This window comes from Cupriavidus yeoncheonensis, from assembly GCF_905397275.1.
GTDB lineage: Bacteria > Pseudomonadota > Gammaproteobacteria > Burkholderiales > Burkholderiaceae > Cupriavidus > Cupriavidus yeoncheonensis.
Map to the genome: position 1 here is coordinate 170,348 of NZ_CAJPUY010000003.1, position 115,343 is coordinate 285,690.

The following is a 115,343-nucleotide window of genomic DNA, read 5'->3' on the forward strand; positions in this document are numbered from 1 at the left end:
CGGGCATGGGTGCGGTGCTGGGCACCTTGCTGGGCGACCTGGCCTTTATGGTCGCCGCCGTGGCGGGGCTGGCCGCGGTGATGCAGGCAAACCCGCTGCTGTTCCAGGGGCTGCAATGGTTCGGCGCGGCCTACCTCTGCTGGATGGGCATCCAGCTGCTGCGCGCGCGTCTGTCCGACGCACCCGCGACGCCGGAACCGCACAAGACCGCCAGGGTGTACTTCCGCCAGGGGTTCGCCGTGAGCCTGACCAACCCCAAGGTGATCCTGTTCTTCGTCGCGTTCTTTCCGCTGTTCCTGCGCCCCGATTCGCCCCCGCTGACGCTGGCCGCCATGATGGCGCACGTCACGCTGATCAGCCTGCTGTACCAGGCCGGGCTGGTGCTGGTCGGCAACGCGGTCGCCCGCAAGCTCCAGGCGCTGCCGTTTGCGCGCAAGCTGGCCACGCGGCTGGCCGGCGTGGCACTGGTGGGATTCGGCCTGAAGCTCGCGGCCAGCAACCGCTGAATCGGGCACGCCGCGTTGGGCACGCGTTAGGCGCGCCCTGATTCGATACCTGCGGTCTGTTCACAAGATCGCGCGGGCGCATTGACGCCCATGGCAGCCGGCGGAAAACTTCGCGTTCCGGCGCACCATGCCTGTGCGCCGGTTTTGTCTCCGATCGAGGCGTCGTCTCAGGCGACGTTGCGCATCCCGCTGCCACGCTGCTGTCGTCCTCTCTTTCGGCCTGGTGTCCTGTTCCGTGCAGGACATGCCCGCACCCTGGCCACACATGCCCCTGAAGACCTTGCGCCGCGCGACGCGGCCGCCCCGCATGACCCGACTGTCGATGACCGCCTTCACGGGAGCGCAGCAGTGAGTACGCTTTCGCGCCGGCTGGTGGCAGAGGGACTGGGTACGGCATTGCTGATCGCCGTGGTGGTGGGTTCGGGCATCCGCGCAGAGCGGCTGGCCGGTGGCAATACCGGCCTGGCGCTGCTGTGCAATGCGCTGGCCACCGGTGCAGGGCTCGTGGCGCTGCTGGTTGCGCTGGGACCGGTGTCCGGCGGGCATTTCAATCCCGTAGTGAGCCTGTCGGCGCTGGTGCAAGGCACGCTCTCGCCATGGACCGCGCTGGGCTACGCGCTGGCGCAGATCGGCGGCGGCATCGCTGGCGTCATGGCCGCGCATGCGATGTTCGGCGAACCAGTGCTGGCGTGGTCGGCACAGAGCCGCACCGGCCTGCCGATGTGGTGGAGCGAGTTCGTGGCGACGTTCGGGCTGGTCGGGGTCGGGATCGGCACGCTCCGCACCCGCCCGGGCCTGGTGCCGTTTGTCGTCGCGGGCTACATCACCGCCGGCTACTGGTTCACGTCATCGACATCATTCGCCAACCCGGCGCTGACCATTGCGTGCGCGATGACCAATACCTTCGCCGGCATCCGTCCCGTCGATGTGCCGGGCTTCGTGATCGCGCAGATTGCCGGCGGACTGAGCGCTACGCTGCTGTTCCACTGGCTGTGCCACAAGCCGGCCACAGCGGCGCAGGTCGCGCCCGCGGCGCACTGGCGCCAGGCCAGGCCGGCCCCTACTACCAGCGCCGATTGAGCTGCACGCCGAAGATCGAGCCGCTGTTCTGCGTGGCCCAGGCCTCGGCCGGGGCCGTGAAGGCGAGGCCATCGACATCGGTCGCGCGGCTGTAGGTGTAGAACGCGCGCAGGTTCGCATTGCCGGCGGCCTTGCCCAGCGTCAGCGTCGGCGCGACGGTCAGCGCGGTGCGCTGGCCGCTGGTGCCGAACCCGGACGAGATCTGATCCCGCGCAACCTCGAAGACCAGCTTGAACTGGTCGCTGGCAACATACGCCGGGCGGATCCGCGTGGCCGCCCACTGCAGCGTACCGACCGGCGAGCGGTCGAACTGCATGCTCGATTCGACCGAACCGCCCAGCCCGGATTTCCCCTTCCACTCGAGCGATTCCGCGACCCGCACGCGCGACAGCGACGGCCCCATGCCCGTATAGCCCGCCATGGCGCTGCGCGCACCGGAGCCGAATTGCAGCCCGACGCGGTTGGTCCCCGCCAGCACGCCTTTCTGCTCGTGCAGCGCCGATGCCCACCATGCGCTGCCCGAATCGGTCACGAGCGACTGGGCCTCGACCCGCGTGAAGCCTAGTTGCACCGAACCCTGCGGATTGGTCGTGATTGGCGCCGTGCGCAGCGAGTGGTAGCTGGGCAGGTTCTGCCCGTTCTGGTCGTTGCGGGCGGTGTACTGGTAGTTCAGGCCGACATTGCCGAGCATGCGTGCGTTGTCCACGCCGAAACGCATGGCCGCGGAATTGGGCGGCAGCAGGCCGGACGACATCAGCAACGGGTCGCTGTCGCGGCGGCCGGCCCACATGGTGGCTCCGTCCAGCACCGACAGGCCATTCACGGCCGTATAGAACTGCGGCACCAGCGCGTAGGGATCGACCGCCGCGGGCCGGCCGTTGACGGACGTGGCATCGGTGCCGCGGGCCTGGGCGATCAGCATGACCTGGGCCCCGCCGTCGAGGTCGAGCACCGACTCGCGGATCTTGACCTCGCCCGCGCTGCGGCAGGCCAGGCCGTGACCGATGCCCGTGGACAATGCGCCGCCGGCGCAGGCGCGTATGGTGGCGTCGCGCTCTTCGGCGGCGGCGCGGCCACTGTAGCTGAGGCGCCAGACCGAATCGACCGCGGCATCGTCGGCCGGCAGCTGCGAGCGCAGCACCGGCGGCGCGTCGGACGGCGTTGCGTCGCCGCTGTCGGCTTGCGCAGGCGGTTCGGCGACAAAGTGGCCGAGCCTGGCAGGGAACAGCACCACGGGGGCAGGCGCAGGGGCGGCGGAATCGGGCGGGCCGACAAAGGTGTCGTCGGACGGCGCGGCGGCTTGTGCCACCTGTGCGTCGGCCGGTGCCGGCGCGGCGGGCGGCTCCGCCGCCTTGGGCGGCGGCTGCTCGCCGGCAATCAAGGCACCAAGCAGATCATCGGCCGGCGCGGCCATCGCCAGCACGGGCGGAGCCGGCCGGGCCTCCTGAATGCGCGGCGGGGCCAGGGACTGGAGGTCCTGCGGCGTCTGCGCGCACGCCGTCATCCCCCAGGCAGCCAGTACGGCAACACTCAGGCGGCGGCGGGGAAAGCGACGGCAGGAGGCGGCAAGGAATTCAGACAGCATGCAACGGACCGGTACGGCAGACCGCCGGTAGGGGGGTCTTTTTTTAACAGCCGCACGATTTGACTGCAAGCCGGGTTACAAAATCCATCGCAACGTTGGCCTTCTCACAATACGAAAAGCCGGGGCTGTGGCACGGCTTTGCACACCGTGTTCCCGCTGTGAAGAAGGCGTCCAGAACTAGCGAAAACCCGGACTTGCGCAGGGCTCCGTGCAGAAAAAGGCACCGCTATAATCGGTGGGCTTGGTGCGACACGCATTCTCGTGTCCGGGTAGCTCCAACGTAAGGAGCATCGACCTTTGTCGAGACAAGGGAAGGGCCTCGGCCTGAACCGTCCAATCTCGACCAATTACTTGCTTAGACGAACCCGGCCGAACAGCTAGGGCGAGTCCGATGTGTTGTGAGGAAGCCAGAGTATCGGCGCCTTACAGCTTGCTTTTGCTGGATGGATTTCCAGCCATTGCCCAAGGGCGGGGACGCTCGCCTTTGGGCGAGTTCTCTGTACACACTCTCCTCGGAGGGTGTATGCGGTTAGACAGCGGAGTTTCCGTTGTACCGCCGCAACATAGCATTCAAACCGTTCTGGATGGAACGGCGCTACGTTCTTTGGGACGACAGCGAGCGCTCGCAAGAGCGTCCGATGCCGTCAAGCGCTCGCTTGTAAAGGAGCACCGCAGTAAGTAAGTGAGGTTCCGGAGCGACAGCTCTGTGCATTATGGTTCGGTCGGATATGTCCGAAAGGGCGTGACGATAGAGAACCTGCTATGCGACTAGCAGTAGCCTAGGGGGACATGCGTCACTGGTAACGGTGGGGTGTGAAGCTCTCCTGACAATGCGGCCCCCGAAAGGGTGCCATCAGGTCGTGAGACAGGATGGTGGAGGCTCCGAGCAGCAACGGGGTTGAGGCGCTAGGCTGACTGGTATGGGTAACGTAAGTGAACTGCTGATAAACGTCGTAACGATTGAGATGCCAAAGCTGCTGTTAGGCATTAACCAAACGGTGTGTGGTCGGTTGTCCCACTCGAGCCTTGGGACACGTCGCCACGATGACCACCGGCGGAAAGGCAGACCCTAACCCAGTCGTGTAATGCGCAGGGAACGTGGTAAGCCCGTATGGCTGCCGGGGCGCAGTTTGGCTCAGGCAGGCGAACCGCAAGGAACGCTGTTGGCTGTGCGGGTATGGGATGTTGGAAAAAGCGAACGCCGGGCTGTAATGGTCCGGATAGGGATTGAGACATCATCCCACGCGAAAGCGGGCAGACTTCCAACTGGTCAATCGTCGCAGGATGGCTGACTGATCTCGCTTGTTTAAATTTTCTTCCCTTGAGGGGCAACACGTCCCTCAAGGGGCGTGCTGTCTCTTGATGTTGGGGAAGATCCTCAAGATAGGAGAGCAGCATGGAAGCATTGATCCGCAAGGATGAATCTGCGCTCTCCGGCGTGCCGCAAACCTGGGGCGCCATTAATTGGCGCCGCGTGGAGCGGAACGTTCGAGAGATACAGATTCGAATTGCGAAGGCGACACAGGAAGGGGACTCGCGCAGGGTGAAAGCCCTGCAACGGTCTCTGACCCGCTCGTTCTCCGCCAAAGCACTGGCGGTACGACGAGTGACGATGAACCAAGGTGAGCGAACGGCAGGCGTCGATCGCGAAAAGTGGAAAACGCCTGAAGCCCGGTGGGAAGCCATTGGGAGGTTGAAGCGCCGGGGGTACAGACCTTTGCCATTACGGAGGGTCTTCATCCCCAAGGCCAATGGGAAGGAGCGCCCTCTGGGCATTCCAACCATGTTGGACCGAGCCATGCAAGCGTTGTATTTGCTGGCGCTGGAACCGGTGTCCGAAGGAACGAGCGATCCAAACTCTTATGGGTTCAGGACCAACCGATCCACGGCGGATGCCATGTCCCAGCTGTTTGTTTCCTTATCTCAGAAGGCCTCGGCTCAATGGGTGCTGGAAGCAGACATCAAAGGATGCTTCGACCATATCAGTCACGACTGGCTGGAACGCAATGTCCCAATGGACAAAGCAATTCTTCGGAAGTGGCTGAAGGCTGGCGTGGTATTTCAAGGCCAGTTTCAGGCAACCGAAGCCGGAACTCCGCAGGGAGGCATCATTTCCCCGACTCTGGCAAATGTGGCGCTGAACGGCTTGGAAACGCAACTGACCCAGTTCCTCGGAACGAAGTTGGGAGTGACCAAGGCGAAAAGGCTCAAAGTGAACGTTGTGCGTTACGCGGACGACTTCGTAATCACCGGTGATACGCCGGAGGTCCTAGAAAGCGAAGTGAAGCCGTGGGTAGAACAGTTCCTCGCAGTACGGGGGCTATCGCTATCGACGGAGAAAACGCGGATCGTCAGCATCGCGGACGGCTTTGACTTCCTAGGGTGGAATTTCCGTAAGTACTCGGGAACACTGCTCATCACGCCAAGCAAGAAAAACGCGCAAGCGTTCTATCGCAAGGTGAAGGCAGTCGTCAGCACCAACAAGACGGTGGAGCAGTCGGTTCTAATTCGACTGTTAAACCCGATGCTGCGGGGCTGGGCACAGTATCACAGTCCCGTGGTTGCTAAGTCGGCGTTCGCCCGCATGGAGCATGAAGTATTTGTTGCTCTACGGCGGTGGGCAAAGCGGCGACATCCACATAAGTCGGCCGAATGGGTGCGGAGGAAGTATTTCGCAACCGTCGGCGAACGAAACTGGGTGTTCGGAACCAAGTTCGTGAGCGGCAACGGCAGTGTAGGCTGGACAGAACTGTACTCGCTTGCGGGTACGACTATCCGGCGGCACAAGAAGATTCGGGGGGACTACAATCCCTTCGATCCGACGCAGGAACGGTACGGCGAAAAGCTGCGACAGGAGCGTATGTTGGAAAACATGGCGCACCGGAAGCAGTGGATCAAGCTGTATCTATCCCAGCAAGGCTTGTGCGCAGTGTGTCAGTGCAAGATAACCAAGGAAACAGGATGGGAAGATCATCACATCGAACCTCGCATACGCGGGGGCTCCGATGCGCTAGGAAATCGCGTACTGCTGCACCCGAACTGTCACAAGCAAGTGCACCACCAAGGTAGAACTGTTGTGAAGCCGGTGTCCGAAGGGATATTTAGCTGAGACCCGAGCCGTATGCGGGGAAACTCGCACGTACGGTTCCTAGGGGGGGACAGGTCAGTAATGACTTCGTCCCTACCCTACTCTTTCGGGTAAGACAGCCGCGGCCTGTTACAAACGGGTGTACTCAACGGCGGTTGCATACGGTTGCATCTCGTCCCGCTATCGCAAGGTTTCCCGTCCGCAACAGGCACAGCGTCGCGCCTGCGGCACCAATCCGGCCAGGGGCGCGTCACGGTCCGGCGCAAGGCGCGATGACACGATCGGCGCCCAGGCCCGCATCCGCACCAAAATCTATATAAGAGGAGAAGTTAATGCAGCGTCGTTCCTTCCTGTTGAAAGCGTCGGCCGTGGCCGCAACCGGGGCACTTGCCGCATGCGGCAAGGATGAAAAGGCCGCAGCGCCGGCCGCAAGCACCCCCGCCGCCCCGGCCGTCGTCGGCAGCAATCCTGCCGTGGAATGGCGCCTTGCATCGAGCTTCCCCAAGTCGCTGGACACCATCTTCGGCGCCGCCGAACTGCTGTCGGCCCGCGTGAAGGAACTGACCGAGGGCAAGTTCAACATCAAGGTCTTCGCGGCCGGTGAAGTTGTGCCGGGCCTGCAGGTGCTCGACGCCGTGCAGAACAACACCGTGCAGCTCGGCCATACCGCCGGCTACTACTACTTCGGCAAGAACCCGACGCTGTGCTTTGACACCACCGTTCCGTTCGGCCTGACCGCGCGCCAGCAGAATGCCTGGATGCTGCAAGGCAACGGCATGAAGCTGATGCGCGAGTTCTTCAAGGAATACAACGTCGTCAACTTCCTGGGCGGCAACACCAATGCGCAGATGGGCGGCTGGTTCCGCAAGGAAATCAAGACCGTGGCCGACCTGCAGGGCCTGAAGTACCGCATTGCCGGGTTTGCCGGCGTGGTGCTGTCGCGCCTGGGCGTGGTGCCGCAACAGATCGCCGGCGGCGACATCTACCCCGCGCTGGAAAAGGGCACCATCGACGCGGCCGAGTGGGTGGGCCCGTACGATGACGAGAAGCTCGGCTTCTACAAGGTGGCCCCGTACTACTACTACCCGGGCTGGTGGGAAGGCAGCGCGCAGCTGTCGTTCTATGCCTCGGCCAGCGAATTCGAGAAGTTGCCGGCGCTGTACAAGCGCGCACTGGAAACCGCCACCATCGAAGCCCACACCACGATGATGGCCAAGTACGACACGGTCAACCCGCAGGCGCTGGCCCGCCTGCTGGAAAACGGCGTGAAGCTGCGCCCGTTCTCCAAGGAAATCATGGAAGCCTGCTTCAAGGCCACGCAGGAAGCCTACGCCGACGAAACTGCCAAGAACCCGTCATTCAAGAAGATCTACGACGACTGGCGTGTGTTCCGCAACAACGAGGCCGCCTGGTTCAACGTGGCCGAGCAGGCGTTCGCGCAGTTCAGCTACGCACACAAGCTGTAACGCCGCCACGCGGGGGCAGACCGGCCCCCGTCGACGCAAACCCCGTGTTCCCGTGAGGGCACGGGGTTTTTTGTTTTGCACGAGTGCAGTGCCAGGGCCTGCAGCCCGGCTTCGGCAACAAAACACCCCCGCCGGTAGAATCGCGCGCAGCATCTATCGGAAATCCCCATGCAACTCGGCATCCTTTACGCACTCCTGGCCTACATCATCTGGGGGCTGCTACCGCTCTACATCAAATCGCTGCCCGGTGTCGCGCCGGCCGAAATCCTGCTGCACCGGATGGTATGGTCGCTGGTGTTCCTGGCCGTTATCCTGGCCGCCCGGCGCCAGTGGACCTGGCTTGGCAAGGTGGCCACGGACCGGCGCCTGATCCTCTCCTTCGCCGCGAGCGCCGCGCTGTTGTGCGGCAACTGGTTCCTCTATATCTGGGCCGTGTCCGCCAACCGCGTGGTCGATGCCAGCCTCGGCTATTTCATCAACCCGCTGTTCAGCGTGCTGCTGGGCGTGATGTTCCTGCATGAGCGGCTGCGGCCGGGGCAGTGGCTGTCGATCGCGGTGGCGGCGGGCGGCGTGGCCTGGCTGACGGTGGCCGCAGGCCAGCTGCCGTGGATTGCACTGGCGCTGGCGGCGACCTTCGGCGGCTACGGTCTGCTGCGCAAGACGGGCGCCCTGGGGGCGCTGGAAGGGCTGTCGCTCGAGACACTGCTGCTGTTTCCGCTGGCCGCCGCGGCGCTGGTCTATCTGTTCGCCACCGGCCAGGACAGCTTCCGGCACGCAGCACCAGGTACGCAGTTTCTGCTGCTGATGGCGGGCCCGATTACCGCCGTGCCGCTGCTGTTTTTTGCCGCCGGGGCCCGCCGTATCCCCTTGTCCCTGCTGGGCTTGCTCCAGTACACCGGCCCGACGCTTCAACTCCTGCTTGGCGTCTGGCTATGGCATGAGCCGTTTCCGCCGCAGAAGCAGCTCGGTTATGCGCTGATCTGGGTATCTCTGGCTTTGTATGCGGCGGAAGGACTGTGGTTCAGTACCCGGCAGAAGCCTGAATCCATGAATATGAACGATGAAACCGCAAATCAATGACTATTGTTCATTCGTCATATGGATGAAATGGAAGGCCGGACAGCACGATTTCGGTTCAATTTCATCGATGCGATTAATCACGGTTTAAGTCAAAGCAAAGGTAATCATAAATAGCATCGATGGATGGTGGCATCACACCATCCCATTACCGCATGTCCGTCACGCCATCCCCGCCCAGCGAACCGGCCGTCCAGCGCAAGATCATCCATTGCGACTGCGACTGCTTCTACGCGTCGGTCGAAATGCGCGACGACCCGTCGCTGCGCGGAAGGCCCATGGCGGTAGGCGGTGCTGCTGACCGGCGCGGCGTGATCGCTACCTGCAACTACGAGGCGCGCGCGTTCGGCGTGCGCTCGGCCATGTCGTCGGCGCAGGCATTGCGGCGCTGTCCGGACCTGCTGATCGTGCGCCCGGCCATGGACAAGTACCGCGAGGTATCACGCCGGATCTTCGCGATCTACCGCGAGTACACAGCCCTGGTCGAACCGCTTTCGCTGGACGAGGCCTATCTCGATGTCAGCGCGTGTCCGCACCACGGCGGCAGCGCCACGCGCATCGCCGAGGAAATCCGGCGGCGCGTGCGCGAGGAGGTGGGCGTCACGGTATCGGCGGGGGTCGGGCCCAGCAAATTCGTGGCCAAGATCGCGAGTGACTGGAACAAGCCCGATGGGCTCTTCGTGGTGCGGCCGGCGGCAGTAGACGCCTTTGTCGCCGCACTGCCGGTCGGACGCATCCATGGCGTGGGCACTGTCACCGCGGCCAAGCTCAAGCGCCTGGGCGCCGAGACCTGCGGCGATCTGCGGGACTGGCCGGCGGACCGGCTGCATCGCGAGTTCGGACGCTTCGGCGCGCGGCTTTATGACCTGTGCCGCGGCGTCGACCACCGCACGGTATCGCCAGAGCGCGAACGCAAGTCGATCAGCGTAGAGGAGACGTATGCCGACGACCTGCCGGATCTGCAGGCCTGCCTGGCGGAACTGGAACCACTGATCGCCATGCTCGAAACCCGCATTGCCCGGGCGCAGGCGCACGACACCATCGACAAGCTCACCGTCAAGCTGCGCTTCGCCGACTTCCGCCAGACCACCGTGGAATGCCGGGGCCATGCGCCGGACCGCGATACCTACGCCCGCCTTCTGGCAGAAGGCCACGCACGGCGCGGCCTGCCAGTCCGGCTGCTCGGGGTCGGCGTAGGCACCAGCGACCGCGATACGACGCAGCTCGAACTGTTTCCGTGAATTTATCTACGCCACAAATCAACGCATCATAAAAATCAGATCGCAGATTTGTCGCGCGAATAATTTACTGCAGATTATTCCGCATGATCAGCAGCCAGGGCATATGCGAGTTGGTCTCGCCATCGAGCCTGCCCGAGTCGCCCAGTTCGATCTCCTCCATCGACACGGACTGCTGGACGTTGCCGCCGATGGCCTTCACCAGCCGCGCGGCGGGATCCACCGAGACCACGATGTCGCAATGCATAGGGGTCGTGCCAAAGCCGATCTCGGCGATGTCGTCGAGGAATTTGTCGCGGCCGCGCGGCGCGCAGATGATGTCGCCGGTCCGCGGCAGCGCAGGAACGGGTTCGAGGTGGAAGGCGGGCCGGGGCAGGATCCCGTCGCGCGCGTCCACCACATACATCGAATGTGACTGGCCAGTCAGGAACTGGCGCTGGTCGAGTCCCGCCTTGCGCAAGACCCAGGAAATGAACACCGCCGACCAGGCCCAGGACGGCTGCGTGACCTGCCTGCAATCGGGCGCCTGGCCGACGATGCCCCAGTAGCGCTGCGCCATCCGGCAGCCCGGGGGCGTGGCTTCCATGCCGGTGCCGTCCGGGAACGAAATACAGCCAGCCTCCGTGCCGTCGGCATCCGCCTCCTGGTCGGCGGAGCCTTGGGCCGGTACGCCGGCATCCGTGACGGCCGGCGCCTCAAGCGGCTGGGGCGCGGGCAGCGGGCTGAAGGTCACGCAGGCCGTGTCGTCGCGGCCCAGCCGCACGGTCTGCGAGCCCCAGCGCCGCCATTCCTGCGTGGCGATCTCCACGATGCGCTCGCGCGTGGTCGCGCCCGGCGAGGTCACGGGCCGCTCCAGGTCGGGCAGGGGTGTCGCTTGCGGGCGCGCAGGTTCGCTCACCGTGCTGCAGCCGGCGAGCAATGCCATGGACAGGGCGGCGCACAGGACCAGACCCCGGGCCTGTGGAGAAACCTGTGGAATCAGCTGTGGAAAGCGCTGTGAATAACGCTGTGGAAATCTGACCTGGTCCGATCGGGGAAGCATATGGCCCCCAATGATGCGCCGTACACGCTGCGGCCTTGGTCAACCGCGCCTGAACGGCTGTTCGCGGGTCTGGCCGGCCAGCCGCGGGACGGGCCGGGCCGGGGTGCACAGGACTCTGCAGAAGTATCCTGCGAGTACTGTGGATAACGTTCCCCGCCCGGCGCGCACCTGCGCCCTCGGGCGACACGGTGGCGGCATGGCGGGGTCATGCAAAGCCGGGGGTGCGCAGTGGCCCACCAGGCTTTCCAGGCTTACTGGTTGACGGCGTCCTTGAACTTCTGACCAGCCTTGAACTTCACCGTCTTGGCCGCTTCCACCTTGATTTCTTCACCGGTGCGCGGGTTACGGGCCATGCGCTCGCCGCGCTCGCCCTTGCTGAACGTGCCAAAGCCGACCAGGCTCAGCGTATCGCCCTTGGCGACGGCGTCCATGATGGCCGACAGGGTCACGTTCAGTGCCTGCTCGGCCTTTGCCTTGGTCAGACCGTCCACACCGGACGCGATAGCGTCGATCAGTTCGGTTTTCGTCATGCTTCACTCCGTATCGAGTTGAAAAAACACAGACGTCAGGGCACGGACGGCCCATAGCGGACCGGACCGGCAAAGACGTCGCGGGCCACATGATACCGTGCCGGACAAGGCGCACCGGATGAGATTGTTACGAGAACCTATCCGGAAAGCCGCTTCGGGCCGTGATTCCACTGGCCGCCGGTCACCTTCATGGCCCTGAGGCATGCACGGCGTGCGGCGTTTACGCCGCCTTTGTCCCTCCGGAGCGCCTGGCACGTCCTGCCCGCGTATACGCCCCTCAGCAGCCTTACGACCTCCCGGGGGTGGAGGAGTGCCCTTCGGGGGCTCTGAAGGCCTCCAGGGGCCTCTCCAGGGCCTGCGACAGCATCGCGGGTCACCCCGGCGGGCTTCCATCCCGCCTTTGCCACCCCGAATGCACTATGTTGCATGTCGAGAGGTGGCCTTTCGGCATCTCGCTTGGCGGCATTCGCCAGGCGAATGATTGGTCGACTCCGGGAGGTCGTGCGCGGCGTAAACGTCGGCCCGCGTATACGCCGTGACGAGATGCACGCGCATGAAATGGGCAGCTCCACTGTGCCGGCAGCGCGTATATGCGCTTCGCTTGCCACGCCAAGTTTACGTCCTCGACCCCATCCCACGTTTTCGGGCTCGGCGAGGGGCGGGCCACTGGGTTTACATCTTTTCTTTCATGTATACAAATAGTGGTAGTAGGTAAACGGCGGTCATTTCTGTGGATAAGCCGGTAAACGTCAGCCAGATCAAAGGTTTACGTAAACGAGAACTACAGGGACGCAGTGTTGGCGGGCGTGGATGACTCCCGGGTCCGTCGAGCGAGTCCCGGCCGATGGCCAAACTTGTTCCTGTGGCGTCCCCATGCCAGCCCCAGGCAGCCCACATGCAATCCGGCTTCTTATCCACAGAAACGGGCGGCTTATCCACATTTCCGGCGATTGCGTATACGGCTTTGGCCGGGCAAACGATCCGCTTTCGGGCAGGGCCCGACGTATACGTGACGCTTGCGTATACGGTCCCTGGGCGCCCCGGTATCATCCCGATCGCGTCGGCGCGAACGGCGCCTGCAATGCAACGGAAAGCGACCAGCACGGAAAGGCAAATGGCTGACAAGGCAAAGCGCAAGGACAGCGGCAAGGAAAGCAAGGCGGGCAAATCAGCGAGCGACCGCATCGAGGTGCGCCAGTCGGGCGTGCACGGCAAGGGCGTCTACGCGATCGCACCGATCGCCGAGGGCGAGCGGGTGATCGAGTACAAGGGCGAGCACATTTCCTGGAAGAAGGCCCTGGAACGCCACCCGCATGATCCGAACGATCCCAACCACACGTTCTATTTCAGCCTGGACGACGGCAGCGTGATCGACGCCAAGTTCGGCGGCAACCGCGCGCGCTGGATCAACCATGCCTGCGCCCCGAACTGCGAGGCACGCGAGAAGAAGGGCAAGGTGTTTATCCACGCGCTGCGTGATATCGCGGCTGGCGAAGAGCTTTTCTATGATTACGGGCTGGTGATTGAAGCCCGCTATACCAAGAAGCTGAAGAAGGAATTCGAGTGCCGCTGCGGCAGTCCGGAGTGCCGCGGCACCATGCTCGCGCCCAAGGACAGGAAGTCGGGCAGCAAGTAAGCCCCGCTCAATCCCCGTCCGGGGACTGAGCCCGCTGCGTCAGGCGGCCCGGCCGCCAGCCTCGCACGGGATCCGGATCACGAAACGCATGGTCGGGCGCCGTTCGCTGCCCGTGGCCGGCTCTGCGGCCGTGGCTGCGTCCCCGGCCGGTACGTCCTCGATGCGGATGGTGCCGTGGTGCAGGCCGATGATTTCGTGCACGATCGCGAGCCCCAGCCCGGCGCCAGCGGTCTGGCCGGCGGGAGCCTGGTCGCCCTGGCGGTCGCCACGGAAGAAGCGCTTGAAGACCTCTTCGCGCCGTTGCGGGGCGATGCCGGGGCCATTGTCTTCCACCATCACCACCGCCATGCCGCGGTGGCCGAGCGCCTCGCCGCCCGCGCGTACCGTGATGCGCCCGCCCGGGGGCACGTACTTCACGGCGTTGTCGATCAGGTTGGACAGCGCTTCGCGCATCAGCAGCCGGTTACCGCGCACCATGGCCGGCGAGCCGCCGGTAAAGGTCGGGCCGGGCAGGACCTCGAAGCCCAGGTCGAGGCGGCGCGCCAGCGCCTGCGGTACCCATTCCGCGCCGGTCTCGAAGGCCAGCGCAGCCAGGTCGAAATACTCCACCGGACCCAGCCGCTCCAGCGACAGCCCGGGCTCGGCGCGAGCCAGCGACAGCAACTGGTTGGACAGGCGTACCGCGCGGTCGGCGGCGGTCTGCAGCTCGCGCAGCGCGTGGCGGGCCACTTCGAGCGAATCGGCCTCCATGGCGCGGTCGGCGTGCAGCTTCACGGCTGTCAGCGGCGTGCGCAGCTGGTGCGCGGCATCGGCAATGAACTTGCGCTGGGCGTCCAGCGCGTCACGCAGGCGCGACAGCAGCGCATTCAGGCCGCGGATCAGCGGCGCCACTTCGGCCGGCACCTGGGTTTCGTCGAGCGCAGCCAGCGAGCGCGCGGTCTGGCGGTTCAGCTTGTCGGTCAGGATCTGCAGCGGCACCAGCTCTTCCTTGAGCACGTGCGAGAGGATCAGGCTGCCCACGAGCAGCAGCAGGATCAGCGGCACCGATACCGACAGCAGGATCTCGTTGGCCGCCGTTTCGCGGCGATCCAGCAACTCCGCCACTTCCACCACGATGGGGCCGCGCGTCGCCTTGCCGTCCTCGCTGGTACCGAGTTCGTCGGTAGCGGGGCTCGGCAGCATGATCGGCAGCCGCACCGCGCGGACCTGGCGGCCGCTGAACCAGGCATAGAACAGGCGTGCGTCATGCAGAGTGGTCTGGCCGGTGCCGTAGCCGAGCCAGGTGTCCATGCCGCCGACCAGGCCGTCGGGGCCATGGATGCGCCAGTAGATGCGGTCGGTGCCTTCGGCCTCGACCAGCGTCTGCGCAATCATCGGGATGTCCTGCTCCAGCCGCGGCCCGGCAATGCGGATCTGCTGCGCAATGCTGTTCGCCACGCCATACAGTGCGCGGTCGAATACCTGTGTGGTGTAGTGCGCGGCGAGCCAGTAGGAGAGCGAGCCGCTCACCAGCACCAGCGCGAACAGCGGCGTGGCCAGCGCGCGCAGCAGGTGTACGCGCAGGCTGGCGTTGACCGCCAGGCGTGGCGCCTGGGCCATGCCGCGCCGGGCGCGTGGCTGCGGCGACGGGGTGCCGGGTTCGGCAGCGGAACGGGAGGTGCGGGATCGCGGCCACATGGGGCGGGGGGCGCGGGCGCTTCAGTCAGCCGGCCGGCGCAGTCCCGGCCAGTGCCGCGGGCGCGCGTTCATTGGCCGGCGCGGACCTGCAGCAGGTAACCGAAGCCGCGCACCGTCATGATCTCGACGTCGCTTTCCTCGAGCTTCTTGCGCACGCGGTGCACATAGACCTCGATGGCGGTATCGCCGACGGTATCGCCGCCTTCGCCGGCCGGGTGCGCGAAGGTAGCCAGGTGGTCCTGCAACTGGGCCTTGCTGACCACGCGGCCCTGGCGCTGCAAGAGCAGTTCCAGCACGGCGAACTCGCGCGGCGACAGTTCCAGCGGCTTCCCGTCGATGAACATGCGGCGGTCGTTGCCGGACAGGCGCAGGCGACCCAGGCGCACGTCGCGGTCGGGCACGGCTTCGCCATGCTGGCTGCGGCGCAGCAACACGCGCACGCGCGCTTCCAGCTCGGGCAGGGCAAACGGTTTGACAAGATAGTCGTCGGCGCCGGCGTTCAGGCCGGAGAGCTTGTCTTCGAGCTCGTCGCGCGCGGTCAGGATGATGACGGGCGTGGTGCGGTTGCGGGCGCGGTAGCGCGCCAGCAGCGTCATGCCGTCGATACCGGGCAGGCCCAGGTCGAGGATGACCAGGTCGTGCTGCTCGCGCAGCAGGTGTTCGGTGGCGTAGACGCCGTCATGGACCACGCGCACCTGGTGGCCGGCGCGTGTCAGGCCGGCTTCGACGCCGCTGGCGATCTGGCGGTCGTCTTCGATCAGCAGGATACGCATGGCGGCAGTTCGGGCAGGACGTCGGGCATGGCTGGATCAGCCGGGAAGGAAGACAGGAAGCGGCAGGCGCGGCGTGGGGCACACGCGAAAACCGCGATCCGCAGATTGTACAGGCCGCGGCCCTTGTCTTCCTTTCGGTTTGCCTTCAGCACCAGCGCCCGGGCGCGCGTGCGCGCCTCAGGCCACCTGCAGCGAAGCGGCGGCGCGCTCGATGAACTGGGCCAGGTCGATGTCGCGCTGGGTCAGGCCGTTGGCGTCGTGCGTGGACAGGGTGATGTCCACGCGGTTGTAGACGTTGAACCACTCGGGATGGTGGTCGGCCTTTTCCGCCTGGATGGCGACGCGCGTCATGAACGCGAACGCGGCGTTGAAATCGGGGAAGGTGAAGCGCTTCTGGATGGCGTCGCGGTTGTCGACGTCGATCCAGCCGGGCAGTTCGGCGAGCAGGGTGGCGCGCGCCTGGGGCGAAAGGGGTGTCATGATGGGCTCGATCAGGAGAAAGAAAAAAACCGGCCCGCCCTGGCAGGCTTGCCGGCATTGTTTCACAAAGCGGAAAACCGTGCGGTCAGCCGCCTGCCGTCAGATATCGTCGCTGTCGCCCCAGCCTTCGCGGGTGCCCACGTTGAGCACCTGGTCGCCTTCGGCCACGTCGCCGGCGCCCAGCGTCGGCAGGTCGCGCAGTTCCTGGTACAGCGGCGCAAAGTCCGGCCGGGTCGCGTCGAACAGCTGCTCGAAGTTGTCGATCACGAAGTAGGTCTTCTGGAACGTGTCGATGCGGTAGCGCGTGCGCATGATGCGGCGCACGTCAAAGCCGATGCGGTTGGGGCTGGCCGAATCGAGGCTGTAGATCGACTCGCCCTGGCTGGACAGGATGCCGGCGCCATAGATGCGCAGGCCTTCGGGCGTGCGGATCAGGCCGAATTCCACCGTGTACCAGTACAGCCGCGCCAGCATGTCCAGCGCGCCCAGGCCCGCCGCCTTGAGGCCGCCCTTGCCGTAGGCCTCCATGTAGTCGGCGAACACCGGGTTGATCAGCAGCGGCACATGGCCGAACACGTCGTGGAAGCAGTCCGGCTCCTGCAGGTAGTCGAGCTGCTCGGGCTTGCGCATCCACCAGCTGGCCGGGAAGCGGCGGTTGGCCAGGTGATCGAAGAACACCTCGTCCGGCACCAGGCCCGGCACGGCGACCACCTGCCAGCCCGTGGCGCGCATCAGCGTCTCGTTGAGCTGGTCGAACTCGGGCACGCGGTCCTTCTCCATGCCCAGCGTGGCCAGGCCTTGCAGGAATTCGTTGCTGACACGACCGCGCAGCATCGACGCCTGGCGCTCATAGAGCTTGCGCCAGATGGCATGGTCGGTGCTGGTGTAGCGGTGCACCGGTTGCGCGATGGTGAAGTCCGGGCGCAGTTCCTGGCCGGACAGCAGGCCGGCGTCGAACTGCTCCCTGAGCTTGTCGGTCATGGTGCCCTGGAAGGCGCCGTCAAACTGGCCGGAAGCCTCCTGGGCCGGGGCGCTGGCGATAGCGGACATCGGATTTGTCTCCTGGTTTGGCGCGGTGCGCTGTGATGCGGTTTATCTGCGTAGTTTAGGCGTGCAGTGCTGCAATCTGGCCGCAAAATTAGCCTTTGCGACAGACTTGGTGCGTATAATTCGCGCCATATAGGTAATCAATGCGGGAAATACGTATGGTGTCACTTGACCAGTTCGACCTGGCGCTGATTGCGGCCCTGCAGGCCGACGGGCGCTCCACCCACCAGCAGCTTGCCGAGCGGGTGCACCTGTCGCCGAGCCAGGTCGGCCGTCGGCTGGCGCGGCTGGAAGCCGACGGCGTCATCACGGGCTATCGCGTGAGCCTGTCGACCCAGGCGCTGGGGCTGGGCGTGCAGGTCTTCATCAGCGTCAAGCTGGCGCACCACGGCGACACCATCATCGAGCGCTTCAGCGAGGAAATCCTGCTGCTCGAGGAAGTGCAGGAGTGTTATTCCGTCGCAGGCGAGGCCGACTACCTGATCCGCGTGGTGGTGCCCGACCTGCCCACACTGGCCGATTTCACGATGAAGCGGCTGATGCGGGTGCCCGGCGTGGAAAGCGTGCGTTCCAATATTGTCCTGACTGCGCTCAAGTGCGAGGGCGCCTTGCCGCTGTCGCACCTGCGCTGAAATATTTGTCGGCCGCGTTGCAGGTTTGCGTGCCGGCCTTGCACTCCCAAACGTCACATGTCACCCTCGCCGGGTGCTTTGACGGGAGATCGCAGGATGATGGGAATCGTTGCCCGAGGGGAACCTGGCAGGCGCGCGTCGGCAAGCCGCGTTGCGATGGCCGGCGTGCTGGCATGGCTGTCGGTGTCGGCGGCGTTCGCGGCGCAGGTCACGCGCTTCTCGCCGGAGGGAACGGTTCCGCAGGTGCGCCAGGTGGCGATCCGCTTCGACGAAGCCATGGTGCCGATGGGCGACGTCAAGGCGGCCGCCCCGGCGGCCCTCTCCTGTACCGGCGCCGCCACGGCGGGGCAGGGGCGCTGGGTCGATGCCAGCAACTGGGTGTTCGACTTCGAGCGCGACCTGCCGCCGGGCGTGCAGTGTTCCGTGCGGATGTCCGCCGGCCTGCGCAGCGTGGCGGGCAAGCCCTACGCGGGCAAGGCCGAGTACCGGTTCGAGACCGGCGGCCCCACCGTGGTGTCCAGCCGCCCGTCGGGCGGTGAGATCGAGGAAGACCAGGTCTTCGCGCTGCGCTTCAATGGCGCCGCCACCGCGGCCTCGGTGCGCGATCACGCGTGGTGCCAGGCGGAAGGCCTGGGCGAACGCATTCCCGTGCGCCTGCTGAGCGGCAAGGAACGCGACGCCGTGCTCGACGCCATCTACTGGAAGCGCCTTGCCAGGGACACGCCCGACGCGATCCACCTGCTGGCCTGCCAGCAGCGGCTGCCGGCCGGCGCACGCATGCAGCTCGTGCTCGGCGCCGGCATTGCGACGCCGTCGGGCATCGCCACGCGCGACGAGCGCCGCTTCGATTACGCCGTGCGCGAGCCGTTCACCGCGAGCTTCAGTTGCGAGCGCGAACACGCGCAGTCGCCGTGCACGCCGCTGCGGCCGATGACGGTCTCGTTCTCCGCGCCGATCGCGCGCAAGCTGGCCGAGCACGTGATGCTCAAGACGCCGTCAGGCCCGCGCGCGCCGCAATTCGATGCCGATCTCGCGCCCGATGCGGGCGTGACGTCGCTCACCTTCGCCGCGCCGTTCCCGGAGAAGGCCGAGTTCACGATCGAGGTTCCGCGCGACCTGAAGGATGACAGCGGCCGCACGCTGTCCAACGCCGACCTGTTCCCGCTCAAGGTGTCGACCGCGGCCATGCCGCCGCTGGCCAAGTTCGCAGCGGCGCCGTTCGGTGTGGTGGAACGCTTCGGCGAATTGCCCAAGGGCAAGGCCCCGGCCGACTATCCGCCGCTGTTGCCCGTGACGCTGCGCAACGTGGAAGCCGACCTGCAGGTGCGCGGCGTGCAGGCGCAGGCGGGCACGGTGATGAAGCTCAAGGTCGATGACGATGGCGCCGTGCTGCGCTGGCTTGGGCTGGTGCGCCGCATGCACGAGACCAGCTGGACGCGCGCGGAACTCGACGCGGTGCTGGCGGGACGTTCGCCCTACGGCGTGAACAATCCGCGCAATGCCCCGTCGATCGAATCGCGCTCGGTGTCGCTGCTGGAACGTGCGGCGGGCGTGCAGAAGCTCTCGGTGCCCAGGCCTTCGGGGGATGCGCCGCGGCCGTTCGAGGTGGTCGGCATTCCGCTGGCGGAGCCTGGCTTCCATGTGGTCGAGATCGCCTCGCCGATGCTTGGTGAAGCGTTGCTGGGCAAGCGTGCGCCCATGTATGTGCGTACGGCGGCGCTGGTCACCAACCTCGGCGTGCATTTCAAGCTGGCGCGCGGCGAGGGCGACGGCTCGATGAGCGGTCTGGCGTGGGTCACGGCACTCGATGACGGCAAGCCCGTGCGCGACGCCGCCGTTGCCGTGCGTGACTGCTCCGGCAGGTTGCTTGGCGAAGGCCATACCGATGCCAGCGGCATCGCGCGCTTCGCGAAGCTCGACGATGTGCGCGGCCGCAGCTGCGACGGCAATGGCCTGTCGGGCTATTTCGTCTCCGCACGCATTGCGGCCACGCATCCGGAGGCGCGCGGCAAGGCCGACATGGGCTTCGTGATGTCCGACTGGAACCGCGGCATCGAGACCTGGCGCTTCAACGTGCCGACCGATGCGAGCGCCGTGCAGACCGTGCGTGCGCATACCGTGTTCGACCGCACGCTGCTGCGCGCCGGCGAAACCGTGTCGATGAAGCATTTCATCCGCGCCGAGACTGCGCAGGGCTTTGCCTTGCCGCCCGCGAGCCGCAAGCTGCCACAGACGGTGGTGATCCGCCATGAAGGCAGCGGCCAGACCTACGAGCTGCCGCTGCAGTGGCGTAATACCGCCACCGGCGGGCGCAGCGCGGAAAGCAGCTTCCAGGTGCCGCCCGCGGCCAAGCTCGGGGTCTACAACGTCGAGCTGCAGGCCGAAGCCAGCCGCGGCGATGACGTCGACGACAACAACGCGCGCGCGTATGCCAGTGGCAGCTTCCGCGTGGAAGCGTTCCGGCTGCCGGTGCTGGCGGGCACGCTGCAGGTCACGGGCGGGCAAGGGGGCAAGGGTGGCGCCGTGGTGGCGCCGGCCGAAGTGCCGGTCGGGGTCGAAGTGCATTACGTATCCGGGGGCGCCGCCATCGGCCTGCCGGTGCGCGTGTCGGCGCTGCTGCGCGACAAATGGGTCAGCTTCCCCGGCTACGACGAGTACTCGTTCACGCCGCCGCGCGCCACGCGCGAGAACACTTCCGGCGAGGAGGAGATGGAGCAGGTCGACGAGGGCCAGGCCCGCGACGGCGGCCAGAAGCTGGTCGCCGACAAGCTGCCGCTGACGCTCGACAAGAACGGCAACGGCGCTGTCACGCTGCGCAAGATGCCGAAAATCGATGCGCCGCGCGACCTTGTGCTCGAAGCCGGCTTTGCCGACCCGAACGGGGAGGTCCAGACGCTGCGCCAGACCGTGCCGGTATGGCCTGCTGCGGTGGTGGCGGGCATCCGCACCGATGGCTGGGTCTCGGTGAAGCAGAAGCTGGCCGTGCACGGCCTGGTGCTCGACACGCAGGGCAGGCCGGTGGCCGATGCGCCGGTGAAGTTCAACGCGCGCGCACGCATCACCACGTCCACGCGCAAGCGCGTGGTGGGCGGCTTCTACCGCTATGACAACCGCAGTCAGGGCCGTGACCTGGGCACGGTATGCGAAACGCGTACCGACGCGCAGGGCCGCGCGCGCTGCGATGTCACGCTGGACCAGGCGGGCCAGGTGGAACTGGTGGCGATTGCACGCGACAAGGACGGCCGCAGCGCGCAGGCGGCATCGACGGTTTGGGTCACGCGCCAGGGCGAGCTGTGGTTCGGCGGCGAGAACCATGACCGCATCGACGTGCTCCCCGAGAAGAAGCAATATGCGCCCGGCGAGACTGCCGTGTTCCAGGTGCGCATGCCATTCCGCCAGGCTACGGCGCTGGTGGCGGTGGAGCGCGAAGGCGTGCTCGAGACGCAGGTGGTCGAACTCCATGGCAGCGATCCCACCGTACGCGTGAAGGTCAAGCCCGAGTGGGGCCCCAACGTCTACGTGTCGGTGATGACGATCCGCGGACGCCTGCATGAAGTGCCCTGGTATTCGTTCTTCACATGGGGCTGGCGCCAGCCGGGCGAATGGTGGCGGGCGTTCCGCAGCGAGGGCAAGGAATACGCGGCGCCGACGGCGTTGGTGGACCTTTCCAGGCCGGCCTTCCGTCTTGGCCTGGCGGAGATCCGCGTCGGCAACGAGGCGCACCGGCTCGACGTCACCGTAACGCCGGACAAGGCCTCCTATACCGTGCGTGGCAAGGCGCGCGTAGCGCTGCAGGTGAAGCTGCCGGACGGCAAGCCCGCGGCCAATGGCGAGATCGCGCTGGCCGCGGTGGACCAGGCGCTGCTGGAGCTGATGCCGAACCACAGCTGGGACCTGCTCGACGCCATGCTGCAGCGGCGTAGCTACGGCGTGGAGACCGCCACCGCGCAGATGGAAATCATCGGGCGCCGCCACTATGGGCGCAAGGCGGTACCGGCCGGCGGTGGCGGCGGCAAGAGCCCGACCCGCGAACTGTTCGACACGCTGCTGCTGTGGAACCCGCGCGTGCAGCTGGATGCCGAGGGCAAGGCCACGGTGGAAGTGCCGCTCAATGATTCGCTGACCAGCTTCCGCATCGTCGCCGTTGCCGACCTTGGCGTGGGCCGCTTCGGTACCGGCAGCGCGACCATCGCGGCCACGCAGGACCTGCAGCTGATTTCCGGCCTGCCGCTGCTGGTGCGCGAGGACGACCGCTACCGCGCCATGTTCACGCTGCGCAATACGACCGGGCGGGCCATGACGGTGCAGGCCAGCGCAAGCGCCACGCTGGTCGGCAATGCCAGCGCGCTGCCTGCGCAGACCGTGCAGATTCCGGCGGGCGAGGCACGCGAGATCGGCTGGGATGTCACCGCGCCGGCGCTGCTCGCGTACTCGCGCAGCGGCACGATCCAGTGGGAAGTGCAGGCCGCCGAGCAAGGCGCAGCGGGTGCGGCCGGCGCGGCGGACCGCATCAAGCTATCGCAGCAGATCGTGCCGGCGGAACCGGTGACGGCGCAGCAGGCCACGCTGGCGCAACTGACGCCGGGCCTGTCGGTGCCCGTCAAGGCGCCGCCGGGTGCGCTCACCGATCCGGCCGGCAAGCTGCGCGGCGGCCTGCAGGTGAACCTGCAGTCGTCGCTCGCAGGCGGCATGCCGGGCGTGCGCGAGTGGTTCCTCAACTACCCGTTCAGCTGCCTGGAGCAGCGCGCGTCGAAGGCCATCGGTCTCACCGACGGCACGGCGTGGGAAGCGCTGATGAAGCAGCTGCCGTCGTACCTGGATGCCAATGGCCTGGCCTCGTACTTCCCGCTGCGCAGCGACAGCCAGAGCGGCAGCGTCGCCCTGACCGCCTACCTGCTGTCGGTCAGCGACGAAGCCGCGAAAGCGGGCCTGACGCTGCGCGTGCCGGACGAAATGCGCGCGCAGATGGAGCGCGGCCTGATGGCGTTCGTCGAAGGCCGCATCCGTCCGGATGCCTGGAGTCCTTCGGCAGCCACGATGGATCTCGAAGTCCGCAAGCTGGCCGCGCTTGAAGCGCTGTCGCGCACGGGCCACGCGCAGGCGCGCATGCTCGGGTCGATCCAGATCCTGCCGGCGCAATGGCCCACCTCGGCGCTGATCGACTGGACCATGCTGCTGTCGCGCATGCAGGACATCCCGCAACGCGAAGCGCGGCTGGCCGAAGCGCAGCAACTGCTGCGCGCGCGCCTGACGGTGCAGGGCACGCGGCTGGCGTTTTCGACCGAGCGCAGCGACGACTGGTGGTGGCTGATGGCCGGCGGCGACGTGAACGCCGCGCGCCTGCTCGCGCTCGCCGCGGAACTGCCGGGCTGGAAGGACGACGCGCCGCAGCTTGCCACCGGGCTGATCGGACGCCAGGTGCGTGGCGCGTGGGGCACGACCAACGCCAATGCGTGGGGCATGCTCGCGATCGCGCGCTTTGCGCAGGCGTTCGAGAAGACGCCGGTGGCGGGCAGCACGCGCCTGTCGGTGAGCGGTGGCGGGGAGGGCGCGCGCAGCTTCGACTGGAGCCGCGCACAACGCCGCGACGGCGTGGCGCAGGGTGGCGTCGACCTGCCGTGGCCGGCGGGTGAGGGCGGCGGCACGCTGCAACTCGAGCATGCCGGCGCCGGACGTCCGTGGGCCACGGTGCGGGCCATGGCCGCGGTGCCGCTGTCGGGACCGCTGGCCGCCGGCTATCGCGTGCGCCGCACGGTGACGCCGGTGGAGCAGGCGGTGACGGGCAAGTGGTCGCGCGGCGATACATATCGCGTGAAGCTCGAGATCGACGCACAGGCCGACATGACGTGGGTGGTGGTCAGCGATCCGGTCCCGGCCGGCGCGACCATTCTCGGCAGCGGGCTGGGGCGCGATTCGGCAATCGCCACACGCGGCGAGCGGCGCAAGGGCATGGCCTGGGCTGCCTACACCGAACGCACGCCGCAGGCCTACCGCGAGTACTACGAATACCTGCCCAAGGGCAGCATCTCGGTCGAGTACACGGTACGCCTGAACAATGCCGGCGATTTCGCGCTGCCGCCGACGCGCGTCGAAGCCATGTATGCGCCGGACGTGTTCGGCGCCGCGCCGAATGCGCGCCTGACCGTCGGAGCCCGCCCATGAGCTGGCTGGCCCTCATGATGCCGGCGCGCGTGCGCGAGTGGTGGCTGGCCGGCACGTTGGCGGGCGTGGTCTATGGTGCGCTGCTGGTGCAGGTAGCGATGGAATTGCCGGACGGCGCACCGCTGACCGGCCAGATCGCGCTGCAGCCCGCGTGGAAGATCGCGATGGCGCTGATGCTGGCGCGCGCTGCGTGGTTCCATCGCCCGCTGACGGAGCGGCGCTGGCTGGTGACTGCGCTGGTGTGCTCCGCGATCGGGGATTTCCTGCTCGCGGTGCCGGCGCTGAGCATCTCGTTCATGGGCGGGCTCGGCGCCTTCCTGCTGGCACACCTCGCCTATCTGCGGGTACTGGTGCCGCTCGCGGGTGACTGGCGCGCGCACCGGCTGGTCGCGTGCGGCGCGATGATCGGGGTGGCCGGCACGATGCTGGGCCGCTTCTGGCCCAACCTGGGCACGCTGGCGGGAGCGGTCACGGTGTACGTCGTGGTGCTGGCGGCGATGGTATGCGCCGCGCTGGTGGCGAAGCTGCCGACGCCGTTTACCGCGCTGGGCGCGTTGTGCTTTGCGGCGTCGGACATGATGATCGGCATTGCGCGCTTCCTGGTGCCGTTCGACAGCTTCCAGCTTGGCATCTGGTGGACGTACGCGGCCGCGCAGGTGCTGATCGTCGCGGGCATCGTGGGGAATCGCGGAGAGCGTGAGGTATGAAGCGGCTGGCGGTGTCATCCCTCTGCATGGTCGCGGTGACGCTTTCGTCGATGGCGCTGCCTGCCCACGCCTTGCCTTCCTTCACGCAGGTCCGCGCCGACTGGCGCAGCACCGACGTTGTCATCACCGATCGCAACGGCGAAACCGTTGCGCGCGTGCGCGACGATTTCCGCGTCCGCCGCGGCGATTGGGTCACGCTCGCGGAAACCTCGCCGGCGCTGCGTACCGCCATCGTGCTGTCGGAGGACAAGCGCTTCTACGCGCACAGCGGCGTCGACTGGCAAGGTGTGGCCGCGGCGGCCTGGGCCAATCTCTGGAACACGCGCACGCGCGGCGCTTCCACGTTGACCATGCAGCTCGCCGGGCTGCTCGATGAAGACCTGCGCAAGCCGGCCAGCGCGGGGGAGGGCCGCAGCGTCACGCAGAAGCTGGGGCAGGCCGCCGGCGCCGCGTCGCTGGAGCGAAGCTGGGGCAAGGACCAGATCCTCGAAGCCTACCTGAACCTGGTGCCGTTCCGCGGCGAACTGGTCGGCCTGTCGGCGATGTCGCAGGCGTTGTTCGGCAAGTTCCCCGAAGGGCTGGATGCGCGTGAATCGGCGCTCGCCGTGGCGCTCGTGCGCGCACCCAATGCGAGGGCCGCGCAAGTCGCGCGACGCGCGTGCGGGATCCTGCGGGAGATGCGCGTGCCGCGCGAATGCGAGGGGCTCGAGGGCTTTGCGCAACTGGCGCTGCTGCGTACGGGCAGTGTCGCGCAGCGCGGGACGGCGGCATCGGCATTGCCGGGGCATCTGGCACAACCACTGGCACCGCACCTGGGCCGGATGCTGGTCAGCCAGGCGCGCGCGCAAGCGGGGCCGAACGCACCCGTTCCGCCGTATCTTCGCTCGAGGCTTGATGCCGGGTTGCAGCGGGTGGCCGTGGCAAGCCTGCAGCGGCATCTGCGCGAACTGGCCGGCCGTCACGTGGAAGACGGCGCGGTGGTGGTGATCGACAACGCGAGCGGCGACGTGCTGGCCTATGTGGGCTCTTCGGGCGAACTGTCCGGCGCGGCGCAGGTGGACCATGCGCAGGCGCTGCGCCAGGCCGGCTCGACGCTGAAGCCATTCCTGTACGAGCAGGCCGTGGAAGAGCGGCGTCTGACGGCTGCCTCGCTGCTCGACGATCGCCCGGTCAACCTGCCCGTCGGCGGCGGGCTGTACGTGCCGCAGAACTACGACCATCGCTATGCCGGCTGGGTCAGTACGCGCGCCGCGCTGGCGGCGTCGCTGAACGTGCCCGCCGTGCGCACGCTGGTGATGGTGACCCCGCACCGCTTCCACAAGCGGCTGGTGGCGCTGGGGCTGCCCTTGACCGAGGCCGGGGACTACTACGGCTACAGCCTCGCGCTGGGCAGCGCGGACGTGTCGCTGCTGGCGCTGACCAATGCGTATCGGGCCCTCGCCAACGGCGGCCGCTACGGCCCGGTGCGCATGCGCGACGGCATGGCATCGGTGCCGCCGACGGCGGTGATGTCGCCGGCGGCGAGCCATGTGATCGGCGACATCCTGTCGGACCGCCATGCGCGGGCACGGACCTTCGGTCTCGACAGCCCGCTGACCACGCGCTTCTGGACGGCGGTGAAGACCGGTACCAGCAAGGACATGCGCGATAACTGGTGCATCGGCTGGTCGCAGCGCTACACCGTGGGCGTGTGGGTCGGCAATGCCAGCGGGGCCAGCATGCACGACGTGTCCGGCGTATCGGGCGCGGCGCCGGTCTGGCATGACCTGATGGAGGCGCTGCACCGTTCGCAGCCGAGCGTGGCCCCGGCCGCGCCGGCGGGGGTGGAGCGTGTGGCCCTGACCTTTTCCGATGACCTTGAGCCCGCGCGCGAGGAAGTGTTCCTGGCCGGCACGGCGCTCGCGCGCGTCAGTGTCGGCACATCGTCCGCGCGGTCTGGCGTGCCGGCGATCGCAAACCCGGCCGACGGGACCATTTTCGCGCTCGATCCCGACATGCCGCCGTCAGCGCAGCGCGTGTGGTTCCACGCCGAAGGCGTGTCCGGACAGACCGCGCGCATGGTGAGCTGGCGCATGGACGGCAAGCCGCTCGGGCGCGGTGGCGAAGTGGCCTGGCTGCCATGGCCGGGCCGCCATCAGGTGGAGCTGCTGGACGCAGCAGGCAAGGTGGTGCACCGCATCGGCATCGAGGTGCGCGGCGCCGTCGTGACGCCGGGCAAGACGGAAAAGGCGCGTGAGTCAGCGCGGCGCTGAAGCGGGTCCGCGCGCCTTCAGGAAATCGACGAAAACACGCAGCTTGGGTGGCATCAGCAGGCGGCCCGGGTAGTACAGGTAGAAGCCGTCGAAGGTCGGCTGCCAGTCGTCGAGGACCGTGACCAGTTCGCCCGAGGCGAGCGCCGCCGAGATGTGCGACGGAAATTCGTAGACCAGTCCGAGCCCCGCGAGCGCCGCCTGGTGCAGCATCGCTTTGTCGTTGGCGATCATCGCGGGGCGTGTCTCGACCGTGATGACGCGGCCGCCCTGCGGGCGTTCGAAGAATTCCCAGCGGTAGACCTGGCCCGTCGCGCCGAAGCGGTATTGGAGGCAGGCATGCGCGTGCAGGTCGCGCGGCGATTGCGGCGCGCCATGGCGTGCCAGGTACTCGGGCGATGCGGCCACCACGAAGCGCATCGGGCCCGTCACCGGAATGGCCACCATGTCCTGCTGCAGCGCCTCGCCGAGGCGCAGGCCGGCATCGAAGCCCTCGGCGATGAGGTCGACCAGGCGGTCGTCGGTCACGAGGTCCACGCAGATGGCCGGATAGGCGCGCATAAAGTCCGTCAGCACCGGCCGCAGCGCGATGGCCGCAGCGGTCACCGAGGAGGTCAGCCGCAGCGTGCCGGCCGGCATGTCGCGCCTTGCGCGCACGTCGTCCGTGGCAGCGCCGATCTCGGCCAGCGCCGGCTCCACGCGCGCCAGCAGCGCCGCGCCGGCCTCGGTCAGCCCGACCCGGCGCGTGGTTCGCTGCAACAGCCGCACGCCGAGGCGGCTTTCCAGATGACGCACGGTCTGCGAGACGGCCGAGGGGCTCACGGCCAGCGCCTGCGCTGCGGCCGTGAAGCTGCCCAGGCGCGCCACGCGCACGAACGCTGCGAGCGTGGGCAGGGAATCGGCATCGATTGTGAAGTCAGGCTTCATGATGCATGCAGCGTAGCACGCTGGTTCCGGGGCCGTCGACTGGCCATACTTGCCTGCGTTCGTCGCCGCGGGCGATGCCACTACACAGGAGCCAGCATGAACGGAAAAGCCACCTCGATTCCCGCACGCCAACTCGGCAATCACGGCCCCAGGGTCTCGGCCATCGGCCTCGGCTGCATGGGCATGAGCGATTTCTACGGCGCGCATGACGATGCCGAGTCGATCCGCACCATCCACCATGCGCTCGACCACGGCATCACGCTGCTCGACACCGCCGATATCTACGGCCCGCATACCAATGAAGCACTGGTGGGCCGCGCCATTGCCGGGCGGCGCGACCAGGTCGTGCTGGCGACCAAGTTCGGCATCGTGCGCGACCTGTCGCAGCCGGCGGCGCGCGGCGTCAACGGCCGGCCGGAATACGTGCGTGCAAGCTGCGAGGCGAGCCTGAAGCGGCTCGGCGTCGACCATATCGACCTGTACTACCAGCACCGCATCGACCCGCAGGTGCCCATCGAGGAAACCGTGGGAGCGATGGGCGATCTTGTGAAGGCCGGCAAGGTGCGCTGGATCGGCCTGTCCGAGGCCGGTGCGCAGACCCTCGAACGGGCGCACCAGGTGCATCCGGTCACGGCGTTGCAGAGCGAGTATTCGCTGTGGACGCGTGACGTCGAGACCGACGGCATCCTTGCCACCTGCGAACGGCTGGGCATCGGCTTCGTGCCGTACAGCCCGCTCGGGCGCGGTTTCCTGACGGGGGCGATCCGCAGCCCCGAGGACTTCGACGCGGACGATTTCCGCCGTACCAATCCGCGCTTCATGGGCGAGAACTTCGCGCGCAATCTTGCGCTCGTCGACAAGGTGCGGGCGCTGGCGGCCGCCAGGGGCTGCACGCCGGCGCAGCTGGCGCTCGCCTGGGTGCTGGCGCGCGGCCCGCAGGTGGTGCCGATTCCCGGTACGCGCCGCGTTGCCAATCTCGACGACAACCTTGGCGCGCTGGACGTGCGGCTCGATGCCAGCGATCTCGCGGAAATCGACGCGATTTTCCCTGCGGGCGCAGCGTCGGGTACGCGCTATGCCGAGCATGTGATGTCGATGCTGGCACGCTGATGGCGGCGCGGGGCCTGCCGCATAATGGCGGGTCCTGAACCGTGCCCGCCGGAGTGCTGCATGTCCCTGATTCCCCTCGATGCCGCCAGCACGGCGGCACGCCTGCCTTACCCCGAGCTAGCCGGGGCGATTGCCGACATGCTGGCCGAGCTGCGCGAGGGCACGGCCATGGCGCCGCCGCGCATCGCGCTGCCGGTGGGCGATGCGCAGGACGGAGCGGGCACGCTGCTGGTGATGCCCGCGCGCAACCGGCGGCTGGTGATGACCAAGAACATCACCGTGCATCCGGACAATCCGCGGCGCGGGCTGCCGAACATCCTTGGCGAAGTGGTGGTGGCCGATGCGCATACCGGCGAGCGCGTGGCCATGCTCGACGGTCCGACGGTTACCGGCCGGCGCACGGCTGCGGTGTCATTGCTGGCTGCGCAGCGCTTTGCCGCGCAACCGGATGGCGAACTGCTCATCATCGGCGCCGGCGTGCAGGCGCAGACGCACCTGGAAGCCTTTATCGCCGGACTGCCGGTGCGCCGCGCCTGGCTGCATTCGCGCACGCGCGACAAGGCCGAGGCGCTCGCCACGCACGCGGGCACGCTCGGCGTCGTGGTGGAGGTGGTCGATGACGTGGCTGCCGTGCTGCCGCGCGTGTCGATGGTGGTGACGGTGACATCGAGCCGCAGCCCGGTGCTGCCGGACCTCGACAGCGGCTTGTGGCGCGATGACCATTTCATCGCCGCGGTCGGCGCATTCCGTCCCGATATGTGCGAACTGCCGCCGGCACTGTGCCACGCGGCCTCGGCCAGCGGCCGGCTGCTGGCCGATACGCTGTTCGGCATCGAGGACGAGGCCGGCGACCTGCTGCAGGCCGGTATCGACTGGGCCACGGTGCAGCCGTTCGAAACCGCGATCCTGCAGGCCGAGGCTATCCGCGCGCGCGCCGGCAGCCCGCTGGTGTTCAAGAGCGTCGGCTACGCGCTTTGGGACCTTGCGGCCTGCGTCCTGGCCAGCCGGCAGGACTGACCGGCAAGACTGTCCGGCACGCGCCGCTGCGGACTCCGGCCACATCCGGAACAGTTCTCGCGCCGGCTCAAGGCAGGACGCAATGGGTTCGCTGCAGCCGCCTGTGTAAAACCCCTTGCCTTTAAGGGTTTATCGCGCCCCACGACAAAAACGTTGCGCCAATGCTGCGGTACGGGAGGCAAAGGCCGGCCTCGATGCGATTTTATTAATGGTTAACCCTTTGTTTAGGGGAGTCCTACTATGAATCAGTGTCGTCGATGAAACAGTCCCGCTGCCGCAGGCCGGATAATGCCCTTCGGTGGTAACCCGAATGAGGAGTACGAGGACTATGAAATCGACCTATAAGAAGATGCTGGCGGCAGGCGCTGTCATGGCGCTGGCAGGTACCGCACAGGCACAATCCGCGGGCAGCAACATCGTCAGCCTGGGCTGGTTCCGCGTCATGCCGAACAGTTCGGCAGATCCGCTGACGGTGGACAGCATCAATGGCCGCCCGGTAGGCGTGACCCGCCCGAACACCGGCGCGGAAATCGAGACCGCCGACACGCTGGGCCTTGCCTTCACCCATTTCTTCACCGACAACATCTCGGGCGAGTTCGTCATCGGCATTCCGCCCAAGCATGACGTCAAGGGCACGGGCGACTTCGCGCAGTACGGCAAGCTGGGGTCGGTCCGGCAGTGGAGCCCGGCGCTGCTGGTGAAATACCACTTCTTTGACGCCAAGACCAAGTTCCGTCCTTACGTGGGCCTGGGCGTGAACTACACGTGGTTCTCTGACGAATCCATCACCAACCAGAATTTCGTCGACCACGCCTTTGGTATTCCCGGCGCCAAGATGAGCGCCAGCACCGACAGCTCGTGGAACCCGGTGTTCAATATCGGCGCCAACTACGCCATCACCGACAACTGGTTCGTCGGCCTGTCGGTGTCGTACCTGCCGGTGTCGACGCGTGCGACGCTCACCACGCAGGCGGGCGCCACGACGATCGTTTCGCACACCAAGATCAAGATCGATCCGGTGGTGACGTTCCTGAACGTCGGTTACCGCTTCTGAATCCGGTCCGGATGCATGTATGAAAACGGGGCGCCTGCGGGCGCCCCGTTTTGCTTGGGTCTATTGCTGGCCCGGGAGGATTCAGGCCGCCGACTTCACCGGATAACCCGCTTCCTCGATGGCCGCCCGCAACGCCTGCACATCCGCACCGCTATCGACCTTGACCGACTGAGCCGGTACATCGGCCGTGACGCGTGCCGCTGGATCGACTCCCTGCACGGCACGCGTAATGGCGCCGACGCAGTGGTTGCACGACATGCCTTCGACCTGGAACTGGATCATGGCTGAGACCTCCTGACGGGTTGGATTGGCGGCACGATCGCCGCGACAGGCGTAGTGTGAACCTTCCCATGGTGGGAAGCGCAAGCAAAACCGGATGCCGGACAGGGACAAGGGCAGTTGCCGGCACTCACAACATCCTTGACCTTCCTATGATGGTAAGGTCCATCATGCAGTGACCGAAACCGTGGACAAGCCCAGCAATGTCGAATGCCAGCCTTTCCCCTTCCCTGACGGGCAGCCAGGCGCCGGAGTGGCGGCTGCCGATCGACGGCATGACCTGCGCCTCGTGCGTGCGGCGTGTCGAGAATGCGCTCGCCAAGGTGCCGGGCGTGCGGGACGTTGCCGTAAACCTGGCCACCGAGCAGGCCACGCTTCACGCGGACAGCGGCGCCGTGCTGCCGGCCGCGGCCAAGGCCGTTGCCGATGCCGGCTATGACGTGCCGCGCGCGACGGTGGAACTCGATATCTCCGACATGACTTGCGCCTCCTGCGTGGGCCGCGTCGAACGCGCGCTGCGCGCGGTGCCGGGCGTGCTCGACGCGCAGGTCAACCTGGCCACCGAGCGCGCCAGCGTGACGCTGCTGCGCGGGGCCGCCGATGCCGACACGCTCGCGGCCGCCGTGACGCGTGCCGGCTACGGCGCCACGCCGGTGACGGACACATTGCCCGCTGCAGCGCCGGATGCCGCCGCGCGCGATTTCTGGAGCGGCCCCTGGCCGGTGATCATCTCGGCCGCGCTGTCCCTGCCGCTGGTGGCGCCCATGGTGCTGGAATGGTTCGGCGTGCACTGGATGCTGCCCGCCCGGGTGCAGTGGGTGCTCGCCACGCCTGTGCAGTTCGTGTTCGGCTGGCGCTTCTATAAGGCGGGCTGGAAGGCCGTGCGCGCCGGCGCCGGCAATATGGACCTGCTGGTGGCCCTGGGCACGAGCGCGGCCTATGGCCTGTCGCTGTGGCTGATGTGGCGTTCGCCGGACGCCATGCCGCACCTCTATTTCGAAAGCGCCGCCGTGGTCATCACGCTGGTAAGGCTTGGCAAGTGGCTGGAAACGCGCGCCAAGCGCCAGACCGCCGACGCCATCCGCGCGCTCGCCGCGCTGCGGCCCGATACGGCGCGCGTGCGGCGCGGCGGGCAGGAAGTGACCGTGCCGCTGGGCTCGGTCCGCGTGGATGACGAGGTGGTGGTGCGCCCCGGCGAGCGCATCCCTGTCGATGCCGTGGTGATCGAAGGCACGAGCCACGCGGATGAATCGATGCTGACCGGCGAGAGCCTGCCCGTGCCCAAGGGCCCCGGCGACAGGCTCACCGGCGGCGCGATCAATTTTGAAGGCCTGATGGTGGCGCGCACCGTGGCGGTGGGCGCCGAGACCGTGCTGGCCCGCATCATCCGCATGGTCGAGCACGCGCAGGCCGCCAAGGCGCCGATCCAGCGCCTGGTGGACCAGGTCAGCGCGGTATTCGTGCCCGTGGTGCTTGGCATTGCGCTGGTCACGCTGCTCGGCTGGGGCCTGTTCGCGGGCGACTGGGAAGCGGCGCTGCTCAATGCGGTGGCAGTGCTGGTGATCGCCTGCCCGTGCGCGCTGGGGCTGGCCACGCCGACCGCGATCATGGCCGGCACCGGTGCCGGCGCGCGCGCGGGCATCCTGATCAAGGACGCCGAGGCGCTGGAGATCGCCCACCGCGTCAGCGTGGTGGCCTTCGACAAGACCGGCACGCTGACCGTGGGACGGCCGGAAGTCGTGGCCCTGCACGCCGCCAATGCGGACGAAGTGGACGATGCCGACGGCGCGCGGCTGCTGGCACGGCTGGCCGCGCTGCAGGCCGGCAGCGAGCATCCGCTGGCGCGCGCGGTGCTGAACGCGGCGCAGGCACGCGGAATCGCCGCGCCGGTCGCAACCGAGGTGCAGGCACTGCCGGGACGCGGCATTGCCGGCGTGGTCGACGGGCAGCCCCTGCAACTCGGCAGCGAACGGCTGCGCGAGGCGCTGGGTGCTGATGCGGGTACGCTGCAAGCCGTGGCCGACCGCCTGCGCGACGAGGGCCGCACGGTCTCGTGGCTGGTCGAAACGCAGCCACCGCGCGTGGCCGGCCTGGTTGCCTTTGGCGATGCCATCAAGCCGGGCGCACCCGCGGCCATCGCGCGGCTGCGCGCGGCCGGTGTGCGCACGGTGATGCTGACCGGCGACAACCGCGGCGCGGCCGCGCGCGTGGCACAGGCGCTGCGCCTGGACGAAGTGCAGGCCGAGGTGCTGCCCGAAGACAAGGCCGCGCGCGTGCGTGCGCTGGGTCAGGACGGTGCCGTGGTGGCGATGGTCGGCGATGGCATCAACGATGCGCCGGCGCTGGCCGCGGCCGATGTCGGCATTGCCATGTCGACCGGCACCGACGTGGCCATGCACGCCGCCGGGATCACGCTGATGCGCGGCGATCCCGCGCTCGTGGCCGATGCGCTGGCCGTGTCGCACCGCACCGTGCGCAAGATCCGCCAGAACCTGTTCTGGGCGTTCTTCTACAACGTGGTGGGCATTCCGCTGGCGGCGGCAGGCTTGCTCAATCCGGTGGTCGCCGGCGCGGCCATGGCGTTCTCCAGCGTGAGCGTCGTCAGCAACGCGCTGCTGCTGCGCCGCTGGCATCCCGGTGCCGGCGAACAGGGAGACAAGGCATGAATATCGGGCAGGCAGCGGAGGCTTCGGGCGTTTCCGCCAAGATGATCCGGCACTACGAGTCGATCGGCCTCGTCGATGCGCCGCCGCGCACCGAAGGCGGCTACCGCCGCTATGACGAGCGCGCCGTGCACACCTTGCGCTTCGTGCGGCGCGCCCGTAATCTCGGGTTCTCGCTCGACGAGATTCGCGGGCTGTTGTCGCTGTGGCATGACCGCCGACGCGCCAGCGCCGATGTGAAGGCGATGACGCTGCGGCATGTCGCCGACCTCGAAAAGCGTATTGCCGAACTCGCCGCCATGCGCGATACGTTGCGCTCGCTGGCCGAGGCGTGCAGCGGCGACGACCGGCCCGATTGCCCGATCCTTGCCGACTTCGCGCAGCCCGATCCCGATGGCCAGGCGCATTGCCATGGCCCGTACGGCGGTGCGGCGGAACACGAACAATAACTGAAGCGCAGTGCCCCCGCGGCGGACGGGGCGCACCCGGAGGAGAGCCGCGGATGGACAAGCCCATGACGGAAGACACCGTTCATCCTGCCGAAGCCGGGCAATCCGCGCGCGCAGAGGCGACGGACGCGGCGCGCGGCCTGGCAGCGGTGGAAAGCCGGCAACGCATGCGCGACGGCACGGAACTGCTGCTGCGCACGTGGGAGCCGGATCCAGACACCGGCTGCGCACCGCTGGGCGGTGTGCTGCTGGTGCACGGCCTTGCCGAGCACAGCGGCCGCTACCAGCATGTGGCCGAGATGCTGTGCGGGCTGGGCCTGCGTGTGCGCGCTTATGATCAGCGCGGCCACGGCGCCAGCGGCGGCGCGCGCATGGTGGCCGAGCATCCCGACGCCTATCTCGACGACCTCGCGGAGATCCACGATGCGGCCGTGCGCGCGTGGAACGAGCTGCCGATCCTGCTCGGCCACAGCATGGGCGGCCTGGTGGCAGCGCGCTTCGCGACCGCGCGGGTACGGCCGGTGCGCGCGCTGGTGCTGTCGTCGCCGGCACTGGCATTGCGGCTGTCGCCGGCCATGCTGGCCGTGCACCGCGTGCTGCTGACACTCGCGCCGCGGCTGCGCGTGCCGAACCCGATCGATACGCGCATGCTGTCGCACGACCCGCAGGTCGTGGCACGCTACCGTGCCGATCCGCTCGTGCAGACCACGATCACGGCGAGCGTGCTGGAGAGCTTTATCCGCGGCATGGCGCAGGCGCAGGCCGATGCGCCGCGGCTGGAAGCGCCCATGCTGATGCTGGTGGGCGGCGCGGACCGCATCGTCGATCCGGCGGGCAGCCGCACCTTCTTCGACCATGCGCCGGCCGAGCTGCGCGACGAAGTGTGGTTCGAGCAGGGCTACCACGAGATCTTCAATGAGGCCGAGCCCTTGCGCAGCGAAGTGTTCGCCGCGCTGACGGACTGGCTGCGGCGGCATCTGGTGCCGACGCAGGACTAGTGCCCTGAGCTACGCGCGGAAGACCGATTCCGCCACGCCGAACACGGCGCTCACCACGGGGTCGTCGCGGCGGCTGGCCAGCGCGACCAGCGTCAGTTCGGTCTGCACCGACATGCCTTCCACGACCACGAGACCGTGCGCATGCGATTCGCGCAGCGCAATGGAATCGCGCACGAGCGACAGGCCCACGCCTGAGCGCACGAGATCGAGCATCGAAGCCTCCTGGTCCACATGCGCGACCTTGTGCACGCTGGCCGCGTCCACGCCGGCTTCGGCAAAGCGCGCCGAGAGCAGCCGGTGGTGCGCGGACTCGGGCGGCGTCCAGATCCACGGCAGCGTCGCCAGCTGCGCCCAGGTGCGCAGCGCCGTGCGCTCCTTCCAGCCCTTGGGGGCGACCACGTAATAGGAGAACGGCGTCAGCGCCAGCGCATGGAAACCGGCATCCGGCGGCTGCCCGAGATAGAAGCCGGCATCGAGCGCGCCGCTGCGTACCTGCTGCAGCACCCAGCCCGACATGCCGTGGCGCAGCTCCGTGCCGATCTGCGGATGGCGTTCGACCAGCGTGCGCAGCATGACGCCAAGCCGCGTGAATTCGGGGTCGAGGATGGTGCCGATGGCGAGCTTGCCGCGCACGGTGTGGTGCATGGCATCGACGGTGTGCTGCAGGTCGCCGACGCTGTCGAGAATGCGCTCGGCCAGCGGCAGCAGCGCCGCGCCGTCGGCGGTGAGCGTGAGCCCGGCGGCGGTGCGTTCGAACACGCGGATGCGCCAGGCCGATTGCAGTGCCTTCAGCTGCAGGCTCACGGCCGGCTGCGTCAGGTGAAGCCGCTGGGCGGCACGGGTGAGGTTGCCTTCGCGGGCGACGGCAACGAAGGCGCGCAGGTGATGGAGGTCCACGTTCAGGGCGCGCGAGTGTGCGGTGCAATATTTTGGGCGGCTTATATTGCGGTTGACGATAAATCATTGGACGGACCCGCGCAACTGCGCCAACCTTGCGGACACCGAAGCCCGTGCGCACGGCGCGGAGCGCCCTGGAGCGCGGGCCAGGAACGCAGGCCAGGACAGCGGACGCGGGGCGGCAAGCGCACCAGCCATCTTCACCCAACGCAAAGATGGGGCGATGCCGGCGGCTGCGGCGGCGGGCTTTGCAGGCAGACACCAGAACACAAGCACAAGCGGAGACAAGACGACTCGTATGGAGACCTTCGACTACATCATCGTGGGCGCCGGCTCGGCCGGCTGCGTGCTGGCCAACCGCCTGACGCAGGACGCGGAGGTGAATGTGCTGCTGCTGGAAGCGGGCGGCAAGGACGACTACCACTGGATCCACATCCCGGTCGGCTATCTCTACTGCATCGGCAACCCGCGCACGGACTGGCTGTATCGCACGGTGGCGGAGAAGGGACTCAACGGGCGCTCGCTCGGCTATCCGCGCGGGCGCGTGCTGGGCGGGTCGTCGTCGATCAACGGCATGATCTACATGCGCGGCCAGCGCGAGGACTACGACGACTGGGCGCGCCTGACCGGCGACGACGGCTGGCGCTGGGACAGCGTGCTGCCGCTGTTCAAGCGCAGCGAAGACCACCATCGCGGCCCGAGCGAATTCCATGGCGCCGGCGGCGAATGGCGCGTGGAGGCGCAACGCCTGCAATGGGACATCCTGGAGCGGTTTATCGAGGCGGCGGAACAGGCCGGCATCCCGCGCACCGATGACTTCAACCGCGGCGACAACTTCGGCGTGGGCTACTTCGAAGTCAACCAGCGCCGCGGCATCCGCTGGAACACGTCCAAGGCGTTCCTGCGTCGCGCGGCGGACCGGCCCAACCTGACCATCGTCACCGGCGCGCAGGTCAGCGCGCTCACCTTCGAGGGGCGCCGCTGCACCGGTGTGAACTATGTCGGCGGCGGCCAGGCGCATAGCGCGGCGGCACGGCACGAGGTCATCCTGGCTGCGGGCGCGGTCAACACGCCGCAACTGCTGGAGCTGTCGGGCATCGGGCAGGGCGAGCGCCTGCAGGCGCTGGGCATCCAGGTCCGGCACGCCTTGCCGGGCGTGGGCGAGAACCTGCAGGACCACCTCCAGCTGCGCAGCGTGGTCAAGGTCAACGGCGTGCGTACGCTGAACACGCGCGCGGCGAGCTGGTGGGGCAAGCTCGGCATCGGGCTGGAGTACGCTTTCAACCAGAGCGGGCCGATGAGCATGGCGCCGTCGCAACTCGGCGCGTTCGCGCGTTCGGATGCGTCGCAGGCGCGGCCGAACCTGGAGTACCACGTGCAGCCGCTGTCGCTCGACAAGTTCGGCGAGCCCCTGCACGCATTCAATGCGTTCACGGCCAGCGTCTGCAACCTGCGGCCGACTTCGCGCGGCAGCGTACATATCGACAGCGCCGACTTCCGGCAGGCTCCGGTGATCGCCCCCAACTACCTGTCTACGGATGAAGACCGGCGGGTTGCGGCGGATTCCCTGCGGCTCACGCGGCGCATCGTCGCGTCGCCGGCCCTTGCGCCATACCGGCCGGAAGAATGGCTGCCGGGGCCCGGCTTCGAGACCGATGAAGCGCTGGCGGAGGCTGCCGGCAATATCGGGACCACGATCTTTCATCCGGTCGGCACATGCCGCATGGGCCGCGCGGAGGATCCGCTTGCCGTGGTGGACCAGCGTCTGCGCGTTCTTGGCATCGACGGGCTGCGGGTGGTGGATGCCTCGGTGATGCCGCTGATCACCTCGGGCAATACGAATTCGCCGACGATCATGATCGCGGAACGGGCCAGCGACATGCTGCGCGAGGACCGCCGGCAGCAGCTTGCGGCCTGATCGCGCCACGCGCTGCGGAACGAGCAGCGAAACGAGCCGTGGCTCGGGAGCCGGATCGCCCGCAAGCCCTTGTCGCAGCGCGTCAAAAACCTGACACACGGTTCATGTCTTATAGTGCAAACCCCGATGTTTTGCGATGCAACAGGCGCACACAATAGACCCACGCGGTTGGTGCACCACCCAGCACATGGCAATGGGTACCAACGGCAACAGCGGTAGTCGCACCGCATATAAAAATCACTAAAGCGACCCGACGGCGAAACGCCGCGTTCGAACCGATTGTCAGTGGTGCCGGGCACAAGCCGGCAGTTCAGCAACAGGGCGGGCAGGAGACTATGAATTCACAGGAAACCATCCTGGAAACGCGAAACCTCACGAAGGAATTCAAGGGTTTCACGGCGGTGAGCGACGTCAACCTGCGCGTGCGCCGCGGCTCGATCCATGCACTGATCGGGCCCAACGGCGCCGGCAAGACCACCTGCTTCAACCTGCTCACCAAATTCCTGGAGCCGACCAAGGGCACCATCCTCTTTAACGGCGTCGATATCACGCGCGAGAAGCCCGCGCAGATCGCGCGCCGCGGCGTGATCCGTTCGTTCCAGATCTCCGCCGTGTTCCCGCACCTGACGGTGATGGAGAACGTCCGCATCGGCCTGCAGCGCCAGCTGGGCACCGCGTATCAGTTCTGGCGCAGCGAGCGTTCGCTCGACGTGCTCAACGACCGCGCCATGGAGCTGCTCGAGCAGGTCGGCCTGACCGAGTTCGCGCAGACCGTCACGGTGAACCTGCCGTACGGGCGCAAGCGCGCGCTGGAGATCGCCACCACGCTCGCGATGGAACCCGAGCTGATGCTGCTCGACGAGCCCACCCAGGGCATGGGCCACGAGGACGTGGACCGCGTCACGCAGCTGATCAGGAAGGTCTCGGCGGGCCGCACCATCTTGATGGTCGAGCACAACATGAACGTGGTGTCGTCGATCGCCGACAAGATCACCGTGCTGCAGCGTGGCGCCATCCTGGCCGAAGGGCCGTATGCGGAGGTGTCGAAAGACCCGCGCGTGATGGAAGCCTACATGGGCACGGCCGACGCCGAGTTGCAGGGCGCGCACTGAGGAGGCCATCGACATGACGACAACCAGCGTACCCGCGCTCGAACTCAGGGACCTGCACGCCTGGTACGGCGAATCGCACATCCTGCACGGCGTGGATCTGACCGTGAACCGCGGCGAGGTGGTGACGCTGCTGGGCCGCAACGGCGCGGGCCGCACCACCACGCTGCGCGCGATCATGGGCCTGACGGGCGCGCGCAAGGGCTCGATCAAGGTCGACGGCCACGAGACCATCGGCCTGCCCACACACAAGATCGCGCACTACGGCATCGGCTACTGCCCGGAAGAGCGGGCGATCTTTTCGAGCCTGTCGTGCGAGGAGAACCTGCTGCTGCCACCGGTGCTGAAGGGCGCCGACAGCAGCAAGGGCATGAGCGAAGCCGAGATCTACGACATGTTCCCCAACCTGAAGGAGCGCCGCCAGAGCCAGGGCACGCGCCTGTCGGGAGGCGAGCAGCAGATGCTGGCGGTGGGGCGCATCCTGCGCACGGGCGCCAACCTGCTGCTGCTCGACGAGATCTCGGAAGGCCTGGCGCCGGTGATCGTGCAGGCGCTCGCGCGCATGATCCTGATGCTCAAGAAGAAGGGCTACACGGTGGTGATGGTGGAACAGAACTTCCGCTTCGCCGCGCCGCTGGCCGACCGCTTCTACGTGATGGAGCACGGCAGCATCGTCGAACGCTTCGCGGCCAGCGAGCTGCAAGCGAAGATGCCGGTGCTGAACGAATTGCTGGGGGTCTGATTGCGTCCGCTTGCACGGATCGCCAGATCGGTTGTTTGGCAGGAACGGGTGGCGCGCTGCCGCCAAAACACAGGAGACAACGCAATGAAGAAGACTCGGCTCGCGGCCGCGATGGCGGCTATCGTCATGGGTGCTGTTTCGTTCAACGCCGCCGCCCAGGTATCGGGCGACACCGTCAAGATCGGTTTCATTACCGACCTGTCGGGCCTGTACGCCGACATCGACGGGCAGGGCGGCGTAGAGGCCATCAAGATGGCCATCGAGGATGCCGGCGGCAAGGTGCTGGGCAAGCCGATCGAACTGGTTACCGCCGACCACCAGAACAAGGCCGACATCGCCGCGTCGAAGGCGCGCGAATGGATGGACCAGCAGGGCCTGGACGTGCTGATCGGCGGTACCAACTCGGGCACCGCGCTGGCCATGAACAAGGTCGCTTCGGAGAAGAAGCGCGTCTATATCAATAATGGCGCGGGCACGGCCCGGCTGACCAACGAAGAGTGCTCGCCCTACACGGTGCACTATGCCTATGACACCGTGGCGCTGGCCAAGGGCACTGGCAGCGCCGTGGTGAAACAGGGCGGCAAGTCGTGGTTCTTCCTGACCGCCGACTACGCCTTCGGCCACTCGCTCGAGCAAGATACCGCGGCCGTGGTGAAGGCCAACGGCGGCACGGTGGTGGGTTCGGTGCGCCACCCGCTGTCGGCGTCGGACTTCTCGTCGTTCCTGCTGCAGGCGCAGTCGTCCAAGGCGCAGATCCTGGGTCTGGCCAACGCCGGCGGCGACACCATCAACGCGATCAAGGCGGCCAAGGAATTCGGCATCACCAAGACGATGAAGATCGCCGGCCTGCTGATGTTCATCAACGACATCCACAGCCTCGGGCTGAAGAACACCGAAGGCCTGCTGATGACCGACAGCTGGTACTGGGACATGAACGACGACACCCGCAAGTTTGCCAACCGGTACTTCAGCAAGATGAAGAAGATGCCGAGCAGCCTGCAGGCCGCCGACTACTCGGCCGTCAGCACTTACCTGAAGGCCGTGGCAGCGGCCAAGACGGATGACCCGGACAAGGTCATGGCCGAGCTGAAGAAGACCAAGATCAACGACTTCTACACCAAGGGCTACATCCGCCAGGATGGCCGCGGCATCCACGACATGTACCTGATGCAGGTGAAGTCGCCGGCCGAGTCCAAGAAGCCGTGGGACTACCTGAAGGTCGTGGCGACCATTCCGGGCGACCAGGCCTTCACCACGGTCGCCGAGTCGAAGTGCGCGATGCTTAAGAAGTAAGCGTCAGCAGCCCAGTGACGGTTTGCTCCCTCTCTCCCACATGCGCCGCATGCGGGAGAGGGGAGATACAACCAGCAACGGATGCCCATGGACATCTTTGGAATACCTCTTCCCGCCATGCTGTCCCAGCTCCTGCTGGGCCTTGTCAATGGCGCCTTCTATGCGATGCTGAGCCTTGGCCTGGCGGTGATCTTCGGCCTGCTCAACGTCATCAATTTCGCGCACGGCGCGCTGTTCATGCTCGGCGCAGTGCTGGCCTGGATGGGCATGGAGTATGCCGGGCTCAACTACTGGGTCATGCTGGCCCTGTCCCCGCTGGTGGTGGCGGTGCTGGGCGTGGTCATCGAAAAGACCATGCTGCGCTGGATCTACAAGCTGGACCATATCTACGGCCTGCTGCTGACACTGGGCATCACGCTGGTGATCGAAGGGATCTTCCGCTCGATCTACGGCGTGTCGGGCCTGCCTTACCAGACCCCCGACGCCCTGCAGGGTGCCACCGACCTCGGCTTCATGATCCTGCCCAATTACCGGGCCTGGGTGGTGGTCGCTTCGCTGGCGGTGTGCTTCGCCACCTGGTACGTGATCGAGAAGACCAAGCTCGGCGCCTACCTGCGCGCCGGCACCGAGAACCCCAAGATGGTCGAGGCTTTCGGCGTCAACGTGCCGCTGATGGTGACGCTGACCTACGGCTTCGGCGTGGCCCTGGCCGCGTTTGCCGGAGTGCTGGCGGCGCCGGTGATCCAGATCTCGCCGCTGATGGGCCAGAACCTGATCATCATCGTGTTCGCGGTGGTGGTGATCGGCGGCATGGGCTCGATCATGGGTTCGATCCTGACCGGCCTGGGGCTGGGCGTGATCGAAGGTCTGACCAAGGTGTTCTATCCTGAAGCATCGTCGACCGTGGTGTTCTTCATCATGGTGATCGTGCTGCTGCTGCGTCCGGCCGGACTGTTCGGGAGGGAGAAGTGATGGGTGCGGAATCCACCGTGACGATCAAGGGCGCGCAGGCAAAAGAGGGCTACGGCGTGCAGAAGAAGCTGTTGTACGGATTGCTGCTGCTGGCGCTGGTGGCGGCGCCGATGGTCGGCGCCTATCCGGTGTTCGTGCTCAAGGTGCTGTGCTTTGCGCTGTTCGCGTGCGCGTTCAACCTGCTGATCGGCTATACCGGGCTGCTGTCGTTTGGCCACGCGGCTTTCTTCGGCGGGGCCGGCTATATCTCGGGCGAAGCCATGAAGGTGTGGGGTGTGACGCCGGAGATCGGGCTGATCCTGGGCACCGCCGGGGGCGCGCTGATCGGCTACGTGGTGGGCTCGCTGGCCATCCGCCGCCAGGGCATCTATTTCTCGATGATCACGCTGGCGCTGGCGCAGATGCTGTTCTTCATCTGTCTGCAGGCGCCGTTCACGGGCGGCGAGGACGGCCTGCAGGGCATCCCGCGCGGCAAGCTGTTCGGCGTGCTGTCGCTGTCGGACGACCTGACGCTGTACTACGTGTCGCTGGCGATCATCGTGGCGGCCTTTGCGCTGATCGTGCGCACCGTGCATTCGCCGTTCGGGCAGATCCTGAAGGCAATCAAGGAGAACGAGCCGCGCGCGATCTCGCTTGGCTATGATGTCGACCGCTTCAAGCTGACGGCCTTCGTGCTGTCGGCGGCGCTGTCCGGGCTGGCGGGTTCGATCAAGGCGCTGGTGCTGGGCTTCGAGACGCTGACCGACGTGCACTGGTCGATGTCGGGCTCGGTCATCCTGATGACGCTGGTGGGCGGCCTGGGCACGTTGTCGGGCCCGATTGTCGGCGCCTTCGTGGTGGTGGCGCTGGAGAACAAGCTGGGCGACATCGGCGCCTTCCTGGCCTCGGCCACGGGCATCCAGTGGTTCAACTCGCTGGGCGAGTCGGTGACCATGGTGATCGGCGCGATCTTCGTGATCTGTGTGCTGACCTTCCGCCGCGGCATCATGGGCGAGCTGAACGCGCTCTTCAGCCGCAAGCAGGAGTGATCACCGGTCGACATGCCCGGAATTGGGGCTAGGGTTTGTTCTAGCTTGTTCCATCTGCACCGCTTCGTTACATTTCACACACGGTTTTCGCAGGTTAGATGGAGGCGGAAGCGAGGAGACGACAGGCGCGCACCCGGTGTCGGGTAGCAGCGTTATAAATAAAGGGCGTTGCCGGGTGATCCTCGGCAACGCTTTTTTTATTCCCGGGTGACCACTGCTTCACCCGCACCGTTTCCGGGCGCCGATGCCGCCATGGCATAGCCAGGCTCCGGTCACATGAGACAATGCGGGCTTGCCTCAGAGCCCGCCATGCCGTCCGAGCCCGTCCCTCCCCATTGTTCCGAATCCTTCCCGCAGCACCAGGTACGCCTGGGCGACAGTGCCGACGCGCCCGTTCTGGACGCCTGGCTGCAGGCCGCCATGCCGTTGCCCGTGCCGGCAGCGCGGGCACGGAGGCTGGTGCTGGAAGGCTTGCTGGCACAGACGGGACAGGGGGCATGCCTGCTGGCGACGCTGGCGGGTGACGACATCGCCGCCTGCCTGCCCGTCGCGCTGGTCCCGAGTCTCGAGTTCGGGGGGCTGGTGGCTTGCGCGACGGAGTGGTGGTCTGGCGCCGCGGCCCCCGGTTCTGGCTGCCTCGCGGCCTGCCTGGCCACGCTGGCCGACTGGTGCCGCGCCCACGGCATCCGCCATGTCCTGCTGGCTCCTGGTTTTGCCGGGGATGCCCCGGCGGGATTTGCCCGGCACACCAGCGGGCTCTGGCACCGCGTCCTCGCGCCGGCGCCGAAGTCCCTGGGCTGAGCGGCCGGCGCGCCGCGCCACCTTCCTCCCTTTCTTTCCTCCTCCTTCTTCTTTTCGTCCTGCAATCATGGAGTTCGCATTCCTGGCGGTCGCCGCCTTTCTCGCCGGCCTGATCGACGCGGTGGCCGGTGGCGGCGGCCTGGTCCAGATTCCGGCGCTGTTTTCGGCTTTTCCCGGGATGCCGCCGGCCACGCTGCTCGGCACCAACAAGGTGGCCTCGGTCGCCGGCACGGCCAATGCGGCGATCCGCTACGGGCGCAGCGTGCGCATCTACTGGGCAGCAACGGCGCCGGCCGTGGTGGCGGCATTCCTGTTCTCGATGGCCGGCGCCTGGGCGCTGACCATGATTCCGGCAGAGCCATTGCGCAAGGCGCTCCCGTTCGTGCTGGTGACGCTGCTCGTCTATACCGTGGCCAAGAAGGATCTGGGCACCGAGCACGCGCCTTCGCTCAGCGGCACGCGCGAGCGCGTCGCGGCGCTGCTGGCGGGTGCCGCGATCGGCTTCTATGACGGCGTGTTCGGGCCGGGCACCGGCAGCTTCCTGATGATCGTCTTCGTGCGCGTGTTCGGCTATGACTTCCTGCACGCCTCGGCTTCGACCAAGGTGGTGAACATGGCCACCAACCTGGCGGCGCTGCTGCTGCTGGCCAGCAAGGGCCATATCTGGTGGCAGCTGGGCCTGGTCATGGCCGTGGCCAACGTGGCCGGCAGCCAGGTGGGCAGCCGGCTGGCGCTGCGGCACGGCAGCGGCTTCGTGCGCAAGGTGTTCATTGTGGTGGTCAGCGCGCTGATCCTGAAGACCGCCTGGGACGCGTTCGCGCGCTGACGCCGCCATGGCGCCATGGAGCGATCCGGGTTAATCCGGCTGGTCGCGACAGATCGCTGTGTTAGACTCGATGCGCATTCCCGACCGCGCGGTCGGGGAATGGCCGCGGCATTTCCGGGGGAGTGGTGCGGACGGGAAAGACGGGAGGACTCATCTCCTTCCTGGCAGTACGCAGGTGCCAGCGATGTGCCTGTGGTGACCCGAGCGGTCGAAAAAAAGAACTAGAGGCATCCGGCGGCCGGGAGCCGTACGGATGCCTTTCCGTTTCAGGAACCGAAGGAGACAAGATGAACTTCAAGCGCGCCAGCCTGCTGGCCATCGCTGCCGCCGCCCTTGTTGCCGGCACCGCCAGCGCACAGGTCAAGGTGGGGGTCACGGTGTCGGCTACAGGTCCGGCGGCATCGCTGGGCATCCCGGAAAAAAACACCTTCACGCTGATGCCCAAGGAGATCGCGGGCAAGAAGATCGAATATATCGTCCTGGATGACGCCTCCGACACCACCACGGCAGTCAAGAACACGCGCAAGCTGATCAGCGAGGACAAGGTCGACGTGGTGGTGGGTTCCACCGTCACGCCGAACTCGCTGTCGATGGTCGACATCGTGGCCGAGAACGAGACGCCGATGATCACGATGGCCGCCTCGGCCCGCATCATCGAGCCCGTGGACGCCAAGCGCGCCTGGGTCTTCAAGACGCCGCAGAACGACTCGCACATGGCCACGGCCATTGCCGAGCACATGACCAACAACAACGTGAAGACGGTGGCTTTCATCGGCTTCGCGGATGCCTACGGCGACAGCTGGGCGCAGGAATTCGCCAAGGTGGCGGACCTGCGCAAGATCAAGGTCGTCGCCAACGAGCGCTTTGCGCGCACCGATACCTCGGTGACCGGCCAGGTCCTGAAGATGATGGCCAGCAATGCCGACGCCGTGCTGATCGCAGGCTCGGGTACGCCCGCGGCGCTGCCGGCCAAGGCGCTCAAGGAGCGCGGCTACAAGGGCAAGATCTACCAGACCCACGGCGTGGCCAACCCCGATTTCCTGCGCGTGTGCGGCAAGGACTGCGAAGGCACCTTCCTGCCGGCGGGCCCGCTGCTGGTGGCCGAGCAGCTGCCGGACAGCAACCCTGTCAAGAAGCCGGCCATGACCTACAAGACTGCCTACGAGAAGGCCTTTGGCGGCCAGGTGTCGACCTTCGGCGGCCATGCGTGGGATGCAGGCCTGATCCTGCAGCATGCGATTCCCGAGGCGCTGAAGAAGGGTCAGCCGGGCACCAGGGAGTTCCGCAAGGCACTGCGCGACGCCATGGAGCAGACCAGGAACCTGCCGGTATCGCACGGCATCATGAACATGAGCCCGACCGACCACCTCGGTTTCGACCAGCGCTCGCGCGTGATGGTGCAGATCGTCGACGGCAAGTGGAAGCTGCTGACCAAGTAAGCGGCTTGCTGGCTGGACGAGCAGGACAGGAAGGCGCATGGTGAACCCCATGCGCTTTCTTTTTTCGTGCTCGGCATTTTCTCAGGGTTGCCCTGTATTTCCGCAGTAGGCAACCCGTTTACCATTCCGTAATCCCAGCGCACCCAGCGTACCCAGCGCATACGCGCGCCCTGTCCGCCCCTTGGCATGCAGGCAGATCATTCAATAACACGGGGAGACAATGGATCTTTCGATCGCCGCCATCCTGGCGCAGGACGGGATCACCTCAGGCGCGATCTACGCGCTGCTGGCGCTGGCACTGGTGCTGGTGTTCTCGGTGACCCGCGTCATCTTCATCCCGCAAGGGGAATTCGTCGCCTATGGCGCGCTGACGCTGGCGGCCATGCAGAGCGGGCACGCGCCGCAGACCAGCTGGCTGCTGCTGGCCATGGGCGTGCTGACCTTCCTGTATGAGACCGTGACCGTGCTGCGCAGCGCGGAATTGCGCCGCACGCTCGGGCGCAGGCTTGGCGTGCTGGCCGGGAAGTACCTCGTGTTTCCGCTGGCGGTGCACGGGCTGGTGCAGCAATACGGCGCGCAGCCATTGCCGATGCTGGCGCAGATCGCGCTGACGCTGCTGGTCATCATTCCGCTCGGACCGATGCTGTACCGCCTTGCCTACCAGCCGCTTGCCGAAGCCAGCACGCTGGTACTGCTGATCGTCTCGGTCGGCGTGCATTTTGCGCTGGTGGGGCTGGGGCTGGTGATGTTCGGCGCCGAGGGTTCGCGCACCGAGGCATTCTCCGATGCCCGCTTCGAGGTGGGCAGCCTCAGCGTCTCGGGGCAGAGCCTGTGGGTCGTGGGCATGTCGGCGCTGCTGATCGGCGCGCTGTATTTCTATTTCGAGCGCACGCTGCAAGGCAAGGCGCTGCGCGCGACGGCGGTGAACCGGCTGGGTGCGCGCCTGGTCGGCATCGGCACGACGCAGGCGGGGCGGCTGTCGTTCACGCTGGCCGCGGCCATGGGCGCGCTGTGCGGCATCCTGATCGCGCCGCTGACGACCGTGTACTACGAGTCGGGCTTCCTGGTGGGCCTGAAGGGCTTTGTCGGCGCGATCGTCGGCGGGCTGGTGAGCTACCCCATCGCAGCACTGGGTGCGCTGCTGGTGGGGCTGCTGGAATCGTATTCGTCCTTCTGGGCCAGCGCGTTCAAGGAGGTCATTGTCTTTACGCTGATCATTCCGGTGTTGCTGTGGCGCTCGCTGACGGGCAAGCACGTCGAAGAGGAGGAGTAAGCCATGACGATGCTGACCGACAAGCAAGCCGCCGTGGGCGGCGAACGCACCGGCAACCGTGCCGGGCTGCAGCGCAACCGCGTGCTGACGCTGCTGTTCATCGCGGTGCTGGCATTGCTGCCGGTGCTGCCGACGCCGGAATTCTGGATCACGCTGGGCAACTACATCGGCCTGTACAGCATCGTGGCGATCGGGCTCGTGCTGCTGACGGGCGTGGGCGGCATGACGTCGTTCGGGCAGGCGGCGTTCGTCGGGCTCGGTGCCTACAGCACCGCGTACCTGACCACGCAGTTCGGGCTGTCGCCGTGGTTCGGCCTGCTGGTGGGCCTGGTGATCACCATGGCCTGCGCGTACGTGATCGGCCTGATCACGATGCGCATGTCCGGCCACTACCTGCCGCTCGCCACCATTGCGTGGTGCCTGTCGCTGTTCTTCCTGTTCGGGAACCTGGAGTTCCTGGGCAAGTACGACGGGCTCAACGGTATCCCGGTGCTGTCGTTGTTCGGCGTCGAACTGCAGTCGGGCCGTTCGATGTTCTACCTGATCTGGGCCGTGGTGCTGCTCGCCGTGCTGGCCATGCAGAACCTGCTTAACTCGCGTCCGGGCCGTGCGATGCGCGCGCTCAAGGGCGGTGGCGTGATGGCCGAGGCGATGGGCGTGAACACCGCGTGGATGAAGGTCGTGGTGTTCGTCGTGGCAGCGGTGCTGGCATGCCTCTCTGGCTTCCTCTACGCACACCTGCAGCGCGCGGTGAACCCGACACCGTTCGGCCTGAACTACGGCATCGAGTACCTGTTCATGGCCGTGGTCGGTGGCGTGGGCCACGTGTGGGGCGCGGTGCTGGGTGCGGGTCTGCTCTCGATCCTCAAGGACATGCTGCAGGGACTGTTGCCGAAGCTGCTCGGCGCGAATGGCAACTTCGAGATCATCGTGTTCGGCGTGCTGCTGGTGCTGCTGCTGCAGCACGCGCGCGATGGCCTGTGGCCGTTCTTGCGCCGGCTGCTTCCGTCGGGACCGCCGGTGCAGGCACCGGAGGTCGCCGATGCGCTCCCGGTGCGGCAGAAGCCCGAGGCCGGCGAACTGATCCTCGATGTGCGCGCCGCGCGCAAGCAGTTCGGCGGGCTGGTGGCGGTGAACGACGTGAGCTTCCAGGTGCGGGCCGGCGAGATCCTCGGCCTGATTGGCCCGAACGGTGCCGGCAAGTCGACCACGTTCAACCTGGTCACGGGCGTGCTGCCGGTAACGCGTGGCGAGGTGCGCTATCGCGGTGAAGTGATATCGGGCCTGCCCTCGCGCGAGATCGTCAAGCGTGGCATCGGCCGGACGTTCCAGCACGTGCACCTGCTGCCGACCATGACCGTGCTCGAGAACGTGGCGATCGGCGCGCACCTGCGTGGCGACTTCCGCGCGCAGGGCGGTATATCCGCGGCGATGCTGCGCATGAATCGTGCCGAGGAGGACAAGCTGCTGTTCGAGGCGCGGCGCCAGCTCGAGCGCGTGGGCCTGGCCGACTGCATGTACATGGAGGCCGGCAGCCTCGCGCTGGGCCAGCAGCGCATCCTGGAAATCGCGCGCGCACTGTGCTGCGATCCGGCGCTGCTGCTGCTCGACGAGCCCGCGGCGGGCCTGCGCTACAAGGAGAAGCAGGCACTGGCCGAATTGCTGCGCAAGCTCAGGGCGGAAGGCATGAGCGTACTGCTGGTGGAGCACGACATGGACTTCGTGATGAACCTCACCGACCGCCTCGTGGTGATGGAGTTCGGCACGCGCATTGCCGAGGGCGTGCCCGAAGACGTGCAGAAGAACCCGGCCGTGCTCGAGGCCTACCTCGGTGGTGTGGAGTAACGGTGTGGACAAGGAACGCAAGATGAGCCCGATCCTCGAAGTGAAGGACCTCCACGTCCGCTACGGCAAGGTGGAAGCCGTGCACGGCGTCAGCCTGAAAGTGGAGGCCGGCAGGATCGTGACCGTGATCGGCCCCAATGGCGCAGGCAAGTCGACGACGCTGAACGCCATCATGGGCGCGCTGCCCGTCAGTGGCTCGGCCAGCGGCACGGTCAGCTATCTCGGCCACGACATGGCCGGCATCCCGGTGGAAGGGCGCGTGGCGCGCGGCATGTGCCTGGTGCCGGAGAAGCGCGAGCTGTTCGCGTCGATGACAGTGGAGGACAACCTGCAGCTCGGCGCGTTCCGCCGAAAGCGTGCCGGCGAGAAGAACTACCTGGACCAGATGGACGTGGTCTACGACCTGTTTCCGCGCCTGCGCGAGCGCGCGCGGCAGGACGCCGGCACGCTGTCGGGCGGCGAGCGCCAGATGCTGGCCGTGGGCCGCGCGCTGATGGCCAAGCCGCAACTGCTGATGCTCGATGAACCGAGCCTTGGGCTGGCACCGCTGATCGTGAAGGAGATTTTCCACATCATCAGCAACCTGCGCCAGACCGGGGTGGCGACGCTGCTGATCGAGCAGAACGCGCGCGCGGCATTGCAGGTGGCGGACTACGGCTATGTGGTCGAGACCGGCGATATGGCAATGGAGGGGCCGGCCGCAGAGTTGGCCAGCAACCCGAAGGTGATCGAAACCTACCTGGGGTTGGCGAAGAAGGCTGCGTGAATCGCAGAATTAGTGGATTGATGAATAGTAAGACCCGCTTTGGCGGGTCTTTTCATTTGTCGCATGGATATACGCCCCGTTGGATCACCGGCTTCCCTCGGATATATTCGTTTGACAGATGTTTTTCCGTGCTTTTCAGGCTAAAGAATCTTTCCCGCAAATAACAAATAGAGTGGCGCTGCGAATAAATTTGCTGAATGAATTATTGATGGAGCAAATCAGTCGCGATCATTTGTTCTGAGAATGATCGTCTCCCGCATGCGCCGCCGAGTCCTGCGCCGCGGTTTCCAACAGCCATTCCCGGAAGTACCGCAGGGCGGGATGATCGCGTCGCTCCCTTGGCGTGCAAAGGAAATAGCCGCGCTGCAGCCGTATCTGAAGATCGAAAGGCGCCACCACGCGTCCGGCGGCGAGTTCATCGTGCAGCAGGCAGCGCTGCAATACCGCGATTCCCATGTCGGCGCGCACCGCCTGGATCAGGATCGACACCTGGTCGAAGCCCGACGACAGCTTTGGCGCAGCGTTGGGTACGCCCGCCGCCTGCAGCCAGTTGGCCCAGTTGGCGGGGGCGGTCGTGTGGTAGAGCAGGGGCTCTTGCATGAGTTCGGCCGGCGCCCGCCAGCGCCCGGCCGCGTGCCGCTGGCGGGCGCGGTCGGGGTGGCAGACCGGCACCATCTCACGGCCCACCACGTAGTCCACCTGCAAGCCCGGCCACTTGCCCGGTTCGCCGGCCAGCAGTGCCGCGTCGGGTGCGGCGCCGGAGAAATCCTCGTCGCGGCGATACGGTACGAAATCGAGCCGGATATCCGGGTGCCGCCGGTGGAAGTCGGGTAGCCGGGGTACCAGCCAGACACTGGCAAGCGTTGGAACCGCCGAGAGGGTGAGGTGGTGGCTGCGGTCGCCGGCGCGCAGTGCCGCACTGGCGCTCTCGATGGCGGCAAGCGGATCGGCCACGGCCTCCAGCAACTGTTGTCCTGCGCCGGTCAGCATCAGCCGGTGTGCATTGCGCTGGATCAGCGGTTGGCCGAAGTGCTCCTCAAGCCGGGCGATGGCCCGGCTCACGGCCCCTTGTGTCACGCACAGCGTCTCGGCGGCACGCGTGAAGCTGCCCAGGCGCGCGGCGGCGACGAAGGCGTGCAACTCGGACATCGAAGGGGAATGCAACCGCATGGGGCAGAACGGTAGAGAATGATCTTTGGTAATGCGAAGGTGCAATATAGTCGTTTGCCTCGGGCCGGTAAACGGCTGACACTCGGGCGGCTATTCATCACAAGAAACAGGAGAAAGCCCAATGACCCGAGCCAGGATGTCGCGCCGCCAGCTGTTGTTGTCTGGCACCGCGGCTGCCGCCGCATTGACCTTTGCCGGCAGCGTGTTTGCGCAGGCTGCCTATCCCAACCGGCCCATCCGCCTGATCGTGCCGTTCGCGGCCGGCGGCTCGACCGACCTGTCGGCGCGCCTGGTTGCGGAATTTGCGGGGCGCGAGCTGGGCCAGCCCATCGTGGTCGAGAACAAGGGTGGGGCAGGGGGCTCGGTCGGCATGGAGCAGGTCGCCAAGTCGGACCCGGATGGCTACACCATCGGCATGGCCACCGTCAGCACCCACGGCTCCAACCCGGCGGTCTACCCGAAGCTGAAGTACGACCCGATCAAGGACTTTGCGCCGGTCACCAACGTGGTGGCGATTCCCAGCGTCTTCGCGGTACACCCGAGCGTGCCCGCCAGGACCATGCAGGAATTCATCGCGCTGGCCAAGGCCAATCCGGGCAAGTACACCTTCGCCTCGCCGGGCGCCGGCTCGCTCGGTCATGTGAATATCGAGAACTTCATGATGCTGGCCCACATCGAGCTGCTGCATGTGCCGTACAAGGGGGCCGGCCTGGCGCTCAACGACGCCGTGGCAGGACAGGTGAATGCCATTACGGACAACCTGTCGTCGACACTGCCCCACGTGAAGTCGGGCCGGTTGCGCGCGCTGGCCGTGCTGGGTGCGAGCCGCTCGCCGCAGTTGCCGGGCGTACCCACTTATGCGGAGCTGGGCTACAAGGACATGGGGGAGGGCGGTTGGTTTGGCATCGTCGCACCGGCCGGGACACCGTCGGCGGTGGTCATGCGCCTGAACCAGGCCATCCACAAGGCCATGCAGAACTCTGAGTTCAAGCGCAAGGTGGAGGAGTCGGGCGGCACGCTCGTGCCGACCACGCCTGACCAGTTCAAGGTACAGATTCAGCAGGCCATGGCGCGTTACGCGCGCGTGGCCAAGGCGGCCAGCATCAAGCTGGATTGAGATATGACCGAAGCCGTAGAAGCAATGACCGTCGCACCGCTCACGCTGGCGCTGCCCGAAGATCAAGCCTTGCCGCTGGTGTGCGATTCGCCGCATAGCGGCACCGTGTATCCGGCGGATTTCGGCGCTGCCGTCGCGCCTGAGCGCCTGCGCGGCGGCGAGGACACACACATCGATGCGCTATGGGATAGCGTGCCTGGCGTCGGCGGCACGCTGCTGGCAGCGACCTTTCCCCGGGTGTATATCGACCCGAACCGGATGCTGGACGACATCGATCCCGAACTGCTGGATGCCCCTTGGCCGACGCCGCTGGCTCCGGGCGAGAAGACCCGGCTCGGCTATGGGCTGATCTGGCGAAACATCGATGCGGCCACGCCGATCTATGACCGCAAGCTCTCCGTTGCTGAAGTGCAGTCGCGTATCGACGGCTATTACCGGCCGTACCATGCTGCGCTATCTTCGGCAGTGGAGGGTGCTTACCAGCGCTTCGGTGCCGTCTGGCATCTGAACCTGCACTCCATGCCGAACAACGCCTATGAGCGGCTCAAGATTCAGAGCCCGCGTCCGCTGGCGGACTTTGTACTGGGGGACCGGGACGGCAGCACCTGCGAGCCGGGACTGGTCGATCTGGTGGAGACCGAGCTGCGGCAAATGGGCTATACCGTCGCGCGCAACGATCCATACAAGGGAGTGCAGCTCATCGCCCAGATCGGGCGTCCGGCAGAGCGGCGCAACAGCCTGCAGATCGAGATCCGGCGCCCGCTTTATATGGATGAGCAGACGCGCGAGCGCAATCACGGTTTTGCTGCGCTACAACGGGACCTGAGGTTGTTGACGCTGCGCATTGCCGAGTACGTGCAGCAGCAAATCTAGGGTTGTTCCACGTGAAACAGTCGGCCGGGCCTGCGCCCGGCCTTTTTTGTTTCACGTGGAACACACTCTTCGTGAATGGGGTACCGCAAGCGCCATGTTTCACGTGAAACATGGCCGGGCCTGAAAAGCCCCCAGTCGATTGCCGCTATAATTCGACATCCCGATTGTTCGCGCCAGCCTCCCGGAGGAGGTGTCCCATGCTTTACCCAAAAGAATTCGATGTCATTGTCGTCGGCGGTGGTCACGCCGGCACGGAAGCCGCCCTGGCTGCGGCCCGGATGGGCTGCCAGACGTTGCTGCTGACCCATAACATCGAAACGCTCGGGCAGATGAGCTGCAATCCGTCGATTGGCGGCATCGGCAAGGGGCATCTGGTCAAGGAAGTGGATGCAATGGGCGGCGCAATGGCTGCCGCTACGGACGAATCGGGGATCCAGTTCCGCATCCTCAATTCCAGCAAGGGACCGGCGGTACGCGCGACGCGTGCCCAGGCCGACCGCGTGCTGTACCGCAAGGCCATCCGCACCCGGCTGGAGAACCAGCCGAACCTGATGCTGTTCCAGCAGGCCGTGGACGATTTGCTGGTAGAAGGGGATCGTGTTGTCGGCGCCGTGACGCAGGTTGGCATCGCTTTCCGCGCGCGCGCTGTGGTGCTGACGGCTGGCACCTTTCTGGACGGCAAGATCCACGTTGGCCTGGACAACTATACGGGTGGTCGTGCGGGTGACCCGGCTTCGGTGTCGCTGTCGGCCCGGCTCAAGGAGCTGAAGCTGCCGCAGGGCCGCCTGAAGACCGGTACGCCGCCGCGTATCGACGGCCGCACCATCGATTTTTCGGTGATGGACGAGCAACCCGGCGACCTGGACCCGGTGCCGGTGTTCTCGTTCATGGGCCGTCCGGAACAGCACCCGCAGCAGCTTCCCTGCTGGATCAGCCATACCAATAGCCGTACCCACGACATCATCCGCGGCGGCCTCGACCGCTCGCCGATGTACACAGGCGTGATCGAGGGGGTAGGGCCGCGTTACTGCCCGAGTATCGAGGACAAGATCCATCGATTCGCCAGCAAGGACAGCCACCAGATCTTCCTGGAACCGGAAGGCCTGACCACCAACGAGTTCTACCCGAACGGCATTTCCACGAGCCTGCCTTTCGACGTGCAGCTCGAGCTGGTGCACTCGATCCGTGGCCTGGAGAACGCACACATCATGCGTCCCGGCTACGCCATCGAGTACGACTACTTCGATCCGCGCGCGCTGAAGGCGTCGCTGGAAAGCAAGGCGATCGGCGGGCTGTTCTTTGCCGGCCAGATCAATGGCACTACCGGCTATGAAGAGGCTGCAGCACAGGGCCTGCTTGCGGGCATCAACGCTGGCTGCTACGTGCGCGAGCGCGATGCCTGGACGCCGCGCCGCGACCAGGCTTACCTGGGTGTACTGGTCGATGACCTGATCACGCGCGGAGTGACCGAGCCGTACCGCATGTTCACCAGCCGCGCCGAGTTCCGCCTGAGCTTGCGCGAAGACAACGCCGATATGCGCCTGACCGAGATCGGTCGCGAACTCGGCGTGGTCGATGACGTCCGTTGGGACGCCTTCAACCGCAAGCGCGATGCTGTTTCACGTGAAACAGAGCGACTGAAGAGCACCTGGGTCAATCCGACCATCCTCCCGGCTGAAGACGCCGTGCCGCTGCTGGGCAAGCCCATCGAGCGCGAGTACAGCCTGGCCGACTTGCTGCGCCGCCCGGAAGTTCGCTATGACGGCCTGATGGCGCTGCAGGGCGGTCGCCACGCACCGGAAGCACCGCTCGACGCGGATCCGCTGCTGATGGACCAGATCCGCGAGCAGATCGAGATCGGCATCAAGTACCACGGCTATATCACCCGCCAGGCGGCGGAAGTGGACAAGCTCGAAGCCAACGAGTCGACGCGACTGCCGGAAGGGCTGGACTACACCGAAGTGCGCGGACTGGGTTTCGAGGTCAGCCAGAAGCTGAACCAGCACCGGCCCGAGACGCTGGGGCAGGCCTCGCGTATTTCGGGCGTGACGCCGGCGGCGATCTCGCTGCTATTGGTACACCTGAAGAAGAAGGGGCTGGGGCGTACCCGTTCCAGCAACTCTCAAGAGGCTGCCTGAGTGGCGGGCCAACGACACACCGTGATCGACGACGCAGGCCAGCGTCGTCGCCTGGAGGCCGGCTTGGACGAGATCGGCCTGGTCTTGCCGCCGGACCGCATCGAGACGCTGTTCGCCTACCTCGCGCTGCTGCGCAAGTGGAACGGCGTCTATAACCTCACCGCGATCCGCCATCCGGATGAAATGCTGACGCATCATCTGCTGGATTCGCTCGCGGCCATCCCGGCGCTGGCGGATGCCGCGCGCTCGCCGGCGGTAGCCGGAGCCGCGCGGGGCAGGGTGCTCGACGTTGGTTCGGGCGGCGGCATGCCCGGCCTGCCGCTGGCGATTTCCTGCCCGGATGTCTCCGTGCTGATGGTCGATATCGTGCAGAAGAAAACCGCCTTCCTGACGCAGTGCCGCGCCCAGTTGAGCCTGCCGAATGCGGCGGCGCACTGGGGCCCGGTCGAGAAGCTGGAAGATGTAAATAAATTTGCGGTGATTACGTCACGCGCATTCGCCGAGCTGACCGACTTTGTCAGCCTGTCCGGCCATCTGCTGGCGCCGGAGGGCCGGATGATCGCGATGAAAGGCATATATCCGCAGGCTGAGCTGGATCGCATGGAAGCGGCTGGCCTGATGGCCATGTGGCAGGTTGAGGAAGTGCGCCGGCTGACGGTGCCCGGGCTGGATGCCGAGCGCCACTTGGTACTGTTGTCGCGCAAATAATGTTGACGGCGTGCGCGCCGCGAACCGGACGGGGCCAGCGGGCCGCGGCCGGATGAAGAACTCAATCGGGAACCTCAGAAGCATATGGCCAAGGTATTCGTGATCGCGAACCAGAAGGGCGGGGTGGGCAAGACCACCACGACGGTGAACCTTGCCGCAGGACTGGCTGCGCAGGGCCAGCGCGTGCTGCTGGTCGACCTGGATCCGCAGGGCAATGCCTCGATGGGCTCGGGCATCGACAAGCAGTCGCTGGAACACAGTGTGTACCAGGTGCTGGTCGGACTGGCTTCCGTAGCGCAGGCGCGCCAGCGTTCTGAAACCGGCAAGTACGACGTGCTGCCGGCCAACCGCGAGCTGGCCGGCGCGGAAATCGAACTGGTGGAACTGGACCAGCGCGAGCGCCGGCTCAAGCAGGCCATTGCCGAGGTCGACCATGAATACGACTTCGTGCTGATCGACTGTCCGCCGTCGTTGTCGCTGCTGACGCTGAACGGCCTGTGCGCGGCGCATGGCGTGATCGTGCCGATGCAGTGCGAGTACTTCGCGCTCGAAGGGTTGTCCGACCTGGTCAACACCATCAAGCAGGTGCATGCGAACCTCAACCGCGAGCTGAAGGTGATCGGCCTGCTGCGCGTCATGTTCGATCCGCGCGTTACGCTGCAGCAGCAGGTGTCGGCACAGCTCGAATCGCATTTCGGCGACAAGGTCTTCAAGACCCTGATCCCGCGCAATGTGCGCCTGGCTGAAGCGCCTTCTTATGGCATGCCGGGCGTTGCCTTCGATCCGTCGTCGAAGGGTGCCAAGGCCTATCTCGACTTCGGCGCCGAGATGATCGCCCGTGTCAGGCAGCTGTCGGCGCCGGAAGCTGCCACCGCCATGCAAGGACAGTGACCATGAGCACCGTAAAGAAGAAGGGTCTGGGACGCGGCCTGGAAGCCCTGCTGGGAGGCCCGGCCGAGATCGTCGAGACCGCGAAGCAGGAGGGCGCGCCCACCGTGCTGCGCCTGGACCAGCTTCAGCCGGGCAAGTACCAGCCGCGCACGCGCATGGACGAGGGCGCCTTGCAGGAGCTGGCCGCGAGCATCCGCGCGCAGGGCCTGATGCAGCCGATCCTGGTACGGCGCGTGGCCGAGCCCGACCGCTACGAGATCATTGCCGGCGAGCGCCGCTTCCGTGCTTCGCGCATCGCGGGGCTCGACAAGGTGCCGGTGCTCGTGAAGGACGTCGCCGACGAAGCCGCCGCGGCCATGGCGCTGATCGAGAACATCCAGCGAGAAGACCTGAATCCGCTGGAAGAAGCGCAGGGCATCATGCGCCTGATCCGCGAGTTTCAGTTTACGCACGAGCAGGCCGCGGAGTCGGTCGGACGCTCGCGCAGCGCGGTGTCGAACCTGCTGCGTCTGCTGAACCTGGCCGCGCCGGTGCAGACCATGCTGATGGCGGGCGATCTCGACATGGGACACGCACGCGCGCTGCTGGCCGTCGATGGCGCGAACCAGATCACGCTGGCCAACCAGATCATCAACAAGCGGCTGTCGGTACGCGAGACAGAGAAGCTGGTGGCGTCCACGCTCAAGCCGTTCGAACTGAAGTCGCTCAAGCACAAGAACGGCACCGGCATGCGCGATGTGGCACGGCTCGAGGAAGAATTGTCCGATGCGCTGGGACTGTCGGTGCAGATCAAGCTCGGTGTGCGTGGCAAAGGCCAGCTCACCATTCACTTCAGCGATAACGAAGCACTCGATGGCGTGCTCGCGCGCCTGCGCGATTCGGATGAAGGGCAACGCGTCGCCTGAAAAGCTGCGCGATAACCGGCCATTTTTCGACTCACTGTTGCATTCACGCAGCAGTTAACAATGCGATGTTCGGTTAACGTACCGGGCCATCGCGAATCCACCATCATGCGTCAGGCGAGTTGCGCAATCCAATTACGTCAGGCGTCGTTGCTGCGCAATTTCAACGAAGCCATCATGCAATCGTGATGGCAACCATTGTGCAGTTTGCCATTGCAAGCAAACTGTAAGCACATTGACGCGACTCAGTATTTCCCCTTAAAATCGTGCGGTTTGAATTCTGGTCGGGCCGAAAAGTTCCGGCCCGGATGAGGCAGGCAGTAGTGGTACGAGAACGTCAGCAGCAAAACGATTCGCGTCAGGTAAACGCCCGCAGTGATGATTGGGATTTTGACGCAGAACGTGAAGAAGAAGCTGTCGATCCGCTGTCACATGCCGACGCGGTGACGCTGTTTGGCGAGCGCGCGTTGCGCCCTTCGCGCATGACCCCCGGCAAGATCGTGCTGGCGCAGGTGGTTGTGACCCTGCTGTCGGCATTGTGCTGGGCGCTGTTCGGCAAGCAGGCAGGGCCATACGGCTGGTCTGCGTTGTTCGGCGGTGCGGTGTGTTTTGTGCCGAGCGGGTTCTTCGCGTTGCGCCTGTGGATGGCGCGCGAGCGGGCCTCGATCGGCGGGCTGGTGATGGGCGAGGCGATCAAGGTGTTCGCCACCGTCGCGCTGCTCGTGCTGGTGGTGGTGCTGTACCGCGATCTGCGTTGGGTGCCGATGCTCGTCACGTTCCTGCTTGCGCTCAAGACGTATTGGGTGGTGGCCATGGTAATTCGGTAGCGCCAGGCCAGCCGCACGAAGTGTGTGCTTTCCGCAGAGGTGGGGCACCAAAACGGAATATCAAGATGCCTGGCGCAGGGTTTCACAGTGGTGAAACCGTGGGCCAACAAAGTTTGACCCGCTTGCATGGCGGTGACCGGCCACGATGGCCGCAGGCAATGCAAGACGCGTACCGGCTGCCCGCCAATGCGAGGGTGCCGGCTCATCGATTTCGCAATATACCGTTCGTTTCGACATGTCAGAAGCTATCCAAGGCGCCGAACAGGCGCTGACACCCTCCGGCTATATCGCCGAGCACTTGCAGAACTTGAATTCGGTCGGCGGCAAGCAGGCGTCGGTGGTCGATTTCTCCGTCCTCAACTATGACACGGTCTTCTGGTCCGTGCTGTGCGGCGCCATCGCCGTGATCTTCCTCTTCGCTGCCGCGCGCCGCGTCCAGGCGGGCGTGCCGGGCCGCTTCCAGGCCTTCGTCGAGATGATCGTCGAGATGGTCGACGACCAGGCCAAGGGCATCATTCACGGCGACCGTTCGTGGATTGCTCCGCTGGCGCTGATGGTGTTCTGCTGGATCACCGTGATGAACGCCATCGACCTGATTCCGGTCGACTGGGTCACCGGCCTGAACAGCTTCCTCGGCATTTTCCACATCCATCTTCCGCACCACCGCGCCGTGGCCACGGCCGACCTGAACGGCACGCTGGGCATGTCGTGCTCGGTGCTGGTGCTGATGATCTACTACAGCTTCAAGATCAAGGGCGCGGGCGGCTTCATGCACGAACTGTTCTCGGCCCCGTTCGGCGCCAAGTGGTACCTGGCTCCGTTCAACCTGATCCTGAACATCATCGAGTTCCTGGCCAAGGCCGTGTCGCTGGGCATGCGGTTGTTCGGCAACATGTATGCCGGCGAACTCGTGTTCCTGCTGATCGCGTTGCTGGGTTCCATCTGGACGTTCAGTGCCGACCTGTCGGCACTGGGCTTCGTCGGCCACGTCGTTGCCGGCACGGTCTGGGCGATCTTCCACATTCTGATCGTGCTGCTCCAGGCATTCATTTTCATGATGCTGACGCTGGTGTACATCGGCCAGGCTCACGATCACCACTGATTTTTGGTTTTTTGGTTTTTTGGTTCTAAGTCTCTCTAAATTAAAGGAGTCATCATGCAAGCATTTCTCGCCAACATCCAGGGTCTGACCGCCATCGGTATCGGCATCATCATCGGTCTGGGCGCAATCGGCGCCTGCCTGGGTATCGCCCTGATGGGTGGCAAGTACATCGAAGCCTGCGCACGTCAGCCTGAACTGATGAACCCGCTGCAAACCAAGATGTTCCTGCTGGCCGGCCTGATCGACGCGGCATTCCTGATCGGTGTGGGTGTTGCAATGCTGTTCGCCTTCGCCAACCCGCTGCTGGCTGTCATCAAGTAATTCTTTTCGGTCTGCATGATGCTGACGGGCGGCGCGGGCCACTAGCCTGGCCGCCTTTGCGCATTTATCTGTAGTTTGATTACCGAAAGGAACACACCATGAATCTGAACGCAACGTTTTTTGCGCAGATGGTCGTGTTCTTCATCCTGTGGTGGGTTGTTGCCAAATTCATTTGGCCGCCGCTGGTGAAGGCGCTCGACGAACGCGCAAAGAAGATCGCCGATGGCCTCGCCGCTGCCGAGAAGGGCAAGGCCGAGCTTGAACTCGCCAACAAGCGTGTGGACCAGGCTATGGCCGAAGCCCGCACCGAGGGTGCTCAACGCGTCGCTGACGCCGAGAAGCGCGCCCAACTGACGGCGGACGAGATCAAGCAGAACGCCCAGGCAGAAGCCGCACGCATCATTGCCCAGGCCAAGGCCGAGGCAGAGCAGCAGGCAGTCCGCGCACGCGAACAGCTGCGCGACCAGGTTGCCGTGCTGGCAGTCAAGGGTGCCGAGCAGATCCTCAAGCGCGAAGTGAACGCGCAGGTCCACACCGACCTGCTCAATCAACTCAAAGCTGAGCTCTAATCATGGCCGAAACCGCAACCATTGCCCGTCCCTACGCTGAGGCGCTGTTCCGCGTCGCCAGCGAAGCCGGCAATCTGGGTGCATGGTCCGAGCTGGTGTCGGAGATGGGGCATATTGCCGCCAACCCCGACATGAAGGCGCTCGCCGACGATCCGAACGTTCCCGGCGACAAGCTGACGGAACTGTTCCTGTCGGTGGTGAAGTCCCCGGCGAATGACGAGGCACGCCGCTTCGTCAAGCTGCTGGTGGAAAACAACCGCCTGACGGTGATGCCGGAAATCGCCGAGCAGTTCCATGCGCTCAAGAATGCCCGCGAAGGCTCGTCGGACGTCGAGATCACCAGTGCTTTCCCGCTGGATGGTCAACCACTGAACGACCTGATCGCTGCGCTCGAACGCAAGTTCGGCCGCAAGCTGCACGCGAAGGTGGCGGTAGATCCGTCCCTGATCGGCGGCGTGAGCGTCAAGGTCGGCGACGAAGTGCTCGACACCTCCGTGCGTGCGCGCCTGGCTGCCATGCAAACCGCGCTGACCGCCGTCTGATCGGCCGTCCGTCGGATTGAAGAATTAGGAGCATTGTGATGCAACTGAACCCCTCAGAAATCAGCGAGCTGATCAAGTCCCGCATCTCGGGTCTTGGCGCTGACGCTGAAGTGCGCAACACCGGCACGGTAATCTCCGTGACCGATGGTATCTGCCGCGTGCACGGCCTGTCTGGCGTGATGCAGGGCGAGATGCTGGAATTCCCGGGCAACACCTTCGGCCTCGCGCTGAACCTCGAGCGCGACTCGGTCGGCGCCGTGGTGCTGGGCGACTACGAACACATTTCGGAAGGCGATACGGTCAAGTGCACCGGCCGCATTCTGGAAGTGCCCGTTGGCAAGGAACTGCTGGGCCGCGTGGTGAACACGCTGGGCCAGCCGATCGACGGCAAGGGCCCGATCAACGCGAAGGAAACCGACGTGATCGAAAAGGTCGCGCCGGGCGTGATCGCGCGTCAGTCGGTGAGCCAGCCGGTGCAGACCGGCCTGAAGTCGATCGACGCGATGGTGCCGATCGGCCGTGGCCAGCGTGAGCTGATCATTGGCGACCGCCAGACCGGCAAGACCGCCGTGGCTGTCGACGCCATCATCAACCAGAAGGGCAAGGGCGTCTTCTGCGTGTACGTGGCAATCGGCCAGAAGGCTTCGACGATCGCCAACGTGGTACGCAAGCTGGAAGAGCACGGCGCGATGGAATACACCGTCGTCGTGGCCGCCGCCGCTTCGGACTCGGCCGCCATGCAGTACCTGGCTGCCTACGCCGGTTGCACGATGGGCGAGTACTTCCGCGACCGCGGCGAAGACGCGCTGATCGTTTATGACGACCTGACCAAGCAAGCCTGGGCCTACCGCCAGGTGTCGCTGCTGCTGCGCCGCCCGCCGGGCCGCGAAGCCTACCCGGGCGACGTGTTCTACCTGCACTCGCGCCTGCTGGAGCGTGCCGCGCGCGTGAACGAACACTATGTCGAGCAGTTCACCAAGGGTGCCGTCAAGGGCAAGACCGGTTCGCTGACCGCGCTGCCGGTGATCGAAACGCAGGCCGGCGACGTGTCCGCGTTCGTGCCGACCAACGTGATCTCGATTACCGACGGTCAGATCTTCCTGGAAACCGACCTGTTCAACGCTGGTGTCCGTCCCGCCATCAACGCCGGTATCTCGGTGTCGCGCGTGGGTGGTGCTGCGCAGACCAAGGTGGTGAAGAACCTGGCCGGTGGTATCCGTACCGACCTGGCCCAGTACCGTGAACTGGCTGCGTTCGCGCAGTTCGCTTCGGACCTGGACGACGCCACCCGCAAGCAGCTGGAGCGCGGCCGCCGCGTGACCGAACTGCTGAAGCAGGCGCAATACCAGCCGCAGCAGGTGTGGCAGCTGGCCGCGTCGCTGTTTGCTGCGAACAACGGCTTCCTCGACAACGTGGAAGTGAAGGACATTCTCCCGTTCGAGAAGGGCCTGCACGACCATCTGAAGACCAAGTACGCCGACCTCATCAACCGTATCGAAGACACCAAGGTGCTGTCGAAGGAAGATGAACCCGCCCTGCGTGCCGCGATCGAGGATTTCAAGAAGTCCGCCGCGTTCTAACCGCGCAATTCCCCGACACCGCCGCCGCGCCTGGCTAACGCCGGCGCGGCGCTGGTTCGGACGGAGAGGAAAGTATGGCCGGAACGAAAGAGATTCGAACCAAGATCAAGAGCGTGCAGAACACGCGCAAGATCACCAAGGCGATGGAGATGGTCGCCGCGTCCAAGATGCGCAAGGCGCAGGAACGGATGCGCAATGCCCGTCCCTACGCCGAGAAAGTGCGTAACATCGCGGCGCACCTGGCTTCTGCCAACCCCGAGTTCAAGCACCCGTTCATGCAGGAGCGCGAAGTCAAGCGCGTCGGCATGGTCGTGGTCACGACCGACAAGGGGCTGTGCGGCGGTCTGAACACGAACGTGCTGCGTGCGGTGACCAACGAGCTGAAGAGCCTGCAGGGTCGCGGCGTGGATGTGCAAGCGACTGCCATCGGTGGCAAGGGCATGCAGTTCCTGGGCCGCATCGGCGCCAAGGTGGTCTCGAATGTGGTGCAGCTCGGCGACACCCCGCACCTGGAAAAGCTGATCGGCGCGATCAAGGTCCAGCTCGACGCATTCACCAATGGTGAAGTCGATGCGGTGTACATCGCGTACACCAAGTTCATCAACACGATGAAGCAGGAACCGATGGTTGAGCAGCTGCTGCCGCTCGCCGCCGACAAGCTGTCGCAGACGGAAGAGGAGAAGCGCGCCTACTCGTGGGACTACATCTACGAACCTGACGCGCAGACCGTGGTGGAAGAGCTGTTGGTCCGCTACGTCGAGGCGCTGGTGTACCAGGCCGTGGCCGAGAACATGGCGTCCGAGCAGTCGGCGCGCATGGTGGCCATGAAGGCGGCATCCGACAATGCCAAGAACGTGATCGGCGAACTGCAGCTGGACTACAACAAGACCCGGCAGGCAGCGATCACCAAGGAACTGTCGGAGATCGTCAGCGGTGCAGCAGCGGTCTGAGGCGTCAAGAATTCAAGCTATCGGAGATACGAAATGAGTATCGGAAATATTGTGCAGTGCATTGGCGCCGTGGTGGACATCGAGTTCCCGCGCGACGCAATGCCGAAGGTGTACGACGCGCTCGTGCTGGAAGACAGCGGCGAAACGTCGTTCGCCGAGAAGGGCCTGACGTTCGAAGTCCAGCAGCAGCTGGGTGACGGCGTGGTCCGTACCATTGCTCTCGGTTCGTCGGACGGCCTGCGCCGCGGCATGCCGGTGAAGAGCACCGGCGCACCGATCTCGGTGCCGGTGGGTCAAGGCACGCTGGGCCGCATCATGGATGTCCTGGGTCGCCCCATCGACGAAGCTGGCCCGATCGCTTCCGACGAGCGCCGCGCGATTCACCAGAAGGCACCGAAGTTCGACGAACTGTCGCCTTCGACCGACCTGCTGGAAACCGGCATCAAGGTGATCGACCTGATCTGCCCGTTCGCCAAGGGCGGCAAGGTGGGTCTGTTCGGTGGTGCCGGCGTGGGCAAGACCGTCAACATGATGGAGCTCATCAACAACATCGCCAAGCAGCACAGCGGTCTGTCGGTGTTCGCCGGCGTGGGCGAGCGTACCCGTGAAGGGAACGACTTCTACCACGAAATGAAGGACTCGAACGTGCTCGACAAGGTGGCCATGGTGTTCGGCCAGATGAACGAGCCGCCGGGCAACCGTCTGCGCGTGGCACTTTCCGGCCTGACCATGGCCGAGAAGTTCCGCGACGAGGGCCGCGACATCCTGTTCTTCGTCGACAACATCTACCGCTACACGCTGGCCGGTACCGAAGTGTCCGCACTGCTGGGCCGTATGCCTTCCGCCGTGGGCTACCAGCCGACGCTGGCTGAAGAAATGGGCAAGCTGCAGGAGCGTATTACGTCGACCAAGACCGGCTCGATTACGTCGATCCAGGCCGTCTACGTGCCTGCGGATGACTTGACCGACCCGTCGCCGGCTACCACCTTCCTGCACCTGGACTCGACCCTGGTGCTGTCGCGTGACATCGCCGCTCTCGGTATCTACCCCGCAGTGGACCCGCTTGACTCGACCTCGCGTCAGATGGACCCGCAAGTGGTTGGCCAGGAGCACTACAACGTCGCGCGCGCCGTGCAGCAGACCCTGCAGCGCTACAAGGAACTGCGCGACATCATCGCGATTCTGGGCATGGACGAACTGTCGCCGGAAGACAAGATGGCCGTGAACCGCGCGCGTAAGATCCAGCGTTTCCTGTCGCAGCCGTTCCATGTGGCCGAAGTGTTCACGGGTTCGCCGGGCAAGTACGTGCCGCTGAAGGAAACCATCCGTGGTTTCAAGATGCTGGTGGATGGCGAGTGCGATCACCTGCCCGAGCAGGCGTTCTACATGGTCGGCTCGATCGACGAAGCCTTCGAGAAGGCCAAGAAGCTCCAGTAAGCCTCGCTTTGACGCTCCCGCACTCCGGTGCGGGAGTGGCGGCTTGCTGCTTCGCGCGGCCTGCCGTCAGAAGTGAAGCGAACGGACAAAGGAATTCATATGGCAACCATTCTTGTAGACGTCGTCAGCGCGGAAGCGTCGATCTTCTCCGGTCCGGCGAAGTTCGTGGCGCTGCCGGGCGAGTCGGGTGAGCTGGGCATTCTGCCGGGCCACACGCCGCTGATTACGCGCATCCAACCGGGCGCCGTGCGCATCGAGAAGGAAGACGGCAGCGAAGAGTTCGTGTTCGTTGCCGGCGGCATTCTCGAAGTGCAGCCGAAGCATGTCACCGTGCTGGCCGATACCGCCATCCGCGGTACCGACCTGGACGAAGCCAAGGCGCAGGAAGCCAAGCGTGCCGCCGAAGAGCTGATGCAGAACCAGAGCAGCGATCTGGACATTGCACGCGCTCAGAGCGAACTCGCCGTGGCCGCTGCGCAACTGGCTGCCATCGCCCGTCTGCGTCGTAAAAAGTAAGCAGCTAGCAGTACCTGGCGCACTGTTGTTTTTTTGGTGCGTCAGCCAAAAAAAGGCAGCCACGCGGCTGCCTTTTTTGTTGGGCTGGAGATATTCTTCAGCTGTTCTGGACAAAAAAAAGCGCGCGGGCCGGGGAGGCTCCGCGCGGACGGGAAAATCCCTTCGAGGGGTCAATTCGAAGGAACGGGTTCGGTCCAGGACTACTAAGGCGCAGCGCATCACATGCGCACAATCGGCCAACAAGGCCTCGCGCCACCGGGTCTTCCTGGTTCCGGCCAGCAGGCATCGCCTGCTGGCTCGGAAAATCGGGGATCACTACCAAAGGCTTTCTTCAGCGTCCCATCTTCTGACTTCTCGCTTCTTCGCGGGACGCGCTTCACCAAACGTCGGTGTGTCAATGCATTGTGGGGGAAAGTCCCTGCAATGGCAGTAACAAAATGTATCCTTTTGCAAGAAGTTGAAAGCCGGGTCGCTGCAAATGGAGCGTTATACGCACATTGCCCAGAATTCTGGTTACTTTTTTGCAAATTAGATGCCTGATGCGCATCATTTACCCCAGTGTCGCATGTGCGATGGCGAACCAAGCGACGCTTGCGGCGCTGTTTTTCGTTCGCGGTTACGATTGCTCCAGTTTTCACTCTGCCTGGCGCCTGCCGCGGCAAACCAACGGAGCACATGATGACAGGGATGCAGGACGCGATCCGCAAGATGCTTGGCATGAAGACCGTGGCCATTGTTGGCCTGTCGGACCGTGCCGACCGTCCAAGCCATGAAGTTGCCGAATTCCTGCAGCAGCATGGCTTCCGCATCGTGCCGGTGAACCCGCGCCATGCCGGCGAGCGTATTCTGGGCGAGCCCTGTCACGCCTCGCTGGACGCCGCCGCCGCCGCGCTCCGCTCGCAAGGCGGTCGCATCGACTGGGTCGACATCTTCCGTCGTGCCGACGATACTCCGCCAGTAGTCGCCGAGGCCATTGCCATTGGCGCACGCGGCGTGTGGCTGCAGCTCGGCATCGTGAACGATGATGCCGTTGCGCAAGCCCTTGCGGCCGGACTGCTTGCCGTGCAGGACTGCTGCAGCAAGATCGAACTGACGCGCCAGCTCGAGCAGTCCTGAGCGGCGCGTTATTGCCTGTACCCCTTCCCGTTCCACCGATGGCCATCGATCCGCAACTCCTAGCCTATTTCCGCCGCCAGGCCGAGCAATACGCCGGCCTGCCCGTACCCGTTGATGCGCCGGCGCGGCGCGCGCGCTTTGCCGAAGTGGCGGCCTCGTCGGTGGTGCCGGACACCGCCGGCATCACCTGGACGGATCTCGCGCTGCCGCTGGCAGGCCGCACGCTGACGGCGCGCCTTTTCCGGCCGGCGGCCACCGGTGCCGCGCGGCTGATCGTCTATTTCCATGGCGGCGGATGGGTGGTCGGTTCGCACCAGACCCACCATACCGTTGCCGCGATGCTTGCCGCCGATACCGGCTGCGCGGTGGCCAGCGTGGACTACCGGCTGGCGCCTGAGCATCCGTTTCCGGCCCCGTGCGATGATGCGGTGCAGGCGGTGCAGTGGTTTGCCGCACAGCGCGCAGCGTTGGGCTTCGACACCGGATTCCTGGCCGTGGCCGGAGACAGCGCAGGCGGACATCTTGCCGCCCTCGCGGCTCAGCAGGTCAACGCCGAAGCCGGCCGGCGGGTCGTGGCGGCGCAACTGCTGGTCTACCCCGTCACCGCACCTGTACTCAGCACGGAAAGCTACCGCGCGTTTGCCGACGGTCCGGGCCTGACGCGCGACGAAATGGCCTGGTTCTGGACCCAGTTCATCGGTGCCGATGCGCTCGCGCGTGGCGCGCAGCATGAAGATCCCCGCATCCACCTGATGGCGCAGGCTCCGCACATGCAGCCGCCGGCCACCGCCATCGTCGTGGCGGCCAACGACGTGCTGCGCGATGACGGCCTGGCCTATGCCGACTTCCTCGTCCGCCACGACGCCACCGTGGTCACCATCGAAGCCAGCGGCATGACGCACGGTTTCGCGCGCCTGCAGCCCGATGCCCCGCGTGCCCGCGAATGGATGCAGCGCGCCGCCCAGGCCTTCACCAGTCTCTTCGACGAGGCATAGCGCAGCGATGCCCTGGCACGGCCGCAAAGTGCCGGTGCGCCGTGGCCATCCCTTAGAATGGCGGTCTTACGAGGATGACCATGACCGCACTGCAGAACGACACTTTCCTGCGCGCACTGCGCCGGCAGCCGACTGAATACACGCCGCTGTGGCTGATGCGCCAGGCGGGCCGCTACCTGCCTGAGTACAACGCCACGCGGGCGCGGGCCGGTAGCTTCCTGGGACTGGCCAAGAATCCCGCCTATGCCACGGAGGTGACGCTGCAGCCGCTGGACCGCTATCCGCTCGACGCGGCCATCCTGTTCTCGGACATCCTTACCGTACCCGACGCGATGGGCCTGGGCCTGTCGTTCGCCCAGGGCGAGGGCCCGCGCTTTGCCCGGCCGTTGCGTACCGAAGCCGATGTCCGGCAGCTGGCAGTGCCCGACATGGCGTCGCTGCAGTATGTCTTCGACGCCGTGGCCGAGATTCGCCGCGCGCTGGTCCAGGACGGCCGCCAGCGCGTGCCGCTGATCGGTTTTTCCGGCAGCCCCTGGACGCTCGCCTGCTACATGGTCGAAGGCGGTGGCTCGGACGATTTCCGCACGGTCAAGGCGATGATGTATGGCCGCCCGGACCTGATGCACCGCATCCTGGAGATCAACGCCCAGGCCGTCAGCCAGTACCTGAACGCCCAGATCGAGGCCGGTGCCCAGGCCGTGATGATTTTCGACACCTGGGGCGGTGCACTGGCCGATGGCATGTACCAGGCGTTCTCGCTGGCCTATATGCGCAAGGTGCTGGCTGGCCTGAAGCGCGAGCATGACGGGCAACTGATCCCGGCGATCGTGTTCACCAAGGGCGGTGGCTTGTGGCTGGAAAGCCTCGCCGATACCGGCGCTGACGCGATCGGCCTGGATTGGACCGTCAACCTGGCCGACGCCCGCCGCCGCACCGGTGGCCGCGTGGCGCTGCAAGGCAACATCGATCCCACGGTGCTGTTCGCGCCGGAGGCCGCCATCCGCGAACAAGTGCGTGGCGTGCTGGACAGTTATGCTGCCGCGGGTGGCAGCGATGGGCACGTATTCAACCTGGGCCACGGCATTTCGCAGTTCACGCCGCCGGAAAGCGTGACCGTGCTGGTCGATGAAGTGCATCGCTACAGCCGGCAGCTGCGTGCCCCGCGCGGTTGAACCGGCGTTGTTCCGGAATTGCCCGCGCCACGAGCGCCGGCCGTTGTTTCCTCGCGGTGCAGCGATATTTGTGCGGTTGGCTGTCGGTGCCGCGAAAGGCGCGTCGCTGCGGCTGTCAAGTAAACAATTTCATTCAGAGTCGCCAAAAAGGTGCGGCGGGTTGATTGTGGAGGCTTGACTTATGCACACCAATAGGTTTGCCGCAGTGCAAGAAGGGGTTACCCCTTAACTCATCTGGGGGATGTTTGCAAGGTCTTGATTTTTAAGGAATTGGAAGTTTTTCAACGCCGCTGCGCCGACCAGTGATTCCCTTGTTTTTCGGGCTTTGGCGGCGTCTTGGTGCGACTTTTCAACAAAGTTATCCACAGGCTCGGTGGAATTAGTGGAAAAGCAGTCATCTATCATCGACTTAGGGCCACATTTGAAGTTTTACTTTAAGTTGATGTTGCGCCGCACACAGAGCCTCGACCGATCCCCCTTGCGTTGCATCCTGCACAATCTTTGCGCACGCGCCATGCACCACAACCGCCTGTGATGACGCTGCCAGCCGGCACCGAGCCCTGCCACGCCGGTGTTGTCCGCGTGGCGCTCGATACTCCCGCGGACGACTGCTTCGACTATCTTGCCGGCCCCGACGTGTCGCCGGGTGACCTCGTCGTGGTGCCATTCGGGCGCCGCAGCCTGGTAGGGGTCGCCGTGGCGCGCGCCGCCGAATCCGCCGTACCCGCGGAGCGGCTCAAGCCGGTATCCGCGCGACTGGACTGGCTGCCGCCTCTGACTGAAGAGTGGCGCGATCTGGCGGCATTCGCGGCGCGCTATTACCAGCGTTGTCTCGGCGAAGTGATGTTGCCGGCGCTGCCACCATCGCTGCGCGAACCGGAGGGTTGGCCGCGCCTGGCGCAGCGAGCCCGCACCGAGGCGTACCGTTTGGTGCCGGCACACATTTCCACATTGCTGGCAGCCGTGCCCGCGCGCGCAAGGTCCGTCCGGGCGCTTGCGCAGGCCCTTGCCGACCGCGCCGAAGGCCACGCGGCACCGGCGCCGATGAGTCTGGCCGAGGCGCGCGAACTGTGCGCGGCCGCGCCGGCCAGGCTGGCGGAGTGGGTCGCCGCGGGCTGGGTCGAGGTCCTGGCCGCCGAGCGCACCTTGCTGGCCACAGCGCCGTCGCAGGCCCCGTCGGTCGCGCCGCCCCTGCACGAGGAGCAGCTCGCGGCGGTCGCGGCCATTGGCGCGGCCGCATCGTTCGCGCCGTTCCTCCTTCACGGCGTGACTGGCAGCGGCAAGACCGAGGTGTATCTGCACGCCATGGCGCAGGTGTTGGTACGCGATGCGCACGCGCAGGTTCTGATGCTCGTGCCCGAGATCAACCTGACGCCCCAGCTCCAGTCGCGTATCGCCGCCCGGTTCCCGCACCTGCCGCTGGCCGTGCTGCACAGCGGCCTGGCCGACCAGGAGCGCAGCCTGCAATGGCTGGCCGCCCATCGCGGGGAGGCCCGCATCGTACTCGGTACGCGCATGGCGGTGATGGCGTCCATGCCGTGGCTCGCGCTGATCGTCGTGGATGAAGAGCACGACACGTCCTACAAGCAGCAGGAGGGCCTGCGCTACTCCGCGCGCGACCTGGCCGTGTGGCGCGCCAAGCGGCTCGAGATCCCGGTGGTGCTGGGTTCGGCCACGCCGTCGATGGAGACCTGGTGGCGCGCCGAGCAGGGCGCCTACCGCAAGCTGGTGCTGCGCGAGCGCGCGCAGGCCGAGGCCGCGCTGCCCGCCGTGCGGCTGGTCGACCTCAACCACGAACGGCAGCGCCAGCGCGCGCTGTTCGAAGGCCTGTCGGTGCCGCTGCTGGAAGCCATCGAGGCACGCCTGGCGCGGGGCGAACAGAGCCTGCTGTTCCTGAACCGCCGCGGCTACGCACCGGTCCTGGCCTGCGACAGCTGCGGCTGGCTCTCCGGCTGCCCGCGCTGTTCGGCGTACCTGGTGCTGCACCGGCCCGAGCGGCGGCTGCGCTGCCACCACTGCGGCCTGGAAGCCCCGGTGCCGCACCATTGCCCCGATTGCGGCAATGTGGATATCGCCCCGCTGGGCCGGGGCACGCAGCGCATCGAGGAAGCGCTGGCGGCGCGTTTTCCACAGGCGCGCATTGCCCGCATCGATGCCGATTCCACGCGCCGCAAGGGCAGCGCGCAGGCGATGTTCGACGACGTCCATGCCGGCGAGGTCGACATCCTGGTCGGCACCCAGATGGTCGCCAAGGGGCACGACTTCCAGCGCGTCACGCTGGTCGGTGTGGTCCACCCCGACGCCGCCATGTTCAGCCATGATTTCCGCGCCGCCGAGCACCTGTTCGCGTCGCTGATGCAGGTGGCGGGCCGGGCAGGGCGGGCCGGATTGCCCGGCGAGGTCATCATCCAGACCCGCTACCCGGACGCAGCGGCATTGCAGGCCCTGCAGCGCCATGACTATGATGGATTCGCCGCCGGCCAGTTGCGCGAGCGGCGCCAGGCCGGGTTGCCCCCGTTCTGCTACCAGGTGCTGCTGACCGCCGAACATGGCCAGCTGGAGCGGGCCTTGCAGTTCCTCCAGGCGGTCCGCCGCCTGGCCGACGGCAACGTCCTGGCGCCCGAGGTGCAACTGCACGATCCGGTGCCGATGTCGATGGTCCGCATTGCCGGCCGGGAGCGCGCGCAGATGCTGGTAGAGGCCAGCGCCAGGCCTGTGTTGCAACGGTTTGTCAGCGAGTGGGTGCAGACTTTCTCCGAAGCCGGAGCGGACGCCCGGGGCGTCCGCTGGCAACTGGAGATCGACCCGCTGAGGATCTGAAGGCCGGGTTGCATGGGATTTTGGTGCAACCGTAGCAACCGGTCTTCGAAGGTAGTGGTTGCACTAGGTTGCACCTTTGCGTTTTTCGGGAGTAAGATCGCGCCAGCCCAGAGGTTGCGCAGGTCGGGCCCCCATGCCGTCCGGACACGTTCTGGCGACATCGGCCCCGCAGCCTTGTGTCTTACGGAGAACAGCTCGCATGGCCACCACCACCCTCGGCGTCAAGCTCGACGACGCCTCGCGCGATCGCCTCAAGCGCGTCGCCCAATCCATCGACCGCACGCCGCACTGGCTGATCAAGCAGGCCATCTTCACCTACCTGGAGCAGATCGAGCGCGGCCACCTGCCGCACGAAGCGGCGGCCGGCGGTGCGGCGGATGCCGACGGCGCCGACACGGCTGACCTGGGCCATGCCGATGGCGCGCCCCAGCCCTTCCTGGAATTCGCGCAGAGCATCCAGCCACAGTCGGTGCTGCGCGCGGCAATTACCTCTGCCTATCGCCGCCCCGAGACCGATTGCGTGCCGGTGCTGCTGGAGCAGGCCCGCCTGCCGCAGCAGCAGGCCGAGTCCGCCATCAAGATGGCCAAGAAGCTGGCTACGACCCTGCGCGAGCAGAAGGTAGGCACCGGCCGCGAAGGTCTGGTGCAGGGCCTGATCCAGGAGTTCTCGCTGTCTTCGCAGGAAGGCGTGGCGCTGATGTGCCTGGCCGAAGCGCTGCTGCGCATTCCCGACAAGCCCACGCGCGACGCGCTGATCCGCGACAAGATCAGCGGCGCCAACTGGCAATCGCACCTGGGCCAGAGCCCCTCGCTGTTCGTCAATGCCGCCACCTGGGGCCTGCTGCTGACCGGCAAGCTGGTGGCCACGCATACCGAGTCGGGCCTGAGCAAAGCGCTCACGCGCATCATCGGCAAGGGCGGCGAGCCGCTGATCCGCAAGGGCGTGGACATGGCCATGCGCCTGATGGGCGAGCAGTTTGTCACCGGCGAAACCATTTCGGAGGCGCTCGCCAACGCGCGCAAGTACGAGGCGCAGGGCTTCCGCTACTCCTACGACATGCTCGGCGAAGCCGCGATGACCGAAGAAGACGCCCAGCGCTACCTGGCGTCCTACGAGCAGGCCATCCACGCGATCGGCCAGGCGTCGCGCGGGCGTGGCATCTATGAAGGCCCGGGCATCTCGATCAAGCTGTCGGCGCTGCACCCGCGCTACAGCCGCGCCCAGCACGAGCGCGTGGTCACCGAGCTGTACGAGCGCCTGAAGTCGCTGACGTTGCTGGCGCGCCAGTACGACATTGGCATCAATATCGACGCCGAGGAGGCTGACCGCCTCGAGATCTCGCTCGATCTGCTGGAACGCCTGTGCTTCGAACCCGAGCTGGCCGGCTGGAACGGCATCGGCTTCGTGGTGCAGGGCTACCAGAAGCGCTGCCCGTTCGTGATCGACTTTCTGATCGACCTGGCCCGCCGCAGCCGCCACCGCCTGATGATCCGCCTGGTCAAGGGCGCCTACTGGGACAGCGAGATCAAGCGCGCCCAGGTCGAAGGCCTGGAGGGCTATCCGGTCTATACGCGCAAGGTCTACACCGACGTGTCCTACGTGGCCTGCGCGCGCAAGCTGCTGTCGGTGCCGGACGCGATTTATCCACAGTTCGCCACGCACAACGCGCACACGCTGTCGGCCATCTACCAGATCGCCGGCCACAGCTACTACCCGGGCCAGTACGAGTTCCAGTGCCTGCACGGCATGGGCGAGCCGCTGTACGACCAGGTCGTCGGCCCGATTGCCGACGGCAAGTTCAACCGTCCGTGCCGCATCTACGCGCCGGTCGGCACGCACGAGACGCTGCTGGCCTACCTGGTGCGGCGCCTGCTCGAAAACGGTGCCAACACGTCGTTCGTGAACCGCATTGCCGACGACACCATTTCGCTCGATGAACTGGTGGCCGACCCGGTCGCCGTGGTCGAGACCATGCATCGCGAAGAGGGCACGCTCGGCCTGCCGCATCCGAAGATCCCGTCGCCGCGTGGCCTCTATGGGAAGTCGCGTGCCAATTCGGCCGGTATCGACCTGGCTAACGAACATCGGCTGGCGTCGCTGTCGTCGGCGCTGCTGGCCGGCACCAGCGACCGCGTGGTGGCCGAGCCGATGCTGGGCGTCGAGGTGACGCGCCCAGCCGACGCGGTGTCGGCGCCTGTGCTGAACCCGGCCGACCACCGCGACGTGGTGGGCCATGTCGCCGAGGCCAGCCAGGCCGAGGTCGACGCCGCGCTGCAGGCCGCCGCCAATGCCGCGCCGATCTGGCAGGCCACGCCGCCCGACGTGCGCGCCGCCGCGCTGGACCGCGCCGCCGACCTGATGGAAGCGCAGATGCAGCAGCTGATGGGCATCATCATGCGCGAGGCCGGCAAGACCTTCTCCAACGCGATTGCCGAAGTGCGCGAGGCGGTGGACTTCCTGCGCTACTACGCCGCGGAAGTTCGCCGCAGCTTCGACAACGAGACCCACCGTCCGCTGGGCCCGGTAGTCTGCATCAGCCCGTGGAACTTCCCGCTGGCGATCTTCACCGGCCAGGTGGCGGCGGCGCTGGCCGCCGGCAATACCGTGCTGGCCAAGCCCGCCGAGCAGACCCCGCTGATCGCCGCCGCCGCCGTGCGCATCCTGCGCGAGGCCGGCGTGCCGGCCGGCGCGGTGCAGCTGCTGCCGGGCCGTGGCGAGACCGTCGGTGCCGCGCTGGTGGGCGACGCCCGCGTCAAGGGCGTAATGTTCACAGGTTCGACCGAAGTGGCGCGCATCCTGCAGCGCAATGTCGCCGGCCGCCTCGATGCCGCCGGCCGCCCGATCCCGCTGATCGCCGAAACCGGCGGCCAGAACGCGATGATCGTCGACTCCTCGGCGCTGGCGGAACAGGTGGTGGGCGACGTGGTGAATTCCGCGTTCGACTCGGCCGGCCAGCGCTGCTCGGCACTGCGCGTGCTGTGCCTGCAGGAAGACGTGGCCGACCGCGTGCTCGAGATGCTCAAGGGCGCCATGAACGAGCTGACCATGGCCAACCCGGACCGGCTGTCCACCGATGTGGGCCCGGTCATCGACGACGAGGCGCGCGGCAATATCGTGCGCCATATCGACGCCATGCGCGCCAAGGGCCGCCGCGTGCACCAGGCCGACCCGAACGCCGCGCAGGGCGCGAGCTGCCGCCACGGCACCTTCGTGCCGCCGACGCTGATCGAACTGGATAGCGTCGACGAGCTCAAGCGCGAAGTGTTCGGCCCCGTTCTGCACGTGGTGCGCTACCCGCGCGCTGCGCTGGACACCATGATCGGCCAGATCAACGGCACCGGTTATGGCCTGACGATGGGCATCCACACCCGCATCGACGAAACCATCGCGCAGATCGTGCAGCACGCCGAGGTCGGCAACCTGTACGTGAACCGCAATATCGTCGGCGCCGTGGTGGGCGTGCAGCCGTTCGGCGGCGAGTCCCTGTCCGGCACCGGCCCGAAGGCCGGCGGCCCGCTGTACCTGCACCGCCTGCTGTCGGTCTGCCCGCAGGACGCGGTGGTACGCAGCGTGCGCCAAGCGGAAGCCTCGGGCGCCGCGCCGGCCACGCCGGAGCGCCCGGTCGCCGCGCAGGCCATGAAGGACTGGGCCGAGGCCGAGATGCCCGCGCTGGCCGCCGCGTGCGACCGCTTTGCCGAAGCCTCGGCTGCCGGGATATCGGTGACGCTGCCCGGGCCGACCGGCGAGCGCAACACCTACTCGCTGCTGCCGCGCCACCAGGTGCTGTGCCTGGCGGCGCAGGAAACGGACCTGGCGACCCAGCTGGCGGCCGTCCTGGCCGTCGGCAGCCAGGCCGTGATGGCGGAAAACCCTGTCGCGCGCGGGCTGTTTTCGCGGCTGCCCAAGGGCGTACAATCGCGCGTCCGCCTCGTTGCCGACTGGATGTCGCCCGAGGTTGCGTTCGACGCGGTGATCCACCACGGCGATTCAGACCAGTTGCGCACGGTGTGCGAACAGGTCGCGGCGCGGCCGGGTCCGATCATCGGCGTGCAGGGATTGGCGCAAGGTGAACCGAATATCGCGCTGGAACGTTTGCTGATCGAGCGCTCGCTGTCGGTCAACACCGCAGCCGCCGGCGGCAATGCCAGCCTGATGACGATCGGCTGAGCCGGCGCGGACAGAGTTTGACTTGCGTATGCGCGGCGGCGATCCTGCCGCCATACGCAGCCATAGGGGAGGGGCGCCCAGCCGGCGTTCCCGAAGCGTAGAAAAAACGCAGCAGACAGGCTGAACCAGCCACCAAGGAGAACTGATGACCTCGACATTCCACAAGACGGCCCTGACCGTTGCCCTGACCTTCGCCGGCCTGACCGGTGCCACGGCAGCCTTCGCCCAGGCGCAGGAAATCAAGCTGGGCTTCGCCGCGCCGATGACCGGCGGCCAGGCCCAGTACGGCAAGGACATGCAGAACGGCGTGGTCCTCGCCATCGAGGACATGAACGCCACCAAGCCGAAGATCGGCGGCAAGGACGTCAAGTTCGTGCTGGTGTCCGAAGACGACCAGGCCGACCCGAAGACCGGTTCCGTGGTGGCGCAGAAGCTGGTGGACAACGGCATCCAGGGCATGCTCGGCCACTTCAACTCCGGCACCAGCATCCCGGCTTCGATGGTCTACAACCGTGCCGGCATTCCGCAGATCGCCATGGCGACCGCGCCGGAATACACCAAGCAGGGCTTCAAGACCACCTTCCGCATGATGACCTCGGACACCCAGCAGGGCTCGGTGATCGGCGCCTTCGTGGTGAAGAAGCTGGGCGCGAAGAACATCGCGATCGTTGACGACCGCACCGCCTACGGCCAGGGCCTGGCCGACGAGTTCGAGAAGGCCGCCAAGGCCGCCGGCGGCAAGGTCGTGCGCCGCGAGTTCACCAACGACAAGGCGGTGGACTTCAAGGCCGTGCTGACCAACATCAAGCGCAGCAACCCGGACATCATCTTCTACGGTGGCGCCGAGACCCAGTCGGCCCCGATGGCCAAGCAGGTCAAGGAACTGGGCATCAAGGCCCCGCTGGTGTCGGGCGAAATGTCCAAGACCGACAACTTCCTGAAGCTGGCCGGCCCGGCTGCCGACGGCACCGTGGTGTCGCTGGCCGGCCTGCCGCTGGACCAGATGCCGGGCGGCTCCGCGTACGAGAAGAAGTACGAGAAGCGCTTCGGCAGCAAGGTGCAGACCTATTCGCCGTATGCCTATGACGGCGCCACCGCGATGATGACCGCCATGATCAAGGCCGGCTCGGCCGATCCGGCGCGTTACCTGCCGGTGCTGGCTTCCACCAATATGCAGGGCGTCACCACCAAGACGCTGGCGTACGACGCCCGCGGCGACCTGAAGGACGGTGGCATCACCGTCTACAAGGTGGTGGGCGGCAAGTGGACCGTGCTGGAGACGGTTGGCGGCAAGTAAGCCGGCCCGCACCCAGCGCACCCAGCCAGAAGAACGCCACCCGCACGGGTGGCGTTTTTTTCTTCGTGCAATCCTAAAGATTGAACTGACCCTGCCGTTTGTTGTCCCCGATGGGGGATCGTGTCATTGGCGCATAATCCCGCATTCGCCTATCCATTCCAGAAGGAGCAGTACGTGTCTGTGCAGGAAATCAGCTACGACCGCGCAATTGACCTGGCCGGTGTCGGCCGGTTCGATGAAGCGCTGGAAATCGCCGGCCAGTTGTCGGAGGCCCGGCCCGAAGTGGTCGATTTCATTACGCTGCGTGCACGGCTGCACTTCGACAAAGGTGACGCGCAGGCGGCCTTCGCCGTGCTCGACGATGCGCTGGCGCGGCTGGAATCGCTGGGGCTGGCGGCGCCGCACCGCTGGGCCTCGCGCGGGGTGATCGCGCATCGCTATGGCGCCATGCTGATGGGCCTTGGCCGCGACCGCGAGGCGTTGCCGTGGCTGCATGAGGCCGCGCGGCGCAACGGGCTGCTGTCAGGCGAATGGGCTGCCCATTTCCATGCGGGGCTGGCGTGCTACCGGCTTGGCGACCTGGCCGGTGCTGGCCGTTTCTGGCACGACCTGCTGTACCGGGCCCCCGACCTTGGCGCCGAAGACATCCTGCCGCTCGTGCACGACGCGATCGCGCGGGCCGAGGCCGCCGGGCAGCCGGACGAGCCCATGATGCGCGTCTGCCTGGGCCGCATTGCGCTCGATAACCCCGACCTGCTGGAACTCGAACCGGAGGCCGCCGACGCGCTCGCCGGCGAGCAGGCAGGCCTGGTGCTGGCCGGGTTTCCCGATCATCCGCAGGCCCGTCGCCTGCGCGCGCCGCTGCGCTTCGGCACGGGCGATACGGAGGGCGCCCAGGATGACCTGGCGGTGTACCTGCGCCAATGCCCGGACCCGCAGACCCAGGTACGCGCCATGGCGTGGCGCCACCAGGCCGCCCAGGCCGGCAAGCAGGGGGCCGATGCCCAGCCCTGGCTCAAATTCAGCGTGACCGCGCAATCCGACGACGGCGCCGGCTACTACCGTGCCGCCACGGCGCTGGGCGAGTTCATCGACCAGGTGCCGCAGGCCGAAGCCGCGCTGCGGCCGCGGCTGGTGGAAACCTGCCAGCTTGGCGTGGCGCGCTTCGAGGCGTACTTTGCCAGCGGCGAAGGCGACCCGGACGGCCATGGCGGCAATGCCGATCCGCACGTCTATTCGCTGCTGTGCCGCCTGCTCGCGCGCAGCCTGCCGGCGGATGCCGCCAGCCTGGAAACACGCATCGCCCTGCACCACAAGGGCATGGCGGCGAGCGAGTTCATCGACCACTGGGTCGACCTGCTCGACTGCCACGCCGGCGCGGGCCAGCACCAGAAGGTGGTGGAGCTGGCGGGCGAGGTGCTGAACCGTTATCCGCTCGAGCGCAACCCCGCCGACGTGACCTGGGCGTTCAGCCGCCTGATCGCGGCCTGGAAGGCCATCGGCGGCGCCGAGGCCGGCGAGGCGGCCGGCGCGGCCATGTCGCATATGGATGCCCGGCTCGACGCGTTGCCGGTGGAGGCGCGCAGCGAAGCCGCGCACCCGATGGCGCATGCGCGGGCCCACTATGCCGCGCTGGTGCAGGCCCGCATGGACGGCATGGACCAGCACGACCGCACCGACGCCCTCGCCGAAATCGACGCCCTGCAGCGCCGCGCGCTGCTCGTGGAAGATGCGTGGCTCTTCAATCGCTTTGGCCAGGTCTGGCGCGACCTGGGTGACCACGAACGCGCGCTGCCGCTGTTCGAACAGGCCATCGAGATGACCGAGGGCGATGCCTGGGACCAGGCCGCGCCGCGGATCCAGCGCGCGTTGATCCACAACGCCGCCGCGCGCCACGACGCCGCGCTGGAAGACTTCGCCGCCGCATTTGCCGCGCGTGACGACTGGGATGCCGAAACCTGGCTGCATGCCGTGGAATCGGCCGTCGGCCTCGGGCAGCGCGAGACGGCGCTAGGCTACTTCGACAAGGCGCGTGCCGCAGGGGCTGGCGAAGGCCGCACGCACGCCCTGAACACGAAGGTCGAGGCTGCGCTGCGGACCACCCGCCCCATGTGGAAGCTGTGGGGCGTCTGAGGCGTCAGGCGCTACTGCTCGGGAAAATCCCGCATTGAGAAACGCCATCATGAACGATGGCGTTTTTTATTGAATGTTAGAGACAGAAGTTGGTGCATTCCGTGCGGTGTCAGACAATGTCTGACAAGGAATGTCATGTGCTTCCATTACCATGTCACGCATGAATGGACTGAGCCAACTTTTCCCGTCACTTCCGCTCGCGCCCGGCGGCCTGTTCTGGGTCGGCCTGGCGTTGGTGGGAGCCGGCCTCGCGGGCGAACTGAGCCGCCGCTGGCTGCGCTGTCCGCGCATTGTCGGTTACGCCGCTGCGGGCCTGTGCGCCGGCATGCTGGGGCGCAGCATCGTCGACGACAATATGATCGCCCAGACCCGTATCCTGATCGATATGGCGCTGGCGCTGGCCCTGTTCGAGCTGGGGCACCGTCTGTCGCTGACCTGGCTGCGCGCCAACCGCTGGCTGCTGCTGACCAGCGCTTTCGAAAGCCTGCTGACCTGGGGCCTGGTGGCTGCCGTGCTGCAATGGATCGGCGCCTCGCCGGGCATTGCGATCCTTGCCGGCGGCATCGCCGTCAGCACGTCGCCGACCATCGTGCTGCAGCTCAAGAACGAGCTGCGCGCCGAAGGCCAGGTGACCGAGCGGCTGATGGCCATGGCCGCGCTCAACAGCATCTATGCCGCCGTGATCGTGCAGGTGGCCACCGGCTGGCTGCATTCCGAGTACGGCAACCTGGGCGCCGCGCTGCTGCACCCGCTCTACCTGCTGGTCGGCTCCTGCCTGCTGGCCTGGCTGGTGGGCAAGGTAGGTCACGCCATCTACGGCCGGATGTCGGTGGACGATCACTACAGCTTCCTCGTGCTGGTCGGCCTGGTGCTTTTCACGCTGGCGCTGACCCGGGTACTAAAATTGTCGATGCCGATCACGCTGTTGCTGGCCGGTGTCGTGTTCAAGCACGAGGACAGCCAGCCGCATGTGTGGCCGACGCACTTCGGCAGCGCCGGCAGCCTGCTGATCATCGTCATGGTGGTTTCGCTGGGCCTGCCGCTCACGGCGCATGACTGGGTGGTCGGCGGCGTCTATGCTGTAGTGCTGGTGTTGCTGCGCCACGCGGCCAAGCTGGCGGGCGTGGTGTCGCTGGGATCGTTCTCGGGGCTGAGCCTGCGCCAGTGCGTGGCGCTCGGGCTCGCGCTGGCGCCCATGTCGGGCCTCGCGTACCTGTTGATGAACGAGGTCGCGCGCCTGTATCCGAATACCGGGGAACCGCTGGCCGCTATCATCCTGTGCGCGCTGGCCATCGAGCAACTGCTGGGCCCGGTGATCGCGGCCTGGGCACTGCGCTTTGCCGGCGAAGTCCGCGCCGGCGGCAATGGAGGAGGGCGCTGATGTCGCTCGAATCGTTCAAGCATTCCGAGGCGCTGACCTTCGGCGTGGAGCTGGAGCTGCAGCTCGTCAACCGGCACGACTATGACCTGGCGCCGTTCGCGCCTGACCTGCTGCGTGCATTGAAGGGCGCCCAGCACGCCGGCGACATCAAGCCGGAGATCAGCCCGTCGATGATCGAGATCAGCACGGGCATCTGCCATACCTATGACCAGGCGGTGGAAGAGCTCACCACCATGCGCGACCTGATGACAGCGGCTTCGCGCTCGCTCAACATCGGCATCAGCGGCGGCGGCACGCATCCGTTCCAGCAGTGGGCCGACCGCATCATCTCCGATTCGCCGCGCTACCAGTACATCTCGGAGCTGTATGGCTACCTGGCCAAGCAGTTCACGGTATTCGGCCAGCATGTCCATATCGGCTGCCCGAGCGCGGACGAGTCGCTGTTCCTGCTGCATGCCATCGGCCGCTACGTGCCGCACTTTGTCGCACTCGCGGCATCGTCGCCCTATGTGCAGGGTGTCGATACCGGTTTCGCCTCGGCACGCATCAATTCGGTCGCGGCCTTCCCGATGAGCGGGCGGGCGCCGTTCCTGCTCACCTGGGACGCCTTCACCGCGTATTTCGAGAAGATGCGCAATACGGGCGTGATCGAGAGCATGAAGGACTTCTACTGGGATATCCGCCCCAAGCCGGAATTCGGAACGATCGAAGTGCGCGTGATGGATACGCCGCTGACCGTCGGCCGGGCCTGCGATATCGCCGCGTACATCCAGATGCTGGCGCGCTACCTGTTGCTGTCGCGCCCGTTCATGCCGCAGGAAGACGACTACCTGGTCTACACCTTCAACCGCTTCCAGGCCTGCCGCTTCGGGCTGGAGGGCGAATACGTGCATCCCAACGAGCTGACGCGCCGGCCGATCGCCGAGCACATCCTGTCGATCTGCGACGCGCTGGTGCCGCATGCCGAGGCGTTGGGATCGCTGCAGGCGCTGGCCAATATCCGCGCGCTGGCCGAGCGCCGCGACGGTGACGCCGAATGGCTGCGCCAGGTCGACGCCGACGCGCGCAGCCAGCGCGAAACCGTACGGCAGGCCTGCGAGCGCTGGGCGGCCTGACGCCGCCCGCGGCGCTTATTTCACGGTGTAGCCGCGCCCCTGCATGCACGCCCCCCAGGCCTGGTAGTAGGTGGATATCGCCTGGCCGGTATTGGCTGCGGCCTGTTCATTGGCGGCTGCGGCCTGCCGGCGCGACTGCCGGTGAGCGACGCCGCCCGCGACCGTGCCAACCGCCGCACCCTTGCCGGCATCGCCTGCGATCGCTCCCACTGCTGCGCCCGCCGCCGCCCCGCGCACGCGCTGGCCGCCCTGTGCCTGTGCCGGGGGCGGCGCGGCCGCGGCCTGGGCCGGGTCGACGCCTGTCTGCTGCTTGGCCCAGCTATAGCACGCGCCGTCGTCGCTGGACTGCTGCTGCTGGCTCTGTCCCTTGGCGGGATAGGCAATCGGCTTTTGCTGCGCCTGGGCCGGCGCAACGGCCAGCGCGGCCAGCGCCGCCAGCACTGCCGCGAGCGTACCCAGTCCACGACGTGCATTCCCGTTAGGCTTCATGGCGAAATCCCCTGTGAGTCGGCCTGCGCGCTGCATGCGTCACGCTGCAGCGCATCCGCACGCCGATGGGTGGAGAAACCAGTATTGCAGCGGGTGGCGCGAAGTCAATTCAGAGTTTTTTGGCGGGCGGAACAGACGGGTTCGCCGCGCGTCACGCACCGTGCGGCACGCTTTCGCCGTCGCGCAGCCCGAGCCGCTTGTTGGCCGGTACGGCCACGTCGATCAGCTTGGGCCGGGGCAGGTTCAGGTTGCGCATCATGTCGATGAACTCTTCGCGCGTGCGGCCGGCCACGCGGCTGTTGTGCGCGCGTTCCTGCGCGATCGTCGACGAGGTGCGGCCCTTGTAGTCATGCGCCGGGTAGACCAGGGTGTCGCCGGACAGGGCAAACAGCTTGCGCGTCAGGCTGTCGTAGAGCGTGCCGGCATCGCCGGACTGGAAATCGGTGCGGCCGCAGCCGTCGATCAGCAGCGCGTCGCCGGTGAACACGCGGCGCACCGGGCCGTCCGGCGCGGGCTCTTCCCACAGGTAGCTCATGCTGCCGGCGGTATGGCCCGGCGTGTGGATGGCGCGCAGCACCTGCGTGCCGAACGTCAGGGTATCGCCATCGATCAGCTGCTTCTGCGCGGACCCGATGTCGCATCCGGAGGGCGCCGCGGTATGCGCACCGGTCTGCATGGCCACGTGGCCCGCCGAGGTGATGTGGTCGGCATGGGCATGCGTTTCTATCACCCATGCAAGGCGGGCGCCCGCGTCGCGCAGCACGGCCATGTCGCGTTCGAGCTGGTGGTCGACCGGGTCGATCAGCACAGCCTCGCGCGTGGCGGCATCGATCAGCAGGTAGGTGAACGTGGACGAGGTCTCGTCGAACAGCTGGTGGAAGGTTTGCATGGCCGCCTCGCTTTTTGCTCTGGTTCTGGCAGGCGCCGGCGCTGGCGCCATGGGGAGACTGGCGCCATGATACGCCGCACCGGGCTCAGCATTCCACGATATTCACCGCCAGCCCGCCGCGCGCCGTCTCCTTGTATTTGGTCTTCATGTCGGCGCCGGTTTCGCGCATGGTCTTGATGACCGAATCGAGCGATACATAGTGCGTGCCGTCCCCGCGCAATGCCATGCGCGCGGCGTTCACCGCCTTGACCGAGGCCATGGCATTGCGCTCGATGCACGGGATCTGCACCAGCCCGCCGACCGGATCGCAGGTCAGGCCCAGGTTGTGCTCCATGCCGATCTCGGCGGCGTTTTCGACCTGTTCGGGCGAGCCGCCCAACACCGCCGCCAGCGCCCCGGCCGCCATCGAACAGGCCACGCCGACTTCGCCCTGGCAGCCGACTTCGGCGCCCGAGATCGATGCGTTGAGCTTGTAGAGCAGGCCGATCGCGCCGGCGGTGAGCAGGAAATCCACCACGCCGCGGGCGTTGGCGCCGGGCACGAAGCGGTCGTAGTAATGCAGCACGGCCGGGATGATGCCGGCCGCGCCGTTGGTCGGCGCGGTCACCACGCGGCCGCCGGCGGCGTTCTCCTCGTTGACGGCCATCGCGTAGAGGTTGACCCAATCCATGACGGACAGCGGGTCGGACAGCGTGCGCTCGGCGCGCTCGGTCAGGCTGCGGTAAAGCTCCGGCGCGCGGCGCCGGACCTTGAACGGGCCCGGCAGTTCGCCGTCGGTGCGGCAGCCGCGCACGACACAGGCCTGCATCACGTCCCAGATATGCAGCAGCCCGGCGGTGACGTCTTGCTCGCTGCGCCACGTGAGTTCGTTTTCCATCATCAGGCGCGCGATGCTCTTGCCGCTTGTGCTCGCCATCTCCAGCATGTCCTTGCCGCTGCGGAACGGATGCGGAAGCTGCCGGGCCGCATTGAGCACCTGCGTGTTGGGTGCGCCCGCGGTGACGACGAAGCCGCCGCCGACCGACAGGTAGCGCGCCTCGCGCAGCGTCGCGCCCTGCGCGTCGTAGGCGTGGAATTTCATGCCGTTCGGGTGCTCGGCCATGGCCTCGCGCCGGTAGAAGGCAATGTGCTCTTTCTCGATGAAGGGGATCGGGTGCCGGCCCAGCAGCGACAGCGTGCGGCCCGCGCGCAGCGCTTTCAGCCGGCCGTCGATGGCATCGGGGTCGATGGTATCGGGCGCTTCGCCCATCAGGCCCAGCATCACCCCCTTGTCGGTGCCGTGGCCCTTGCCGGTAGCGCCGAGCGAGCCATACAGCTCCACGCGCACGCTGGCGACCTGCGGCAGCAGGCCGTCACGCTCCAGGCCCTGCGCAAACATCAGGGCGGCGCGCATCGGGCCCACGGTATGCGAACTCGACGGGCCGATTCCCACCTTGAACAGATCGAAGACGCTGACTGCCACGGATCACTCCTGAAATCACTGCCTGCCTGCGCATGGCAGGCGGGGTTGCGGAATCAAAGGACGTCGTCCTTGCCGACCTCGCTCCACACCGACGCGGCCGGCCTGGGCGGTGCGGCGTCGGCCGGCTGCTGGCGCAGCTTGACCGACACTGTCCCGTCCGTTTCCAGGATGGCGAAATGCACGTCGGCCATGCTGCTGCTGCCGGCGTGGCGCAGCACCTTGTGGAGGTCTTCCATGCTGACGCGCTGGTTGCGCATCACGTCTTGCAGCAGCTTGCCGTCATGGATCAGGAACTGCGGCCGGCCTTCCACGAGGATCTCCAGCCTGCGGCTGCGCCAGGTCAGATAGGCGAGCCCGGCATTGGCGCCCACCAGCGTGACGGCCAGGATCAGCCCGGCGCTCACCGAGTTGTCCCCGGCGTTCATGGCGTTCTGCACGGCATTGGACAGTACCAGCAGCAACACCAGGTCGAACGGCGTGAGCTGGCCGATCTGGCGCTTGCCGGACATCCGCAGCAAGGCCAGCACCGAGCCATACACGATCAGCCCGCGCAGCACGAACTCCCACCAGGGGGCACTGAGATTCCACATGCAGTCTCCGCTGTGCTGGTGGCGCCACGACGCGCGGCGCCCCTGTATCGAGCATAGCGCGCCTGGCGGCCGGCAGTAACCGGACGCCAGGCTAAGGAGGGCCTGGGTCGCCGGCTCAGTCCTCGGCGTACTCGCTCATCGGCACGCAGCTGCAGAACAGGTTGCGGTCGCCGTAGACATTGTCGGCGCGGCCGACCGGCGGCCAGTACTTCTGCGTGCGCAGCGACGCCACCGGATAGGCTGCCTCTTCACGCGTGTACTTGCGCGTCCACTCGTTGGCCGTGACCACGGCCGCGGTGTGCGGGGCATGCTTGAGCGGGTTGTCGTCGCGGTCGAAGCTGCCGTCCTCGACGCGGCCGATTTCCTTGCGGATGGCGATCATCGCATCGATAAAGCGGTCCAGCTCGTGCAGGGCCTCGCTCTCGGTCGGCTCGATCATCAGCGTGCCCGGCACCGGGAAGCTCATGGTCGGGGCGTGGAAGCCGTAGTCCATCAGGCGCTTGGCCACGTCTTCGTTGCTGATGCCGGTGTCCTTCTGCAGCGGGCGCAGGTCCAGGATGCACTCGTGCGCGACCAGGCCGTGCTGGCCCGCGTACAGCACCGGGAAGTACGGCGACAGGCGCTTGGCGACATAGTTGGCGGCCAGGATGGCGTTCTCGGTGGCGGCGGTGAGGCCGGCCGAGCCCATCATGGCGATGTACATCCACGAGATCGGCAGGATGCTGGCCGAGCCGAACGGCGCGGCCGACACGCCGCCGATGCCGTTGTCGTCGCGGCGATAGCCCACGCTGTCCTGGTTCGGCAGGAAGTCGGCCAGGTGCGCGCCGACAGCCACCGGGCCCACGCCGGGGCCGCCGCCGCCGTGCGGGATGCAGAAGGTCTTGTGCAGGTTCAGGTGCGACACGTCGCCGCCGAACTGGCCCGGCGCGGCCGTGCCGACCATGGCATTCATGTTGGCGCCGTCGACATAGACCTGGCCGCCGTGCCGGTGCACGATCTCGCAGATCTGCTGCACGCCCTGCTCGAACACGCCGTGCGTGGACGGGTAGGTGATCATGATGGCCGCCAGGTTCTGGCTATGCTGCCCGGCCTTCTTCGCCAGATCTTCCAGGTCGACGTTGCCGTTCTCGTCACAGGCCACCACCACCACCTTCATGCCGGCCATTTGTGCCGACGCCGGGTTGGTGCCGTGCGCCGACGACGGGATCAGGCAGATGTCGCGATGGCTCTCGCCGCGGCTCGCGTGGTACGCGTGGATGATCAGCAGGCCCGCGTATTCGCCCTGCGAGCCGGCGTTCGGCTGCAGGCTCACGGCGGCGTAGCCGGTGGCCGCGCACAGCATGTCCTCGAGCTGGTCGATCATCTCGCGGTAGCCCACGGTCTGGTCCAGCGGCGCGAACGGGTGGATCTGGCTGAACTCGGGCCAGGTCACCGGGATCATCTCGCTGGTGGCGTTCAGCTTCATCGTGCACGAGCCCAGCGGGATCATGGTGCGGTCCAGCGCCAGGTCCTTGTCGGCCAGCATGCGCAGGTAGCGCAGCATCTCGTGCTCGGCGTGGTGCGTGTTGAACACCGGGTGCGTCAGGTAGGCGCTCTGGCGCGCGAGGCCGGCCGGGAACACGTCGGCAACCGAGGCTTCGATCGCGTCGAACGTCAGCGAGGCCGGCAGCGGCTTGCCGTGCGAGAAGATTTCCCACAGCGCCACCACGTCGTCGCGCGTGGCGGTCTCGTCGAGCGACACGCCGATGCGCGTCGCGCCGGCATGGCGCAGGTTGATGCCGCGCGCGGTCGCGGCGGCGTGGATCGCGTCGGTGTTGAAGCCGGTCTCGAACGTCAGCGTGTCGAAGAACGTGGCGTTGGTGCGCGCGAAGCCGAGCGTCTGCAGGCCGGCGGCCAGCGTGGCAGTCAGGCGATGCACGCGCTGCGCGATGCGCTTGAGGCCCTGCGGGCCGTGGTACACGGCGTACATCGACGCCATCACGGCCAGCAGCACCTGCGCGGTACAGATATTGGAGGTGGCCTTCTCGCGGCGGATATGCTGCTCGCGCGTCTGCAGGGCCAGGCGGTAGGCCTTGTTGCCCTGCGCGTCGATGGTCACGCCGACCAGGCGGCCCGGCATCGAGCGCTTGAACGCATCCTTCACCGCCATATAGCCCGCGTGCGGGCCGCCGAAACCGAGCGGCACGCCAAAGCGCTGCGAGTTGCCCACGGCCACGTCGGCGCCCCATTCGCCCGGCGCGGCGATCAGCGTCAGCGCCAGCAGGTCGGCGGCAGCCACCACGAGGCCGCCGGCGGCGTGCACGGCGTCGGCGATGGCGCGGTAGTCGGTCACGTCGCCGTTGACGCCCGGGTACTGCAGCAGTACGCCGAAGGCGTGGGCCGAGGCCGCATCGGCGGCCGGGCCGACCTTCACCTCGATGCCCAGCGGCTTGGCGCGCGTGCGTACCACTTCCAGCGTCTGCGGCAGGACGTCGTCGGCCACGTAGAAGGTGTTCGACGCGTGCTTGTTCACGCGCTGCAGCAGCGTCATGGCTTCGGCCGCGGCGGTGCCTTCGTCCAGCATCGACGCGTTGGCGATATCGAGGCCGGTCAGGTCCGTGACCATCTGCTGGAAGTTCAGCATGGCCTCCAGGCGGCCTTGCGAGATCTCGGGCTGGTAGGGCGTGTACGCGGTGTACCAGGCCGGGTTCTCGAAGATATTGCGCAGGACGACGGCGGGCGTCAGCGTGTTGTAGTAGCCCTGGCCGATAAAGCTCTTCAGGACCTTGTTCTTGCCAGCCAGCTTGCGCAGCTTCGCCAGTGCGGCTTCCTCGGCCAGCGGCTCGGTGAATTCGCCCATCGGCATGCCGTCGCGGCGGCGGATGGCTTCGGGGATCACGGCGTCGATCAGCGCGGCGCGGCTGTCGTAGCCGAGCACCTTGAGCATGTGCTGCTGTTCGGGCGTGTCGGGGCCGATATGGCGGGCGGCGAAGGCGTCGCGCGCCTCCAGTTCGGCCAGCGTGGGCCGGTTACCTTGGGCGGCGGTCATGGGAAGCGGGGCGTTCATGGCAAGAACCTCGTTGGGGGCGCGGTGGCAGGTGGTCAGCCATGCCGCCGCGCATCAATACAGTGGCCGGCCCGCGCAGGGCCGGCAGGCGCGGCGTCAGGCGCCGACGCTGGCCTTGTAGGCGTCGGCCGACATCAGGCCGTTGACGTCGTCGCTGTTGGCCGGCTTGAGCTTGAACAGCCACGCGTCGAAGGCGTTGGCGTTCACGCTTTCCGGCGCGGCCGTGGCGGCCTCGTTGACGGCGATGATTTCGCCGGCGACCGGGGCGTAGATGTCGGAAGCGGCCTTCACCGATTCCACCACGGCGAGTGCGTCGCCGGCGCCGACCGACTTGCCCACTTCGGGCAGTTCCAGGAAGACGATGTCGCCCAGCGCGTCCTGCGCGTGGTCGGTGATGCCGATGGTCAGGGTGCCGTCGGCTTCGACACGCACCCACTCGTGCGACTCGGTGTATTTCAGGTCAGCGGGGAAATTCATCAGGGTTCTCCGGATTCAGATTTGTTCTTGGTTCAGGCGCCTGCCATCGGTCGATGGGCCAGGCGCGACGGGCGACCGTTGCGTGGGCCGGGGCGTTGCCGCCTCAGCTCACGAGTGCCTTGCCATTACGCACAAACGGCAGTTTAACCACAGTCGCCGCGAGTTTGCGGTCGCGGATCTCTACCTGCACGGTGTCGCCCACCGCCACGCCCGCCGGCAGGCGCGCGAAAGCGATCGACTGCGACAGGGACGGGCTGAAGGTGCCGCTGGTGATTTCGCCATCACCGGCAGCGGTGATGACCTTCTGGTGCGCACGCAGCACGCCGCCCTTGTCGCGCAGGATCAGGCCCAGGAACTGCTGGCGCTGGCCGGCCGCGGCGAGTGCCGCCTTGCCGGTGAAATCGCGCTCGCTCTGCAGGTCTACGGTCCAGGCCAGGCCCGCGTCCAGCGGCGAGGTGTGGATGTCCATGTCCTGGCCGTACAGGTTCATGCCGGCTTCCAGGCGCAGCGTGTCGCGCGCGCCGAGCCCGGCCGGGCGCACGCCCGCCGTGTCGAGCTTTTCCCATACCGCGGCGACGTTCTCGGCGGGTATTACGAGTTCGAAGCCGTCTTCGCCGGTGTAGCCGGTACGCGCGACCATGATCTCGCCAACGGCCGGGTCCTGGACCAAGACGGCGTTGAAGGGCTTGAGGGCGTCGGACGGCTGGGTGGACGGGAAGGCGCTCCACACCTTGGCGCGGGCATTCGGGCCCTGCACGGCGACGATGGCCAGCGCCGGCACGCCGGCGGGTGCCACGTCGTCGCGGCGCGGGGTAATGGCCACGCCGCTGCCGGTGGCGTCGTTGCGCGCGCGGATCCATTCGATATCGCCGAGCGCGGTGCTGGCGTTGACCACCAGGCGGAAACGGTCCTCGGCGAAGAAATAGACGATCAGGTCATCGATCACGCCGCCTCGCTCGTCGAGCATGCACGAGTACAGCGCCTTGCCCGGCGTCTGCAGCTTGTCGACGTTGTTGGCGAGCAGGCCACGCAGGAAGCTTCGGGTATTCGGGCCGGCCAGGTCGACGACGCACATATGCGACACATCGAACATGCCCGCGTCGGTACGGACGGCGTGGTGTTCCTCGATCTGGGAGCCGTAGTTGACCGGCATGTCCCAGCCGCCGAAGTCGACCATGCGGGCGCCGAGCGCGCGGTGGATGGCGTTGAGGGGCGTGGCCTGGAGCGTCATGGGAATCCTCGGGGGCAATCTCGGTTGCGAAAACGAAAAAAGGGTCATCCGCCGCAACGCTTGCTTCGCTGGAATAGCGTCGCAATCCGCTGCGGCGGATGACCCCTCTGTCCTCGATACCTGAGAGATTACGAGGCGGCTCTGCCTGGTGGCAGGTCCGGTCCTCGCGCGCCCCTTCGGTGGGCACGCTCACCATTGCTGGCGGGTGCCGCTCTCCAGAGTGCGGCATGCATCGTGTGCATATTGCATGCCGATCCAAACGGTCCGTGGTGCCTGAGAGTTTTCGGGTGATACCCCTTCGGCGGCGCAGTGCTGTGCGCGCTCTCCCGGTCGGATGCGCGCAATGTACGGGAGGGTCCTGCCTTTGTCAACGCGGCAGGCCCGCCCGCTGCTACTACGCATTAGTGGTGGTGGTGGTTGTCGTCCGTGACCACGTTGCCGACCACGCCGCCCAGCGCGGCGCCGCCGAGGGTACCTACCGCACTACCGTTGGTGAGCACTGCACCGCCGACGCCGCCGGCGGCCGCGCCGATTGCGGTATTACGTTGCTTTGGCGTCATATCGGAACAACCGCCTGCCAGGGCAGCTACCGCCACGCCTACCAGTGTCGCCTTGCCAAGGGCTCGTAGAGTTCTCATGATTGGCTCCGGAAGTGATTTAAAATGGGCTCGGGGCAGATCGGAATCCATCCCGCCATATTGATTAGAAGCCGGCCCGCGGCATGGGTTTTGGGACTTACCAAGTGTTACCTCGGTAATATCCCCTGCAAGAAAATAGCGATTTCCGCTGACAGAAAGGCCACTGGCGGGCGTGTTAACATGGCCGGCTTCGCGCCCGCCGCCGGCATGTCTTGGCATGTTGCGTACCAGGCGCCTTCACTGCCCCGCCCACCCAGACACCCCACGCATGACCCACGGCCTGAACGCTGCCCAATCCGAAGCCGTCCGCTATCTGGACGGGCCCTGCCTCGTCCTTGCCGGCGCGGGTTCGGGCAAGACGCGCGTGATCACGCAGAAGATCGCGCACCTGATCGAAGACAAGGGCTTCGAGCCGCGCCACATCGCCGCCGTCACGTTTACGAACAAGGCGGCCAAGGAGATGCAGGAGCGCATCGGCAAGCTGATGGAAGGCAAGACCACGCGCGAGGGCAAGCGCCTGCCGCTCAAGCAGCTCACGGTCTGCACGTTCCACTCGCTGGGTGTGCAGATCCTGCGGCTTGAGGCCGAGCACGTGGGCCTCAAGCCGCAGTTCTCGATCATGGATTCGGACGACTGCTTCGGCCTGATTCAGGAGCAGCTCGGCACCACCGACAAGAAGCTGATCCGCGGCGTGCAGAGCACCATCTCGCTGTGGAAGAACGGCATGGTCGATCCGGAAGCGGCCATCGCGCAGGCGGCCAACGCCGACGAACACCAGGCCGCGCTGGTCTACCGCAACTACGTGGCCACGCTGAGTGCCTACCAGGCAGTGGATTTCGACGACCTGATCCGCCTGCCCGCCGAACTCTTCGCGCGCAACGAAACGGTGCAGCTCAAGTGGCAGAACCGCTTGCGCTACTTCCTGGTCGACGAATACCAGGACACCAACGCCTGCCAGTACCAGCTGCTCAAGCTGCTGGCGGGCGGATCGCACCTGCGCGCGCCGGCGTTCACGGCGGTGGGCGACGACGACCAGGCCATCTACGGCTGGCGCGGCGCCACGCTGGACAACCTGCGCCTGCTGCAGACCGATTTTCCTGACCTCAAGGTCGTCAAGCTGGAGCAGAACTACCGCTCCACGGTGCGCATCCTGGAGGCGGCCAATTCGGTCATCGCCAACAACCCGAAGCTGTTCGACAAGAAGCTGTGGAGCGAGCACGGCATGGGCGACCCGATCGCCATCCATCCGATGAACGACGAGGAGCACGAGGCCGAATCCGTGGTGTTCCGCCTGTCCGCGCACAAGTTCGAGCGCCGCGCGCAGTTCCGCGACTACGCCATCCTGTACCGCGGCAACCACCAGGCGCGGCTGTTCGAGCAGATCCTGCGGCGCGAACGCATTCCGTACGTGCTCTCAGGCGGCCAGAGCTTCTTCGACAAGGCCGAGATCAAGGACATCTGTGCGTACCTGCGGCTGATCGCCAACCCGGACGACGATCCCGCCTTCATCCGCGCCATCACCACGCCGCGCCGCGGCATCGGCAACACTACGCTCGAAGTGCTGGGCACGTTCGCGGGCCAGGCCAAGGTCTCGCTGTTCGAGGCGGCCATGATGGGCGGCATCGAAGCCAGGCTGCAGCCGCGCCAGCTGGAGCCTTTGCGCGTGTTCTGCGAATCGATGGTGCGCCTGGCCGACCGCGCGACCAAGGACCCGGCCAGCGTGGTGCTCGACGACATGATGGCAGGCATCCACTACGAGGCCTACCTGTATGACGCGTTCGACGAACGCCAGGCCCAGTCGCGCTGGACCAATACGCTGGAGTTCCTCGACTGGCTCAAGCGCAAGGGTACGCGGCCCGAGCCGGAGGGCGAGGGCGAAGCCACCGGCTTCGACAATGCGGACGGCTTCGGCAATGAAGGCAAGAACCTGCTCGAACTGACCCAGACCGTGGCGCTGATGAGCATGCTGGAGGGGCGCGAGGAAGACCCCGACGCGGTGCGCCTGTCGACCCTGCACGCGTCCAAGGGCCTGGAGTATCCGCACGTGTTCCTGGTCGGCGTGGAAGAGGGCATCCTGCCTCACTGCCGCGAGGACGAGGACATGGGCGACGAGAAGATCGAGGAGGAGCGGCGCCTGATGTACGTGGGTATCACGCGTGCCCAGCGCAGCCTGCATATCAGCTGGTGCAAGAAACGCAAGCGCGCGCGGGAAACCTATTCCTGCGAGCCTTCGCGTTTCATTGGCGAGATGAAGCTGGAAGAAGCGCCTGCGCCGAAGGACGAAACGCCGGCGATGAGTCCCAAGGATCGGCTCGGTGCGCTGAAGGCCTTGCTCGGCAATGGCGGCAAGGCGGCGCAGGGTTGAGCGCTGCGCCAGGCAACATTGCCGATACAAAGCGATACCAGCGGGACATGACCCACGTGCCGGCCCGGACCTAATATTTCCCGGCGTTGGCGCGGCGTTGTCCTGTGCCGGCGCCAGGCGGCGACGCCAGGTTCTTCCCTACCATTTTTTTCCACGCTGGCCCCCGGTACGGGTTGTACCGGGGGCGTTTTTTTTGGTGACCCAGGCAGAGCACCGCTGCGGCTGGCGCTGCCCGTGTATCGGACCTGATACAAAGGCGCCACAGGGCCGGCATGCCGAACTGGTAAAGTGGGCGGCCGCATTCCCCTGTGGCCGGCACCGCGTGAATACCGCGTACTGCCGGTCCGTGCCCGCATCGCCACACCGCCTCATGGATTTCGCTCCCAGCCTTCCAACCCGCCTGCTGGTCGTCGACGACGACCCCCAGATCCGCACCATGCTCGCCGGGTATCTGTCCACGTTCGGCATGCAGGCCGACGGCGTCGAAGGCGGGGCGCAGATGCGGCGGGCCATGGCCGCGGGCGACTACGACCTGGTCATCCTCGATCTGTCGCTGCCGGGCGAAAGCGGCCTGGACCTGTGCCGTGAACTGCGCGCGCAGACCGATGTGGCGGTGATCATGCTGACGGCGCGCGCCGAACTGGCCGACCGGGTCGTCGGCCTGGAGGTAGGCGCGGACGACTACGTCACCAAGCCGTTCGAGATGCGCGAACTCGTGGCCCGCATCCACACGGTGCTGCGCCGCAGCCGTGGCGACGCGCGCCGCGCGGCCGCGGCACCCGGCGGCCACGAACTGCGTTTCGGCGACTGGCGGCTCAACACGATGCTGCGCCAGCTGGTCGATGGCGATGACGTGGTGGTGCCGCTTTCCAATGCCGAATTCCGCCTGCTGCTGACGTTCATCGAGCATCCGAACCGGGTGCTCGACCGCGAACTCCTGATCAACCAGGCGCGCGGCCGCGGCCTGGATGTCTTCGACCGCAGCATCGACCTGCTGGTCTCCCGGCTGCGCCAGAAACTGCGCGACGACCCGCGCGATCCCGCGCTGATCCGCACCGTGCGCGGCGAAGGCTACGTGTTCACCACGACGCCCGAGCGCTGAAGCGATGGGTCGCTTCGCGCGCTACGATTCGATGTTCCTGCGGCTGTTCCTGGTGATGGCCGCGATCATGCTGGGCGTGCACGTGCTCGGCGTGACCGTGATCGAAAGCCTGTTCCCGCGACCGGGCGCGCACCATGGCGCGCACGATGCGCGAGGCAATCCGCCGCCTGCGCCGCCGTTCCCGCGGGGAGGCCCACCGCCGCCACCACCGCCGCCGCGCGGCATCTGGCCACCGCACCTGGGCATGCTGTTCCAGCTCGGTGCCATCGTGGCGGCGTCGTGGGCCGGCGCCCGCCTGCTGGCGCGGCCGGTGCAGCAGCTCGCCAGCGGGGCGGGGCGCCTTGCGCAGGACGTGCACGCGCCGCCGCTGGACGAGTACACCGGCCCGGCCGAGGCGCGTGCGGCCGCGCAGGCCTTCAACCATATGCAGCAGCGCATCCGCATGCAGCTTGCGCAGCAGTCGCGCTTCCTGGCCGCGGTCTCGCACGACCTGCGCACGCCGCTTACGCGCATGAGCCTGCGCCTCGAGGGGATTGGCGACAACCCGGTGCGCTACCGGCTGCGCCAGGACCTGGCCGAGATGAATGGGCTGATCGATGCCACGCTCTACTACCTGCGCGACCGCGACGAAGCGGCGGGCCCGCGCCAGCGCGTCGACGTGCTGGCGCTGTTGCAGGCGATCGTCGATGACGCGGCCGAGCTTGGCCACGACGTGACGCTGAGCGGCCAGGCGGCGCCGCTGCTCGCGTATCCGGCGGAGTTGCGGCGCGCGGTGGTCAACCTGGTCGAGAACGCTCAGCGCTATGGCGAACGCGCGCATATCGTCCTGACGGACAGCGCGCAGCGCGTGCTGATCGATATCAGCGACGAAGGTCCCGGCATTCCGCCCGCGGAGCTGTCGCGCGTGCTGGAGCCGTTCTACCGGCTCGAGTCGTCGCGCAGTCGTGCTACCGGCGGCGTGGGCATGGGCCTGTCGATCGCCGCCGATATCGTGGCCCGCCACGGCGGGGAACTGATCCTTGCCAACCGTGAGACCGGCGGCCTGCGCGTGCGTATGGACTTACCGCGCGCCTGAAGCGGCGAGCTGCACGTAGCGCGAGCCGCGCTGCCCCTGCGTGAAATCGAGCGCGAAGTCGCCCACGTCGACGCGGGTCTGCAACGCGCGCCGCAATTCCACCGCGCCGTTGCCGCGCCACGCACCCAAGGCGCGTACCAGCCACGCCGCGCCGATATAGCCGGCGATGGTCGCGGGCGAGGGCGGCTCATCCAGGTATTGCTTCATGCGGGCCACGTGCTCCTTGACCACGCGCAGCGTGGCGGCCTGCGGGCCGGGCGCGACCTGCGTCAGCACCATGCCGCCCGGGTAACCCGCGCCGAGCACTTCGCGCGCCACCGCCGGGCTGACCGCGGACAGCCCGACCAGGAATCCGTACCAGCCCTGCGCGGCCAAGGCCCGGCCCAGGCCCGCGTAGGCAAGCGTGTCACCCGCCACGATCACCGCGCCCGGCCGTTGCGTCGCGATGCTGCGCGCGGCGGCGTCCGGGTTGCCGCCCAGCGGCACCGCGCGGGTGCCCATCGTGGATTCCAGCCCGGCTAGCCACGATGCGCCGTTGCCGGACGCGGTGGCTGCGAATTCCGCCGAAACCGCCAGCGCCACGCGGGTCAGCCCATAGTCGCGCAGTTGCTTGACCGCAGTGTCGAGTTCGGCCTGGTAGTCGGCGCGCGTGAACCAGACGTTGTCCGCGTTCAGGGCAAGGCCCGAGAGCGGCGCCACGATCTGCACGCCGCGCCGGTGCAGTTCGGGCGAGGCCGCCAGCGCCGGCAGCAGCCGGTCTCCGGGGCCGAACAGCAACTCGGCATGCTCGCCATCGGCGAGTGACAGCGCCTGCGCGAGCGCTGTGCGCGGATCGGCATCGGCGTCGCGCACGACATGCGCGATCCGCACCGGGCCACCCGCGGCGTTGGCCGCGTCGAACATGACCTTGGCGCCAGCCAGGTAGTCGCGCGCCAGGTCGGCCTGGGCGCCGCTACGGTCGAGCAGGTGGCCGACCACGACGGTGCGCCGCGCTGGCGACTGGGCCAGGGCCAGCGGCGCGGCGGCCAGTCCGCCGAGCGCGGCCATCAACTGGCGGCGACGCGGGGAGGCTGGCAGCGTTTCGCCGCGCAGCGACGGGTACGACAAACAGTGCAGGATCGAGGGCATGGGACGGGGGTGGCTGGGGGTCCGGGCGATGGCTGCCGGAGGTGCGGGGCGCAGCGTATCCCGCACTCATGACAGAAATGTGACGAAATGCCCCCGCTGACGAGGGGTCCGGCCGGGCATGGCCGGGCGTTGTGACCGTCGTGCTTGACGCGCGTCAATTCCCTACCGGCATCGCGGAACTAGCATGGATCGTCAAACTCCCCGACAAGTCCGCCCCCATGCACACGCACACCACGCCATCCGCGGCGCTCGACCGCCGCGCCCTGTCTGATTTCCGCGCGCTGGCCGGCCGTATCGACGGCAACGGCCCGCGCTACACGTCCTACCCGACGGCCGACCGCTTCCACGGCGGCCTCGACGAATCCGCCTATCACGCCGCGCTGGCCGACTGCCGCGCCGCGGCGCCGGCTCCGTTGTCGCTGTATCTGCACATCCCGTTCTGCGAGAACATCTGCTACTACTGCGGCTGCAACAAGGTCATCACGCGCGACCATGGGCGCAGCGCCAAGTACGTGAGCTACCTCGGCCGGGAAATGGCGTTGACCGCGGCACACCTTGGCGGGCGCAGACAGGTGCTGCAATCGCACTGGGGTGGTGGCACGCCGACCTTCCTGAACCCCGCTGAAATGCGACGCGTGATGGCATCGCTGCACGAGCATTTCGACCTGCCGGCCGACGGCGAGCACTCGATCGAGATCGATCCGCGCCGGGTCGACTTCGAACGCATGGCGTTGCTCGCCGAACTCGGCTTCAACCGCGTCAGCCTGGGTGTGCAGGATTTCGATCCTGAAGTGCAGCAGGCCATTCACCGCATCCAGCCGTTCGAGGAAACCCGCGCCGTGGTCGACGCCTCGCGCGAACTTGGGTTCCGCTCGGTCAGCCTGGACCTGATCTACGGGCTGCCGCACCAGACTACGGCGCGCTTCAATGCGACCGTGGAGCGGGTACTGACGCTGCGGCCCGACCGGCTCTCCGTCTACAGCTACGCACACCTGCCGCATGTCTTCAAGCCGCAGCGCCGCATCGACGAAAACGCCTTGCCGAGCGCGGGCGAGAAGCTCGATATCCTGGTCTCCACGATCGAACGCCTGACCGCCGCTGGCTACGTCTACATCGGCATGGACCATTTCGCGCTGCCCGACGACGACCTCGCCGTGGCCCAGCGAGAGGGCAGGCTGCAGCGCAATTTCCAGGGCTATTCGACGCATGCCGGCTATGACCAGCTCGGCTTCGGCATTTCCGCGATCGGAGCCGTGGCGGGGCGCTACGTGCAGAGCGCGCGCACGCTCGACGACTACTACGCCGCGCTCGACGCCGGCCGTCTGCCGGTCATGCGGGGCTTCACGATGGCATCCGACGACCGCCTGCGCCGCGAGATCATCGGGGCGCTGATGTGCAATGGCGTGCTCGACATCGCGCAGATCGAGGCACGCCATGGCATCGATTTCGCGAGCACGTTCGCCGCCGAACTCGCGGACCTCGACCGGCTCGGCGCCGATGGCCTGGTCCGTCGCGAGCCGGGCCGCATCGAGGTGACCATGCTGGGCCGCCTGCTCGTGCGCCGCGTCGCCATGGTGTTCGACCGCTACCTGCGCGAAGACGCCGCCCGGCCGCCTGCCGCGCAGCCGGCCGCCAACGACGGCGCCCAGCCGGTGCGGTTCGTGCCGCGATATTCCCGCGTGGTCTGAACTGACGGCGCCGCTTCAGGAGCGCGACCGACAGGCGAAAAAAAGCCCGCGAACCAGTCGCGGGCTTTTTTGCATGCGCGCGGTCTTACTTGGCAGCGCTGGCCATGTAATCGGCGGCGGCGAGCACGTCGGCATCGGGACCGGCGTAGCCACCCTTCGGCGGCATCACGCCCTTGCCCTTCAGCGCGAAGTTGTGGACAGCATCCATGCCTTCCTTCAGGCGCGGCGCCCAGGCGGCCTTGTCGCCGAACTTGGGAGCACCGGCAACGCCGGCAGCGTGGCACGCGGCGCAGACCTGGTCATAGACCTTCTTGCCCACATCGGCGGAAGCCGCGGCAGGCGCTGCGGCCGGAGCCGGTGCCGCGGCGGCGGGAGCGGCTGCAGGAGCCGGGGCTGCGGCAGCAGCAGGTGCGGCACCAGCGTCCGCGGCTGCGGCAGTCGCCGGAGCGGCGGCGGCAGGGGCTGCGGGCTCGGGGAACTTGGCACCGCCGGCGTCGGCCATGTAGACCACGGCGCGGCCCAGTTCGTAGTCGGAGTAGTCGTCCGGCGTGGTGCCCGCACGGGCCTGCATGGCGCCCTTGCCGTTCAGCAAGGACTTCATCAGGCCGTCGAAGCCCTGGCCGATGCGGCCGGCCCAGTCGCCGGCGTTGCTGTACTTCGGCGCACCCGCCGCGCCCGTGGCGTGGCAGGCCGCGCAGACTTCCTTGTAGACCTGCTCGCCGGTCTTGAAGACGCGCGGTGCGTTGGCGTCCTTGATCTCGAGCGATGCGACCGGCTTGATGCGGTCGTTGATGGCTTCCGCCGTGGTGACGGAACCGGCGCCTTCCTTGGAGCCGTGGCCGACAAAGTTGACCAGCAGGATGATCACGATGATCGGGACCAGGAACGCAGCGATCACCACTGCGATCAGCTGCTTCGGTGTCTTGATGGGAGACTCGTGTTCGTCGTGTTGGTGTTGGACGTCGCTCATACAGAACTCTCAGTTTTGCAGGAAACCTTCAGCCGCTCACGCTCGGCTTGATTTATCGGGCCCTTGAACGCCTGGGTCCTTCTGATTGCGTGGTTCAGTACTGTCCCCCGTTTGCCAACGCGGTGCCGCTGCGTCTTGACGGAAATAGCTCGCGATTATAGCCCCAAAGGCCTCATGGCAGGGCCAAAAGAGACGGTTCCGAGACGTTCGGCGAAGCGCGGGGATCCCCGCGCATGGACGCATCGCGGCAAACGCGGTATCCTATGCGACTTTCCAGCGGCGGCATTCGCCCGCCGCACCGGTTGCACCGCGTGGCAGTACCTGCCGCCAGTGCCAGACCACTTTCTGCGCGCCCGTAGCTCAATGGATAGAGTACTGCCCTCCGAAGGCAGGGGTTGCTGGTTCGATCCCAGCCGGGCGCGCCAAATTTCCACGACGTTTCCTGCGTTTCCGCGTTTTGGCGCCAGGGCCGGCTGCACCTGGGCAAGGGCCGAATTTCGCGCTCGCCGGGCAGTTCCGTCGTCCAACTCCGCACACGCCCCTTTGTGACACTTTTCGCAAAGCGCTTAAATCCGACCTCAGAATGTTTCAATTGTCTTCATCGGGGAGGGGACATAAAGTGCCACTGAGGCCTCCCCCTGCAGAACGCTCCCCGTTTCTGACAGGACATTGCAAAGCGCGGCAGCATGTCCGCGCTTCTTTTTTGCCAGCCTCCTGCCCCGACGGCGAAGACCGCCACGGGTAGCAGGGTTCGCCCCGTCGTTGCCTCGCACGACAGGAAGTCAGCCGGGCTGGAAGCCAATGATGAGCCGGGCCTGGGCGAGAGGCAGGCAGAGACTGTGTGGATCGACGACGATCCGCTCGCGCGGATGCAGTGGGTCCGCGCCTTCAACCGCCGGGTCATCGGGCAAAGCCGGCGCCTGATGATGGAGAGCATCATCTTGCTGGCGAGGATTGGATTGTGCTGAGCGGCAACGGCCAGGCATCGGTGCCTGGGCATTCCAGGCACGACTCACGGACGCATGGCAGCGTCCCGGCTCAGGGTATTGCGCCGCGGCGACTGACCGTGCCGCGGCTGCGCGCTTGGAAGCCCCGGCGGTCAATACCGCTGCTGCTCGTTGCGTCCCTTGATATTGCCCGCCACACCGCCCGCCACCGCGCCGATGGCCGCACCGGTCCAGCCGCTGCCGCCTGCGATGGCGGCAATGCCGGCGCCGGCCGCGGCACCGATGGCCGCTCCCGAAACCGTACCTTGCTGCTCCGGCGACATACCCGTGCATGCGGCAACACTGGCCACCGCCAGCGCTGCGCCGATCCATTGAAGTCGTTTCATGGTCTCGCCTTACTTCTTGCCCTGCAGTCCAGGCACCACCATCTCGAACCAGATGGTCTCGAGCACCGGCCGCTGCAGGCGGTCGGGGTGGGCGGCATACCAGCGGTCGAGGCCGTCGCGGACCGAATCCAGCGTATGGCCTTTCAAGCCGCGCGCCAGGCGCGGCACGATGGTTTGCGTGTCGGGTGGGACATTGCCGGCGTGGTAGGCGACATCGACCTGCACGACATTGGCGATGCCGACCAGATAGGCCTTCTTCATCTGCTCCGTCGACTCGGTCCATTGCTTGCCCGTCACCAGCGGAACCTCGTCGGCACTGGCCATGCCGGATGCCATGGTAAGCGCCATGCACGCCACGGTCGTCCACGCGCGCAGTTTCTGCCTTGTTGTCATTGCACACTCCCGTGCGGACCGGGATGCGCGGCGGCCCGCCTTACCGTCGCGCCTGTTTCCGCCCGGCGGGTGCCGGCTGGCGCGCTTTCATATTAGTCGCTATTCCAGTGATCGCTACGCCGCCGTGCACCGCCCCTCGGCGATGCAGGCGCAAGATGGCGAGCCCTTCGCGCGGCTCCGGAGCGCAGGACACGTGTCGCGGCTGTAACGGATTGTCCATCCGCGCCGGGGTAACGCTGCGTCACAACCCGCGTTGTTTTGGCGCCGTGGCGCGGCTGCCGGGTAAAGCGGGTGCATCACGGTTGAAACAATTCGGCCTGATTCCAAGAATGCATTGGCGTGCACGCATCGCAACAGGTGTCCAGTCGGTGCGCCGGCGCACATGGCGCGCAATTTGCGTCACTGAACCCCTGGACGGGCCGCCAAGGCCCCTGTCCCGCTTGTGCATGGCGGCCCCGGGATGTCGATGCGGAGGTTCGCCATGCCTGCAATTTCGAAAGACCTGCTTGCGTCACTGCGCACGGCCGTGCGCGGGAAGGTGTTGCTGCCCGGCGATCCCGGCTACGACGAGTCGCGCGCGATCTGGAATGCCATGGTGGACAAGCGCCCCGCGTTGGTGGTGCAGTGCGCCGGGGTGGCCGACATCGAGGCAGCGGTGGCATTTGCGCGCGACAACGGCCTGCTGCTCGCGGTGCGCGGCGGCGGCCACAACATCGCCGGCAAGGCGCTGTGCGATGACGGCCTTGTCATCGACCTGACTGCCATGCGCGCCGTCCATATCGACACCGGTACACGGCGCGCCTGGGTGGAGCCTGGCGCGCTGCTGGCCGACTTCGACCACGAGGCCCAGGCTTGTGGGCTGGCGACGCCGCTGGGCATCAACTCGACCACGGGTGTGGCCGGGCTGACGCTTGGCGGCGGCTTCGGCTGGCTCACGCGCAAGTACGGCATGACTGTGGATAACCTGCTCTCGGCGCAGGTCGTGACCGCCAATGGCCAGCGCCTTCACGCGAGCGAGCAGGAGCACTCCGACCTGTTCTGGGCCCTGCGCGGCGGCGGCGGCAACTTCGGCGTGGTGACGCTGTTCGAATTCCGGCTGCACGCCGTCGGGCCGCAGATCCTGGCCGGGCTGCTGGTGTTCCCGGCGGCGGAAGGCCGTGCGGTGCTCAGCGAGTACCGCATGTTCACCGAAACCATGCCGGAAGACCTCAATATCTGGGTCGTGTTGCGCAAGGCGCCGCCGCTGCCTTTCCTGCCGACCGCGGTCCACGGCACCGACGTGGTGGTGCTGGCCGTGTTCTACGCGGGCGATCCGGCGCAGGGCGAGCCGTTGCTCGCGCCGTTGCGCGGCTTCGGCACGCTGCTGGGCGAGCATGTCGGCGCCATGCCCTACGTGGCCTGGCAGCAGGCGTTCGACCCGCTGCTGACGCCGGGCGCGCGCAACTACTGGAAATCGCACAACTTCACGCAGCTGCCGGACGAGGCCATCGAAGCGATGATCGATTACTCCGGCCGCCTGCCTTCGCCGCACTCCGAGATCTTCATCGGCCATGTCGGCGGGCGGGCCGGCACCGTCGCCGCGGATGCCACTGCTTACCACCACCGGGATGCGCGCTTCGTCATGAACGTGCATACGCGCTGGGAAAGTCCGGGCGAGGACGCCGCCTGCGTGGCATGGGCACGCGACTTCTTCCGCGCCACGGAGCCCTATGCCACGGGAGGCGTGTACGTGAACTTCCTGACCGAGGATGAAGCGGGGCGCATCGGCGCGGCCTATGGCGCCAACTTCGAACGCTTGTCGCGCATCAAGCAGAAGTACGATCCGGACAACCTGTTCCGCGTGAACCAGAACATCGCGCCCGCTGCCTAGGGCAGACCCTAGAGGAATTTCCCGGGCATGCGCCTTGTTATGATGCGCGCATGTCCGGCGAATTCCTCATCCCCCACCACGAGTACGACGTCACCGCGATCCGCGCGCAGGGCGCGGGGGGACAAAACATCAACAAGGTGTCCAACGCGGTGCACCTGCGCTACGACGTGCGTGCGTCTTCGCTCGCGCCGGACCACAAGGAGCGCCTGCTGCAACTGCATGACCACCGCATCACGCGTGACGGGGTGGTGGTCATCAAGGCCCAGCAGCACCGCAGCCTGGAACTGAACCGCGACGATGCCATCCGGCGCCTGCATGAACTGGTGCTCAGCGTGGCGACACCGCCGCGCACGCGCCGCCCGACACGTCCGACACTCGCTTCACGCAAGCGGCGCCTCGAAGGCAAGAACCAGCGCAGCCAGGTGAAGGCGCAGCGCGCCCGCGTCACGGAGTGAGCGCGGGCAGCCTGCTGCTTGCGGGCACCTTGTTAGCGATGGGCCGCCGATAGGCCGGGAAATAGCCATGGAGATCGCCGGCCGAAGCCGTGCGGCCCACCGACAGGGCATGGTATGCCTCCCGGTTGACGATCACGCGCTGCGTGCTGAACATATGCGTGTCCGGCGAGAATCCGCGCTTGAACTCGAGCAACGAATCGGACGCGGAACCGAGTCCGCCGCCAAGATGCAGCCGCGAGAAGCCATGCATGCGGCCCCATTCGCGGGCGGTGTGGATGATGATCTTGGTCGGCTGGCGATGGCGGTAGTCCCAGTCCGACCCCGACAGGTGGTACTGCATGATGCGTGACTGCCGCGCGAGCGTGAACAGCGCTCCACCGATGACATGGCCCGCCTCCTCGGCGACGAACAACAGCAGGTCGTCGCCGAGCCCGTCCACGAGCGAACGGTAGTACTGCCTGTCGAAAAAGTAGTAATCCGTCGCGCAGCGGCGCGTCATGGTCTGGTTGTAGAGCTCGATGAAGCGCGACAGCGTGTCGAATTCCCGGTCCAGCCGCACCGTCACACCCGCGCGCCGGGCCCGGTTGATGCCGAGCTTGTGGCGCGACTGCGTTTCCTGCCAGAGTTTTTCGGGCGGCTTGCACAGGTCGATCGACACCGTCAGGCCCTGTTCGAGCACCAGCCCGAGCGAACTCTTCCAATGCTTGTTGAGCAGCGGGTGCAGGCGCAGGAAGCAGGACACGCAGCCGGCTTCGCGCAATATGTCCATCGCGGCACGGAACGCGGCATCCGCGAATTCCGCGGGCGCCCCCCTGCTCACGAGCGGGCCGCCGTATCCGTAGGCCGAGGTGGCATCCCACAGGCACGCGGTGAGATTGCGGCGGACCAAGGGAATGAGCAACGCGTGGGAGCCGCTCGTCACGTGCACGGCTAAAGCGCGTCCCCCATCGCTGCGCTCGGCGGCCTTCATCCAGGCTGGCGTGTGATGGCAATCATGGCTGCAGCGCTCCAGGGCGGCGCGCCACGCGGTACTGGTAGTGTCCAACAGCTTCGCTTGCATCTCTCGCCCCCTGACAGGATGCCTGCGGTGTCCGCCCGGGGCCGCCGTGGCCCTCCTGGACGGGTCGCAGCGATGGATCGGATTTCAGCGTGCCGACTGCAGCGCGGCGATGCGCTGCTCGATCGGCGGATGGCTTGATAACAGCGCCACCCACGATTTCCCTCCGGCAATGCCCATGGCCTGCATGTTCTGCGGCAGGCCGTCCGGCTCCTGGCCGCCCAGGCGGCGCAGCGCGGCGACCATCGGCGTCGGCGAGCCCATCAGGCCGGCCGCGCCCGCGTCGGCGCGGAATTCGCGGCGGCGCGAAAAGGCGGCGACGATGATGCTGGCCAGGATGCCGAAGACGATCTCGCAGACGATCACGGTGACCATGTAGCCAATGCCGGGCCCGCTCGACTCCTCATCGTTCTTGCGCAGCATCGAGTCGACGAAGTAGCCGACCACGCGCGCAAGGAAGATCACGAACGTGTTCACCACGCCCTGGATCAGCGTGAGCGTGACCATGTCGCCATTGGCCACGTGCGCCACTTCATGCGCGAGCACGGCTTCCACCTCGTCATGCGACATCGACTGCAGCAGGCCGGTGGAAACCGCCACCAGCGAGCTGTTCTTGGTCGCGCCGGTCGCAAACGCGTTGGGCTCGCCCTCGTAGATCGCCACTTCCGGCATCGGCAGCCCGGCCTTCTGCGACAGCTTCTGCACGGTCTGCACGAGCCACAGCTCGGTGCTGGTGCCCGGGTGCGTGATGACCTGCGCGCCGGTGGACCACTTGGCGATGGTCTTGGACATCAGCAGCGAGATAAAGGCGCCGCCGAAGCCCATCAGCGCGGCAAAGGCGAGCAGCATGCCGAGGTTGAGACCGTTGGCGGTCAGGAAGCGGTTCACGCCAAGGACGCTGGCGGTGATGCTGAGGACAAGCATGACGGCGAGGTTGGTCGCCAGGAAAAGCAGGACGCGTTTCATGAGAGTGGAAGACAGGACAACGGGATAGGCGCGGACGGGCCGCAGGCGCGCGCGGCGCCATAACGGCACGGCGCGCAGGAACGGTCATGCGCGGCGAATGCCGCGCAGGTGGGGATCAGCCGCGCGGAGGGCGCGGCAGGAGCGGAAGGTCGGGGTCCGGCAGGGCAGTTCCCGCGTAGCGCGGCGGCCCGGATTGGGCGGGACCGGCGGCAACGCGAAACTCGGGCGCGGGCAGAAGTTGCTCCGCGAGGTCGATGCCGGCTGGCGACGTCTCAGGCGCTTCGGCAAGGTCGGTCGGCGAAGTGCTGCAGGGCGCGGTACCTTCCGCCGCCTTGCATAATCCGGCCGGATGGCTGTTCGCATGCTGTGCGAGGTTGGCCGCAGCATCCGGTACGTACGCGACTGCACCGGCCCATGCCTGGAACGGCAGGAAGGCCAGCATCAGAACCAGCAGGAAGAGCCGGATGGTGCGCACGCGACAGCAAATTCATTGTGGACGCTACGAATTCTACAGGATGGTGCCGGCGTGCGCGGCGCCGTAATGATCGCTAGCCAACGATGCGCACGGCGGCCCGGGTGCCCCACCAGGCCGCCTCTTCGAACACCGACAGGCCAGACAAATCGGCGTGCGCAAACTGGATGGGCCCATCCACGGCGCGCAGCGCGGCCGTGCCGGTGTTGGCGAGAAAGCCCGGCAGCGGTGAAGCCATGGCATGGCCGCGTGCCGTGATCTCCACCCGGTCTGCGTGGCGCCAGAAGCCGCGGCCGTAGACTTCGCGCAGGTCGGTCACGGCATGGTCCATCAGTTCGGCAGGGCTGGCGTCGGCGAGCCAGCGCCGGATGGCGGCCGGCTCGCCGTGGTCGAGCGGGCAATAGGCCGTGAAGACCGTGCGCGCCGGCGGCGCCTGCCGGATCAGCTGGTGCGTCGCCACCACATAGCCCAGCGCGCGCGAGCCGTGGACGACGTTGTCCCAGGCCAGCGGCACGCCCGGCGCCTCCGCGGGAAAGCCGCGCAGGTAAAAGCTCGACACCAGCCAGGCCGCATGCGGCGGCAGATGGCGCGCCGGATCGAAACCGAAGCGCGCGAGCGGAGTCAGCCGTGCGGCCACATGCAGCGGCATCGCGCAGATCACGCGGCGGGCGCGCAGACGCAAGGTGCGCGGCGTGCCGTCGCCGTCGGCCATGCCCGTGCAGAGCACATCCACGCCTTCGCGCGATTCGTCGAGCCTGAGCGCCATGCCCGCGCGATGCCAGTCCGAGCGGCCCGTCAGCGCGTCGATGCGGTCCGTCAACTTCGACACCATGCCGTGCAACCCATCCGGCCAGGTCAGCACGGCGCCGTCCGCGGCGTTGCGGGCATGGCCACCGCGGCTCGCGAAGTAGTGCAGTCCCGCCCACGCCGACACGGCGCCGTAGCCCGCGCCGTAGTCATCGCGGCAGCAGTAGTCGGCATACGCATGCAAGGTGGGCGACGTGAAGCCTTCGTCGAGCAGCCACTGGCGGAAGGTGCGCGCATCGAGCGATGTCCACTTCGGGTCGCGCGAAGCGAGCGCGAGCGGGATCGCAAAGACCTTGCGTCCGTCATTGCCGTGCGCGTCCCGAAGCGCGCCGATGCGGGAGAAGAAGCGCGCATGCTGCTCGCGTTCGCCGGCATCGAGTGCCTCGGTCGGCAGCAGGCCGTCATGCCACTGGCCGTTGCGGAAGTGGCGCTCCTCGGGCGCATGCACGATGACGCGCTCATCGAAGCGCGGGCGGATGCCGAACGGATCCTGCTCGATCACGCCGACGTCGGCGAGCATCTCGCGCATATGGGTCGATTCCGCCGAAGGCAGCGGCAGGTAGTGCGCGCCGCGCGGAAAGCCCAGGTCGCCAAACTGCCCGGCCGCCGTGTTGCCGCCGAATTCGGGCCCGTCGATGACGATGAAATCGCGCAGTCCGGCGCGCGCGAGCTGCCAGGCCGCGGAAAGGCCCGCGGCACCGCTGCCGAGGATCGCGACCTCCGTGCGTAGCTCGCCGTCGGGCTGCGGCCACTGCGCGGCATCACGCAGGGCGTGGCCTTGTGCCATGCCGGGCCGCAGCACAACCGGGGCGGGCTCGTACAATCCGGCGCCGGACAGGAAGCGGCGCGAGGCATCGCCCAGCCTGTCGCAGCCGGCCACCGCGGCGGACGCGCCGACCAGGAACGTGCGGCGATCCATCACTGTGCGCCTGTCAACGTGTCAGCGGATGACATTGCCCCAGTCCCGCTCGAAGTCATGCACGAGCGACTGCTCGTTAAGCCGGTTCGCGTGGCCCGCGCGCGGCGCCATGTCCGGCGGGAAGCGGAACATCAGCGCGGTGCTGTCCGCATCCAGGAAGCGCATCGGCATGTCGTAGCGCGCGGGCGGCGTGTAGTCGCCGCGCTTGCCGGCGAGGATGAACCCCCATTCGCCGAACGACGGCACATAGGCGTGGTAGGGCCAGGTATGCAGGCCTGCTTCGCGCAGCGTCGCGTCGATGCCCCAGAACGAGCGCGGCGCGTAGTACGGCGAGGTGGACTGCACCACGGCATAGCCTTTCTCGGCGAGGTGCCGCGACAGCAGCCGGTACATCGGCACCGAGTACAGCTTGCCGAGTCCGAAGTTGGACGGGTCGGGCAGGTCGACGATGATCGCGTCGAACACCTCGGCGTTCTGCTCCATCCATTGCGCGGCATCGGCGTTGACCACCGTCACGCGCGCGTCGCGCAGCGAGTCCCGGTTGAGCGCGCGCAGCGGCGCGCTGTGCGAGAACAGCGTGGTCATGGCCGGGTCCAGGTCAACCAGCGTCACATGCTCGATCTGGCGATGGCGCAGGATCTCGCGCAGCGCCAGGCCGTCGCCGCCACCGATCACGAGCACGGTGCGCGCCCACGGCAGCGCCTGCAGCACGGGGTGCACCAGCGCCTCGTGGTAGCGGTGCTCGTCGCGCGAGGAAAACTGCAGGTTGCCGTTGATATAGAGACGAAGGTCGTCCTTCCAGCGCGTGATCACCAGGCGCTGGTAGGGCGTCGATTCGCTGTGGATGATCTCGTCGCCGAACAGCCCGCGCTCGGCCCAGTGCGTGAGCCGGTCGGAGCCGGCAAAGCCCGCGCCGAGCAGCGCGATCACCACCAGCGCGCGCATCGTGCGCAGCGGCACCTGTGGCAGCTCGTCGCGAAACAGGCGCGTGGTGTAGAGCGCCACGGCGGCGTTGAGCATGCCGAACAGGAAGCCTGTGCGCGACAGGCCCAGCCTCGGCGCCAGCACCAGCGGGAACACCAGCGACACCGCCAGCGCGCCCAGGTAATCGAACGTCAGCACGCGGCTGACCAGATCGCTGAAGGCGGCACGGCGCGCGTTGAGGATGCGCATGACCAGCGGGATCTCCATGCCCACCAGCACGCCGGTCAGGAACACCAGCGCGTACAGCGCCGTGCGGAACGGCGCCGACAGCCACGCGAACACCACGAACAGCAGAGCCGCCGAGATGCCGCCGAGCAGGCCCACCAGCACCTCGATGTCGATGAAGCGCGCGAGCACGTCCTCGTCCTTCACATAGCGCGACAGCCACGAGCCCACGCCCATGGCGAACAGGTAGCAGCCGATGATCGACGAGAACTGGAGGATGGAATCGCCCAGCAGGTAGCTGGACAGGGCGCCGGCGATCAGTTCGTAGCCAAGCCCGCAGGAGGCCACGATCAACACCGAAATGACAAGGGTACGGTCGCGCATCAGGCGGCGGTCTGGGGAATTTGCGAAGTTCGGGAGATCGGGCGGATGAGACTGCGGATATACTTGCGGCGCATTCGCGCGCTGCCGGCGCAATCGTAGTCAAATGTCCTCTGACGTGTCCCCCTATCCCATATCGGGTTCCATGTCGGGTTCCATATCGGGCCCCATGTCAGCGGACACCGGCGCTGTCGACAACCGCCAGGAAACAGCATGCAACCGATCTACGCCTACGCTCTGCACCTGCTGGCAAGCCTTGTACTGCTTGCCGTGTTCGTCGGAGTCTACACCAGGATCACGCCGTTCCACGAGTTCGCGCTGATCCGCCAGGGCAACATCGCGGCAGCGCTGTCGCTGGGCGGCGCGATCCTTGGATTCTGCTTCACGCTGTCGTCGTCGATCCAGCACAACGACACCTTTCCGACGTTCCTGATGTGGGCGGTCGGCGCCATGGTGGTGCAGGCGCTGGTCTACGCCGGCCTGACGCGCGCGCTGCCGGAAATGGACGCCGCCATCGAATCCGACAATATCGGCATGGGCGCCCTGATGGGCACCATCTCGGTCACCGTGGGCGCGATCAACGCGGCCTGCCTGTCCTGACATGCGCTTCGCTCGCATCCACGCCATAGGAGACCTGACATGAGCATCGGTTCTTTCATCAAGAAGCAGTTCATCGACATCCTCCAGTGGACGGAGGACACCGACGGCGTGCTGGCCTGGCGCCACCCGATGGAGGACATGGAAATCCAGTACGGCGGCAGCCTGACCGTGCGCGAGTCGCAGATGGCGGTGTTCGTCAACGAAGGCAAGATCGCCGACGTGTTCGGGCCCGGCATGTACAAGCTCACCACGCAGACGCTGCCGGTGCTGACCTACCTGAAGAACTGGGACAAGCTGTTCGAGTCGCCCTTCAAGTCCGATGTCTACTTCTTCAGCACGCGCCTGCAGATCGGCCGCAAGTGGGGCACGCCGCAAGCCATCACCATCCGCGACGCGGACTTCGGCATGGTGCGGCTGCGCGCGTTCGGCCTGTATTCGTACAAGGTCTCCGATCCGGCCAGGTTCTACAGCGAGATCAGCGGCACGCGCGCAGAATACACGCGCGATGAAGTGGAAGAGCAGCTGCGCAACCTGCTGATCGCCACCATGACCAACGCGCTCGGCGCGTCGTCGCTGCCGTTCCTCGACATGGCCGCCAACCAGGCGCTGATGTCGCAGACCATCCGCGAGCGGCTGGCGCCGGAGTTCGAGCGCTACGGCGTGGCGCTCGACAATTTCGCGGTCACCAATGTCTCGCTGCCGGAAGAGCTGCAGAAGGCCATCGACACGCGCATCTCGATGGGCATGATGGGGGATATGGCGAAGTACACGCAGTACCAGGTCGCCAGCTCGATCCCGCTGGCCGCGCAGAACGAGGGCGGTGTGGCGGGCCTGGGCGCCAGCCTGGCCGCGGGCGCGGTGATGGGGCAGGCCATGGCCGGCGGCCTGGCCGGTGCGGGGGCAGCGGGCGCGCCGGGCGTACCCGCTCCTGCGGTGCCGCCCACCGCTGCGGCTGCGGCTGCAGCTCCGGAGGATCCTGCCGCACGCCTGCAGAAGCTCAAGGAACTGCTGGACAAGAGCCTGATCACACAGGCCGAGTTCGACAGCGCCAAGGCGGAGATCCTGAAGAAGCTGGTCGGCTGACGGGACTGCATGCAACAGGTCAACTGTCCCGGTTGCGGCGCGGAGGTCGCGTTCCGTTCCTCCGCCGCCGTCATGGCCGTATGCGAGTACTGCCACAGCACGCTGGTCAAGGACGCCGAGTCCGTCAAGGACATCGGCAAGATGTCGGCCGTGCTCGAAGACTACACGCCGCTGCAGCTCCATGCGTCGGGCCAGTGGCAGGGGCAGGGCTTCACGCTGGTCGGGCGCATCCAGCTGCGCTACGAAGCCGGGCTGTGGAACGAGTGGTACCTGCTGTTCGACGACGGCAGCGACGGCTGGCTCGCCGATGCCTCGGGCCAGTACATGCTGACGCGCCGCGTCTCGCCGGAACAGGCGGCGGCCGCGCAGTTCGACCAGGCGCCGAAGTTCGAGTCGCTGAGCCCGGGTACCAGCCTGTTTTTTGACAAGCGCCGCTGGCTTGCCGGCGACGTGCGCACCGCGCGCTGCACCGGCGGCGAAGGCGAGCTGCCGTTCGTGGTCGGCGCGGGCTGGACCGCGCAGGTGGCCGACTTCCGCGATGAAGGCCGCTTCCTGACGCTCGACTACGCCGACGGCTATCCGCCGGCCGTCTACACGGGCCAGCTGGTCACGCTGGACCAGCTCAAGGCCCAGCTGCTGCGTGCCCCCGATGAAGTCGGCCGCACGGCGGACCGCTATCGCGGCAAGACCGTAGCGCTGGCCTGCCCGAACTGCGGCAGCCCGATCGCCTATCGCGCCGGCATGGCCAGCTTCGTGGTCTGTGGCAGCTGCCATAGTGAGGTGGACTGCACCACGTCCACCGCCATCGTTCTGGAAAAGCACAAGGAGCTGGAGGCGCTGAAAACCAGCCTGGCTCCGGGCGATGTCGGCAATATCGGCGGCAAGCCCCATGCCGTCCTCGGGCTGATGCAATGCACGGACAACGACGAGGACGAAGCGTCGACGTGGGTCGAGTACCTGCTCTTCAACGAGGAGCGCGGCATGTTCTGGCTGGTGGAGCAGGACGACGGCTGGGACAAGGTCGAAGTGCTCGACACCTGGCCGCGCATGGCCTCGGCGGACGTGGCCACGCTGCAAGGCAGGAACTTTCGCAAGGGCTTCGACTATCGCAGCGAAGTCCTCTATGCCGCGGGCACGTTCAACTGGCGCGTGCGCGTGGGCGACAGCACGCAGCTCACGGAGTTCGGCGCGCCCGCGCTGCGGCTCACGCGTGAAACGTCCGACACCGAGATTGTCTGGACGCGCTCGACCCGGGTCACGCGTACGCAGGTCGCGCAATGGTTCCCGGGCAACAAGGCGCTGGCCACGGCCGCCGCCCAGCCGGCTGCCGCCATGCGCAGGAAGCCGGACCACTCCGACCTGGCCTTCTGCCGCAAGGCGGCGAAGTGGTACGCGATTGTCCTGGCCATCCTCAATGTGCCGGTGGCACTGGTGAAGGACGGCGGCTGGGTCACGCTGGCCTTCGGCTTGCTGCTGCTGTGGGTACCGCTGTGGCTGGTGGGCCACTGGTCAGCCAAGGACTGATGACGTGCGACTTCTCTACCTGATCTACGGCCTGATCGTGCTGTTCGGCGCAACCTTCTACAACCTCGGTTCCGGCACCGACTACAAGTCCGGCGGCTCGGGCGGTTCCGGCCGCGTATGGGGCGGCAGCAGCGGCGGTGGCAGCTGGTCGTCGGGCGGCGGGCACAAGTGAGGCCGGCCCCGTGAACGCGCCGCAACTGCCGTGCCCGGCCGTGCTCGGCCGCCACCTGCTGCTCGACCTGCAAGGCGTCGCGCCGGCGTTGCTGACCGATGCGGTGCTGGTCGAGCGCGTACTGTACGCATCGGCACGGGCGGCCGGCGCGACGCCGGTGGATGCGCGCTTCCAGCACTTCGGACCGGGCCTTGGCGTGACGGGCGTGCTGCTGCTCAAGGAATCGCACATCAGCATCCATACATGGCCCGAGTACGGCTTCGCGGCTGTGGATATCTTCATGTGCGGCACGGCCAGGCCCGAACTGGCCGCGGAACATATCCGCGCCGCACTGGCGCCGCGCACGATGACGCTGCGCGACGAAGCACGCGGCATGAACGGGTGCCGCTGACGCCGCTCCGGCACGCGACCCGCTTCTGCGCTAGACTATGCAAAACGCCGTAGTCACTACAGAGATTCCAGTCCCATGCGAATCGGCGAACTCTCCCGGCACAGCGGTTGCGATGTTGAAACCATCCGCTACTACGAACGCGAAGGCGTGCTCGACGCGCCGCAGCGCGAGGACAACGGCTATCGCCGCTACGGCGACACCCACCTGATGCAGCTCAACTTCGTGCGGCACTGCCGTTCGCTGGGCATGAGCCTGTCGGACGTGCGCCGGCTGCGCGATTTCGAGCGCAACCCGTCGCAGGACTGTGACGACGTCAACGCCTTGCTGGACCGCCAGATCGAGCAGATCCACGCACAGCGCGTGGCGCTGGAAGCGCTGGAGAGCCAGCTGCGCGCCTTGCGCGAGACCTGCCACCACCAGCACCAGGCCGCCAGCGAATGCGGCATCCTGCAGAACCTGCAGCAGGCCGCGGCCGGCGCGCCGTGCGAATGCCACGCGCACGCAACGGGCCAGGCCAGCTGAAGCGCCGCCGATACCACCTGCCTGTGCTACGATGGCCGTTCCCGTTCCTGCACCACACCGGTGCTGATACGAGCAAAGCCTGAATTGCCGGATTCGCCAATCGACGTCTTGCCGTTGCCGCGATCCGTTCCGGGTTTCCTTTCCTGATCCTGATTCCTGTTATCCGCGTGACCGCCATGCCAGCCCGCCATTCGCTGCCCACCGCACCTGCCCGCCCCGCGCGGCAGGTACGCGCACGCGCCGGCGCACTGGCCACGCGCATGACGCCCCGCCGCCGGGTCAGCGCTCCGCCTGATCCCGCCCGGTTCCCAGCCTGACAGTCCCCACCAGGGCCCGGGCCGAACCGGGCTCGAGCCTCACGCCTGCGTCGTGACACCGAGGCGCCTTGCCGGCGCCGCGTGACGCTGCAACGCCGGCACTGATTTCACTGTTTCCTGATGTTCCCGCATGGGCCGTCGGCAATGCCGTCCGGTTGCCGTGCCGGGCCCAACCTGACCGCCACCGACCCCTGACGGAGGATTAGCCATGACGGCCACCAACCCGACCGCAACGACCCTCTACCTGACCGAACTCGACGTCACGCGCCTGGAGCGCATGGCCAGCCGCCCCGGCGCCGGCCAGATGGCCGATATGCTCGATGCGCTGCTCGCGCGCGCGGCAATCGTGGCGCCGCAGGAGATCCCGACCGATGTGGTCACCATGAACTCCCGCCTGGTCTGCGCACTGCAAGGCGACCCGGCGCCGCGCCAGTGGACGCTGGTCTACCCCGATGAAGCCGACTTCGATGCCGGCCGCCTGTCGGTGCTGTCGCCCGTGGGCCAGGCGCTGCTGGGCGCACGCGCGGGCCAGACCGTGAGCTACCGCATGCCCGATGGCCGCGAACAGCACGTGACGATCACCGGGATCACGTTCCAGCCGGAGGCCAGCGGCCAGTACACGCTTTGACCCTGTGGAACGGGCACCGCGCGGCATGCACGTGCGGGCCCGCATGCCCATGGGCGCGTCCCGTGCGGATGGCGATCCACACGCACCGTTCGTCAGCAGGTCCGTCGTTTCACGACTAACAACTCACCATTCGTCGCAGCGTCATTTCCGATGACGTAGCCAGTGACTAAGCTTCAGTCCGTGCTCACATCGCAACAAAGATTGCGTAGGGGCAAGAAGTTAGCTGCTCACACAAAGAAAGACGAAATCAGTTGAAGGAGTCCGAAATGATCGCCAAACGCATTCTTGGCGGCGCGTTCGTGCTGGCGGCCCTGGTCGCATCGGCCGCGTCGATCGCTGCGCCCGCCGCGACCAGCAAGGCTGGGAAGTTCGATGTCTACGCTGATGCACTGAAGGTGGGTAAGTTCGACCCGTTCGTGGACGGCACCAAGCAAGGCAAGTACGACGTCTACACCGACGGCGCGCGCAAGGACCGCTACAACCCTTACACGGACGGAGCGCGCACAGACCGCTTCAACCCTTATACGGACGGAGCAGCGGTATTTAGTGGCGAGATCTCGGCGAGCTCGACCGACAACTCGCGCACCGGCGACGGCTCGCTCTACGGCTACCGCGTCTGACGCACTCGCCAGGGTTCTCTCCAGAACCTGCAGCGGCCACCGAAGGTGGCCGCAAGTTTTCTCTCCCGCCTGCCCGGCTGACCTCCTCCTCCTTCTCTCTGCGCCGGGCAGGCGATTTTTCCCCCCATGATCACGACCTGACACCCACATCCGGTGCGGTGGCTGCCGTGCGTTCGTGCAATCGTGCGTGCGTGCGCTTCGTCGCGCAGTGCCTCTTGCCATCCACGCATGGCGCAACGGGATCGCCAGCGTGCCCGGCACGGTGGCGACAGGGACTATGTTGCGAACAACGTCCGCATCACACTTGACGGGT

The 115,343-nt window shown here is 66.6% G+C and carries 97 protein-coding genes, 1 tRNA gene and 2 riboswitches (2 of these 100 running past the window's edge); of the genes, 69 read left to right on the forward strand and 29 right to left on the reverse strand.

Features of this window, described 5'->3' with window-relative positions:
• Together KHO22_RS05220 and KHO22_RS05225 are read left to right on the forward strand one after the other, a co-directional pair.
• Positions 1–506: the 3' portion of a LysE family translocator gene (locus tag KHO22_RS05220; protein ID WP_211946041.1), read on the forward strand. It extends 115 nt beyond the left edge of the window; only the last 506 of its 621 coding nucleotides appear in the window; its start codon lies beyond the left edge, outside the window; it ends in the stop codon at positions 504–506.
• 348 nt (positions 507–854) lie between these two features.
• Positions 855–1,586, forward strand: a complete 732-nt coding sequence (locus tag KHO22_RS05225) for an aquaporin (protein ID WP_211946042.1) — start codon at positions 855–857, stop codon at positions 1,584–1,586.
• Here KHO22_RS05225 and KHO22_RS05230 read toward each other — a convergent pair.
• Positions 1,570–3,171 (reverse strand): carbohydrate porin, encoded by a 1,602-nt coding sequence (locus KHO22_RS05230; RefSeq protein WP_211946043.1) that lies wholly within the window; start codon positions 3,169–3,171, stop codon positions 1,570–1,572. The genes KHO22_RS05225 and KHO22_RS05230 overlap by 17 nt on opposite strands.
• Before the next feature lie 1,396 nt (positions 3,172–4,567).
• Between KHO22_RS05230 and ltrA the strand changes: the two genes are divergently transcribed.
• From ltrA to dinB, 4 genes are all read left to right on the forward strand, one after another.
• The gene (gene ltrA, locus KHO22_RS05235; protein ID WP_211946044.1) at positions 4,568–6,280 is read left to right on the forward strand and encodes a group II intron reverse transcriptase/maturase; all 1,713 of its coding nucleotides are present in this window, start codon (positions 4,568–4,570) and stop codon (positions 6,278–6,280) included.
• A 311-nt stretch (positions 6,281–6,591) separates the two neighbouring features.
• Complete coding sequence (locus KHO22_RS05240) at positions 6,592–7,725, forward strand: TRAP transporter substrate-binding protein (protein ID WP_211946045.1); 1,134 nt, start codon at positions 6,592–6,594, stop codon at positions 7,723–7,725.
• A 168-nt stretch (positions 7,726–7,893) separates the two neighbouring features.
• On the forward strand, positions 7,894–8,805 hold the full coding sequence (gene rarD, locus KHO22_RS05245; RefSeq protein ID WP_211946046.1) for an EamA family transporter RarD: 912 nt from the start codon (positions 7,894–7,896) through the stop codon (positions 8,803–8,805).
• Positions 8,806–8,957: 152 nt separating this feature from the next.
• Entirely contained in the window at positions 8,958–10,043 is a 1,086-nt protein-coding gene (gene dinB / locus KHO22_RS05250) for a DNA polymerase IV (RefSeq protein ID WP_211946047.1), read from the forward strand.
• 64 nt (positions 10,044–10,107) lie between these two features.
• Here dinB and KHO22_RS05255 read toward each other — a convergent pair whose 3' ends face one another.
• Positions 10,108–11,082 (reverse strand): DUF2272 domain-containing protein, encoded by a 975-nt coding sequence (locus KHO22_RS05255; RefSeq protein WP_211946048.1) that lies wholly within the window; start codon positions 11,080–11,082, stop codon positions 10,108–10,110.
• 251 nt (positions 11,083–11,333) lie between these two features.
• Positions 11,334–11,612, reverse strand: coding sequence for an HU family DNA-binding protein (locus KHO22_RS05260; protein WP_211946049.1), 279 nt, complete (start codon positions 11,610–11,612; stop codon positions 11,334–11,336).
• A gap of 1,114 nt (positions 11,613–12,726) precedes the next feature.
• On the opposite strand from KHO22_RS05260, the gene KHO22_RS05265 reads away from it, so the two are divergent.
• Positions 12,727–13,248 (forward strand): SET domain-containing protein, encoded by a 522-nt coding sequence (locus tag KHO22_RS05265; protein WP_211946050.1) that lies wholly within the window; start codon positions 12,727–12,729, stop codon positions 13,246–13,248.
• 39 nt (positions 13,249–13,287) lie between these two features.
• Here KHO22_RS05265 and KHO22_RS05270 read toward each other — a convergent pair whose 3' ends face one another.
• The 4 genes from KHO22_RS05270 to phhA all read right to left on the reverse strand — a co-directional run bounded on the left by KHO22_RS05270 (position 13,288) and on the right by phhA (position 17,228).
• The gene (locus KHO22_RS05270; protein WP_211946051.1) at positions 13,288–14,925 is read right to left on the reverse strand and encodes a sensor histidine kinase; all 1,638 of its coding nucleotides are present in this window, start codon (positions 14,923–14,925) and stop codon (positions 13,288–13,290) included.
• A gap of 68 nt (positions 14,926–14,993) precedes the next feature.
• Positions 14,994–15,698: a response regulator transcription factor gene (locus tag KHO22_RS05275; protein ID WP_211946052.1), complete on the reverse strand. Its 705-nt coding sequence runs from the start codon at positions 15,696–15,698 to the stop codon at positions 14,994–14,996.
• Positions 15,699–15,875: 177 nt separating this feature from the next.
• Complete coding sequence (locus tag KHO22_RS05280; protein WP_211946053.1) at positions 15,876–16,178, reverse strand: 4a-hydroxytetrahydrobiopterin dehydratase; 303 nt, start codon at positions 16,176–16,178, stop codon at positions 15,876–15,878.
• Between the two features lie 99 nt (positions 16,179–16,277).
• On the reverse strand, positions 16,278–17,228 hold the full coding sequence (gene phhA / locus KHO22_RS05285; protein ID WP_211946054.1) for a phenylalanine 4-monooxygenase: 951 nt from the start codon (positions 17,226–17,228) through the stop codon (positions 16,278–16,280).
• Positions 17,229–17,383: 155 nt separating this feature from the next.
• On the opposite strand from phhA, the gene KHO22_RS05290 reads away from it, so the two are divergent.
• The 4 genes from KHO22_RS05290 to pbpC all read left to right on the forward strand — a co-directional run bounded on the left by KHO22_RS05290 (position 17,384) and on the right by pbpC (position 26,978).
• Positions 17,384–17,857: an Lrp/AsnC family transcriptional regulator gene (locus tag KHO22_RS05290; RefSeq protein ID WP_211946055.1), complete on the forward strand. Its 474-nt coding sequence runs from the start codon at positions 17,384–17,386 to the stop codon at positions 17,855–17,857.
• A gap of 96 nt (positions 17,858–17,953) precedes the next feature.
• A complete protein-coding gene (locus tag KHO22_RS05295) occupies positions 17,954–24,019 on the forward strand; it encodes an alpha-2-macroglobulin family protein (protein WP_211946056.1) in 6,066 nt (2,021 codons plus the stop codon).
• Entirely contained in the window at positions 24,016–24,726 is a 711-nt protein-coding gene (locus KHO22_RS05300) for a lysoplasmalogenase (protein ID WP_211946057.1), read from the forward strand. Before KHO22_RS05295 ends, KHO22_RS05300 begins: the two co-directional genes overlap by 4 nt.
• Before the next feature lie 26 nt (positions 24,727–24,752).
• On the forward strand, positions 24,753–26,978 hold the full coding sequence (pbpC, locus tag KHO22_RS05305; RefSeq protein WP_211946232.1) for a penicillin-binding protein 1C: 2,226 nt from the start codon (positions 24,753–24,755) through the stop codon (positions 26,976–26,978).
• Here pbpC and KHO22_RS05310 read toward each other — a convergent pair.
• Positions 26,964–27,902 carry a LysR family transcriptional regulator gene (locus KHO22_RS05310; protein ID WP_211946058.1) on the reverse strand — a complete coding sequence of 313 codons (939 nt, stop codon included), beginning with the start codon at positions 27,900–27,902 and terminating at the stop codon, positions 26,964–26,966. The genes pbpC and KHO22_RS05310 overlap by 15 nt on opposite strands.
• Positions 27,903–27,998: 96 nt before the next feature.
• On the opposite strand from KHO22_RS05310, the gene KHO22_RS05315 reads away from it, so the two are divergent.
• The 3 genes from KHO22_RS05315 to KHO22_RS05325 all read left to right on the forward strand — a co-directional run bounded on the left by KHO22_RS05315 (position 27,999) and on the right by KHO22_RS05325 (position 31,083).
• Positions 27,999–29,012, forward strand: a complete 1,014-nt coding sequence (locus tag KHO22_RS05315; protein WP_211946059.1) for an aldo/keto reductase — start codon at positions 27,999–28,001, stop codon at positions 29,010–29,012.
• A gap of 60 nt (positions 29,013–29,072) precedes the next feature.
• Positions 29,073–30,029, forward strand: coding sequence for a delta(1)-pyrroline-2-carboxylate reductase family protein (locus tag KHO22_RS05320; protein ID WP_211946060.1), 957 nt, complete (start codon positions 29,073–29,075; stop codon positions 30,027–30,029).
• Between the two features lie 328 nt (positions 30,030–30,357).
• Positions 30,358–31,083, forward strand: coding sequence for an OmpW/AlkL family protein (locus KHO22_RS05325; protein WP_211946061.1), 726 nt, complete (start codon positions 30,358–30,360; stop codon positions 31,081–31,083).
• An 81-nt stretch (positions 31,084–31,164) separates the two neighbouring features.
• Here KHO22_RS05325 and KHO22_RS05330 read toward each other — a convergent pair whose 3' ends face one another.
• A complete protein-coding gene (locus KHO22_RS05330) occupies positions 31,165–31,365 on the reverse strand; it encodes a heavy-metal-associated domain-containing protein (RefSeq protein WP_211946062.1) in 201 nt (66 codons plus the stop codon).
• A gap of 200 nt (positions 31,366–31,565) precedes the next feature.
• Between KHO22_RS05330 and KHO22_RS05335 the strand changes: the two genes are divergently transcribed.
• From KHO22_RS05335 to KHO22_RS05345, 3 genes are read left to right on the forward strand one after another with little or no spacing between them, the layout of a single operon-like run.
• Entirely contained in the window at positions 31,566–34,028 is a 2,463-nt protein-coding gene (locus KHO22_RS05335) for a heavy metal translocating P-type ATPase (protein WP_211946063.1), read from the forward strand.
• Positions 34,025–34,474, forward strand: a complete 450-nt coding sequence (cueR, locus tag KHO22_RS05340; RefSeq protein WP_211946064.1) for a Cu(I)-responsive transcriptional regulator — start codon at positions 34,025–34,027, stop codon at positions 34,472–34,474. Before KHO22_RS05335 ends, cueR begins: the two co-directional genes overlap by 4 nt.
• Before the next feature lie 53 nt (positions 34,475–34,527).
• On the forward strand, positions 34,528–35,472 hold the full coding sequence (locus KHO22_RS05345; protein WP_211946065.1) for an alpha/beta hydrolase: 945 nt from the start codon (positions 34,528–34,530) through the stop codon (positions 35,470–35,472).
• 9 nt (positions 35,473–35,481) lie between these two features.
• Here KHO22_RS05345 and KHO22_RS05350 read toward each other — a convergent pair whose 3' ends face one another.
• A complete protein-coding gene (locus KHO22_RS05350) occupies positions 35,482–36,369 on the reverse strand; it encodes a LysR family transcriptional regulator (RefSeq protein WP_211946066.1) in 888 nt (295 codons plus the stop codon).
• Positions 36,370–36,667: 298 nt separating this feature from the next.
• On the opposite strand from KHO22_RS05350, the gene KHO22_RS05355 reads away from it, so the two are divergent.
• From KHO22_RS05355 to KHO22_RS05410, 12 genes are all read left to right on the forward strand, one after another.
• Complete coding sequence (locus tag KHO22_RS05355) at positions 36,668–38,287, forward strand: GMC family oxidoreductase (RefSeq protein WP_211946067.1); 1,620 nt, start codon at positions 36,668–36,670, stop codon at positions 38,285–38,287.
• Between the two features lie 335 nt (positions 38,288–38,622).
• Positions 38,623–39,399 carry an ABC transporter ATP-binding protein gene (locus tag KHO22_RS05360; RefSeq protein ID WP_211946068.1) on the forward strand — a complete coding sequence of 259 codons (777 nt, stop codon included), beginning with the start codon at positions 38,623–38,625 and terminating at the stop codon, positions 39,397–39,399.
• A gap of 13 nt (positions 39,400–39,412) precedes the next feature.
• On the forward strand, positions 39,413–40,138 hold the full coding sequence (locus tag KHO22_RS05365) for an ABC transporter ATP-binding protein (protein ID WP_211946069.1): 726 nt from the start codon (positions 39,413–39,415) through the stop codon (positions 40,136–40,138).
• 84 nt (positions 40,139–40,222) lie between these two features.
• Complete coding sequence (locus tag KHO22_RS05370) at positions 40,223–41,431, forward strand: ABC transporter substrate-binding protein (protein ID WP_211946070.1); 1,209 nt, start codon at positions 40,223–40,225, stop codon at positions 41,429–41,431.
• Positions 41,432–41,518: 87 nt separating this feature from the next.
• On the forward strand, positions 41,519–42,403 hold the full coding sequence (locus KHO22_RS05375) for a branched-chain amino acid ABC transporter permease (RefSeq protein ID WP_211946071.1): 885 nt from the start codon (positions 41,519–41,521) through the stop codon (positions 42,401–42,403).
• On the forward strand, positions 42,403–43,431 hold the full coding sequence (locus tag KHO22_RS05380) for a branched-chain amino acid ABC transporter permease (RefSeq protein ID WP_211946072.1): 1,029 nt from the start codon (positions 42,403–42,405) through the stop codon (positions 43,429–43,431). The genes KHO22_RS05375 and KHO22_RS05380 overlap by 1 nt, the downstream gene beginning before the upstream one ends.
• A 309-nt stretch (positions 43,432–43,740) precedes the next feature.
• Positions 43,741–44,232, forward strand: a complete 492-nt coding sequence (locus tag KHO22_RS05385; RefSeq protein WP_230426745.1) for a hypothetical protein — start codon at positions 43,741–43,743, stop codon at positions 44,230–44,232.
• A 67-nt stretch (positions 44,233–44,299) separates the two neighbouring features.
• A complete protein-coding gene (locus KHO22_RS05390; protein WP_211946074.1) occupies positions 44,300–45,058 on the forward strand; it encodes a sulfite exporter TauE/SafE family protein in 759 nt (252 codons plus the stop codon).
• Between the two features lie 287 nt (positions 45,059–45,345).
• Positions 45,346–46,497, forward strand: coding sequence for an ABC transporter substrate-binding protein (locus KHO22_RS05395; RefSeq protein WP_211946075.1), 1,152 nt, complete (start codon positions 45,346–45,348; stop codon positions 46,495–46,497).
• A gap of 220 nt (positions 46,498–46,717) precedes the next feature.
• A complete protein-coding gene (locus KHO22_RS05400) occupies positions 46,718–47,770 on the forward strand; it encodes a branched-chain amino acid ABC transporter permease (protein ID WP_211946076.1) in 1,053 nt (350 codons plus the stop codon).
• A gap of 3 nt (positions 47,771–47,773) precedes the next feature.
• Positions 47,774–49,615, forward strand: a complete 1,842-nt coding sequence (locus tag KHO22_RS05405; protein WP_211946077.1) for a branched-chain amino acid ABC transporter ATP-binding protein/permease — start codon at positions 47,774–47,776, stop codon at positions 49,613–49,615.
• Positions 49,616–49,637: 22 nt separating this feature from the next.
• Positions 49,638–50,381, forward strand: coding sequence for an ABC transporter ATP-binding protein (locus KHO22_RS05410; RefSeq protein WP_211946078.1), 744 nt, complete (start codon positions 49,638–49,640; stop codon positions 50,379–50,381).
• 228 nt (positions 50,382–50,609) lie between these two features.
• On the opposite strand, the gene KHO22_RS05415 is transcribed toward KHO22_RS05410, so the two are convergent.
• Positions 50,610–51,551, reverse strand: a complete 942-nt coding sequence (locus tag KHO22_RS05415) for a LysR substrate-binding domain-containing protein (RefSeq protein WP_211946079.1) — start codon at positions 51,549–51,551, stop codon at positions 50,610–50,612.
• 121 nt (positions 51,552–51,672) lie between these two features.
• Here KHO22_RS05415 and KHO22_RS05420 point away from each other — a divergent pair, with 121 nt between their 5' ends.
• The 24 genes from KHO22_RS05420 to KHO22_RS05535 all read left to right on the forward strand — a co-directional run bounded on the left by KHO22_RS05420 (position 51,673) and on the right by KHO22_RS05535 (position 82,221).
• On the forward strand, positions 51,673–52,668 hold the full coding sequence (locus tag KHO22_RS05420; protein WP_211946080.1) for a tripartite tricarboxylate transporter substrate binding protein BugE: 996 nt from the start codon (positions 51,673–51,675) through the stop codon (positions 52,666–52,668).
• Between the two features lie 3 nt (positions 52,669–52,671).
• The gene (locus KHO22_RS05425) at positions 52,672–53,541 is read left to right on the forward strand and encodes an N-formylglutamate amidohydrolase (protein WP_211946081.1); all 870 of its coding nucleotides are present in this window, start codon (positions 52,672–52,674) and stop codon (positions 53,539–53,541) included.
• Between the two features lie 197 nt (positions 53,542–53,738).
• Positions 53,739–55,679 (forward strand): tRNA uridine-5-carboxymethylaminomethyl(34) synthesis enzyme MnmG, encoded by a 1,941-nt coding sequence (mnmG, locus tag KHO22_RS05430; RefSeq protein WP_211946082.1) that lies wholly within the window; start codon positions 53,739–53,741, stop codon positions 55,677–55,679.
• Between the two features lie 21 nt (positions 55,680–55,700).
• Entirely contained in the window at positions 55,701–56,387 is a 687-nt protein-coding gene (gene rsmG, locus KHO22_RS05435) for a 16S rRNA (guanine(527)-N(7))-methyltransferase RsmG (protein ID WP_420839576.1), read from the forward strand.
• 84 nt (positions 56,388–56,471) lie between these two features.
• Positions 56,472–57,278, forward strand: coding sequence for a ParA family protein (locus KHO22_RS05440; RefSeq protein ID WP_211946084.1), 807 nt, complete (start codon positions 56,472–56,474; stop codon positions 57,276–57,278).
• Between the two features lie 2 nt (positions 57,279–57,280).
• Positions 57,281–58,183, forward strand: a complete 903-nt coding sequence (locus KHO22_RS05445; protein ID WP_211946085.1) for a ParB/RepB/Spo0J family partition protein — start codon at positions 57,281–57,283, stop codon at positions 58,181–58,183.
• 305 nt (positions 58,184–58,488) lie between these two features.
• Positions 58,489–59,007: an ATP synthase subunit I gene (locus KHO22_RS05450; RefSeq protein WP_211946086.1), complete on the forward strand. Its 519-nt coding sequence runs from the start codon at positions 58,489–58,491 to the stop codon at positions 59,005–59,007.
• Between the two features lie 235 nt (positions 59,008–59,242).
• The gene (gene atpB, locus KHO22_RS05455; protein WP_211946087.1) at positions 59,243–60,109 is read left to right on the forward strand and encodes a F0F1 ATP synthase subunit A; all 867 of its coding nucleotides are present in this window, start codon (positions 59,243–59,245) and stop codon (positions 60,107–60,109) included.
• 54 nt (positions 60,110–60,163) lie between these two features.
• Positions 60,164–60,430, forward strand: coding sequence for a F0F1 ATP synthase subunit C (gene atpE / locus KHO22_RS05460; protein WP_013958389.1), 267 nt, complete (start codon positions 60,164–60,166; stop codon positions 60,428–60,430).
• Positions 60,431–60,528: 98 nt separating this feature from the next.
• A complete protein-coding gene (locus KHO22_RS05465) occupies positions 60,529–60,999 on the forward strand; it encodes a F0F1 ATP synthase subunit B (RefSeq protein ID WP_211946088.1) in 471 nt (156 codons plus the stop codon).
• A 2-nt stretch (positions 61,000–61,001) separates the two neighbouring features.
• The gene (locus KHO22_RS05470) at positions 61,002–61,541 is read left to right on the forward strand and encodes a F0F1 ATP synthase subunit delta (RefSeq protein ID WP_211946089.1); all 540 of its coding nucleotides are present in this window, start codon (positions 61,002–61,004) and stop codon (positions 61,539–61,541) included.
• 38 nt (positions 61,542–61,579) lie between these two features.
• A complete protein-coding gene (gene atpA, locus KHO22_RS05475) occupies positions 61,580–63,121 on the forward strand; it encodes a F0F1 ATP synthase subunit alpha (protein ID WP_211946090.1) in 1,542 nt (513 codons plus the stop codon).
• 74 nt (positions 63,122–63,195) lie between these two features.
• Positions 63,196–64,071 carry a F0F1 ATP synthase subunit gamma gene (gene atpG, locus KHO22_RS05480; protein WP_211946091.1) on the forward strand — a complete coding sequence of 292 codons (876 nt, stop codon included), beginning with the start codon at positions 63,196–63,198 and terminating at the stop codon, positions 64,069–64,071.
• Between the two features lie 33 nt (positions 64,072–64,104).
• Positions 64,105–65,508 (forward strand): F0F1 ATP synthase subunit beta, encoded by a 1,404-nt coding sequence (gene atpD / locus KHO22_RS05485; RefSeq protein ID WP_013958384.1) that lies wholly within the window; start codon positions 64,105–64,107, stop codon positions 65,506–65,508.
• Between the two features lie 99 nt (positions 65,509–65,607).
• Positions 65,608–66,024: a F0F1 ATP synthase subunit epsilon gene (locus KHO22_RS05490; RefSeq protein WP_211946092.1), complete on the forward strand. Its 417-nt coding sequence runs from the start codon at positions 65,608–65,610 to the stop codon at positions 66,022–66,024.
• 675 nt (positions 66,025–66,699) lie between these two features.
• The gene (locus KHO22_RS05495) at positions 66,700–67,140 is read left to right on the forward strand and encodes a CoA-binding protein (RefSeq protein ID WP_230426746.1); all 441 of its coding nucleotides are present in this window, start codon (positions 66,700–66,702) and stop codon (positions 67,138–67,140) included.
• Between the two features lie 38 nt (positions 67,141–67,178).
• A complete protein-coding gene (locus KHO22_RS05500; protein WP_211946093.1) occupies positions 67,179–68,135 on the forward strand; it encodes an alpha/beta hydrolase in 957 nt (318 codons plus the stop codon).
• Positions 68,136–68,215: 80 nt separating this feature from the next.
• Positions 68,216–69,307, forward strand: a complete 1,092-nt coding sequence (gene hemE / locus KHO22_RS05505; RefSeq protein ID WP_211946094.1) for a uroporphyrinogen decarboxylase — start codon at positions 68,216–68,218, stop codon at positions 69,305–69,307.
• Between the two features lie 534 nt (positions 69,308–69,841).
• Complete coding sequence (locus KHO22_RS05510) at positions 69,842–72,127, forward strand: primosomal protein N' (protein ID WP_211946095.1); 2,286 nt, start codon at positions 69,842–69,844, stop codon at positions 72,125–72,127.
• Positions 72,128–72,326: 199 nt separating this feature from the next.
• The gene (putA, locus tag KHO22_RS05515) at positions 72,327–76,295 is read left to right on the forward strand and encodes a trifunctional transcriptional regulator/proline dehydrogenase/L-glutamate gamma-semialdehyde dehydrogenase (protein WP_211946096.1); all 3,969 of its coding nucleotides are present in this window, start codon (positions 72,327–72,329) and stop codon (positions 76,293–76,295) included.
• Between the two features lie 145 nt (positions 76,296–76,440).
• Entirely contained in the window at positions 76,441–77,592 is a 1,152-nt protein-coding gene (locus tag KHO22_RS05520; RefSeq protein WP_211946097.1) for a branched-chain amino acid ABC transporter substrate-binding protein, read from the forward strand.
• A gap of 174 nt (positions 77,593–77,766) precedes the next feature.
• Positions 77,767–79,725 carry a tetratricopeptide repeat protein gene (locus tag KHO22_RS05525; protein WP_211946098.1) on the forward strand — a complete coding sequence of 653 codons (1,959 nt, stop codon included), beginning with the start codon at positions 77,767–77,769 and terminating at the stop codon, positions 79,723–79,725.
• Positions 79,726–79,876: 151 nt separating this feature from the next.
• Complete coding sequence (locus KHO22_RS05530; RefSeq protein WP_211946099.1) at positions 79,877–81,106, forward strand: cation:proton antiporter; 1,230 nt, start codon at positions 79,877–79,879, stop codon at positions 81,104–81,106.
• A complete protein-coding gene (locus KHO22_RS05535) occupies positions 81,106–82,221 on the forward strand; it encodes a YbdK family carboxylate-amine ligase (RefSeq protein ID WP_211946100.1) in 1,116 nt (371 codons plus the stop codon). Before KHO22_RS05530 ends, KHO22_RS05535 begins: the two co-directional genes overlap by 1 nt.
• 15 nt (positions 82,222–82,236) lie before the next feature.
• Here the strand turns inward: KHO22_RS05535 and KHO22_RS05540 are convergent, their stop codons facing one another.
• From KHO22_RS05540 to KHO22_RS05575, 8 genes are all read right to left on the reverse strand, one after another.
• Positions 82,237–82,710 carry a hypothetical protein gene (locus KHO22_RS05540; protein WP_211946101.1) on the reverse strand — a complete coding sequence of 158 codons (474 nt, stop codon included), beginning with the start codon at positions 82,708–82,710 and terminating at the stop codon, positions 82,237–82,239.
• A gap of 151 nt (positions 82,711–82,861) precedes the next feature.
• Positions 82,862–83,599: an MBL fold metallo-hydrolase gene (locus tag KHO22_RS05545; RefSeq protein ID WP_211946102.1), complete on the reverse strand. Its 738-nt coding sequence runs from the start codon at positions 83,597–83,599 to the stop codon at positions 82,862–82,864.
• Positions 83,600–83,684: 85 nt separating this feature from the next.
• Complete coding sequence (locus KHO22_RS05550; protein ID WP_211946103.1) at positions 83,685–85,061, reverse strand: L-serine ammonia-lyase; 1,377 nt, start codon at positions 85,059–85,061, stop codon at positions 83,685–83,687.
• 53 nt (positions 85,062–85,114) lie between these two features.
• Positions 85,115–85,651: a DUF421 domain-containing protein gene (locus tag KHO22_RS05555; protein WP_211946104.1), complete on the reverse strand. Its 537-nt coding sequence runs from the start codon at positions 85,649–85,651 to the stop codon at positions 85,115–85,117.
• A 115-nt stretch (positions 85,652–85,766) separates the two neighbouring features.
• Positions 85,767–88,697 carry an aminomethyl-transferring glycine dehydrogenase gene (gene gcvP / locus KHO22_RS05560; protein WP_211946105.1) on the reverse strand — a complete coding sequence of 977 codons (2,931 nt, stop codon included), beginning with the start codon at positions 88,695–88,697 and terminating at the stop codon, positions 85,767–85,769.
• Between the two features lie 96 nt (positions 88,698–88,793).
• Positions 88,794–89,174, reverse strand: a complete 381-nt coding sequence (gcvH, locus tag KHO22_RS05565; RefSeq protein WP_420839577.1) for a glycine cleavage system protein GcvH — start codon at positions 89,172–89,174, stop codon at positions 88,794–88,796.
• 103 nt (positions 89,175–89,277) lie between these two features.
• A complete protein-coding gene (gcvT, locus tag KHO22_RS05570; protein ID WP_211946106.1) occupies positions 89,278–90,405 on the reverse strand; it encodes a glycine cleavage system aminomethyltransferase GcvT in 1,128 nt (375 codons plus the stop codon).
• 97 nt (positions 90,406–90,502) lie between these two features.
• A riboswitch (glycine riboswitch) is annotated at positions 90,503–90,634 on the reverse strand.
• Positions 90,635–90,655: 21 nt separating this feature from the next.
• A riboswitch (glycine riboswitch) is annotated at positions 90,656–90,744 on the reverse strand.
• A 62-nt stretch (positions 90,745–90,806) separates the two neighbouring features.
• Positions 90,807–91,043, reverse strand: a complete 237-nt coding sequence (locus KHO22_RS05575; RefSeq protein WP_211946107.1) for a glycine zipper 2TM domain-containing protein — start codon at positions 91,041–91,043, stop codon at positions 90,807–90,809.
• 268 nt (positions 91,044–91,311) lie between these two features.
• On the opposite strand from KHO22_RS05575, the gene KHO22_RS05580 reads away from it, so the two are divergent.
• From KHO22_RS05580 to KHO22_RS05590, 3 genes are all read left to right on the forward strand, one after another.
• Entirely contained in the window at positions 91,312–93,408 is a 2,097-nt protein-coding gene (locus KHO22_RS05580; protein WP_211946108.1) for a UvrD-helicase domain-containing protein, read from the forward strand.
• 370 nt (positions 93,409–93,778) lie between these two features.
• Complete coding sequence (locus KHO22_RS05585; protein WP_211946109.1) at positions 93,779–94,510, forward strand: response regulator; 732 nt, start codon at positions 93,779–93,781, stop codon at positions 94,508–94,510.
• Positions 94,511–94,514: 4 nt separating this feature from the next.
• Positions 94,515–95,585 (forward strand): ATP-binding protein, encoded by a 1,071-nt coding sequence (locus KHO22_RS05590; RefSeq protein WP_211946110.1) that lies wholly within the window; start codon positions 94,515–94,517, stop codon positions 95,583–95,585.
• On the opposite strand, the gene KHO22_RS05595 is transcribed toward KHO22_RS05590, so the two are convergent.
• Positions 95,571–96,713: an ABC transporter substrate-binding protein gene (locus tag KHO22_RS05595; protein WP_211946111.1), complete on the reverse strand. Its 1,143-nt coding sequence runs from the start codon at positions 96,711–96,713 to the stop codon at positions 95,571–95,573. The genes KHO22_RS05590 and KHO22_RS05595 overlap by 15 nt on opposite strands.
• A 218-nt stretch (positions 96,714–96,931) precedes the next feature.
• Here KHO22_RS05595 and hemN point away from each other — a divergent pair, with 218 nt between their 5' ends.
• Positions 96,932–98,401: an oxygen-independent coproporphyrinogen III oxidase gene (gene hemN / locus KHO22_RS05600; RefSeq protein ID WP_211946112.1), complete on the forward strand. Its 1,470-nt coding sequence runs from the start codon at positions 96,932–96,934 to the stop codon at positions 98,399–98,401.
• A gap of 85 nt (positions 98,402–98,486) precedes the next feature.
• Here the strand turns inward: hemN and KHO22_RS05605 are convergent, their stop codons facing one another.
• A complete protein-coding gene (locus tag KHO22_RS05605; RefSeq protein WP_211946113.1) occupies positions 98,487–99,371 on the reverse strand; it encodes a c-type cytochrome in 885 nt (294 codons plus the stop codon).
• Between the two features lie 349 nt (positions 99,372–99,720).
• On the opposite strand from KHO22_RS05605, the gene KHO22_RS05610 reads away from it, so the two are divergent.
• Together KHO22_RS05610 and KHO22_RS05615 are read left to right on the forward strand one after the other, a co-directional pair.
• Positions 99,721–99,796: transfer RNA gene (locus KHO22_RS05610), tRNA-Arg, on the forward strand.
• 261 nt (positions 99,797–100,057) lie between these two features.
• Complete coding sequence (locus tag KHO22_RS05615) at positions 100,058–100,339, forward strand: hypothetical protein (protein WP_211946114.1); 282 nt, start codon at positions 100,058–100,060, stop codon at positions 100,337–100,339.
• A gap of 131 nt (positions 100,340–100,470) precedes the next feature.
• Here the strand turns inward: KHO22_RS05615 and KHO22_RS05620 are convergent, their stop codons facing one another.
• Positions 100,471–100,704, reverse strand: a complete 234-nt coding sequence (locus tag KHO22_RS05620) for a YMGG-like glycine zipper-containing protein (protein ID WP_211946115.1) — start codon at positions 100,702–100,704, stop codon at positions 100,471–100,473.
• A 9-nt stretch (positions 100,705–100,713) separates the two neighbouring features.
• Entirely contained in the window at positions 100,714–101,097 is a 384-nt protein-coding gene (locus KHO22_RS05625) for a hypothetical protein (protein ID WP_211946116.1), read from the reverse strand.
• 481 nt (positions 101,098–101,578) lie between these two features.
• On the opposite strand from KHO22_RS05625, the gene KHO22_RS05630 reads away from it, so the two are divergent.
• Positions 101,579–102,967 (forward strand): FAD-binding oxidoreductase, encoded by a 1,389-nt coding sequence (locus KHO22_RS05630; RefSeq protein ID WP_211946117.1) that lies wholly within the window; start codon positions 101,579–101,581, stop codon positions 102,965–102,967.
• Positions 102,968–103,017: 50 nt separating this feature from the next.
• Positions 103,018–103,422, forward strand: a complete 405-nt coding sequence (gene arfB, locus KHO22_RS05635; RefSeq protein WP_211946118.1) for an alternative ribosome rescue aminoacyl-tRNA hydrolase ArfB — start codon at positions 103,018–103,020, stop codon at positions 103,420–103,422.
• Here the strand turns inward: arfB and KHO22_RS05640 are convergent.
• The 5 genes from KHO22_RS05640 to KHO22_RS05660 all read right to left on the reverse strand — a co-directional run bounded on the left by KHO22_RS05640 (position 103,412) and on the right by KHO22_RS05660 (position 109,176).
• Positions 103,412–104,482, reverse strand: a complete 1,071-nt coding sequence (locus KHO22_RS05640) for a GNAT family N-acetyltransferase (protein WP_211946119.1) — start codon at positions 104,480–104,482, stop codon at positions 103,412–103,414. The two genes, arfB and KHO22_RS05640, sit on opposite strands and share 11 nt — an antisense overlap.
• Positions 104,483–104,566: 84 nt before the next feature.
• Positions 104,567–105,445 (reverse strand): protease HtpX, encoded by an 879-nt coding sequence (htpX, locus tag KHO22_RS05645; protein ID WP_211946120.1) that lies wholly within the window; start codon positions 105,443–105,445, stop codon positions 104,567–104,569.
• 115 nt (positions 105,446–105,560) lie between these two features.
• A complete protein-coding gene (locus KHO22_RS05650) occupies positions 105,561–105,920 on the reverse strand; it encodes a hypothetical protein (protein ID WP_211946121.1) in 360 nt (119 codons plus the stop codon).
• A gap of 73 nt (positions 105,921–105,993) precedes the next feature.
• Positions 105,994–107,643 (reverse strand): FAD-dependent oxidoreductase, encoded by a 1,650-nt coding sequence (locus tag KHO22_RS05655; protein ID WP_211946122.1) that lies wholly within the window; start codon positions 107,641–107,643, stop codon positions 105,994–105,996.
• A gap of 21 nt (positions 107,644–107,664) precedes the next feature.
• Positions 107,665–109,176, reverse strand: coding sequence for a polyamine aminopropyltransferase (locus tag KHO22_RS05660; RefSeq protein WP_211946123.1), 1,512 nt, complete (start codon positions 109,174–109,176; stop codon positions 107,665–107,667).
• Positions 109,177–109,386: 210 nt separating this feature from the next.
• On the opposite strand from KHO22_RS05660, the gene KHO22_RS05665 reads away from it, so the two are divergent.
• From KHO22_RS05665 to KHO22_RS05700, 8 genes are all read left to right on the forward strand, one after another.
• A complete protein-coding gene (locus tag KHO22_RS05665) occupies positions 109,387–109,773 on the forward strand; it encodes a DUF350 domain-containing protein (RefSeq protein ID WP_211946124.1) in 387 nt (128 codons plus the stop codon).
• A 39-nt stretch (positions 109,774–109,812) separates the two neighbouring features.
• Positions 109,813–110,856 carry an SPFH domain-containing protein gene (locus KHO22_RS05670; protein ID WP_211946125.1) on the forward strand — a complete coding sequence of 348 codons (1,044 nt, stop codon included), beginning with the start codon at positions 109,813–109,815 and terminating at the stop codon, positions 110,854–110,856.
• Between the two features lie 9 nt (positions 110,857–110,865).
• Positions 110,866–112,380 carry a DUF4178 domain-containing protein gene (locus KHO22_RS05675; RefSeq protein WP_211946126.1) on the forward strand — a complete coding sequence of 505 codons (1,515 nt, stop codon included), beginning with the start codon at positions 110,866–110,868 and terminating at the stop codon, positions 112,378–112,380.
• Positions 112,381–112,384: 4 nt separating this feature from the next.
• The gene (locus KHO22_RS05680; protein ID WP_211946127.1) at positions 112,385–112,552 is read left to right on the forward strand and encodes a hypothetical protein; all 168 of its coding nucleotides are present in this window, start codon (positions 112,385–112,387) and stop codon (positions 112,550–112,552) included.
• Positions 112,553–112,562: 10 nt separating this feature from the next.
• On the forward strand, positions 112,563–112,943 hold the full coding sequence (gene speD / locus KHO22_RS05685) for an adenosylmethionine decarboxylase (RefSeq protein ID WP_211946128.1): 381 nt from the start codon (positions 112,563–112,565) through the stop codon (positions 112,941–112,943).
• 75 nt (positions 112,944–113,018) lie between these two features.
• A complete protein-coding gene (locus KHO22_RS05690) occupies positions 113,019–113,465 on the forward strand; it encodes a Cd(II)/Pb(II)-responsive transcriptional regulator (RefSeq protein ID WP_211946129.1) in 447 nt (148 codons plus the stop codon).
• Between the two features lie 525 nt (positions 113,466–113,990).
• Positions 113,991–114,410, forward strand: coding sequence for a nucleoside diphosphate kinase regulator (rnk, locus tag KHO22_RS05695; protein ID WP_211946130.1), 420 nt, complete (start codon positions 113,991–113,993; stop codon positions 114,408–114,410).
• Positions 114,411–114,676: 266 nt separating this feature from the next.
• Positions 114,677–115,030, forward strand: a complete 354-nt coding sequence (locus KHO22_RS05700) for a hypothetical protein (RefSeq protein ID WP_211946131.1) — start codon at positions 114,677–114,679, stop codon at positions 115,028–115,030.
• Positions 115,031–115,342: 312 nt separating this feature from the next.
• Here the strand turns inward: KHO22_RS05700 and ypfJ are convergent, their stop codons facing one another.
• Position 115,343: a 1-nt sliver of a KPN_02809 family neutral zinc metallopeptidase gene (ypfJ, locus tag KHO22_RS05705; RefSeq protein ID WP_211946132.1), read on the reverse strand. Its footprint extends 878 nt past the window's final position; just 1 of its 879 coding nucleotides falls inside the window; the start codon falls outside the window, past its right edge; the stop codon is cut by the window's right edge — 1 of its three bases falls inside, at position 115,343.

Bases quoted from the DNA above. Each gene is read 5' to 3' on its own strand.
- KHO22_RS05230 (WP_211946043.1), bottom strand. From the start codon at position 3,171: ATGCTGTCTGAATTCCTTGCCGCCTCCTGCCGTCGCTTTCCCCGCCGC.
- ltrA (WP_211946044.1), top strand. From the start codon at position 4,568: ATGGAAGCATTGATCCGCAAGGATGAATCTGCGCTCTCCGGCGTGCCG.
- KHO22_RS05240 (WP_211946045.1), top strand. From the start codon at position 6,592: ATGCAGCGTCGTTCCTTCCTGTTGAAAGCGTCGGCCGTGGCCGCAACC.
- rarD (WP_211946046.1), top strand. From the start codon at position 7,894: ATGCAACTCGGCATCCTTTACGCACTCCTGGCCTACATCATCTGGGGG.
- dinB (WP_211946047.1), top strand. From the start codon at position 8,958: ATGTCCGTCACGCCATCCCCGCCCAGCGAACCGGCCGTCCAGCGCAAG.
- KHO22_RS05255 (WP_211946048.1), bottom strand. From the start codon at position 11,082: ATGCTTCCCCGATCGGACCAGGTCAGATTTCCACAGCGTTATTCACAG.
- KHO22_RS05260 (WP_211946049.1), bottom strand. From the start codon at position 11,612: ATGACGAAAACCGAACTGATCGACGCTATCGCGTCCGGTGTGGACGGT.
- KHO22_RS05265 (WP_211946050.1), top strand. From the start codon at position 12,727: ATGGCTGACAAGGCAAAGCGCAAGGACAGCGGCAAGGAAAGCAAGGCG.
- KHO22_RS05270 (WP_211946051.1), bottom strand. From the start codon at position 14,925: ATGTGGCCGCGATCCCGCACCTCCCGTTCCGCTGCCGAACCCGGCACC.
- KHO22_RS05275 (WP_211946052.1), bottom strand. From the start codon at position 15,698: ATGCGTATCCTGCTGATCGAAGACGACCGCCAGATCGCCAGCGGCGTC.
- KHO22_RS05280 (WP_211946053.1), bottom strand. From the start codon at position 16,178: ATGACACCCCTTTCGCCCCAGGCGCGCGCCACCCTGCTCGCCGAACTG.
- phhA (WP_211946054.1), bottom strand. From the start codon at position 17,228: ATGTCCGCTATCGCCAGCGCCCCGGCCCAGGAGGCTTCCGGCCAGTTT.
- KHO22_RS05290 (WP_211946055.1), top strand. From the start codon at position 17,384: ATGGTGTCACTTGACCAGTTCGACCTGGCGCTGATTGCGGCCCTGCAG.
- KHO22_RS05295 (WP_211946056.1), top strand. From the start codon at position 17,954: ATGATGGGAATCGTTGCCCGAGGGGAACCTGGCAGGCGCGCGTCGGCA.
- KHO22_RS05300 (WP_211946057.1), top strand. From the start codon at position 24,016: ATGAGCTGGCTGGCCCTCATGATGCCGGCGCGCGTGCGCGAGTGGTGG.
- pbpC (WP_211946232.1), top strand. From the start codon at position 24,753: ATGGTCGCGGTGACGCTTTCGTCGATGGCGCTGCCTGCCCACGCCTTG.
- KHO22_RS05310 (WP_211946058.1), bottom strand. From the start codon at position 27,902: ATGAAGCCTGACTTCACAATCGATGCCGATTCCCTGCCCACGCTCGCA.
- KHO22_RS05315 (WP_211946059.1), top strand. From the start codon at position 27,999: ATGAACGGAAAAGCCACCTCGATTCCCGCACGCCAACTCGGCAATCAC.
- KHO22_RS05320 (WP_211946060.1), top strand. From the start codon at position 29,073: ATGTCCCTGATTCCCCTCGATGCCGCCAGCACGGCGGCACGCCTGCCT.
- KHO22_RS05325 (WP_211946061.1), top strand. From the start codon at position 30,358: ATGAAATCGACCTATAAGAAGATGCTGGCGGCAGGCGCTGTCATGGCG.
- KHO22_RS05330 (WP_211946062.1), bottom strand. From the start codon at position 31,365: ATGATCCAGTTCCAGGTCGAAGGCATGTCGTGCAACCACTGCGTCGGC.
- KHO22_RS05335 (WP_211946063.1), top strand. From the start codon at position 31,566: ATGTCGAATGCCAGCCTTTCCCCTTCCCTGACGGGCAGCCAGGCGCCG.
- cueR (WP_211946064.1), top strand. From the start codon at position 34,025: ATGAATATCGGGCAGGCAGCGGAGGCTTCGGGCGTTTCCGCCAAGATG.
- KHO22_RS05345 (WP_211946065.1), top strand. From the start codon at position 34,528: ATGGACAAGCCCATGACGGAAGACACCGTTCATCCTGCCGAAGCCGGG.
- KHO22_RS05355 (WP_211946067.1), top strand. From the start codon at position 36,668: ATGGAGACCTTCGACTACATCATCGTGGGCGCCGGCTCGGCCGGCTGC.
- KHO22_RS05360 (WP_211946068.1), top strand. From the start codon at position 38,623: ATGAATTCACAGGAAACCATCCTGGAAACGCGAAACCTCACGAAGGAA.
- KHO22_RS05365 (WP_211946069.1), top strand. From the start codon at position 39,413: ATGACGACAACCAGCGTACCCGCGCTCGAACTCAGGGACCTGCACGCC.
- KHO22_RS05370 (WP_211946070.1), top strand. From the start codon at position 40,223: ATGAAGAAGACTCGGCTCGCGGCCGCGATGGCGGCTATCGTCATGGGT.
- KHO22_RS05375 (WP_211946071.1), top strand. From the start codon at position 41,519: ATGGACATCTTTGGAATACCTCTTCCCGCCATGCTGTCCCAGCTCCTG.
- KHO22_RS05380 (WP_211946072.1), top strand. From the start codon at position 42,403: ATGGGTGCGGAATCCACCGTGACGATCAAGGGCGCGCAGGCAAAAGAG.
- KHO22_RS05385 (WP_230426745.1), top strand. From the start codon at position 43,741: ATGCCGTCCGAGCCCGTCCCTCCCCATTGTTCCGAATCCTTCCCGCAG.
- KHO22_RS05390 (WP_211946074.1), top strand. From the start codon at position 44,300: ATGGAGTTCGCATTCCTGGCGGTCGCCGCCTTTCTCGCCGGCCTGATC.
- KHO22_RS05395 (WP_211946075.1), top strand. From the start codon at position 45,346: ATGAACTTCAAGCGCGCCAGCCTGCTGGCCATCGCTGCCGCCGCCCTT.
- KHO22_RS05400 (WP_211946076.1), top strand. From the start codon at position 46,718: ATGGATCTTTCGATCGCCGCCATCCTGGCGCAGGACGGGATCACCTCA.
- KHO22_RS05405 (WP_211946077.1), top strand. From the start codon at position 47,774: ATGACGATGCTGACCGACAAGCAAGCCGCCGTGGGCGGCGAACGCACC.
- KHO22_RS05410 (WP_211946078.1), top strand. From the start codon at position 49,638: ATGAGCCCGATCCTCGAAGTGAAGGACCTCCACGTCCGCTACGGCAAG.
- KHO22_RS05415 (WP_211946079.1), bottom strand. From the start codon at position 51,551: ATGCGGTTGCATTCCCCTTCGATGTCCGAGTTGCACGCCTTCGTCGCC.
- KHO22_RS05420 (WP_211946080.1), top strand. From the start codon at position 51,673: ATGACCCGAGCCAGGATGTCGCGCCGCCAGCTGTTGTTGTCTGGCACC.
- KHO22_RS05425 (WP_211946081.1), top strand. From the start codon at position 52,672: ATGACCGAAGCCGTAGAAGCAATGACCGTCGCACCGCTCACGCTGGCG.
- mnmG (WP_211946082.1), top strand. From the start codon at position 53,739: ATGCTTTACCCAAAAGAATTCGATGTCATTGTCGTCGGCGGTGGTCAC.
- KHO22_RS05440 (WP_211946084.1), top strand. From the start codon at position 56,472: ATGGCCAAGGTATTCGTGATCGCGAACCAGAAGGGCGGGGTGGGCAAG.
- KHO22_RS05445 (WP_211946085.1), top strand. From the start codon at position 57,281: ATGAGCACCGTAAAGAAGAAGGGTCTGGGACGCGGCCTGGAAGCCCTG.
- KHO22_RS05450 (WP_211946086.1), top strand. From the start codon at position 58,489: ATGAGGCAGGCAGTAGTGGTACGAGAACGTCAGCAGCAAAACGATTCG.
- atpB (WP_211946087.1), top strand. From the start codon at position 59,243: ATGTCAGAAGCTATCCAAGGCGCCGAACAGGCGCTGACACCCTCCGGC.
- atpE (WP_013958389.1), top strand. From the start codon at position 60,164: ATGCAAGCATTTCTCGCCAACATCCAGGGTCTGACCGCCATCGGTATC.
- KHO22_RS05465 (WP_211946088.1), top strand. From the start codon at position 60,529: ATGAATCTGAACGCAACGTTTTTTGCGCAGATGGTCGTGTTCTTCATC.
- KHO22_RS05470 (WP_211946089.1), top strand. From the start codon at position 61,002: ATGGCCGAAACCGCAACCATTGCCCGTCCCTACGCTGAGGCGCTGTTC.
- atpA (WP_211946090.1), top strand. From the start codon at position 61,580: ATGCAACTGAACCCCTCAGAAATCAGCGAGCTGATCAAGTCCCGCATC.
- atpG (WP_211946091.1), top strand. From the start codon at position 63,196: ATGGCCGGAACGAAAGAGATTCGAACCAAGATCAAGAGCGTGCAGAAC.
- atpD (WP_013958384.1), top strand. From the start codon at position 64,105: ATGAGTATCGGAAATATTGTGCAGTGCATTGGCGCCGTGGTGGACATC.
- KHO22_RS05490 (WP_211946092.1), top strand. From the start codon at position 65,608: ATGGCAACCATTCTTGTAGACGTCGTCAGCGCGGAAGCGTCGATCTTC.
- KHO22_RS05495 (WP_230426746.1), top strand. From the start codon at position 66,700: ATGATGACAGGGATGCAGGACGCGATCCGCAAGATGCTTGGCATGAAG.
- KHO22_RS05500 (WP_211946093.1), top strand. From the start codon at position 67,179: ATGGCCATCGATCCGCAACTCCTAGCCTATTTCCGCCGCCAGGCCGAG.
- hemE (WP_211946094.1), top strand. From the start codon at position 68,216: ATGACCGCACTGCAGAACGACACTTTCCTGCGCGCACTGCGCCGGCAG.
- KHO22_RS05510 (WP_211946095.1), top strand. From the start codon at position 69,842: ATGACGCTGCCAGCCGGCACCGAGCCCTGCCACGCCGGTGTTGTCCGC.
- putA (WP_211946096.1), top strand. From the start codon at position 72,327: ATGGCCACCACCACCCTCGGCGTCAAGCTCGACGACGCCTCGCGCGAT.
- KHO22_RS05520 (WP_211946097.1), top strand. From the start codon at position 76,441: ATGACCTCGACATTCCACAAGACGGCCCTGACCGTTGCCCTGACCTTC.
- KHO22_RS05530 (WP_211946099.1), top strand. From the start codon at position 79,877: ATGTCACGCATGAATGGACTGAGCCAACTTTTCCCGTCACTTCCGCTC.
- KHO22_RS05535 (WP_211946100.1), top strand. From the start codon at position 81,106: ATGTCGCTCGAATCGTTCAAGCATTCCGAGGCGCTGACCTTCGGCGTG.
- KHO22_RS05540 (WP_211946101.1), bottom strand. From the start codon at position 82,710: ATGAAGCCTAACGGGAATGCACGTCGTGGACTGGGTACGCTCGCGGCA.
- KHO22_RS05545 (WP_211946102.1), bottom strand. From the start codon at position 83,599: ATGCAAACCTTCCACCAGCTGTTCGACGAGACCTCGTCCACGTTCACC.
- KHO22_RS05555 (WP_211946104.1), bottom strand. From the start codon at position 85,651: ATGTGGAATCTCAGTGCCCCCTGGTGGGAGTTCGTGCTGCGCGGGCTG.
- gcvP (WP_211946105.1), bottom strand. From the start codon at position 88,697: ATGAACGCCCCGCTTCCCATGACCGCCGCCCAAGGTAACCGGCCCACG.
- gcvH (WP_420839577.1), bottom strand. From the start codon at position 89,174: ATGAATTTCCCCGCTGACCTGAAATACACCGAGTCGCACGAGTGGGTG.
- gcvT (WP_211946106.1), bottom strand. From the start codon at position 90,405: ATGACGCTCCAGGCCACGCCCCTCAACGCCATCCACCGCGCGCTCGGC.
- KHO22_RS05575 (WP_211946107.1), bottom strand. From the start codon at position 91,043: ATGAGAACTCTACGAGCCCTTGGCAAGGCGACACTGGTAGGCGTGGCG.
- KHO22_RS05580 (WP_211946108.1), top strand. From the start codon at position 91,312: ATGACCCACGGCCTGAACGCTGCCCAATCCGAAGCCGTCCGCTATCTG.
- KHO22_RS05585 (WP_211946109.1), top strand. From the start codon at position 93,779: ATGGATTTCGCTCCCAGCCTTCCAACCCGCCTGCTGGTCGTCGACGAC.
- KHO22_RS05590 (WP_211946110.1), top strand. From the start codon at position 94,515: ATGGGTCGCTTCGCGCGCTACGATTCGATGTTCCTGCGGCTGTTCCTG.
- KHO22_RS05595 (WP_211946111.1), bottom strand. From the start codon at position 96,713: ATGCCCTCGATCCTGCACTGTTTGTCGTACCCGTCGCTGCGCGGCGAA.
- hemN (WP_211946112.1), top strand. From the start codon at position 96,932: ATGCACACGCACACCACGCCATCCGCGGCGCTCGACCGCCGCGCCCTG.
- KHO22_RS05605 (WP_211946113.1), bottom strand. From the start codon at position 99,371: ATGAGCGACGTCCAACACCAACACGACGAACACGAGTCTCCCATCAAG.
- KHO22_RS05615 (WP_211946114.1), top strand. From the start codon at position 100,058: ATGTCCGCGCTTCTTTTTTGCCAGCCTCCTGCCCCGACGGCGAAGACC.
- KHO22_RS05620 (WP_211946115.1), bottom strand. From the start codon at position 100,704: ATGAAACGACTTCAATGGATCGGCGCAGCGCTGGCGGTGGCCAGTGTT.
- KHO22_RS05625 (WP_211946116.1), bottom strand. From the start codon at position 101,097: ATGACAACAAGGCAGAAACTGCGCGCGTGGACGACCGTGGCGTGCATG.
- KHO22_RS05630 (WP_211946117.1), top strand. From the start codon at position 101,579: ATGCCTGCAATTTCGAAAGACCTGCTTGCGTCACTGCGCACGGCCGTG.
- arfB (WP_211946118.1), top strand. From the start codon at position 103,018: ATGTCCGGCGAATTCCTCATCCCCCACCACGAGTACGACGTCACCGCG.
- KHO22_RS05640 (WP_211946119.1), bottom strand. From the start codon at position 104,482: ATGCAAGCGAAGCTGTTGGACACTACCAGTACCGCGTGGCGCGCCGCC.
- htpX (WP_211946120.1), bottom strand. From the start codon at position 105,445: ATGAAACGCGTCCTGCTTTTCCTGGCGACCAACCTCGCCGTCATGCTT.
- KHO22_RS05655 (WP_211946122.1), bottom strand. From the start codon at position 107,643: ATGGATCGCCGCACGTTCCTGGTCGGCGCGTCCGCCGCGGTGGCCGGC.
- KHO22_RS05660 (WP_211946123.1), bottom strand. From the start codon at position 109,176: ATGCGCGACCGTACCCTTGTCATTTCGGTGTTGATCGTGGCCTCCTGC.
- KHO22_RS05665 (WP_211946124.1), top strand. From the start codon at position 109,387: ATGCAACCGATCTACGCCTACGCTCTGCACCTGCTGGCAAGCCTTGTA.
- KHO22_RS05670 (WP_211946125.1), top strand. From the start codon at position 109,813: ATGAGCATCGGTTCTTTCATCAAGAAGCAGTTCATCGACATCCTCCAG.
- KHO22_RS05675 (WP_211946126.1), top strand. From the start codon at position 110,866: ATGCAACAGGTCAACTGTCCCGGTTGCGGCGCGGAGGTCGCGTTCCGT.
- KHO22_RS05690 (WP_211946129.1), top strand. From the start codon at position 113,019: ATGCGAATCGGCGAACTCTCCCGGCACAGCGGTTGCGATGTTGAAACC.
- rnk (WP_211946130.1), top strand. From the start codon at position 113,991: ATGACGGCCACCAACCCGACCGCAACGACCCTCTACCTGACCGAACTC.
- KHO22_RS05700 (WP_211946131.1), top strand. From the start codon at position 114,677: ATGATCGCCAAACGCATTCTTGGCGGCGCGTTCGTGCTGGCGGCCCTG.